The organism is Dolichospermum sp. DET69 (assembly GCA_017355425.1).
Lineage (GTDB): Bacteria > Cyanobacteriota > Cyanobacteriia > Cyanobacteriales > Nostocaceae > Dolichospermum.
In genome coordinates, this window is record CP070233.1 from 3,312,991 (window position 1) to 3,428,333 (window position 115,343).

Consider the following 115,343-nt stretch of genomic DNA (forward strand, 5'->3'; position numbering starts at 1 on the left):
GTTCAGACTACTAAATAGATAGATGTTCTGGCAAAATCAAGAGTAAAAATCTTATTGTCATAGAAACCAAATGGTCCCCTATTTGTTGATTGAGTGGCATTTATACCATCATAAATGGTTGTTAACTGGGTACCAGAACTCCCCAAGAAAGGTAAAAAAGGTATACCACCTAAAATTTGTTGGACTTGTTCTGAATTTAAGTTAGACAAGAAAGTCTTTTCTTCAATAGGTTGCAAGTCAGAAATTATGATTGTAGCCATGATCTTATTTTATAATCAAAAAGTTAACAGTTCTGCGATTGTGACAAAATTGCTATTGAATCTGCGGCAATAATTAACGCCCTACCCAAGCATTAACTGTTCGGGCATAATCTATCGTATTGAATTTATTATCATGAAAGCTACCTGCTCCTTCATAAGTGTTTGAGATAGTATTTATACCATCATAAACTGTAGTTATATAAACACCAGAATCTAGACCCAATCTGGGATAAAGTCCCCAAAAATTACCACCTAAAACAATACCAATTCCTTTTTCTATCACTTCTGAATCATCCATAAAGCTTTCTATCTCAGGAAGATATAAGTCTTTAATTACTATTCTTTTCATGATCTTATCCTCTGAATCTTCAGTTGGATTGACTCTTATATTTTTGCATTATTCTCTAAAAAATGACCTAAAAGTTGCATATCAATGTCTTTTTTTATGGACATAATTCAATACCAAAATCAAATCCCTGACTTCTTAAAGAAACCAGGGATTTGATTATTTAAATATTCAAATATTTAAACTACTAAACAGATAGCACTTCTTGTAAAATCAAGGGCAAAAAACTTAGTTTTATAGAAATCAAATAGATGTTCATATAAAACTAATTCAGAGGGAACAGGGAACGGGCAACTTTCTAACAGGAAAAACTCATGTTTAAAAACATGAGATTGAAATAATGACACTGTTTTTTTTCGGGCTACGCATCTTAAAAAACATCTTTTTTTTGACTGCGCTTTAAACTGGTGCAAATGAGTGTTTCTTATTTCCAGTTAAGAGTTCCCTTCTTTTGTAATTAATTTTGTCTCATTACTTAATTAACGAGATATCCAAGCATTAACTGTTCGAGCATAATCTGTTGTATTAAATTTGTTATCATGAAAGTTACCTGCTCCTTCATAGGTTTTTGACATATTATTGATACCGTCGTAAGTTGTCATGATAGAAACATTAGGATTCAACCCTGAATAGGGATAACTGCCCCACGTCCCTCCTAATACAATGCCTACTTCTATGACATCTAAATCATCAATGAATGGTTTTAATTCAGTAGTATAAAAGCTATCAATCATTATTTTTTCCATTGTCCTATCCTCCAAATTATTAGTTGGGTCAACTTTTATATTTTTGCATTATTTTCTTAAAAATGATCTAAAATTTGCATACTAATGCCTTTTTCTTTTGGACATAATTTAATGAATTTTGTCTGCAATCCTAATTTTCTTTAAAGCTCTAAACCATTTTTTTGCAACTTCTTAAATGGATCTAAAATGAAGTCAACAACTCGACGTTGACGAATAATTACTTCGGCACTTGCTGTTTGCCCAGGAGTAAGAGGAATCTGTTTGTTCCCAACTTGAATATAAGGATTGTCTAAAGTAATATCTAATTCATAAGTTTCTATGCGATTGGCACTATTTTCCTGAATCTTAGAATTAGGTGAAATCCAATTAATTCGTCCTGATACAATTCCATATTCTTGGAAAGGATAAGCATCAAATTTGATTTTTACTGGCATTCCTGCTTTAACAAAACCACTGCTTTGACTAGGCATACGGGCTTTTAAAATTAAAGCAGCATTTTTTGGGGCAATTTGAGCAATCATTTGTCCTGGTTGGACGACAGAACCAGGTTTTTTAATAGGTAATTCAAATATTGTGCCATCAATAGGAGAGCGGACAATGCGCTGTTTCATCTGTAAATTCAAGGATATAATCTGTCCTTTTGTTTGCATAACTTCTGATTGAACAGAAGTAATTTGATTTTCTAAGTCTTTAAACTGTTCCTGACTTTTTAGTAATACTAATTCTCCTCCTTGCATAGCACTTTTATAACTACTTTCTTCTTCTTCTAAACGGAGTTTTGCTTGTTCAATTTCTGAGCGAACTTGATTCATGAGAGACTGATAACGGCTGATTTCTTCTTTTAGTCGTAATTGTGCTGTTTGAATATTAAATTTTGCTTCTTCTTGTGAACGTTGACTTTCTTCGGCAATTTTTTCCAATTCTACTAATTTAGTTTGAGGAATTATCCCTTCCTTTAACAGTAGACGGTAGCGCTGAACTTCAGAAACATCTCGACGGAAACGACTTGTAGCTAACCTGTAGTTAGTTTGAGTAGATCGTATATTCTGTTTTGCCTGATCAATTTGGGCTAATTTCTCCAAATTTTGGAAATTATAAGCATTTTTTTTGGTCTCAAATGTTTGCTGTGCCTGATTAAGTTGAGCAATTTTCTCTAATGATTGAGATTGGTTTTGCTGACTTTGAATATTAATAGACATTAAGACTTGATTTTTCAATATTTCTAATTGAGCTTGACGATTAGTTAACCCTTCCAATTTAGCTTTTGCCTGTTGTATTTCTGTTTTCAAAACTTCAGATTCCATTTCTACTAAAACCTGTCCAGCTTGAACCTGTGTTCCTTCTTTAACATTAACAGCAATAACACTACCTGTTACCACACTATCTAATTTCTGTGTTGCCCCTTTCGGTTCTATCCTGCCACTAGCACTTCCTGTTTCATCAACTTTAGTTAACATTGCCCATGGCAAAATAATTGCTGCAAAACTGACCAGCAAATACAACATTGAACGAGTCCATGCTTTTGGTAAAGCATCTAATAATTCTTCTGTACCATAAAACCAATCCTTGGCTTTATCTAATGTCTGGGGTTGATTTTGGATAAAAGCAGTAGATTCAGTTTGATTCTGCGGCTTTATGGTAGTTTGTGATTGTGTATAAACTATCTGTGGCATAAGTAATTTGAAAGGTCTATATTTTTGTAGTTGTGTGTTAACTGAATATAGATCCCCGACTTCTCTAAGAATTCGGAGATCTGGTTTAGTTGCAATTAAACAATTAATTTGTTTGTGCTAATTGTTGTTGATTGAGATAGAAATAATGTCCTTTTTTGGTAATTAATTCTTCATGTGTACCACTTTCTACTAAAACTCCACGATCTAAAACTAAAATTAGATCAGCATTACGAACTGTGGAAAGACGGTGAGCAATAATTACACTTGTACGTCCTTGGAGAATTTTTTTGAGGTTATTCTGAATAATTCGTTCTGATTCAGCATCAAGGTGACTTGTAGCTTCATCTAATATTAAAAGTCGGGGATTTCCTAATAAAGCGCGAGCAATTGCTAACCGTTGGCGTTGTCCTCCTGATAACATTCCTCCCCCTTCACCAATTTGAGTTTCATAACCCATTGGCATCCTTTTGATAAACTCATCTGCACCTGCAAGTTGGGCAGCTTCCATAATCTCTTCTAAGGAAGCTTCAGGATGGGCAATTGTGATATTTTCTCGAATTGTTCCCCCAAATAAAAAGGTATCTTGATCAACAACTCCTATTTGCGATCGCAAGGAATGTAAGGAAATACTAGTTACATCTTGATTGTCAATTAAAACTTTTCCATCTGTCGCTAGATATAACCCCAAAATCAATTTAGAAAGTGTTGTTTTCCCAGAGCCACTGCGGCCAACAACTGCTACAGTTTGCTCAGGTAAAATTTCAAAGCTGAGATTTTCGAGAATATTAATTTCACTTTCGGGATGATAGCGAAATGTAACATTATTGAAATTAATCTTCCCAACTAATCTAGGTAAAAATTGCCGAGGCTGATGTTCTAAATCTTCCTCTGGCTGTGCTTCTAATACATCATTAATCCGTTCTGTAGCCACAATTACTTCTTGTAATTGATTCCACAAAATAATTAATCTTTGGAAAGGCTGAATAATATTACCCAGCAACATATTAAAAGCAACTAATTGACCAATAGTAAGTTGGTTCTGAATAACTAACCAAGCCCCAAACCATAGCAGTCCTGTACTTACTAAAGATTGAATAGTAGAGCTAACTAATTGCAGTTGATTACTAATTAATTGACCACTAAAGTTTTTCTTGATTAAATTATTCAGCAATTCCTCCCAATGCCAACGAACTGTTTGTTCAATGGCCATGGAGCGAATCGAAGAAATTCCCGTCAAGCTTTGAATTAAATAACTATTTTCCAATGTTCCCGCAGTAAATACCTCCCGACTAATTCGCCGCAAAAAAGGTGTGGCAAAGAATGTTAATAACACAAATGGTGGGACAATTGCTAATGTCATTACAGCCATTGGTGGACTATACCAAAACATTAATCCCACATAAATAAAGACTGTCAGTAAATCCAAACCAATAGATAATGCCTCACCCGTAAGAAAACGTTGAATTTTTTGATTTTCTTGGACACGGGAGACAATATCACCCACATAACGAGATTCAAAAAATGACAGAGGTAAACTAAATGTATGTTTAATAAAACCTACCATTAAAGCGACACTAATTCGGTTGGCTGTGTGGTCAAGTAAATATTGCCTTAACCCATTAATAGCAACACGAAATAAACCAAAAATTAACAAGCCAAAACCTACAGTATTTAAGGTTAAGACACTACCTTGCACAATGACTCTATCTAATAAAAGTTGAGTAAATAAAGGTGTGACTAATCCAAATACCTGGATTAATACCGAAGCCATAAATACTTCTAGCAGAACTTGAGAATGAGGTTTAACTAAATCCAATAACTGCCAAAATGGTGTATTAGCTTCTTGGGTTTTTTTGAGTGAAGTTGTAGGCTGTAATAATAAAGCGTAACCAGTCCAACCTGCAAGAAATTCCTGGACACTAAGCTGACGTTGCCCAATAGCGGGATCGGCAATAATTACCTGTTTTTTGGTAATTTCATAGACAACAATATAATGTTTACCCTGCCAATGAGCGATCGCTGGTAAAGGTTGTTGGGCAAATTTATCCAAACTGGCTTTCACTGGCCGGGTAGCAAAACCAAGACTTTCGGCTGCTGCACTCAAACTTCGCATGGATGCCCCACTACGGCTAATATTAGCCAGATCCCGCAGCTTATTAATACTCAGGTTTTTACCCCAATAACGACCAACCATAACTAAACAAGCAGCACCACAATCAGCAGAACTTTGTTGTTCAAAAAATGGATAACGTTTGGTAAATTTACGCCACCAATTTCCGGCGATTACAGTAGGAATAGGAAAGTATTTAGGGCGTTTTTTGGCTGGTGTTTGTGTGGGAATTACTGGTTGAGTAAAATTGGCACTTTTGACAGTTTTCGAGGCTACAACCAGGGGAATATCGGGAGATTTGGGAGGATTAATTACCTCTGCCTTATGTAGCAAAAGATCATAAACACTAGGAAATTCTCCCATTACCTTCTTCACCGTTGATTGGGGAAGATAGGCAATTTTTAAATTTACAGAAGCTCTAGCAACATAACTACTAAAATCTTGTTCTGGAAATAAAGTTAACTCCCCAAATGATGCCCCTGGAGTCAGAGTATTAATTAAATCATTAGAGCTATCTAACAATCTCACCTTACCCGACAGCACAATATAAATTCCCGGTTTTGCTGTTTCCGCTTGCCAAAATTGTTTGGCTACTGGTGGTTCAATAATTTCTAAAGCCTGGATACAATCTGTAACTGCTTGATCTGATAACCTATCACCCAAGACTTGCTTAATCTGTGTAGCTAACTCTTTCTGAGAAAACGCTGATAGCATTTCCTAACCTCCAAAATACTATTATTTATTGGTCTGCATGAGATTAAATGACCAATGAAAACTAGGTTCAGTTGGAGAATGTAAATCACTAATTTTAATTGCCAAATCCTGATTATCAGTAGTTATCACTGGGGAACTTTTCCGTTTAGTAGAAAGTCCCATTTGTTTAAGTAAGCGGTTAATGTGGCGATCGCTAATTTGAATTCCTAACTCTTTCGCTAGATGTTTACTCAACCATTGAGCCGTCCAATCACCAAAAGCATAGCCATATTCACGGGGACTAGAATTAACTAATTCTTTCAATCTTTCAATATATTCATTATTAACAATCTTTGGTCTCCCTAATGGACGTTGATTCCATTTGTGTGCCATACCTGACTCAGCAATACCGATCCAATATCTGGACATCTCCTGAGAACAACCAATCATTTCACAAATATGAGTTTGGGATTTTCCCATATCTGCTAATAACATAATCTCAATTCGTCGCCGATATTCTGGTTGCGAATTACTTTGTAAATTTTTTAGCAACACCTTCCGCTGAAAAGGAGTTAAAAACTTACTTTGATATGGATCGTAAATATTAACAACCTGATCTTGATGAGAATAAGATGACATAATTCTTACCAGTTGTTTTCTATTTTTAAATTTGGGCAAATCTATCTATTGCATCTATGGCTAAAATACAGATGCAAAAACTTTTACAGATATAGAGTCATAGGACAGGCCGCACTATGATCATTTAATCTGTAAGATATTTGATGAGTATTCATTTAATTTTCAATATCTATGCAACAGGCATAGCTGCTCTCTCCCCCAATAAACAGCATTGTCTGGTAAAACACCCACAGATAAACACTAGTATTCAGCTTAATCAATCAATTCTAAAATATTAAATTCACCAACAATTACGGAAAAGTTGTACTAAAAATTGTAGCCTCAAAGTAGATAAGCTCAGAAAAGATATAATGTACCTCTTACACTAGCCTAAAATCAAAAAATTCTCATCAGCAGACTTTCTTAAATATGAAATCGTCTGTCCGATAGTATGGTATTAGCCGTTCAGTTTAGATAAAAAAGTGACAAAGCTTTAATTGTTATCTTTAAATTCTGCTATATCTTCTTCTAAAATTTATATAAAAAATAAAATCTTCATCTCAGCTTCATCATATCCTTACATAAAATTTATATAAATTAAAAGCTGATAAAAATCAAGCCATTAATCAGTAATCCCTAACTATGAAATAATTTGTGATATTCCTAGTACACAAAGGCAGCAATTAACCAACTATTAAAAATACCTGAAAAGCCTCCATAGTCTGATTTTTTAATTTTTAATTCCGTCTTGCGGTACTAGTAGAGTCCGGTGTAAGTTACAGCGGTTTTCGCTCTTATGAGGTACATCTTAGCCCCCTCATCGCACCCCCCTCAATCCCCCCGCAACGGGGGGAAGAAAAGGATAAACTTTTGATATTGGAGGGGGTTGGGGGTCTGACAGGTGTAGGTTTTTTACAATTGGGTGAGGACAGGACTTGGAAGACAAGGCAGACAAGGTGACAAGGGAGGAAAACCGGACAAGAAATGGATGATTGGTCATAAAACAAACCATAAATTGGGTATTTTATGGATAAAATCTTCCTTGTCTACTATCCCTCCTTGTCTTCCTGGTCTTGCCTTTACAGAGAATATTAAAAACCTACACCTGTCAGGGGTTGGGGGTGGGGTTCTTGTACCTCATAACACAAAGGAAGTGCTGTAATGAACCATTCCGAATCTGTGAAAAGCTTATGCTGTATTCATTCTAAATTCTAAATTCCGCCCTGCGGTACGAGCTTTATCTCAAAATTAATTCCTTTTATTTTTCTTCCCATGATTGATACCCTATTTCATGCCTACACACCATTACTGATCTGGATAGGCTTAGGACTTGCATTATCTCGCATCACTGTAGATAATTTTCTCAAGTGGTTAGGTCAAGGACTTTATTGGGTGGGTATTCCTCTACAACTTTTAGTATTAGCGCGGCATACAAATACATCTGCGGGAGGATTTATCCCGGGAATAGCGATCGCAATTTTGCTTCTGAGTTTAGTTTTAGCATTGTTAGCTTGGTGGGTTTGGCAATGGTGCATAACTACTAAACCCACAGTCAAACTGGAAACTGTAGATGTGCCAGAGTCGATGATTAAAGCTAGTTTAGGTAGTTTTATTCTGGCAACAATCTTAGGCAATACTGGTTTTGTCGGACTTACTCTTACACAAGTGCTAACCAGTCCTGAAAATACTGGTTCAGCAGTATTATTTAGCGTCACTAATAATGTAGTCGGTACATATGGGATGGCGATTTTAATTGCTAGTTATTTTGGTCAGAGAAAAACCGAAAACCATTGGTGGATACAGGTAAGAGATATAGTTACAGTCCCCAGTTTATGGACATTTTTTATAGGGTTAAATACTCAGTTTATCGAATTACCAGCAACGGTTGAGTCAGCTTTAGATCAAGCTGTTTGGGTAGTTATTGGATTAGCTTTATTACTGGTTGGTTTGCGACTAGGAAAAATGAGATCATGGGGAAGTTTAGCGATCGCTGCCATTGCCAGTGCTATAAAAGTATTTATTATCCCAATGCTTGTAGGATTAGGTGCAACCTACTTCGGCGTAATAGGAGAACAGCGGTTAGTGCTAGTCCTCATGTCTGGAACACCCACAGGGCTTTCTGTACTGATTTTGGCGGAAGTTTATGATTTAGATCGGGATTTATTATCTAGTAGCATTGCTTTAACTTTTGTCGGTTTATTTTTAGCCCTCCCTCTGTGGTTAGTTTTATTTAGCTAAACTCATATAGCAGGAAACAGGGAAGGTAAAAAGGCAATTTTTGACAATAAATTTAATTTTGTCCGACTACTTACATGGAAAAAAGAAGCTGTAAAATTATACAGCCTCTAAATTTTGTTATCTCAATTGCCAGTTGACATAACAGTAATAATGTGAAAGTAACAAAATGATTTCACCATGACTTTTCTATTTCCTCATCTACCTTTGTAACTAAAGTTAGCCAAACTTTAGTCACACTAAATTCAGTATTAGAAGTCATATAGCCATTTCCATCTGATTAGGGCAACCCACCACCCTAATGGAAAACTACTCAAACTTCCAAAGGAAAAAGAACCACCGTTAGTCACAGTTCATCAGTCTGAATGGAGAATTTATTTAATTAATGAGAAACTAAATGCTCAAGCAATCAGCCTATGTGTTTCATAAGAATACCCGGTAAGTGGGAAACTCAGCGGCTTGGCTCCCTGAGAGGGAAACGACACGGGCGGTAATAAAGGCTTTGAATCTTTTTTCATTACCGCCTTGGAGTTAAGAAATTCGGGGTACTTTTGTGATGTACTTTCAACGGGACAATTACCGATTCAAATTTCCCAACTCTGTACGCATAATGTTTTGCTCACTCATAGCCTCCCTTTCGGGGTGATGTTAGCAACGACTGCGTTATAAGAGCTTGTTATACTTGCAACACTGTTTCAGTGACCTTAAAACTGTTTAATTGCAAATGACAGAGCAAGGAACTAGCTATGCCTGACGGCACGCTGGCGCGAACGCATTCGGTGGGTGTCGTGACTCAAATAACGGCTACCCTTCGACTTACGTTCAGGGTGGTCCAGTACAGCTTGTTTGATTACTCTTGCAAGCTCAGTCCCTTTAGGGCTGGGTTACTGACGTCCAGACACAAACAGTTTTTTGGGAAAAATGCAATTTGTCCGCCATGAACTTTTGTTTAGGTTGCTATTTCTAATTTATAAGATGTTACCAGTGTATATTTGCCATTCTGGCAGATTTTTACAACGAATTGCTGTAATTGCAGTTACTCAGATTTTCGCTCACTTATACTAAGTAACAAGCAATTACTGGATTATCTGTAACTATGCTGACTTTTTTTCTCTATTATTAGCGCGTGCATCTGCCTTTTGCTTGCCTCCCACTTCCATATAAGCTAGATCTTTAATCTTGCTCAAACAGCTAGATGCCAGATTGCTTTCGGATCTTTTCTCTGTGGTTGGTTTCGCAATTTTTAGAGTTTCATTATTTTGTGTATTTGAGCGACCCGTGCGAGCATTTTCCTTCAGGATGCGGTTATAAGTGCGATAAGGGATATAGTGCATGGGATTATAGCCAACGAACCGCAACATTAAAACACAAGCCCAAGAATACTTTCCTGCCAAAATCGCTTCGACTACTTGGTCTAACTGTTCAGGATGGATTTTTGGTTCTAAGTTGTTACCACTGCCAGCAATATCTTGATTCATAATCTTTAGTTGTCTGTGAATTGAGTAAATTAGTCCAGTGTCTGCAAATGCAATAAACAGCTTCAGCCAAATTGCTGTTGCGGGAATGACCGGAATCTATAGCTAATCAATTGGTGGCAGCGGTGGAAAAGAGTCACAACTTTTGGTAAAAGTACGGTACTTGCGAACACGGATACCTGACGGAAAGGGAATTTAGAGAACTGTATCTCTAAAATTACCGGTTGAACTGAAACATTTGAACTGATGATTTTTTTCATAACCTGACCTGTGATTGCAAACCTGATTGTTTTTAATCAAGCCTGTGTACTGCTGTGCCTTGCCGTGTCTACCCTGATTTTCTGGGCAGTTTTACAGTTTTCATTTAGTAATGTCTATAGCTCACAGAGATAATATGTATTAATTGAGTCTGGGCTTCAGATTTATACTTACTAATGAATCAAAGGTAAAAATTTACCTTTTTGCTGATTTCTACCGGGAGGAATTAAGTTCGACGTAGCTTTTCGTAGATGCGATTGTGTACTGTTGAAACTTCCAAGTGGAAATTTTCTGCTTCACCCTAAGTTACTGCTGTATAACTTCTTACCATTTTCTTTATGGCTTTTGCTGTAAAAGCTCACAATTGCTGAATGGAATCAGGAAAACCATTGATTTCTCAATTTCAAAAGCCACATTTTTATTTATACTATTTTTTGTCGCTAATGTCATCTGCCAAGGTGGCAAGATTTAAGTTAAATTTACTGAACTTATCTAGATATTTACTTATGTCTTGTGCAAGTTTGAGTTTTGTCCTCACTTGGAAAAAAAGAGGGGGTGTTACCCCCCAGTTTAATCTGAATAGCAGATGCTATTATTGTTATACAAAGCAAAAATACTACCAATAGACTTTATTCATGCTCCTAGCATATAAATAGTATTTTCATCCATGTATCCTAAGCAAAAATAAATTTTAATCCTAAAAACATGATATTTACAATATATTATTTTTGACTAAAATTCCTTCTGTACAAGCAATACAAGATTTTATGGCGCACCCAATATAATAAAAATGGGTTCAAACATTAACTAAGAAATAATCCAATAATTAGCGACGTGATTCATTAATTAAAAACCCGATCTTGGATATTCATTTAAATTATCAATATATTTGCTTTTAGATAAAAAATACCTCTGACTAGATGTGTATGCCAAAAACTGTATCACCATGAACCTTTGATTATTATCTAATTTGGTTACTGACAGCTATTTATTTATTCAACAGTATTGCCATTAACTTAAATCACCAGTTCGCTAATTATATGTATCTAATTTATTAAGACGAGTAAGATTACAGTAATATTCATTAAGCTGATTCACTAGCAATAACTATGATTATTTATTATCAATTGCCCCAGCATATTCTGCTGAAAGCGGATACTTCGGTATAGAATCAGGATTGAGTCCGTATGGCTAAGTATTTTCTAAGAAATTAAATCGTCTCAAATTTCCGGATGTGATCTGTAACTGTTCAGCTTTGAGAGGGAATTGCTAACTTGTGATTTTCTGGACAACTTCTTAAAAAATGTATGAGGTAATTGCTTGACAGATCATAATGAGGAGGTTATAGTGTAACTCCCAAGCTGTTTAAATCTTTAAGCAACAGGGGAAATTTTCACAAGCAGTTCGCCAGATCAAAATTTTGACTATCTTAAAACTTAACTGGGAACTTATCACCTAAACTGCGAGTCATAAATACAAACTGCATTTGAACCTGATGATATAGATTGATAAAGCTCCTGCTGTCCTTGCTTTATTCAACTATCCTGCAACTACTCGTATTATTACATAGTGGAAGTCTACTGATAAGTTCTGCTCTATCTGAAACTAGATGAGAGAATTTTTCGAGTGGGTAATTTCAATCTTTTTATTTCCCATAGCCCTAAATAAAGTAGGGAATTGGTGGTTATTTTTGCGTGTTTTGGCAAAAACGCGAGTTTAGAAATTATCCTTGTAGCTAAATCAGAGACAAGAGGCAGATTTTAAAGCATTGGTTTTCAGATTTAAATTCCTCAACTCTTAACCATTACTGATTTTTTAGCTAAATTCCGGAAATAATAGGAAAACAAAATTTGCCGGAGATGGTATTATAATCAAATAATTAAGAAATTCTGTATTTTTTATATATTGTCAAGTATTGATTTAAAATCACTTTTTTCTAATACCATGTCTTTGTAAGGCTGCGCTGAATTTTTTGATCTTTTATTTCTTTCTTCGCGTCCTTTGCGTCTTCGTGGTTCAAAATCTTATCTAATTTCATAAAACCTCGCGGTATGCGGGAAACTCAGTGGCTAAAGCCGGTGAGAGGGAAGCGACACGAGTGAATTTATTCACTGTGGTATTTAAATGCTGATTTTTGAATGGATATAATCCCGGGAACCAGCAAACCCGTTCAAGTCCCCTCGCCCAACTAATCCAAAATGTCTTGTCTTTAACCAACGACTTAACAAACAGTCTTGCAGATAATCCGATAGCGTAGCGTGGCGTAAGCCATACTGGGGAAGTATTCGGAAGTGCGTATCAGGATTAGTCTCAATGGGCTAGTCGCTGCTTGTGTTGTAAAGTTTGTTCTTTACAAGCTCAATCCCTTTAGGGTTGAGTCAGTGACACAGAATTGGTATAAACTATTGGGCAGGAAAATGCCCAAGCATGGGCAGGCAAGATGCCTACCCCACAAGATTGACATACTCCCCATCCTAGAAGGGTGAGGATTCTGGATTCAAACAACAGTTGCGGGCATAACCCGTCTTACACTATCTCGCCCAACAGACAATGCCCTGCCTGTTCTCACCATTATATCAAAAAGCCGTCCTAGAAGGACGGGGCTTTAAACCCAAATTTTTGGTAAAATAGTTAGGTATTCATTAACAAATAAATTCCCCAAATAGCCATAGGACGGAGATAGGTACTAGCGCGAAAAGTGCCATTAGCGGTGATTGCTTCCGGGGTACGGAATTGCAAACCATTGTCATAAATTTGCCTAACCACAGCCTCAGTTAACCGCATTGCCTCATTTTTCATCTCCATTTGCACAAGGAAGGCTGCTAGACCGAAGTTAATCCCTGTCCAAACTTCCAAAGGGTGAGTAGAATTGGGATTTTCGGGTAAACCATTGGGAAGAACACCGTTAGCAGCGCCGAATTTACCATTTTGGAACTTGAGAAAACAGGAATCATATACTTTTGTTAAGGCAGACAAGGCGCGATCGCTGGGGACAATATCTGGTAAACTCAATAAACGAGCGTAGAATTGCCCACACAATTGGTCAGCCATAACTACATCAGAACCACTCTCACTATCCAAGCGGTAATATTCACCATTCCAAAGCTTCTCTTGATAAATTGGTTTTGATTGATTTAACCAACCTTGATAAATTAATTTTTGTGCCTCTGCGTTCTCTGTGCCTCTGTGGTTCGTTAAAATATCACAAATAGCAATAGCAGACTCCAAAGCAGCTAACCACAAACCGCCACAATAAGCACTAACACCTTGTAAACGCCAATCATCAAAAGTTTGGTCAGGAGCGCCGGAATTTTCTGGTATACTATCCCCATCGAGATCAAATGTTTTCACATAATCGAGAGTTTGGACAATAGCGTCCCAACAATCTGCTAAAAACTGGATATCATTTGTACCAGTAAACAGAAAATCTCGATATACCTGCAAAACAAAGTCACAACCTAAATCTTTCCACAGGTTGCAATCTTGATAACTAGTATAATTGGTTTTTTCCCAAACGTGTTCATTAGGTGCGCCTAAATCGTGGGGTGTCGCACCGGCAATTTTCCGAACTGCGAGGGGACTTTCGGATTTGATGGTTAAATAATAACCGATAATTCTGGTTCTGTCATCACTGTGGGGAATTGCTCTAGCAAAAGCACGAATTACGGATTTTTCTAGTTCGGGAAATAACATCAATAACCCAAAGGAACCGTATAACCGCACATCTAGACTTTCATACCAACGGTAATCTAAACACTCTAACACAGCGAATTGTCCAAAGGGATCTTTTTCTGATGCTGCATTCCAGAGAGTTCCTCCACTGGTTAAGTCGTAGAGTTCGTTGAATAAGGCCATTTTGAACCAGTCGGGTAAGTCTTCTCTCTCGATAATTGGTTTTTGCCAGTCTTCGATGAGCGATCGCCAATTATGATATTCTTTGAGTGCAGTAGTCGCAATCTGCCAAGCATTTTCACCATTACAACCAAAGAAGTCAGTATATCTGCGGTAATAGTTCACCCCCGCTGCAAATTCTGTTACCGGAAAATCCCAACTTAGCACAAAAGGAATTTCTAAACTTTCTCCAGGTTGCAAAGTGAAACGCACCGCAATAGCAGCACCTAATCTTGTATTTTCATCTGCGGGAGTTTCATCTATATAATTAGGTAAAGAACCATTTGTAGAAAAACTTTGCCAAACATCTTCACCATTACCCACAGGATTAAATCGGGAATGATGAAATATTTCCACTTGAGGATTTTTTGCAGTCGCAATACACCAAGTTCCGTCCCCTTCTTGGACAGTTGGACTATCAGCAACTTGACCTAAAACGCAACCAAAATATTTATCATCTTCTGCTAAACAATTATAATTTCCTTGACTTTCTCCCCAGGGTGGTAGATATTCATAAACGGGACTTCCATCATCTCTAACTCGCACTTCAGGAGATTTCAAAGTATTAGTAAACCAACCTGCCATATTCTCCCAAGTTAGCATGATACTAATAGTGATTGGTGCTGTTGTGGGGTTGTGTGCTGTCCACAAGAAAACCGCTACAGGATAACTTGTTTCTTGATAATTATCTGCCCAAATTGGGGAAAATTGCTCACAGGTTAATTGAGTTTTTAAGACATTTTTATAAACAAACCAGCTACGCGGATAAAGTGCATGATATGTTCCTATATTTTGTGGGGTGGGCATCTTGCCCGCCTCTAATTCTGATACATTTGAAATAGACTGATACCATTGCCAAGATTGCAGTGTATTATCTTCTGGTGGTTGGGTAGATAATGCGTAAGCAAATCCTGATTCAAAGATGCTAAATTGACAAGCAGGAACATTTTTAAAAGTATGTTCTCCTCCGTCAATGTGCCACAGGTTAAAATCTCCCCGTGAAGAACGGCCTATACACCCTGCACCAAAGCCACCAAGGGGCATTCCGTGCCAGGGACCATCATCTATATTATCAGGATAACGGACGGTGTAGGGTTTATCCCAGCCTAAGCCAATGGGACGTTTCCAGGAGCAGGGGGGTATTTGTGGGTGGTTTGTCATGGTTTGAGTTTCACGGTTGACGCTAATGAAGACTAGCGCGATGTGTGATTTTTCTCAAGTCGTGATGGAAAAATATTTTTATTTCGCTTCTATCCGCAATTCATTGATAGAGATTAAAAAACTCAATCTCAAAGAAAACAAGAAATCATACTATAGCGGTTATCGCTCTTGATGCAATACAATCAAGGGCGCAGACCCTGCGCCCCTACAGAGTTTGGGATTAGCTGACTGTATCTCACAAAGAGTGCATACCGCTGGAGTAGTTATTAGGTTGAGAATAGCCCAACCTACAAATCCTATCATCACTTTAATCTAAATCAGGTTCAACACCTAAAGCACGCAATTGGGCAATTAATTTTTCTGTTTTTCGTCGTTCTTGTTCAGCTTTTCGTCGTTCTTGTTCCGCACGTTGTCGTTCTTGTTCAGCTTTTTCTTTTTCTAATTCTGCGGGAGTTAACACCCAATTACCATTTTGATCATACCAACGTAACCAAGGCATTTGCACATTTTTATAACGACCTTCCCAAATTCCTAAACCTAATTCTAAGCCGGGAATCCAAAAGCGAGAATTAGCATCCAAAATCGTTGATCGTAAAGTTTCAATATAGCGATCGCCTGTCAATTCAAACATCCTAAACTCATATTTATAACGATCAAATATGGCATAATAGGGTATTCTTAAAATCTTTTCGTAAACTTCCCATTTACCCGGAGGTTTTTCTACATCTCGCAATATTTGACCTAAATCTTCTTTTTCTGTTCCTGGTGACAATAACTCCACCACAATATAAGGATTAACAGATTCTTGCCAAACTACATAACTTAAACGCAAATCTTTCTGATCATACAAATAAGGAACACCCACAACTGCAAACCAATCTGGGCGTTTATACCACAATGGATGACGGGAATCAAAATAAAGATTTAGATCACTAGCGGTAAATATTTCCTCATTTGCATAATTAGGAGGAAGAAATGTATCTGCTAATAATTGTGGTTGCAATAAATGAAATTGATCTGGCAAACCTCTTTCCTCCGGGTCTTCGCTAGGAAGATCATACATTGTTGGTAATGTTTCTTTTGCAGCCAGTGGCGGATCTGTTTGATACATTATTCACCATCCTTGAACATCCAACTTTTGCTCCTTAGTCATATTAACAGAAATAAATCCCCGACTTCTTCAGAAAATCGGGGATATAAACCTCATCCATTTTGAAACCTGAAGTAATGCGAGCATCTTGCTCGCTACTTAGCGGCAGGGAGCAAGATGCTCCCACTACTTTCAATAACTATGGCTTTCATCTTAGACGGGGTTTAGATATCAAGAAAGGTCTTTCAACTCAGCAGTACGAACTGAAAGCATCTGTGTTTGATTACCTCTTTGAATTTTTACCTGCAAAGCTTGACCAAGGGTACTTTCTTCTACCACACCTTGCAATTGTTCTGCACTGGTAATGGCTTTATTCTCAATTTGCAAAATTACATCTCCGCGACGGATACCCGCAGTTGCAGCAGGGGAATTAGGCACAACTCGCATGACTAAAACACCTTTGACTTCAGGAATTGCAAACATGGAATTGGGATCATTGTTATTCTGTTTTGCTAATTCCGGTGTTAATGTCACCATTTGTACACCTAAATAGGGGTGAGCAACTTTACCATCCCGTTGCAATTGAGCAGCGATCGCTTTAGCCTTATCAATAGGAATTGCAAACCCAATCCCCATAGCATCAGCGCGAATTGCGGTATTAATCCCAATCACTTCTCCTAAACCATTTAACAATGGTCCACCGGAATTACCGGGGTTAATAGCTGCGTCAGTTTGAATGAAGTCTAACCGTTTATCACTAATTCCTACTTGGGCGCTCGAACGTTTGAGGGTGCTGACAATCCCCAAAGTAACTGTATTATCAAATCCTAACGGATTCCCCACAGCGATCGCCCAATCTCCCACTTCAACATGATCAGAAGAACCTAAAGGGGCAACAGGTAAATCCTTACCAGCATCAATCTTAACTACAGCTAAATCTGTAACCTCATCAATGCCTTTAACTTTACCTTCAAAAGTCCGACCATCTTTGAGACGGACTGTGACTTTATCAGCCTTATCAACTACGTGAGCATTGGTGAGAATTACGCCGCTTTTGTCAAGAATAAAACCAGAGCCTAAACCCCTTAACTGTTCAGTTGGTGATTGTTGGGGAAAACTATCACCAAAAAACCTCCGAAAAAAGGGATCTTCCATCATTGGATCATTCCGGCGCGTAATTGTTCTTTCTGTATCAATTCTCACTACAGCCGAACCCACACGATTAACCGCTGCTGTCACAAAACTATGACTACCAATGACAGCGGAAGATGGCTTTTGAGCAAGTATTGTGGATGACTCAGTGACAGGATTTGGACCCGGCTCTGCTGCTGAAGGTAACACCCGTAAGGAGGTGAAAGTCAACATCACTCCCATGAAAATTGCTACAATATGGGTACTGAGTTGTCGGATAGACCGGGACATCTGGGAAAATCGCATAATCACAACCTAATCTACAAGCCTAATTTTTTGCTGTTTCTTGATAAATCTATCTACACCTCATTCTAGTTTATTGACATTTTTACTCAACTTTAAGTTTCTTTGATTTTGCTGAATCTTGGTTCAAACCTGAGTATTCCCTGTCTGTCAGTAACTCAGCAGCGTCAGTTAAACAACATTAAAAATTTCTATCTCTCTGGGCTAAAATATTAATTAATGCCAAGATGCCAAAACAAATATTAATATAATACCCATGAATGAAGCAAAACCACTAACTAACGAATCTCTGCTTATATCAGAGACAGAAGAACATCACCACCATCCAGATCATACACATAATCAGGTTGATTCTGTTCATCCTCATGTCCACAGTGAAGAGTCATTGCGGCGGATTATTAACCGACTATCGCGCATAGAAGGACACGTTCGAGGAGTTAAAACAATGGTGCAGCAGAATACCCCTTGTCCTGATGTATTATTACAAATTGCTGCCGTCCGTGGGGCATTAGATAAAGTAGCACGAATTGTGTTAGATGAACATTTAACTGAGTGCATTGGTAGAGCCGCTCAAAAGGGTAATATAGAATCAGAGATTCAACAACTAAAAGCTGCTTTGGATAGATTTTTGCCTTAACTTTAGTAGCCTCAAATATATCTGTTGCCATTATCCAACTGAGCAAATCAAAATCTCTGAGAATATTTTTCGATTTCTATATCTTAGAGCATCTATTTTAACTCTTAAATCATGATCATAAAATTCAAGCAAATTGCATCTACACATTTATTTTCTGAAGGCAAATATCGGACTATTTTTCTTTCTGCGGCTCTCTTTCTCTGTTTTGATTTAGGTGTGCTTATCCCTAACTTTTTGATTTCTTCCCAATTAAAAGAAGATGCGATAGTTATTAACTATAATGGCATTGGTATTCCTATTCAAAATCAACAACGAATATTTGATCCCTTCTTCACTACAAAACCTGTAGGTAAGGGAACTGGTTTAGGATTACAGCGGTTTCCGCTCTTATGAGGTAGATCTTAGCCCCCTCCTCGCTTGCGGGTTGGGGGTGGGGTTCTTGTACCTCATAACACAAAGGAAGTGCTGTATCTATTAGTTACCAAATTGTTGTTGAAGAACATAAAGGTAAAATTCGCTGTTTTTCTAATCCTGAAAAAGGTACAGAATTTCAAATTGAGATTCCTATCCAGTTTATTTCTTAGTTCAGTATAAAAGAATGAATCTAACCAACTATAAATTTAATTATTCCTTTAAAGTAAATAAAGATAAACCAATAATTCTGTTGCTACACGGCTTTATGGGTAATATTCATGAATTTGATGAAGCCATTAAATTACTATTTAATGATTTTTCTTATTTGACTATTGATTTACCCGGACATGGAAAAACTCAAGTTTTAGATGATGAATGCTATACAATGGCATCTACAGCACAAGCTATTATTAGCTTATTAGATAAATTAAACATAAACCAATGTTATTTAATCGGTTATTCAATGGGAGGAAGATTAGCTTTATATCTGACTTTGCATTTTCCTCACAGGTTTATTAAAGTCATTTTAGAATCTAGTTCCCCTGGTTTAGCCACAGAAATAGAAAGATTAGCCAGAATTAAAAGTGATGCTCAAATAGCCAGAAAATTAGCGAGAATGATGGATAAAGATGATTTTTATGATTTTCTAAATCATTGGTATCAACAACCTATTTTTGGGGATATCAAAAATTATCCTCACTACCAATCTATGGTAGAAAGTAGATTGGCAAATCATCCCCTAAATTTAGTAAAATCATTGCAGTTTATGGGAACAGGGTTTCAACCTTGTTTATGGGAATTGTTAATTAAAAATACTATTCCTCTATTATTATTAGTGGGTGAAAAAGATGAAAAATTTATTGATATTAATATAGCCATAACTAGAAAATGTAACTTTACTAAATTACAAATAATTCATCAAGTTGGGCATAATATTCATCTAGAAAATACTTTAGCATTTGTGCAAAATGTTCAAGATTTTTTTGTTTAGATCCCCGACTTATTAAAGAAATCGGGGATCTGATTATTTATTTACGATATAACTTACCATCTTTAACTTGCACTACTGGATAATTACAACGCCTGACTAATTGCTCATCATGGGTAGTGATAATCACTGTTGCCCCAAAGGAATTTAACTTTTGAAAAATTTGAATTACTTGCCAAGAATTATCAGGGTCAAGGTTTCCAGTCGGTTCGTCTGCTAATAGTAAAGGTGGTGTCCCTACAATTGCTCGCGCAATACTTACCCGCTGCTGTTCTCCCCCAGAAAGTTGATCTGGAAATCGGTCAGCTTTAGATAATAAACCTACTAATTTTAAAGTTGGTTCTAAGCGCCGTTGAATTTCTTTGCGGGTATAACCTTGTGCTTGCAATACAAAGGTGACATTTTCCGCAACTGTGCGCTGGGGAATGAGTTTATAGTCTTGAAAAACAATTCCCATGCGACGACGTAATAATGATAAATGATAGCTTCCTAAAGTACCCACATTAATATCATCAACTATTACTTTTCCTTGGGTAGGTAATTCCGCACCATAGAGCATTTTCAAAAGTGTGGATTTACCAGAACCACTAGCGCCTGTAATAAATAGAAATTCTCCTCTGTTGATTTTTAAGTTAACATCAAATAAAGCATGATGACTATTAATATAGGTTTTGGAAACAGAATGCAACTCTATCATTATCCCAGCTTGATTTTGAGTTTTTACCGCTTCGCTATGCACTGTTTCCGTATTTTCATTTGTACTTAATAGAGACATATTGGTATTTTTTTAGCCAATGGTAAATGATATATTAAATCTAAAATCAACCAATATTTCTATTTAGTTTAATATTCCAAACTATTTACATCCCTGCCAGTCCAATGATAAATTAAGGATTTGAAAACGAACTTTGGTAACGCTAACATTCGTTGCCAACGCCAGGGTTCTTGATATAATCTATATAGCCATTCTAAGTTATTATTTGCTAACCAACCAGGAGCGCGAGTTTTTATTCCTGACCAAATATCAAAACTACCACCAACACCTACCCAAATTGAATGGGGACACAAATGGCGGTGTTGGGCAATCCATAATTCTTGACGTGGTACTCCCAAACCAACAAATATTATTTGTGGCTGTAGTTGCGTGAGCGTTTGCAATAATTGTTGTTCTTCTTCTGGGGAATGATAACCAGAATGTGTTCCTGCTATTTTCAGAGTGGGAAGTTTATATCGCCATAAATCTGCTGCTTTTGCGGCTATTCCTGATGCGCCTCCATAGAAAAATACTGAAGCAGATGTTTGTTCTTGAGCTACTGTTTGTAAAAGGTTTTCTGCTAATTCAATTCCTGGAAAACGTTGTACTTTTTGTCCTGATAAATATTGTAAATATAGAACAACTCCTGACCCATCGGGAATCACTAATTCAGCATTTTTAATTATCTGCGCTAGGGGGAGATTACGCTCTGCTTGCATGGTCATTTCTGCATTGAGGGTGACTACATGAGTCCCTTGTCTTGCTTTTAAGCGATCTAACAACCAGTTAGGATAATTTTTCATTATATGAACTGGTAAACCCAATACTGAACAGACTTTAGCTTCCGCGACTTTGAACATAGTTTCTTAACAATAAACTGGGAACAATTTTTTATGAGAGTATAGTTTATCAAATTTTTTCGTGAATGGGTAATTATAATTTCCTCATAGTGATTGTGATTAGACATCTAGTGGGAATGAATGTAGAGCCGAGAATCCCTACCCATAGAAAGTCTCTACAAGGGTTTCAGATCACGCATATTTAATTTTTACCAGATGTCTACTACTGTTTCTGATAAAATACATCAGGTTTTATCTTCAAGGAAAAAAAGTTTGGTTGTCAAGATCCTCTGGACGATCAATATCTGCTAAATATTGCAAATAACCAATTGATAAATTTAATTTCTGAGCAATTTCTCCTGTTTTTGCAAATACTTGAGCAGTACCCCAGGGAATATTCATAAATAATTCTCCTATTGGTTGTTGTAACCCAATTAAATAATAACCACCGTCAAGGGCTGGACCAAGGACAAGATTAAAATTCTTTAATTGCTCAAAAGCGGTTGCTAAAATTTGCGAATTTAGATCAGGACAATCTGTACCAATAATTATGACTTGTTCTGCTTTTTGATTAAACGCATTGACAAGCGATCGCTCCATTCTTACACCTAAATCTCCCTCACCCTGAAATTGATATCCTAAATCATTTCCCAACCAATTTTGCATTTTTTCCAAATTACCACCTGTAAACCGCACTTCAAAGCTGACGTTGGTTATCTTTTGCAGTTCTTTAACCTGAAAAATAGTCTGTTCAGTCATCTGCTTTTGTAAATTAGCCGCACCAACATCACCCAAAACTGGTATTAACCGGGTTTTTGTTTTCCCTGGTTCTGGGTAGCGGGTAAAAATAATTAGGTGTTGTGTTAATGGTTTCCAGGAAATCATTCAAAATTTGCTGCTATCAAAGATACTGCAACTATAGGCGCTGTGACTGCGCGGAGAACTCGACGACCCAGGGAAATAGGTTGAAATCCTGATTCTACAGCTATTTCTATTTCTTGATTTGTCCACCCTCCCTCTGGGCCAATAGCAATAATTATCTCATTTGCGGTTTTATTTACTAACTGCTGTAAATGAGGATAATCCCCACGGGCTTCACAGATATAACGGTGAGTGGCGGTAGTCTCTTTTATCGCAGTGTTTAAAGGTACTACTTCTAAAATGGTGGGAACAACAGCCCGTTCTGACTGTTCGGCGGCTTCTGAGGCTATGCGCCGCCAGCGTTCTAGCTTTTGGGGACTGGGATTTAATAGGGTGCGATCGCTTGTAACTGGTGCAATACAAGTTACACCTAACTCCGTACAACACCGGACAACTTCATCAAATCCATTTCCTTTTGGTAATGCCATCATTAAGGTAATAGACACAGGTAATTCAGTTTTTACCTCAAGTAGTTCTAAAACTTTTCCTTGTTCCCCTTCTAACTGCGCTAACCACCATTTCCCCATACCATCCATGACAATGAATTTATCACCATCCCGCAACCGCAGTACCCGCAGTAAATAATGTTGTTGTTGAGGTGTTAATAAAAGTTGGCTTTCTTGAAGTTGCTGGGGATGAATAGTAATGCGTTGAAGTTGTGTCATTTATACTTGGTGGTATGCACTTACATGAGATACAAAATTTACATAAAAGGCTATATATCAAGAGCATTTTACTTCTTTCTTCTCCTTCTTTCTTCTCCTGACTCCTGACTCCTGACTCCTACCTCCTGCTATTTTAATAGTTCTTGAAACCGCTGTTCACCACGTATTTTATCAAAATCTGGGTCGCTTTTCACTAAGTTTTGATATTTTTGGGGGACAAGCTGCATGGCTTTTTTGAGGTTTTCAATTGCTAGTTCTAGATTATTTTGCAAGGCATAATTACAAGCTTTGTTATAATATGCTTGATGTAAATTAGGCTGGATAGTGATTGCTTGATTATAGGATGCTAAAGCTTCTTTGTAGCGTTGTAATTTGGTTAAAGCAATTCCTCGATTAATCCAAGCTTCATGTTTATTTGATTGAATAGCGATCGCTTCATCATAAGATTTTACCGCTTCTTTGTAATTTCGCAAAGCTGTTAAAGCATTACCGCGATTATACCAAGCTTCATCTTGATTTGGGCGAATAGCGATTGCCTTATCATAAGATTCTACAGCTTCTGGATACTGTTGCAAAGCAATCAAAGCATTGCCGCGATTTACCCAGGTTTCCGCACTATCAGTTTTAATAGCTATGACCTGATTATATATTCCTAAAGCTTCTTGATAACGATGGGTATCTAACAAACCATTACCTTGTAGTAATAAGTTTTCTGCTTTTTGACTATCTTGTACTTCTGAAATCAGTTGATTAACATTGCTTTCCTGAACAACTTGTTTGGTATTATCTGATGAAGAATTTACCAAATCACTACAGCCAATTGCCAAAAAACTGATTAAACTAGAAGCAATTAATTGTCGCCAAACTACCATACTGCACCTACAAAAATCATACAATTATCCTAAAACTGATGGGAGCTTAAAAGTCGTATCTAAATCAACTAATTATTATTAATTGTTTTTTGATTATGTAAACTAAAGATGAAGATATGGATAAGGTTTTCATAAATTCTGAATATATGGGACTCATACTTGATTTTTCAACTAGACCTAGTACCGCTTGCTCGGAATTGAGAATGAATACAGCATCAGCTTTTCACAGATGCGGAATGGTTCATTAACTTACGCTGTACTGTACTAGTACAGCACGGCGTAAATAAAACAACCATTCTCAATCGCCAAAAAGCTTATGCCATATTATTTTTGACTTTTGACTTTTGACTTTTGACTTTCGCCTTGCGGTACTAGTGTGGTAAATGTCCACCATAGAGTAGTTTTGCGGGATCATACCCACCCTAAACTACTTACTATTGTTCAGGAATCATTTAGGATTTCTATAATACCATACTCGTAGTTAATAAATTAATTATTCGTAAGTACAAACTGATCTAGAGGAATCCGGTTTGATTATAGCTGGCATGGCTATACATACCTATGTGGACAAACTCTTTTTCCGGTTTTAGATGATTCTGACTTGCTGATAACTTCGCTTTTTGACTCAGTGACTGCTGCTATATAGAGCCGTCCTATCTAAAAATTTTAAATGATCTGTGATAAAATTACCTGTTTGTTGCTTGTGGAGACAGAAAATTTAATCACTAACTTATTTGCCAAGACTTGAAAGTATATTATATTGTCAATATAAGTGTTTTTACAATGTTTAAGTTTATTGTTACCCAATGGGAGAAAAATAAAAACTATGACTATTGAATCTAACTCATCCAACTCATCTGACTCAGAAATAAATCAGGAAGATGAATTGGAAATTGATGATAGTGATCACTCATTACTAACAGAAGGATTAGGAAAAAAACAACTATCTGGACAATCTTCCCTGAAAACAAATATTATCACCGGAACTGCTTTTCTTCTCCAGCGCAATTCCAGTCTGCAAGCTGCTATTAATCCAAGAATTTTATTATTCACTAGTTTAGCGATCGCTATCACTGTCATTAGTATTATTATTAATAACTCGTTTCTGGGTATTTTGGGAACTTTGGCCACATTAGTGTTATCAATGCTGATACTTTTCCCTTGGTTAAAAGATGTTATCCAAGAGTGGTTTTCACCCCAAGATAGAAATGTATTTGTGGGCTTAATAGGAGTATTAGTAGCAATAATTGGTTTATTCAGATTTACTAATTTGGGTAATGGCTTACTGCGTTGGGGAAAGAGAGTTAACTGGGATGCTTCTGGTACTTTAGCAGAATGGTTTGGCGCATTAGGACAAATTGCCATTGCCATTATCGCCGTTTATGTAGCTTGGCGACAATATGTAATTTCCAAAGACTTAACCATTCAACAAAATCTGCTAACTGTACAGCAAAATATTATTACCCAACAACAAACCATAGATTCCTACTTTCAAGGAGTTTCCGACTTAGTATTAGATGAAGAAGGATTATTAGAAGATTGGCCGCAAGAAAGAGCGATCGCTGAAGGACGCACAGCCGCTATATTTAGTAGTGTAGATGGCAGTGGTAAAGCCAAAATTTTGCGGTTTCTCTCCCGTTCTAAATTACTCTCTCCCCTCCAACGCGATCGCCGTCTCGGAAGAGCTATTCTAGATGGTAGTGGTGGTTATGCCGAAGATCGGTTAGAAGGAGTCCGCGTCATTGATTTAGGTGTGATGTTAGCAGGTGCAGATCTGGCTGATAACGATTTACGTTGGACAGATTTAAGTGAAGCTAATCTCATCCGTGCTAATCTTAGTAATTGCGATTTAGTAAAAGCTAATCTGTCCCGAACTATATTATATGATGCCAATCTTACTAATACGGACTTAAACGGAATTCGCCTATTTTATGGTTTACTAGAACAGGCATCTCCTCGCAGCCGCACCGAACCACCAAACTATGAAACAGGAGAACACACTGGTGCAGTCGTCGAAAATGCCAACTTCACCAACGCGCAAAGAATGTCTGAATCTAGCCGTTACTATTGCTGTGCTTGGTGTGGAGAAAAAACCAGACAGACAATTCCTGGTGGTTGTCAAGGAATTCCTAATAAATTGGGTAGGTAATTGGTAATGAGAAAAATTCCTTTTTTCTTCTGACTAATAACTAATAACTAATCACTAATGACTAATGACTAATCACTAATTTTCCGGTAAGGTCAGAATTTCCACCCCATCTTCTGTTACTACAATAGTATGCTCAAATTGAGCAGAAAGTAGGCGATCGCTTGTTACCGCAGTCCAACCATCATTCAGCATTTCCGCTTCATGAGTGCCTTCATTAATCATCGGTTCAATCGTGAACACCATCCCGGCTCTAAGTTTCTTACCTCTGCCCCTAATGCCATAATGGGGAACATCCGGTGCTGTATGGAAAATATGACTAATGCCGTGGCCGACAAAATCCCGCACTACAGAAAAGCCGAAAGACTCAGCATACTCTTGAATCGCTGCTCCAATATCCCCAATTTTTGCCCCTGGTTTTACCTCTGCAATTCCCAAACGCAGACACTCTTGAGTAACTTCTACTAACTTTTGGGCTGTGGGGGAAGGATTACCAACGAGAAATGTTTTTGATGTATCACCATGATAACCCTCAACAATGGGTGTAACATCTATATTAATGATGTCCCCATCCTTGAGAATTTGTTTTGCATTGGGAATACCGTGACAAATCACCTCATTCACACTGGTACAAATTGACTTAGGAAAACCCTTATAACCTAAAGGAGCGCTTTTAGCTCCGTGCTGTAGAGTCCATCTTTCCGCTTCATCATTCAATTGCAGGGTACTTACACCTGGTTTAACTAAAGGTTCTAGATGTTGTAATAACTTAGCAGCCAAGCTGCCAGCCTGACGCATTTTTTCGATTTCTCGCTGGGATAAAATGACAATGGTTTCTATTTTCATCAATTTGTCTATCTACTCTTTTAAAAATATAGTTAATCCAGTGATTGCCGCCCTATGTGCAGCATCCGCTACCTTCAGAGTATACAAGCTTTGTTCTGGGGTGATATATAAAGGACTACCATATAATAGATAATCTAATACCATGGTTGTATCTTTGGCAAATAAACCCCGACGAGTACCAACTTCAATTAACTTTGTTTCTGCTACGGACACTAACATTCCGGTATCACCATCCAGAATTATCTCCCCTTTTGTACCTTGAACTTCTAATTTGCGTTCTGACTGCCATAAAGTTTCACCCTTACCATAAATCACCTGTGCCAATAATCCACTGTTAAAGCACAACTGGGCTGAACATAAACAGGTTTGGTAATAATCAGGCTGGGTTTCCCAATATCGTTGGTGACAGTTGACAGTGAAGACTTCACCAAACAAATCAATCAGACGATGTAACCGAGACAATGCCCCAATCAGGGGAAAGCCAAACATCTCATGATTATAAGTCCACTTGCGCGGGGCTGGATGCTGGGGATTCAGGGTACTATAGCGGACATAAAACAAATCACCAATTTGGTCTAAGTGTTGTTTTAAAGTTTGATGCCAACCCCCCAATAATTCAATGTGTTCGACGTGCAACATTTTGTTGACTGTTTTGGCTAAAGAAACCAGTTCTTCAGCTTCTTTCACATCTACAGAGAGGGGATATTCAACAATGACGTGCTTACCGCTAGATAGCGCAGCACGAGCAATCTTACCATGATCTCGATTGATGGTGCAAATGACCACCAGATCTAAATCTTCCCGTTCTACTAGCTGTTGCCAAGAATTTATAACTTCAATAGCGTATTCTTGGGCTAAAGCCGCTGTCCTTTCAGGATTTCCAGCGATAGCGATTAAATTAGTTCGAGGATCTTGTCGTAATGCCTCAGCCCTGAGTTTAGCCGCATAGCCAGTACCTACTAAACCCACCCTGAGACTGTTTGTAGATAAAGGTGACTCGTTATTATACATGAATTTATCACCAGTTTTCAATGTTTTCTGTTAATGCTATGAAAAAGCCAGTATAAGGAAATCTTAGATACTGCCATCCTATAAGTACCACATATTTTCAATAGCCGTACTCCTCCAGATGCACTTTGACATCTATCCCAGAGAGTATGTCATATAACTAAAACTTATTAGTAATAAGTAACTAAATTTCATTACTAATCGGGGTCAATTTTCTGTTATAACTTTTAACTTTTCCCTTAGTATCAGAATTGAAGCAAATTTAAACCAGCGGCTAATCCCATCAGAATAGCTGTAAAATATGTTTGAAAATAGCTTATACTGCCGATTTCACAAGAGAGGATAATTAAATGGCTACTTACAAAGTTACTCTAATCACCCCAGACGGTTCTCAAGTTATTGACTGCGAAGACGATACCTATATTCTGGATGCAGCGGAAGAAGCTGGACTTGACTTACCCTACTCCTGTCGTGCTGGTGCTTGCTCAACCTGTGCAGGTAAAATCGTCTCCGGTACTGTTGACCAATCTGATCAGTCTTTCTTAGATGATGATCAAATCCAAGCTCAATATGTATTGACTTGTGTTGCTTATCCTAGTTCTGATGTCACCATCGAAACCCACAAAGAAGAAGAACTTTACTAAGCTTTAGTCGCAGTAATTTCCTACAAAAAGGGATTGGGGATTGCTTGCTAGACATCTTGTAAGAAATAAAGTAGAGACGTTCCATGGAAAGTCTCTACAAGGGTTACAGATAACGCATATTTAATTTTCACTAGATGTCTACTTAGTAGGAGTTTTCCCAATTCCCCAATTACCTATTTCCTTTAATTTTAGTGCCAGGATAATAAAACTCTAGAATTTTGGCACTAGACCAACCTAACTTAGCTAAGTTCTGAGCGCCCGTTTGACTCAAACCTACTCCATGTCCTAAGCCACCACCAATAAAAGCATATCCCCAAATATCTGTTTGACCTTTGTTCAACGGTTGAATATAAAACAGCGTGCTGACGGGTGCAGCAAAGGCACTTCGCACCTCATCTTTTTGTAAGGTGAAAACACCGATATCTGTTTTCACGGCCAGTTTTAAAATCCTGCCGCTGGAACTACGTTGGACTACAGACATAGACTGAATTTTCTGGAATTTGCCATAAGGGCTTTTTTTAGCCTGTAAGAATTTTTGCAAGTCTTTGGTAATTTTATTGATGTCCGTTTCTCTGTGCCAACGAAATACATCCCATTTACTCTCATTAAATCCGGCTTTAAGATTGATAAATTTTTGGAAGTTCTGATCATTTGCAAGATTTTGACTCGATAAGTTCCAAAGGTTTTGATTAGGAGCATCTATGACTGATTTTAAATAGGGACGATCTTCACCATTCCAGATATCACTAAAGTTAGCAGTTACACCACCTGTAGTAGAAGAATACAAAGCATCCACTATCTCGTTATTATAAGTCAGTACCTGACCTCTAGTAAAGGCGATCGCCTGATCTGTGTTTTTGGCAACTCCGCTGAGTCCTTGATAAACTTGACAGTGAGTGTCAGCACATAATTGATAATTATCTACCGCAAATCTGCGGACATTTCTTAAGGCATAGGTGCGAGCAATAATGGCTTGTGCTTCTAAAGCCGCCATTGGCGCATCTGTACCGATTTCATGGGGTAACACTCCCCGCACATAAGTTTCTAATGGTACTGTATTAACTAAGGTATAATGTCCATAGGCATTGGGCTGCAAGGTAATTTTGCCTGGATAAATCCGCTTTGGTTCTAGCTTTTTATCTGTACTAACCTTAATTAAGTCTTTTCCAGTCCTGACTTCTAGAGAATTTGGACTATAATTTTTACCATTTACCACCCAAGTAATTTTTGGGACTTTGGGCAAAATGTTGGTTGCTAAGTAAGCATTTTTGTCACTGGATGTTTCTATACTTTTTAATAGTAAGCGGCGAATTAAAGGCGTGCTGTAAACATCCCGTTTTGCCCATACTTGCCAGCGTTCTGGTTGGGATATTTCCACTTCTATGCCTTGGGAACGCCAGTAGTTAGCTTGATCTTCTGCTGTTTCAAAGGTGCGAAAGTCACCCAGCACTAATACTTCCTGAACCACTGGTTGGGTTAATGGTTCCATGACTGTTGTGAACTGGATAGGTTTGTCTGTGACTAGGGTTTGCTGCTGAGTACCCACTGCAAATTTCAATGTTAAGCGATCGCCTTTTGTGGCAGCTAATTCTAACCTGTCCGTGGGTTTAGCCCCAAATCGTTGGACAATGCCAATTTGCAATTCCACATCCTGGTATTTACTCACAGGTTCTGAAGCGGCAGCCAATCCTAACAGGCAAAAGGTGGTGATTAATCTGTAGGCAGAACGCCAAATAAATATTTTCATGAAGACTTATCTGCCGTTGGAAAGATTGGGAATTTGTTATACTTTTTCGCTTATACGCCTTCTATATTATCATTACGTCTTTTTTTTAGCACAGTTGCAAATTGAAGTCATTATGAGTGTGGTTTATTTTCCAACTTTTTAGATCCCCCCTAACCCCTGACAGGTGTAGGTTTTTTACATTGTCTTGAGGGCAAGACTTGGAGGACAAGGCAGACAAGGTGACAAGGGAGGAAAACCGGACAAGAAATGGATGATTGGTCATAAAACAAACCATAAATTGGGTATTTTATGGATAAAATCCTCCTTGTCTACTATCCCTCCTTGTCTTCCTGGTCTTGCTTTTACAGAGAATATTAAAAACCTACACCTGTCAGCCCCCTAACCCCCCTTAAAAAAGGGGAAAGCGGCATCAAAGTCTCCCTTTTTAAGGGAGATTTAGAGGGATCTAAAACTTTTGATACCTACAAAATAACTTTATGGCTAACGCCACGCAAGCTATCAAACATCCTTTCATAATTATAATTTAAACAGAGATTGGATCTGATGTAAAAACAGAAAATCAGCAATTACCAGAATAACAACTATGAATAAAAGTTTAAAGCCTATATTTAATGTAAATCCCATAGCTAGTAAAGTGAGTAAAACAAGATTCAGAACAAAACTTAAATAAACAATATATGGTGAAAAAGAAGTTGCAGGAGCATCAATTGAGTTAATTCTCTTCAAAATTTCTTTTGTACTTTTTGGTCTGTCTCTTGGTTCATATTCCATTAAATCATCAATTAGGTCTTTGAATTTTTCGGAAATTCCTGGTGCTTTATCTCGCCATAATAATTTTAAAGTTCGTGAATCTATATTCAGTTCTCCATTACCAGGATAAATTTCCGTTAATAAATGAACAAAAGTTCTACCTAATGAAAAAAAATCAGATCTATAATCAAATTGAAAATTTTCCAGATTTGGCAAATTTCTTTCTCCCTGTTCTGGTGAAGCATAACCAGGTGTGCCAATTTTTGTACTCGGTATAGTTTGCCTTTGATCCTGTTGAGTTAATTCTTTGACAATGCCAAAATCAATTAATACTAATTGACCATCTGGTTTTAACATGATGTTACTCGGCTTAATATCCCGATGGCAATAATTATGCTGATGAACATGACCTAAAATATCAATTAGTTGTTCTAACCATACAATAGCTTGTTTTGGATTGGTAATTTTGTTATTTTCCAGCCATCTCTTTAAATCCTGCCCCTCAATTTTCTCCATCACTATCCCATGTAAAATCTCCTGGGTGTGAAAACAGCGAAATTCAACGTAACCATCCATTGCGACTTTAGGAATTCCTGGATGATTTAATCGGTTTAGTACATCATATTCTTGTTTAAAAAGTTCCAATGCTTTAGGAATATTTAAGTTCAGAATTTTAATAACTTTCTGATCATTCCTTAATCTATCTTCTACTGCAAAAGTCCTACCAAATGCTCCATCTCCTAGTTCTTGAAGGACATGATAACGATTATTGATCATATCTCCTGGTTTAATCATGGCTTTATCTTTTTTGTGTTAATAAACTGTTTATTTATTTTATATAGCGGTATGCACTTGGATGAGATACAGTCATCAAATTACAAACCCTGTAGGGGTTTCCCCGCCCTCAATTGTATTGTCATCCGACCGAAAACCGCTATAATCATATCTTACAGCGATTTCCAATCATATAAGGTACATCTTAGCCCCCTCATCGCTTGCGGGGAGGGGGTTGGGGGTGGGGTTCTTGTACCTCAGAGCAAGGCAAAGCTTGCTTCTTAATTGGTACAAACATAGCCCCAAAGCTATTACATTCAGTAAGGACAACATGAACTGGTTGGGAAGTATCTTCTTTCCTATCTCCAACCTTATCAAAAGAAATAGTTCCTGAAGCTCCTTCCTTTACTTCTAAACTGTTTAATTGTTTCTGTATATTCAATCTTTGTTTTTCCCAGGAATCAATTGGAGACAATTTTTCTAGAACTTTTGTTAAAACCAAAGTACCATCATAGGACATAGCAGTTTGAATATTTATATAACCTGTTCCCCACAGTTGTTTAGCTCTGTCAATAACTTTTTGATTAGGACTAGTTAAAGGATGCCAATAAATAACTAACAAAAGTTTTTTGACGATATTTTTTCTATTGAGTATTTCAGTCCTATACAGAACCGAAAGTCCTCCCATTGGCAGTTGATCTTGATTTACATCAATCAAGCTTAAAGTATTCTTGATACTGTTGGGATTAACTCGACCATCAGGAATAAAGATAAGTGCCTTAGCTCCTTGCTGTTTAACTTCATTCAAAGTACTAAAAGCAGTAAAATCAGGAACAGATACATCTTTGTCAATTATCCTATTTACACCCAATTGGTTACGTATCTCTTCAAAAGCAGACTTACTATAAGTGCTGCTTGGAGTGTAAAAAATAGCTACTTTTTCTCCATTAGTTAATTTTGCTAATTTTAATTGCTTAATTAACTCAGGGATCTCAACCTTAACACTAGGGGTAATCCGAAATAAGAAATTTTCTGGATATTTCTGACCATTTAAAATACTTTCTCGGCTAGCGGTAGCAGGAGCAATAACAACAACTTTTTTTCGTTGATAAATAGGTAAAGCTTCTTTAGTAAGTTCAGATGTATAATGTCCAAATACTGCTACTATATCATCTTTAGAGAGGAGATTTTCAGCTAATTTAGGCACTGTATCGGGGTTATTATCATCGTTAACAATGATAACTTTTAACCCTGGATGTGCAGTATTTTTGTTAAAATCTTCTTGAATTTGTGCTGCACCTCTTAACAAAGCTTTTGCTGTGCCTTGATCATCCTGCTTGATAGGAACAATAACAGCAATAGTGTAACTTTTTCGGTGTTCTTGCATTAATTTGGCATTATTCAGATAAATCAAAATTTCCGGGTTATTTTGATTTTTCTTTCTCTTTTGAGTGAAAAAATTAACAGATTGTACAAATTGACCTGGTTGAAAATATGAATCTTTATCTTTTGGAAAAAGACTTTCTTCTCCACAGGATATATTGTCATTTAACTCAGGTTTTTCACACCAATTGTTAGAAATATTTACTAAGGTCAATAACCACTTGATAAATTTTATTTCTGGATCAATAAACCAATATCCCCAAGCGACAAAACCGATGATAAAAATAAACATTGACATTTTGTGGATTTTTTTGCGAAACCTTTTCATGTAAATAAACCTAAAAAATAAGTAAATGTATTTATTGATAACGATTTCTAATATACTTGTAAATTAAAGGATAGGAAATCCAGAAAGTTACGAATTTTTCTTGATTATTTTGGGAAATTAAACCAATTTTCCATAGTTTTTCTAGAGCTTTCCTAATGTTTAATTTGGAAATAGACAGAAAAAATTCATAAATTTCAAGTAGTGATATTGGCTCTTGTTCATGGGATAATTTTTGCATAATATTGATGTCTAAGTTTGATAAATAAGAAAATTGTTTATCCAATAAATCATTCATTGCATCACCTATAAATAATGTTCCTTCGAGAAAATCAGCAATATTACCGTTATGCCAATTTTGAATAGTTGTAGCAGCAGATTGTAAAGCTAATGGATGTCCTTTGTATTGTTTAATTAGTGTTTTTATGCTGCTATTTGTAAAATCTTTAAATTGAAAATTCTTCAATAGCTCTCCACAATCTTGATTATTTAAACCTTCTAATAGAAATTCTTTAACTCTAGAATTATTAACAAATGAATTCATTTGTTCAGGTATTATTGAACTATTAAATATTAAGCAACTTTGATGTTGTTGTTCGACAATGGCTTTTAAAAGTCTTTCATACTTAGTATACTGCTCTACGGATATTTCATTAGTGTCCGTCAATTTTTGCCATTGATCAAATATTAGTAAGCAACGATGGTTTTGTAAAAAATTAATTAATCTCATTATTCTTGGAGAGATATTCCTATTTTCTGTATTGTCAGCTAAAAAATAGGATTCCATATCAGTGAAAAAGTCTTCGACAAAAGGTGCATATTCCAGATTCTTCCAGAACACATATTCAAACTTATCTTTAACCTTTTCAACAAACTTTATTGATAGTTGAGTTTTACCAATCCCCCCTAATCCAAAAACTCCTATCAAAGCAGATTTGTCTTCAATTATCCATTTTTCTAATTGAGATAATTCTTGTTCACGTCCATAAAAATCTTTAGGAACTGGTTGTTCTCGCAAATCTATATGTAATAAATGGTTATTTGTTAGCTGGTCAATTTTTTGACTATTTTGTTCTAAAAGTCGTGTAATAACTATTTTGCAATTAGGTTTTGTAACTTTTCTATCTGTGACTTCAGAGAGGTATTTGAATAAATCAGGTCCCGTATTATTTTTAATGGTGTCAACAGCGTAACCTAGATTCATATTGGCATAGCTGATATTTTGCAATGAATATTCTAAAATCGCTTCTTGACAATCATTTAAAGTCCAATCTATTCCTTTCTCACGCTTTATCCAATCTTTTAATCTTCTGATTATCTCTTTCGCATCCATAGTCTAGTTCTCTTCTAATATCGTTTTTTGGATTGTATCTTAATTTGTTACAACTTTCTGAACTTTATTAGTTTTTATTACTTAAAATACTGATTAACAATTAGTATTTACAATTACATTAGCTTCAAAGATACTTAGTTGTAGAAAGAGAAAAACGAGGTTGACAACATGACTAACCAAAATTTATCCGCAACTAAAATTCATACTTCAGTAATTTCTCTAGCAGAAGTTACAAGTATTTCTAAACACCACAATACCATCTATGATTTTATGCCCCTACAATCACTGTCCGTAAAAAATATATTATTTACATATAGTTATCAGGGAGGGGATAACGAAGATCCCATTGTTCCTCCTAATTAATGCTAATTCTCTATGAGGTTGCCCCAAATAAATGTAGAGCCGAGAATCCCTACTAATAAAACGTCTCTACAACCAATACCTTAGCCAAATTACGAGGGTTCAACGGCTGTAGAAGCATTGTGAATACGACCAAGAGAGGTAAGCTTGGCAAAAATCTGGGCTAATAAAATAGGCTCTGGTTGTTCGGGAAGCATTTTTAACATTTCACGAACATATCGAAAACCACGATAGTAAGCCTTCAAATCAACAATGCCAGAACCAGGATTATCTTGACGGAACTGAGCTAAAAGATAATGGGATAAGTTGACCATGAAAAAAGAAAGATTAGCCGCATTAGTCACCGTAATTTGACTCCGATTCATAAAATCTTCTAACCCCCAAAATTGCTTGGCATCACGAAAATTAAACTCGATTTGAAAGCGCAGTTTGTAGTAGTCGATTATCTTCTCATAAGACAAATCTAGGTCACTAGAAAATAGAATTACATGACTACGAGCATTGGTATTGATATTGGTTTTCACCAAGATAACTACATTTAGAGGTTGAGCGAATTCTTTATGAAGTAGAGTAGATTGATAAATATCAGTTTTGATATCTTCTTCAAGACTACTTTGACGCAAATATGCCCCAGGAATATTACGCCAGTCCAACTTCTCTCCGTATTTACGACGTGAACGATGATTAGGGTCAGGATTGTGGTAAGGTATATATAACGCTGAATCGTGGCGTAACTTGGAAATTATGTGCAAGTTAACCTGGTTTGCCATCTGTAAGGCATTTTTGTTACCAAAATGACCATCTAACGCTAAGTAAGTGAGGGGAATAAAGTTAGCTATTAACTTGAATAGCTCATTAATCATCTTCTTAATTCGTAGTAATTCAGATGTGAAAATCACCTCTTTTTTGTTTTTATTCTTACTCCCTTTTGGTCGTCCTCTTCCTCGTTTCTCTTGCGGTTTTATTTCTGGGCTTGGTGATACACTAATTTTTTCTAAATCGCTCTTGATTACCTGTTCTATCTGAATTGGAAATGAGTGTCTTTGTTGAACACTTACTAATGATAAAGTAAAAAAAGATAGTCCAGATATTGGTTTGCTTATTAGACTGGAAAAGAACCTATCTAATCCATATGTTTTTTTCCCGGCTTTGCTTATTACTACCTCATCTCCTGCCAACAGATAAACATCATTTGGACAAAACAAATGCCGCCGAAAAAATACCCAAAACACTGTCGTCCAGGGTATGACTGTCTGAAAAAATCTCATCACTGTCCGATAGCTACCACCCACACCTGCCCAACGCGAGATTCCCAACATTGTGACTCGTCCGCTCATTGCTAACATCGCCATGATGATCCGGCTCAACTGCCGTATTGTCGTCACTTAAATTTGCTGGTAGCAGGCACTGCAATAATGTTAGGATGTCGAACATGGGCTGTGTGTGGCTTTTGAGTTGTTGTTTTGGAAGACTATAACTCTACTACATCAGCCCTCTCTCTTCATACTCTTTTTTTGGCTAAGGTATTGAAGTAATATAGCGATTATCATTCGGATGTAATAAAATCAATGCCCTGAAAATCTTTATCCTAAAGGTTTTGCAATTTAATGACTGTATCTCATCTAAGTACATACCACTATAACTTATAGTAACGTGAATCAGATTATTTGTCGTTTCAATCCCTAATAGGAAGTAAGTGAAATTGCAATTTGTTCTACAGTGATTTCCGAGAGTTCAGAAATGTTTCAATCCCTAATAGGGAGTAAGTAAAATTGCAATGTGGTTTTTGTAAATACATGAAACCTACTGAACCGTTTCAATCCCTAATAGGGAGTAAGTAAAATTGCAATTTTCCGGGACATCTAAAATCACCGCTGAAATTGTGCAGTTTCAATCCCTAATAGGGAGTAAGTAAAATTGCAATTGTACAATTCCTGGTTTTATCAGATATGGAACTTGTTTCAATCCCTAATAGGGAGTAAGTAAAATTGCAATGTTCCGTTGATTTTTACCCATGTTTCAGGGGGACTCTTTGTTTCAATCCCTAATAGGGAGTAAGTAAAATTGCAATTAGTTTCATCGCTCAAGTGATTATCATAGTTACGAGAAGTTTCAATCCCTAATAGGGAGTAAGTAAAATTGCAATCTGGAATATCGCCCTGAGAAATATGCCCAAATCGAGTTTCAATCCCTAATAGGGAGTAAGTAAAATTGCAATTTTTTAAAAATTCCTAAATTAATTTAAACAAAAGTTTCAATCCCTAATAGGGAGTAAGTAAAATTGCAATTTTATTAGCTGCGCCTGTGTTCCAATTTGTTTTAGTTTCAATCCCTAATAGGGAGTAAGTAAAATTGCAATGAGCTTGTAGCCTTTGGATTTGCAATGGTATTCAGCGTTTCAATCCCTAATAGGGAGTAAGTAAAATTGCAATTTCAGCAGGTGCAGAACAACGGAAGTGGGAAGAATCTGTTTCAATCCCTAATAGGGAGTAAGTAAAATTGCAATATTTTGATAACTATATGCAGCAGTTGACTATTGAGCGTTTCAATCCCTAATAGGGAGTAAGTAAAATTGCAATCTGATTTCTTCGGGTTCTTCAGTGAATACAGGTGTTTCAATCCCTAATAGGGAGTAAGTAAAATTGCAATGGAGAGGGGCTGCTTTCCTTGTTTCTACAATATGTTTCAATCCCTAATAGGGAGTAAGTAAAATTGCAATCACGGAGTTCTGAAGGACTATCTTTATCGGGTTTTCAAGGTTCAGTTGCGCGGATAATCTTATGATAATCCATTTCAGAAAACGTGTCAAGGATTAAAATAGCTGAAACCCTTGTTGTGCAAGGTGCGCGAATGGGTGAACTCCATGAACTCCATGAAAAGCTTGTGTAGAGTTGATTGCAGTCATTTTTTTCTCATCTGAATTTTTTACACCCACCCATCCGCGCATTATTAAGCGAAGAAAATCGTCTGATCACGGGGTTCTTTACCACCAATTCTTTCTATTTTACCAAAACAGCAAGCACAAAGGAAGTAAAAGCGAATGCTGTCGGTTTCAGGTTTAATGAGTTTATTAAGACGCGATCGCAATTTAGCATATTGAGTATTAGTTAACTCACATTCAAAAATACTATACTGCACCCATTGACCATAGGACTTGAGAATACTATGGATTTTAGTCCGCCGTTTATCCTCAGAAATATCGTAAGAAATAACAACATTCATAAATTCTGTGCGAAGTTATACCTTGTTGATGTACAGTAAACCAAAAAGTTTTTCCCAAAAAGCGATTCCTATAAAACACTGATGCTATCATCAAAAATTCAGTAACATAAGATATTTCATGATTCCCAGTGTTCTAACCAGTAGATATCATATAGATAACAATTACTTATTACTAGCTGGGTAATATTTTCTTGACGCTAACCGGATGGAATATAAATGCTTTCAACGACTTGATATTTCCTCTGTAGGGCTTGAGATAAAAAGGCTAACATCTGTTTGAGTGTGAAAAGTGTGCGATAAATTAATCGACTACCTTTCCTTTTACGGCTGATTTTGAGCCATAGTAGATTCACCCAGATATTAACTAGAAGAAAGGATATTCCAATGAATAGTAATCTCAAAACTGGATTTTTGTTATTCGTCTTAATTCGACAAATATTTTTCAGACGATAACTAGTTTCAATGCCAAATCTTTTTCGATAATCTTGATAGATATAATTTAAATTTGTTTTGACCTTATAAGCAACATAAACAAAGTATTGAACTCCATGCTTTTTACGCTTTCCCTTTCTATATTTACAGACAATCCATAAATCAAATGTGACGAAATCATCTTTATCTCTTGTAATGGTATAGGTAGTTTTATAACTTTTTTTACCCTTAAGAAATTGTTTGATTCCTCCTTTTTTTCCGGTCTTGATAGCAGGCATAAGAAAGGGAATATCTAATGCCTGTAACCATCTAATGACTGGAGTATTAAAAAATCCCCTATCCAAATAGAGTTTTTTTACATTTATTTTGAGGGATTCAAGTTCTGCTAATAAATAAGTAATCAAAGCCACGCTAGTATCTAATTGGCGAACACCCCTTATTGCCAAGGTTACACGCTTGTTATTACTAATAACATATAAACTGGCATAGGCGTAAAATGAATTAGTACCAGATTTAGCTTCACTTCGATATATGTAGGGTAATTCTGACGGTGTTGGTTTACCATAATAACAAATTAAATTTAAATCAATCGCTATTTTCAAACACCCCTTTTTTAAACAATCAAGGAATTCGACTTTTTAATGCTTGATTTATTTGCGCTTCTAATTCCTCAAAATTATTAATTTTATTGAGATGATATCTAATATCATTAGCTGTCGGAATATTTTTTAACAATTTAGCGGTGTTTTCAATACTATCTCCACTGCTGGCTGCTTTGACCAGAATCTCGAATAAAGTTTGTTGGTCACAGACTCCTTGCGTTTCAATGGAGAAATTTTCTATTAAACACTGAATAACTTCATCAAGGGTTTCTGAGTCGGTTAAAACGAGTTCTTCTGTAGACTCGCCCCGCGTGGCTTTTGTTAGAGATGAAACAGTCAATTTTTTCAACCAATATGCTACACACTACGTTCATCATTTCATATTTTGATCCAGTGCAAATTATTATAACTATTTCTTATGTATTTAGTATTGTATATCACATAAATATCTATGGTATTTTGTTGTTGATGCCTGCTTCGTCTGTAGCAATAGCGTTAGCATTCCGTAAAAATCGCTCTTTGGGAAAAACTTTTTGGTTTACTGATGTAGAGAATTTTTATTTCAGTACCAAAGGGGGATATTTATCAGTTGTTCCCATTAAATACTTGGACAGTAATCTTGCTTGCAATTCAAAAGCTTCTCGATAAGTACATTTACGTCCCATTACCGGGTGTTTAAACTCCGATAGTTTTTTCTTTTCATACAAAGTCAAAAAAGTTTTGCGTCCTTCTGGAGTGAGAGAAACAGCACCGCTTAACGGTTCAGTTACAAAATCTGCTGGGGTTAATAATTGTTTATTCAAAATAGATAAAACCACGGCATCTACCACTAAAGGGCGAAATTCTTCCATTAAGTCTAAAGCTAAAGAAGGGCGATTATAGCGATCAAAATGTAGATATCCTAAATATGGATCAAAACCGACAATATTCACAGCACTTTGCACATCATGACGCAATAAAGAATAACCAAAACTTAACAATGAATTTACCGGATCTGTAGGTGGACGACGGACACGCTTAGTAAAAGAAAATTTAGAATTACGAATCAGACTATCAAAACAACCAAAATAAGCAGCACTACCAGAACCTTCTAAACCACGCAAAGAATTGATATTTTCAGTTGAACTAATTGCAGCAATTACCTGTTCAGTGCGAGCAATATTTTTAGATAGATCAATATCATTAAATTCACGCTGATAACGCATCAAAGTTTGACGGTAATTTTTTAACTTTCCCCTAACAAAACCTTGAACAGCATGAATAGATTGGGGTGTTTCTCCTGCTGCTTGCCATTGTGCTTTGCGAATGAAAATATTACCAGTCATTTCCGGCTCTAAACGTCCTAAATAGTGACCAATTTTATTGATAAAAGATAGAGGAATATGACGAGTCATTAACTCATCTACAACAGCCGGCGAAATAGTTGCTCGTCCTAAAACAACTACACCTTCAAGATGAATAAATGGAATATCTTGAAGAATTTTCTTTTCAAATTTCACATTAATCCGTTCATCAACCTTACCAATAAAAGCATCATCTTGTGTGATGTAAAGAGTACCCATAATTAATCCTCAAGATAGGTGAGAGTAAAATTTAATTCAATTTGCTTCTTGATAACGCCCAACTTTATCAGCAAGTTGTGGCAAACATCGAGAATAAAGACTACAACCATCACAGCGTTTTGTTTTAACAGCTTTTGGCATAGCACCTGTAAACAGTAACGTTTGGATAGCTTCAATAGTAGCAATGGTACTACCTCGTAATTCTGAGGTAATTTCTACTAACTTCCGTTGATGAGTTTGAGCATAATAGATATAGCCAGTATTGATATTTTTTCCTGTCATTTCCTCCAAACACAAAGCTTGAGCGCAAACTTGTAATTCATCATTATCCCATTCTCCCCTGCGTCCTCTTTTATATTCAATTGGGTAAAATTCGCCATTTTCAAACTCAATCAAATCAGATTTGCCGATAAGTTGATATTTATCTGATTTCAAATAAATAGCGCGTATCTGCCAAATTTCCTCACGATTTTGTTCTCCAACTGTGTGGACTCGTTCATGTAAACTTGTACCTTCAATAGTATATTGATTATCAATGAATTCACCAGCACAATGAATCAACCAGCAACGATGATGACAATAGGAATATTGATTTAAAGAGGCAATATTAACGTAATCATCAGAATTGATATTTTCAACTAACATAAATTACAAAAGATTTGATAGACAATCAAGACATCGGTGACAAATAACTATTTTCTCCTAACCATTCCCATTCCCATAGTTGTTTTTCTACCAATACCAGCATATAAAGCAAAATCAACTAAGGCGTTAATTTGTTTAATTGCCGTTGTTTCTACATTGCCAAGAATGCGATAACTAATTTCACCTAAACAACCAATAAATTTATTCTCATAGTTGCTAATGACTTCAGTTTTGATATTAAATGCACTAGCATAAATTGATTCAAAAGAAATATTAGTTAATTCAATACCGCTATATTTATGCCACCGATTTAGTAGACTATTGAATACAGATTCCCGTGTTGGTAAAACATTATCAAATGCACCTTGACGAAAAGCTACAGGTGTAGAAAAGATGAAATTAAGATTGCGTTCTTTCTCACTTGCTTGTTGATAAAGTTGATGATAATTACAAGCATTTGCCCAAGGTTGATTAGATTGGGGTGTACCTTGAATGCTGGTAATATATAAGTTGGCTGAACCTAAGTGCCAAGGTTGTTTGGGGTTTATATTTAACCATAAAGGTGTAAGCTGATTAAATAAATTGTCATTTAATAAAGAAATACGCCACCAACAAGAAGTACCAGCAGGAATAGGATTTTGATGGGTATATTGCAAAGTATAAGATTGGATTTTATGTTTGTTTTCTACTTGCAATGGTGAGAGAGTAAAGGCTTTATCAGCGTTTGATTCATGTAAGTAGTCTCCTAATTTTCTATCAACAGAACTCACTAAGTTAAGAAATAAGGCGTGGTAATGTCTACCTGTGAGGAAATTGGGGTAAATTGGAGATTGGGGGATGATGTTGAGAATGAGACTATGAGGCATAATTTTTGCAGTGTGGCACAACTTGTAAGTAGATGATGAAAACTAAGAAAGATTCAGACTATAGAACGTATAAAGTAATAAAAGTTGAATAAAGAGTAAGACAAATGACAGTTGATAATTCTCGTGAAGCAGTAGCACTCACTAAAAAGTTAGAAGCCAGTTTACCAATTAAAGTCAAGGCAGCAAAAGAATTATTGAAAATGCTGAAGACAAGAGGAGACATAATAAATCCAGCTAAAGAATTTGAAGTTGATTGGGTAGCTTATTCTGGAGATGAAGGCGGGATTATGTGCAGATTGGTCAGCAAAAACGATAATCCCGAAGATGAAGATAAAGCACTATATATAGTGTCTATTACCCATCTCAAAATAGATCCAAATCATCCCCATGCAGAAGAAATAGCAACTTATCAACGTGAGAGAAATCGCAAGTTAATGTTACAAAATCGTGGTAGTTTGATGACTGAATTAATGCCTTCACGCTCTCCTAAAACAAATAAGAGCGGTAAAGGTTTTGGAAAATAATTAACTCCGAAAACGGTATTGCATTTGTTTAGGAAGGTTTACATTTTTGATATCATCAAAATAGTAATATTCCCCTTGCATTTGCACATTTTGAATGAGACTTACTGGAGGCATATTTACCACATCATAGCTAATAACTTGATTAGTAAACATGACATCTAAAGGGTTTAAAGGATGAGTGCAGGTAAATAAATCAGTTTTGATTTTTGGTTGTGGTAATTTCTCAACCGTAATTTCTGCTTTACTCATCCATTTACCTAAACGAATCCATTTAGGTAATTTGATCTCTTTTTGAGAAATTAGAAAGAACTCAAATTGACTTTCTGGTGCAATTTCCTTTGCTCTACCAAAACTGGGAATATTCTTTTGGGTTTTCTCCATTTCTACATGGTAGTTATTATTTGCATATTTCCATGTATTGAGAATAGATGAATGCCTCAGAGAACGAGCCGGAGTTATATAAATTCCTTGTTCATTTAAAGGGGTTAAATGTGCTTCATATTTTGGCACTTGTTCGGGGCAAAAATAGCGATAGGAATCTTCTTCAGCAACGGTAGTTGAGTAGATTTGACTATCAACTAAACCAAGGGCATAACAGAGGGCGTAATTATGAACTATTGCTTCTGTTTCGTAAAGTCTGCCGATTTCACGGGTGGCAAAATAGAGGCTATCATGTAGTTCTAATTGACAACGGTAGATAAACACCATTTTTGTTACTCCGCTTTAGCATTTTTACCTGCTTTTGGTTTTGCGGTTTTTGCTTCTTCAGACTTACCTTTAATATGCTTTTTAGCATAAGCCTTAGCTTCATCATTAGCTTGTTGTAAAAGTGATTTAATTCCTGCTTCGTTATTTGTGAGGTTTTTAACTTCATTGACTAGAGGTATAAAAGCATCACCAATTAAATCTGTATGCACAATAAATTCATCATTCATTAAATTCTCAATTGCACTTTTAGCAGCAGTAATTACATCATCTTCATCTAAAGGATCGGGTGATTTGAGAGTATTATTTGCTTTCATTTGATCGTATATGGCTTGAGTCCAACGCAGATTACTGGTAATTTCTCCATCAGCAAAAATCACACCGACTAATTCATTCCTAACGCGACCTGTGCGGGTTGTTTGTGCGCCATAATGACGAGTTCTGAGAATGTTATTAAAAACATAAAGAAAACTAGCTTCTGTGGGGTCTTTCAGTGTTACAATACTAGGAAAGAAAACTTGTGGTCTAATGTGATCTTGTTGATTAATTCTGCTAGTAACTTCACCAGCTTTAGAACCACTTTCTCCTTTAGAAGCCATTGTACCATTTTCAAAAGGAGCATTCAGAGTAAAGGTTTCATGAGATTCATCAAAAGCTGTAATTGAAAATGCCGTATCTACCACTACTTTTGATTTTTCTGAACCAGAATCACCAATAGCAAAACCGTAAATTATACAATCAGGATTATCCATTGCAAAAGATACGTTATATTCACATTCTTCTGCTGTCATGAATTCATATTTACGGAGTAATTCTCTACCTACTAATCTTTCTGGTGTTGACTGTTTACGTTTGAACATTGAAAGACGGCTAATGGTATTTTTATCTTTGACTCCAGCCCTTACCCGTGCTTTATTAAGTTCGCTATCTGTTTGAAATAAAGGATAAGATTCAGTAATGCGAACGGTGAGAAAGTGGGCATATTTTCCCATTGGTTTATAGGGAATTTCTGATTGAAATAATTTAGCGTCAACGGTTTTTAAGAGTGTCATGATGTTTTTCCAAAATGAGGTTAATTAGGTTTTAAGTTTCTTAATTTGGGTAGAGTATGGGAGTTTAGAACTCCTGAACCCCTATTTTAAATTTACGGTTGATTATCGTCATCTTCAGATTTAGATTTTTCATCTTTTCCAGCATTTTCCTTATCATCTTCTAAACGGTAAAGAAATTCACAGGTATCTCGAATTAGATTCAATTGACGGCCTGCTAACCGGGCGCGATCGCTCTTAAAACAACCGTCAAAAACATCCTCTACAAAATACCTTGCAAACTCTAAAACAGCTTGTCTTTCATCTTCTCTCTGATTACGCTTAAATACCCAACGTCCTTCAGCAGTGGAAGAATTTACCCGCTCCATTAGTTTAAAAATCTTTCCTGCTACAGCCATAATTAAAGTTTCACCATTAAATACACTTAAATCAGCATTAAGAATTGTTTCCGCAGCAATATCAATGGGTTTTAAAACAGCATTAGCTTTAGGGTTAAATTTTTTATTTGCCAGATAAAAACGGCGATAAAGTTCTGTCAATTTCTTTGGATGATTCAAAGTTGATTTTTCTTCCACAATTAATTTCTCCTCAGTTGAATCAAATTTTGCATAAGGGTCAAAACAAGGGTAAAAATGATAGGTGTAAAGTTTGATTTTTTCAATCCTTGCTGTTTCAACTTTTTGATTACGCACCCATTTATTAAGATAAGCAAAGACATGAAGAGGACTGGTTTCAAAATCCTTTGCTAATTCAGTAAATTTACCCCAATTAGCATCATAACCAGTCTTTCCTTGTCTAGCATTCACATCTAAATGAATAGCATAAGCAGCAGTTAAAACATTTAAAGGTGCAGGATATTGGATACCGTACTCTTTCCAGCCTTCCAAGATATAATCAAGACGAAATCTATCTCTTTTCACCAAAGTACGGAAAGCATGAGGCGCACTATCAAGAAATACCGTTTCTTCAAATTCTGTACCATCATTAAATGGGGGAATAGGAGACTCAGAAACTACAGTTTTCACATCTAAAATCATCGGAAAAGCAAATGCTAACCAACTCGGCATTATCCAAGATTCTGTATCAGTGCTATCTCTTCCTGGTGGTAAAGCCATGAAGTAAAATGTTAAAGGCTGATCTTCAGGATAAGAAAGTTTAAATGTGCGGTCTTTTTCACTATCTAAATTTTCATCAATTAAGAAACTATCGACACTTTGATAATTTTCTTTACCTAAATCTACCTGTAAATCTTTACTAATGAAATGATTACGGATGCTAGTATCAAAACGAGTTTGAGCAATGTTCATGTAAGCTTTTTGTAAAAACTTATTAGTTTCTGGGGTAAAGTAATAAGTTGGATAAAAATAGAGATAGCGATATTTCCCATCTTCAAATCTTTTTCCTACAGCTTGAGTTTGATTCATGAGAATTTGTCTCAGCATCATCTCTACACCCGCAATACTAGAAATATTGCGTTTAGCGTTAGAACCTCCTAACATTTGTTTATTTGTATAAACTTGAGGTGTAAATAAAACTGCTGATTCCATCTGTTCAGTGACAGTATAAGCTGAATGAGAAATTGAGCAAATTAATTGTTTACCTCTCCCTGATTTTTTTGCAGCATTATAATTAGTCAACTCATTGATAAAATTATCAATTTCCGTGGTGACAGATGTTAGTTTATTGGTATGAGGTAACATGACAACTCTTGATACCCACAACCTTAAATCATCCCAACCATCAGGTAATTGATACTGTGCCAGAATTGGGGAAATTAAATCTGTTAAGTAATAAATTACCTGTTGACAATTTTCGCGGACATCTTCAATACCTGGGTGTTTTTCTAAATATTTAGCCGCTAGATAATACCATTCATAAGGTACACCTCCTGTATTACCTTTCAGTTTTTGTTCTTTCAAACTTTCATTAATGCGTTGAATTTCTCGAACCTGCGGTAAATATTCTGTTAAATTCCAAAATTCCGCGACTTTGTGAGTTAAATCAAAATTTGGAACTTCTGGTAATTTTTTATCTTTCTTCCTTTCAGCTTCAATTTTATTAACTATTTCATCCCAAATTTTGCGAGTAATTAAATCTCCAAATTCGGCAATTTGATCAATACGGATACTATCATCAAACTTAAAATCATAATCAGGAGATAAAACATTCTGTTTTTGGAACTTCACTAAATTCTCACTACGACTTTTAGCAACAGAAGGTTTATTAGTATTGAGAATGCGTAAAGTCGCATCTAAAGCCACTTGCATTAAAGCAGGAGATTCAAAAAATAGGTTGTAATATTCGGCATATTTCATCCCTTTACCATCTCTACCAAATCCCGTTTGTCTGAGTTTTAATTGACCTGCACAAAGGGATTTAATTTTATTAACTACCAAATCTGGTAAAGTTTCAGGTGAAATAGGAGGAGCATCCCGTAACGCTAGATAAATTACCCCTGTTGGTAGATATAATAACGGTTGATAATATGTATTTTCAGCAGTATTTAAGTTAGTGTGAGCTTGAATTACAGCATTATTAACAACGTTGGTTAAAACGCCTCTATTTTCTGCAATGTGATGATAGGTGAATTTCAATTTACCATCACTGAGACTGTGAAGAATTCCATTTAATGTCTGATTTTCCGCATCTTGAGGATGTTTGATAATTGAAGAAAGTAAATCAGCTAAACAAGTTAAATCAGCAAGACATATCAGGATATTATCATCAATTAATGGGTGTAACCCATACTCAGAAAGATTGAGATTTGTATCATTCCGACGCTGGGCATTATAGGCAATGAATAACAAATCATCTCGATATTCTAGCCATGCGTCTGGTTCATCAGGACTGACAAATTTATCAATTCCTAATTCGCAAACCATCACATCTATAATTTCCCTATGTTCATCTACAGATAATTTACGAATGTCTTGTTCTCTATCTTGACAAATTGCTTTATATTTATCTGGCATTTTTAGAAATAGCCGATAATCAAATTTTTCAAAATCATGGAGAATAAACCCAGCAATTAATAGTCGCCTTTCTTGTTCTTGAATAACTCTTCTTGCAGTTGTATCAAGTTTCTTTAGACGACGTTCTATTAAATTAGCTGGTAGTAACCCATTGAGTAAATGAGTATTTAGGGATTGATCACCTGCATTTCTACGATCAATTTTTTTCGGTTCTTTTAATTTTTGATTTCCTCCTAAATTATTTTGATGGTAATTTTCTATTTCTTCTTGTTTCTTTTTATCGAGGTAATCAAAAAATTTACCACCTTTAGCTGTGACTCCAATTGCTACCCGTAAAAGATTAGGTAAAATGTAATCACTAAATTCTTGCATTATTAAATCATGATTATTTTCTGATTTAATTGCATTTTGCAGTAACTTGAGTGTGAGTATTGCTCCTGATTTTGTTTCAACTTTTAGATTAGATGTATATTCAAAATCAGAATCATCCCCAGACATCCAATCATCATCTGATAATTCAGGGTTTGAATCATCAGTTATTTCCACTTCTAAAAGTGATAATTGTTGATGATCATTTGATTCTTTACTTTTTTTAGCCATTTTCTGCACCTAATATTTATTCAAATCCTTCTAATAATTTAGCAACTTGTTCTGGATCTGGAAGTTGATTTTTTAGTTCTTGTGGTAATTTAGAAACTATTTGGTAAGTTGCCACACCAATTGGTTTATTAGATTCCTTCAGTGCATATTCAACAATAGTTCTCTGTTTGGATTTACAAAGAATAATACCAATAGAAGGATTTTCCTCTGGTAGTTTTACCGTGTTATCTAAAACGGCTAAATAAAACTGCATTTTGCCCACATATTCAGGTAAAAATTTACCAATTTTTAATTCTATTGCTACCAAACACTTTAAACGCCGATGATACAATAGGATATCTATAAAATATTCTTCATCATCAACTTCTAAGCGATATTGACTACCAATAAAGGCAAATATACCACCCATTTCTTGTAAGAATGGTTGAATTTTTGCTAAAATTGACTCTTCTAGCTGTCGTTCGCTGTGTTCATCTGCTAATTCTAAAAAATCAAAGGTATATTCATCCTTAACTGCAAGTTTTAACTGGTTACGTATCTCTACTGAAATATTTTGATCAAAATTAGTTTGATTAAGCAGAGTTTTTTCATAAGTTTGATTTTCAATTTGGTGAATTAAAACATTTTTTGTCCATCCGAATTTTCGAGTCATTCTAATATAAAACTCTCGTTCTAAGTCATCTTTACACTTTTCTAAAATGACTATATTATGAGTCCATCCAATTTCTGCAACCAATGGTTGCAGTTTTTCATTTTGGCTATATGTGACGTAAAAATTCCGCATATTCCAGATATTGCGAGCAGAAAAACCACTAATACCAGGAAACTCTGTTTGTAAGTCTTTTGCTAATTTTTCTACTACTGATTTACCCCAAATAGCGTCCTCTTGTTTAATGACAATTATCTGCCCAATATCCCAATACAAGTTAATCATTTCCCGATTAACTGCCTTTAATGCTTCATACTGGGCTGACCGAATCCGTTGTTGTACTTCCATAAGTAGATGTGTGTATTCGTCAGAAATGGAATTACTCATAATGACAATATTTCAATCTTTCCAGTCAAAATTATTTTTTTCTTCTAGTTCCTGATTTCTACCAATTAGATAATCAAATTGACCAATTTTTCTGAAGAATAAGTTCATTGATTCCTCCATTTCTTCAATCCGACTGTCATGCTCTGAGATTCGATTGTCTTGAATGAGGTTATGCTGTTGCTGCGCTTTAATTCGATCAATTAGATTATTGATGACATAACGCAATTGGTCTAAGGGGTCAGTGTTATGGCTTTGCATCTAAGTTTGTCCTGCTTTAAAGGATTACTTAGAGCCTAGCATATTCTTTTTATTTAGACCAGTAAATTTTAGTCAAAAAATTTTTTTAACAAAATATCTGTGAATAATGATTCTGTGACCATAAATAAAATAAATCAAATTTTCATGCTATCCTTAGTTCGTAGGGTCAAAATAAACCCATTAGGGATTGAAACACAGACTCATCATTCACTGATGCTGACTCTACCCTGCTCACAAAGCAGCGAACCCCTATTAGGGATATCAACACTGCGCTATCCATATCTCATCCCCTTTACTCTTAAACCAATGTGTCAGGGTGTCTAGCAATAGTGCAGACTGCCCAAAGGCGATACAGTATGGAGGTGTATTATCTAAAACACTATACTGGTCACTAATAGGGTAAATCTGAAAGTGCATGGGTAATTTTCCTTGCTGACGTACTCTTTCCACAGGAAAAGGCAATACATAACTAACTAATGCCTGTTTTTTCAATTGTTTGTTAATTTCACTAATCCAATAATTTGCAGGTTGCCAAACTTGAATATCTAATAATACTTGTACATCCCAAGTATCAGCAAAAGGTTTTAAATCCCCAGGATAAGTAAATTTCCAATCTAGTCTTTCTTCACGATAGCGAATTAATTTCATAAACCCTAGACATTCTTTAAATCTACTTTTGGGAATGGCTGTATCTGTGCGTTCTGAAATTTCTTTGCGACGACGTTCAAATTCTGTAGCTGTGATTGGTTCAATTTCTAAGTTGCTGAGAATCCCTGGTAAATCGTAGGTTTTGAATTTATCAGTTTCATTTGGTTCTGTAGTGTCATAAATTCCGCACAATAAAGAACTTTTACCGCGAAAACTCACAGCTTCTTCTAAAATAGGATTTCCTTTATCTTTTCCTGAAAGTTCGTGCCATTTTTCTTCCCATTCTTTACTACGGACAAACGCGGCTTTAAGATTGGCTTTTCTTTTGTCAGTACCAAAAACTATCTCGCAATCTTTCTTAAGTGCTTCCTGACTACCTGCTGCATATTGTTGTTTAATATTAGGATGTCCCAACTGTCGAACCAGTCGCATAGATTGAACAACTCCCCACTTAAAGTAATAACCTGTAAAATCATTGATTTTGCGGTATTTATATCTAATTTGTTCATGAAAAAATGGACGTTCATAAACTTCACCTAATTTCAAAGGTGGTGCTTCATGATTTTCATCTTTTTCAAAAAGCCTTTTCACTAAAAAATCTGGAACAAGTGCATAAGCAGTAAATTCATTAAAATTAATCTGCTTTCCATCCCTTTCATAACTATCATGTCTTCCCAGTCTACCTAAACGCTGGATAAAATTACCCGCATCTGCTGATTCAAAAAACAAAAAGTTGATTTTGAAATCTACACCAACATCAATAGTGCTAGTTCCTAAAACTAAATCAGCATCAAAAGATTTTTCTTTTGTTTTCTTACCAGATAACCCAGTATTTTCTTCAACTGTAAAATTATACGTTTTCAGAAAAGTTGTGAAAAACTCTGTTAACCGTTTTACAGCAGCAATGGAATTAAGAATAATTGCACCTTTGCTACCTGGATGCTGTCGTAAATGATTTAATATCAATTCTGCATTATCTTTTAACCAAGTTTCAGAAGTTTTAGGTGTAGATTCTAAACTAACAAACTGTAATAATATTTCCCCGACTACTTTTCGCAAATCTTGTTTTTTTAGCTGCTGAAATTCATCAATGCTATTGGGAAAGTAATATTTTTTCTCTTCTAGTGGGTTAATTTCATGACAGCGAAAATCAGCCGCTTTAAGTTTCTCAATTAACTGGGAATTGGGTGTAGCAGAAAGAAATAAAAACTTTTTACGCCTATTGGTACGACGAATTAACAACATTGTGTTAATTACGCTGGCAATTTGTGGAGATTGAAATACATGAAATTCATCAAATATGATAACATTAAAACGTTTATCTATTCTATTCCAGAGTTTATCAGGATTATCTTTGTACAGTAAATATGCACCATAATGAAGATAGTGAAAAATATCAGGGTTGGTAAGTAAAATTTCAGATTGTGCAGCGCGAGTTTCTAAAGCTACTCCTTTTTTTAAGTTTTCTTCTTCAGCATAAATTTCTAATTCTTGTCCACTTAAACGATTAACACGGGGTTCATGTTCAGGTTTAAACTTCTCAATATATCCCCTAATTTGTTTCTCTTGATCTCTAGCAAGTTCATTTGTAGGATATAACCCCAAAACAGGAGAATGTCTTTGTAAAATGTCTAGATATCCAGCTAAACTTTTACCATCACCTGTTATTGCAGTGTTGAAAACTACGTCAATATTTGGATCGCGCAAGGCTTTTAAAGTCTCTACTTGATGCCAAGATAAAGACCAATTATCTGGTAACTTAACCCCATCAGGTGTGGGGACTGTTTGAGAATAAACAGCTTTGAGTTTAATACTGTAATTTTCTGACATACCCTCAATAACTGATTTTAATTTCTCGCACTATCAATACTGTTGCCAAAATAAGAGCCTTGATAATTTTTGGCAAAAACGGCAAAAGTAAGCATACATAAGCGTTTCGAGGAAAAGGTAATTTAGAATCTAAAACCCTTATCTACCCCGTCAATACATTTAAAAAATCCTTGTCGGAAACCTTTAAGCAATTTTTAAGGCTGATTGTTTTTGCCAAGCAAGAGTGAGAAACGGGAGTTCATGGTTAAAGCATTATCATCTCACCCTCGTAATTTAGCAATAGTATTGCTTAACAATTCTCATTGCTTCCATTTTCCAAACTTCCAATTCTGGTAACTTCCAACTGACTTTTTTAAGTTGTTGATCCTGAGAATAAAATTTGAGAAAATTTTGCCATGATACTATAGAATCTTGTTGTTTTCCCTCTGCTGCTTGCACTTGTGCTAATAAACAATAAGCCGGAGCGTAATTATCTTCCAATTTCAGACAGACGAGTAAATGGTGTTTTGCTTGTTCATAATCATTTTGCTGAAAATATGCCCAAGCAAGATTTTTGTGTAATGTTAGTTTAACTATTGGATCTTTCACCTTTGGTAAAATTTGTTCAATCATTGTCACAGCCTCTGCACTGTTTCCCTGGAGAATTTGCAATCGAGCTAAGTTATTAATAGCAGCATCAGCAGCCCGATTTTGATATTTAATAGCAATTTGATAATGATGACAAGCTCTTTCTAAATCGTCTAATTTTTCATAAGCTGATCCTAAATTATAGTGAGTAGGTCCATGATTTGGGTTAAATTCAATTGCTAATTCCAGATGCGATATAGCATTTGCAAAATCATGATTTAGATAGTGTCTATGTCCTATAAAATTAAGAGATTTAGCAATTTCTTTCCTTTCTTGAGGAATTAAATTAATCCTACTTAGCAACTGTTTGAAATTTTCTAATTTGGACTCATTAATGGATAGCAGATTTAAGATATATTCGATAACATTTACATTGTATCTATCTGGTTCTGCTTCTATTTTTTTTGTAAATGGAGCTTGCTTTCCCGTCAGTAATTCAGGTTTATATTTAGCAAATAGTGCCACTAGTTCTGAGCGTTTGTAACGACGGTTATCACTAGGTTCATTATTTAGTCCAAATTCATAACATATTCTTTCAATATATTTTCTCACAGATGCTTCTCCAATGCCCATGGATTCAGCTATATCTCCATCTGTTACACCTGCTAGTATCTTTTGCAATACTTCTTTGCGTCTATCTGTCAGGTTATTGAATACGCGCTCAAACTCTTTTTGATTCATTTCGCTTCTTAATAGCATAGTTATTCAATTCACATCCGTGACTATTTTACAGAATTTTAACACTATAGGACTTACGAATAAACAAGAAATATCAAATATGTATGGCTGTAAAGACCACGTTTATTGTAGGGGTTTAGCACTGCTAAATCCCTACCTAACGGTTGATATATCGGTAAAAATAGAATTAGTAGCAGCCGGAAATAAGATATTTTGCTGAACCCATATCATGATTCATTTGTACAGTGCGTAAGTCCTACATTAATGATTTTTGTTAGATACTGGTGATCGATGTATAGGTGCTACCGCAAGATGAATTAGTCTAATGGACTTGACACCTGTAAGTAAATGTGTCACACTCGTAGTTGAAGTTGCTATGATAAAATCAGTCGTTTTTGTGACACAAGACTATATACCATCTCTGTAAATTACATCTGTGTTGTCTTATTTTAATCAAAACTTGGATTGTTTCATACAAATGAGAAGCAAAAGATATGAATTACCAATCAATTTTTTCAGTTTTGGTATTAATTTTCGGGTTGGGATTATTTAGCGTTAAATCAGTAGATGCTAAAAATGCTTCAATTAAAGCACCTAACATTAATAATTCTCAACTGATTACTCCATCTTCATCAATGAAAATTGCCCAATTAACAGAAGCAACTTATCCTCTTTATGGATCATGGAAATTAACATTCAGTGTCAATGGAATTGTTTATAAAGGTTATCTGATTATGGAAGGGTATTACGGAGCTTTAAGAGTTAGTTACTTTGATCCTAATGTGAGAAAGAAAGCGACTATAGATGAAGTAATGAAACTAATGTCTTCATCACGAGGATTAATTTTATTAGGATCTAACCCTGTTTATGTTGGAACTTCTATTCCTCATCCTACTTATGTTGCTGATAATTTTTTGTTTTCAGTTCAGCCTGATGGTTTATTAGCAGCTTTTACTTGTGATTATGCAGAACAGTGTTCATCTGTTGATGTAGAGGCTGTTAAATAAAATTTAGAAAAAAAATCATTCCACATTAAAGGAAATTATGAACAATAAACGTGAATGGAAATATGCAGCTTTTAGAGTCCCAGCAGGACAATATTGGTAGTCTTGTCTAACCAAATTGTTCAACTTCTTGCATCGTCGAGTAATTTATTTACAAGACATAAAAAGAAAGTGGGATATCTTAAAATTACTGCATTATTAGCAATTGGCAAATTTTTCTAAGCGATAATATGTAACTATCAGGAGCAATGAACTATGAAATTTCATTCTAGCTTAAAGGCAATTATAGTTTCTCTAATTACACTAACATCTTTGTCAGTACAAAACCCAGTATTTGCATTAGTAAACTCAGGAAAATATGAGACTAAATCAGAATGGAATACAATCAATAAAATTCCTGTAAAACCTCCTATTCAAATTGCCAGAGATGACGAATATTGGGGACCAAAACGGGATTTTAAAATTCAAATGCCTGGAGAGGTTTTGGAGAATAAAAATGACAGATTGATGACGATAAATACAACAACTAAAACAGTTTATATGATCGTTCATAAAGACGTACCTCTAGATATTGATTCTTTGAGTTCAGAAGACATTAGAGAAGTCTTACAAACTGCTTTGCGACAAAATATTGATATGAAAGGTAAGGTTGTAAAAAGCACGAATATGGTAATTGAAGGATATCCAGGAATTGAATTACTGATACAACATTCTGATGGTAGTCAAGGACAATATCAAGGATATGTAGTTAGACGACGAATCTATCTGATTGTAGCGAGAACTTCGGATGAATTAACCACAGAAGCAGCTAATTTTTTCAATTCTTTTAGGGTTTATCCCAGTCGCATTTTTAATTACCAGTAGATTGATTGCCAAAAAGGTATTTTTTTTAACATCACCAAATCAAATACTTATTTATAGATTGATGCTCAAAGGGGTATAATGGCTAACAGTGCTTTATACCTCTTATTTTATGGAGCAACCCGACTTTACCAAAAATTTGCAAGAGCTAATGCAAAGAGTAGGTTGTGCTAGTTTTAAATCTTTAAGTCATGCTGCTGGTGTTTCCCAGTGGCAAATTTTACAGTTGCGAAGGGGAAAAATTGGCAAAATGCGGCTTGAGGTATTAGTAAAACTAGCAGAGGTTTTACAGATATCTTGTCCGGATTTGGTAGAAACTTTCAGCTTTGGCGGTTTATCTTCAGGCTTAAACAAAACTCAACTTTTTAACCAAAATATAGACTTATTAAAGCAAATCAAAGATTTACAAGTTGAGTATGAGCGAATAACGTTGTCCATGGGACAACAACGGGAAGTATTAAAACAGGAGTTTCAGCGGTCAAGTTTACAAATATTGGAATCTTTGCTACTACAATGGCCAACGGCAGCACATAGAGCCAGGGAAGATCACCAGTTAGCAGCAGTAAAAATATTACCTTTGGTAGATAAACCTCTAGAGATATTATTAGAGACTTGGGATGTGCAAGCGATCGCTTCTGTAGGTGCAGAAATTCCCTATAATCCCCAATTTCATCAATTATTGGAGGGAACAGCACAACAAGGAGAGATGGTTAAAGTCCGTTATACAGGCTATATGCAATATGATCAGCTTTTATATCGAGCTAGGGTAAGTCCCATAGAAAGGCACTAAATGTACCAGAAACTATTAAAGTTTGCAATTTTGTTTCTGAGCAACTTTAGTGAATTTTTCATGAAAGATGACTCAATATTTTTGTGTACCAAATATCTTTATATAATTCAATGTTAGGATATACTAATAAAATCAAAATTAGAACATTCTTAAATAAGTCAGGATTAGCATATTATGAATAATCAGGTGAAAGTGATTGCACTTAGTGAAAGCTTTAATGCCATTACGTCCCAGGGTTTTCAAGAAACTATTAAAGAAGCGATTACAAGTGGAATCAAAATTGTGTTGCTTGATTGCCAAGGTGTTACATTTATGGATAGTTCTGGATTGGGTACATTAGTTTTAGCATTTAAAACTTTACAAGAAGCTGATACAAAGATGTTTATTTGTTCGATTAATGAGCAGGTTAGGATGTTATTTGAATTAACTGGTATGGATAGTATATTTACAATCATTCCTAGTCAAGAAGCATTTGAAAATCTTTTGCTTTCTGCTGTTTGATTAATCAAACTTGACTTGAAGGATAGATAAATCATCCTCAAATGTCTCTTTGGAGTTTAAGTTAATTAGGTAATCCAGTATATAATCAAGTTGGTTATCAACAGAATACTGTAAGCTAATTAGAATTTGAATTAAACCTTCTAAACTCCAAAGAGTACCATTTGATTGAGTAATTTCATAAGCACCATCACTAAAAATATAAAGGGTGCTAGATTTTTCAACTTGACAATAGGCATCAACATATTTAGCTTCAGGAAACATCCCTACAGGCATTCCTGGAGTTTTTAATCTTTTTACTTCTGTATTAGTCGGAGAGGTGCCAGAGAGGATAATTGCTGGTGGATGTCCAGCACTAGAGTATTTTAATTGACGGCTAACTCGATTATAAACTCCATACCAAATCGTAAAATATTTATCATTTTCATAATTCATTTGAAAGGTAGTGTTTAAAGCTGCTAATACCTCACTCGGTTGATAGTAATTTAAATCTTTGAGAGCGCGAGAACGTAAGAGGTTTAATACAGAAATAGAGGGTAGGGTGGCTTTGAGTCCATGTCCAGCAGCGTCTAGTAAGTAAATAGCTAAAGAATCAGGATCAAGCCAATTATAGTCAAAACAATCTCCACCAAGTTGTCGTGATGGCAAAAACTGAAACTTGATACTCAGAGGTTTATTCAAAGGTAGGGGTAAAAGGGATTTTACATATTCTGTGGCTTCGGTTAATTCTGTTTCTAAAAGCTGCTTTTGAGTATGTAAATCCTGACTTAATTGATGAAGACGTAAACCGGCTCTGACTCTTGCTTGGAGTTCATTTTGTTCAATAGGTTTGATGATAAAATCATCAGCACCGGCATCTAATCCCTTAACTCGATTATCAACTGAATCTAGAGACGTTAATAAAATAAAAAATGTGGTAGATAATCTGGGATCTTTTTTAATGAGACTACATACTTCTATCCCACTTAAACCAGGCATAATCCAATCACATATAATTAGGGCTGGAGGTGAATCTAGGGTTCTTAAAATTCCTTCCTCTCCCGTACTTGCAGTAATAACTTCATAACCTTGTTTTTCTAAGATTCTTTTGAGAAATATTTGGACGGAGCGGTCATCATCTATAATTAGTATTTCAAACATGGGATCAATTAATCTATGATTTAGTGAGTGTCTTTTCACCCAAAGAAGCAATTTTTTTCTTGATAGAAATCATTAATGATATTTAAAAAAATCTCAGTAATGTAGGGTGGGCATTGCCCACCAGAAATAGAATATAATCACAGTTTAAATACATAAGGATTCAGGAGCAAAGGAGTCACTGAGTCAGAATAAATACAATAGAAGAGAAGAAATCAGGAGCGAAGGAAACACGAAATTAGAATAAATTGCCATAATTCTACATCAAATCTTCTTTTTTTCTCCTGACTCGGTGACTCGGTGACTCCTGAATTTTTACCTAAATACATATAAATTTTCTTTAAGAAAGGGGATTTAACCAAAACAGCATAACTTGTTTTAATTGATTTAAATCTCGATAGACTTCTTGTTTTAACCATTGTCCTAAAGCATCAAAAGGACTAAAAGAACTTCCTGGTTGCCATTTTACATCTTGTCCTAAAGGTGTGGTATGATTTCCTGATAAAGTTTTTGTTGTCACCATATCAGGAAAGAGTTCTTGTAAAATTATCCTGAGGTTTGCTGATTGATCTAGATTATCTTTCTTAAATCTTATTAATAAATTCCGCCGAATCTGATAGCTTTCCTCTACTATTTGATTAGTTTCTGTGGGTGTGGGTGTAAATTCAAATTCAATGTCTAATTGAGAGTTTAACTGTTCTACTAAAGGTATGGCTTCATTAGCAGCAAAGTTATTAAAGGATATTAAAATATTACCAGCCCGTTGCACAGAAAAAAGACTACCAATGAGTAAATGTAGTTTACAACCCATACTATGCCCTACTCCATAGATAGGAAGGTAAAGTTTACGGAGTTCTCCAGAGTCTTGTAAACTTAAGAGAGTATATTCAAATTTCAGTAGTACAGATTTAGCGATCGCTGTATGATCTAATGTATTCACAAAAGGTGTCGCAATAATCAAATATCCTTGTTCAGCTAGATTTTCCAGCAACCACCGATAAGTTAAATGTGGTAAAGTAGCGACAAAAGCACCACCCAAAAAATGGATAATACCGATAGGATTGCGGGGAATAAGTACCCAGTTACCTCTAATTTCTTTCCAGTTCATCTTGTTTTCCGCGAGATACCCCATCCTCAGCGAAGCAGGGTGGGGAGGGATAGTGCGTTTAATTTAATGGCTCGATGCCGTTAGATTAAACATTCTCCGAGTTGACAACACGATTAAACCCGTGTTTCGCTTAATCAATCGGACTTTTTTAGCTGTACATTGTCCTAATCGTTTCCAGTTGGAATCACTAACTGAAACTTGTTTTTCCGTGTCTCCACTAACCCAACCAAAAAATGTTTTTTGTCCTTGGGTAGCTTCCACAAAATCACCTTTTCTAAATCCATGCCTCGTAGTAGTTCCACCATATTTACGTCTATTCCCAGATGAAGAGAAAACCATTAAATGTAGTTGCCTACGACTAATTGGAGGACGACGCAAAATAGTAAATTGCGACCCAGTAATAGTGACGTTACCTATCCAAGACGCACCATGAGTTTTTGTTCCTTCCCATATTTTGTATTCAACAAACTGTGAACAAGCTAAAGTAACTGCATCAACCGCATGAGTTTCTGGAATTTGTAGAGACTTATCGGATTTTTCTTTGTATAAACCTAAGTATTTACGAAGATTCGATGTTTCCCATCCTTTCCTTAATTCTACTTTTGCTAGTTCAGATAATCGATCAATTTGATATCTTTGACCTACCATTACTGGACTAAAACTCTTGTTTCCTCTTGCCTCAACCTCTTCAATGACAATTGTTTTTACTGGGTAGATTTCACACAATAAAATTATTACTCTATATTCTAGGTCTTTGTTAGCTCGAATGCTTGGAGGAAGTTTAGAACCCCGACGATTATCAAATCTAACTTGACGATGGCTACGTTTACTGAATGATAATTTCCGATTAATTCGTCTTCCACGTCTTCCACGTCTCATCATAGCTCTTTGCTCCATTCTGTCTTTGACTGTTTTGAATGGAAGAACTAGGTGCAACATTTGTAGTGTGTATTTTTCAGATTGAACTGCTATGCCAGAAAATATTTTTCCTGGGTCTAATCCAATGACGATTTCTTGAGCTTTTGTGTGAGATGGTTCAGCTATTAACTGGACATAAAAAATACCTAACTTATTAAATTTACCAATTGCAATACCAGTTTTAATCCAACGTCTAGCGCGACTAGGTTTTGTTGGCATTAATGGAACATTGTCTACTGAAATTACTGGTACTCGCATAAAGAGATAATCCTTGGAGTCAAAGTACAAGTCCCCTCGCCCAACTAATCCAAAATGTCTTGGCTCAACCCAACGACTAAACAAATAGTCTTGCAGATAATCCAAACTGGGGAAGTATTTGGAAGTGCGTGTCAGGATTAGTCTCAAATGGGCTAGTCAAACACGTAATTTTTGTTAATTACAAGCCCCATCCTTCTTCAAGGTGGGGTTATTGACCTCAAAAGTTTTATAGATATTACGTATTAATTTTAACTCTGACTTTGCAAATTTTTCATTTCCCGTTGCACATCTAGGGAAATTTGCAAGGCTTCATTTAATAATCTACCATGTTCCGTGGCTTTTTCAGTCACTTGCATTGATGCCAAAGCGGCTAAATTATTGGTAAATAAATCAGAATTTGTGATAATAAAACTTTTATTTTCTCGTAAAATTTTCTCTGTTTTTAAAGCCCGGATTAAATCATTTCTAGTTAGTTCCAGTGCTATCAATACTTTTTCTCTTTCTTGTATACCTACCCCTAAGTTACCAACATCCTCAATTTGGTCATTAATATCTATAGCTTTAATCACGGAATTATATCTTTCCACATCATTGAGTAAAATCCGCAAAGAATTTGTCATATTTTGCTTGAGAAACTTACTTTTTCCCTGCCATAGTAAATATAATCCCATTTGGATGATTCCACTTACCCACAAAACAAAGATAATCAATGATGTCCAAGATGATAGTTTTAATAACAGGTATGTACAAACAGAAATAGCAAGTCCAGCAAAAACCACAGTTGGAGTTTCTGTTTGTTGGGTTTTTTTTAGCAACTTTCTGCCAAATTCCTGAATGATATCCGTAATAATTATTAATTTATTATGAACAGGTAAGTTAGTCGAGTCTTGAAGTTGATCATGACTAATATCCAATCCCTGTAAATCATCTCGCACAGTTGCTAAATCCTTAACATACTCTTGATTTAGTCTAATATAACAAGTCAGTTGTCAATTGTCAGTTGTCAGTTGTCAATTGTCAGTGGTCAGTTGTCAGTTGTTAGTTGTCAGTTGTTAGTTGTCAGTTGTTAGTTGTCAGTTGTCAGTTGTTAGTTGTTAGTTGTCAGTTGTTAGTTGTCAGTTGTCAGTTGTAAGGGGAAAGAAGGAATTAAAAATATTACCTATTACCTATTACCTCTATTCATACTAAGACATTTTTATTAAATAACTTATACAGTGTCCCATCAAAAAGTAAACTACTAGCATTGCGGCTGCGGCTAATGCTACTAGTATACCAGCCAGCATAAAAGAAAATTCTTTATGCTCATACGCTTTTTCCATTAGGTGTAGCGACCATGCTACAAGTGCTACATCAAAGATTAAAATAGGAATTAACATATTTCTTAATATTTCTTCATAGAAGTACCCTTATCTTAACACCGTTTGGGATAACTGTGTTTTATCTTCATTCAATAGATGTAGTTGGCCGCTGGATTAAATATCAACTAGGAAGACGGACAGGAACATTGCGCTCTTGCAAATAATTTTTAATTTGTGCTACACTTAGTTTCCCAAAATGTAACAAAGACGCTAAAAGTGCAGCTTCGGCTTTACCTTCCGTTAAAGCAGTGTGAATATGTTCACAATTTCCTGCACCCCCAGAAGCAATTACGGGAATTTCCACAGCATTAGCGATCGCTTTTGTCAACTCCAAATCATAACCAGCTTGAGTTCCATCAGCGTCCATACTTGTAACTAACAATTCTCCAGCCCCTCTTCTTGTCACTTCTTCAGCCCACCATAGAGCATCAATACCAGTATTTTCTCTACCACCGCGAACATACACATCCCAGCCAGGATTTTCAGGATCAAGTCTACGTCTAGCATCAATAGCCACAACAATACACTGGTTCCCAAAGCGATCGCTTGCTTGATTGATTAAATCTGGATTTCTCACTGCTGCCGAATTAATACTAACCTTATCAGCCCCGGCGCGTAATAAATCTTTAACATTTTCTAAGGATTGAATCCCACCACCCACAGTGAGTGGAATGAAGACCTGTTCAGCAGTCCGGTAAACTACATCAATAATCGTCCCTCTGTCTTCATGAGTAGCCGTAATATCCAGAAACACTAACTCATCTGCACCGGCTTCATTGTAAACCTTGGCCAGTTCTACAGGATCACCTGCATCCTTGAGATCAATAAAATTAATTCCTTTCACAACTCTACCAGCCTTGACATCTAGACAAGGTAAGATTCTTTTAGACAACATAACGACTTTTTCGCTCCCGGTAATTGCTAGGAAATTAAATTGTAAGGGTAATTGGGAAATAGGTCACTGACTCAACCCTAAAGGGATTGAGCTTGTAAAGAACAAACTTTACAACACAAGCAGCGACTAGCCCATTGAGACTAATCCTGATCCGCACTTCCGAATACTTCCCCAGTATGGCTTACGCCACGCTACGCTATCGGATTATCTGCAAGACTGTTTGTTAAGTCGTTGGTTAAAGACAAGACATTTTGGATTAGTTGGGCGAGGGGACTTGAACGGGTTTGCTGGTTCCCGGGATTATATCCATTCAAAAATCAGCATTTAAATACCACAGTGAATAAATTCACTCGTGTCGCTTCCCTCTCACCGGCTAAAGCCACTGAGTTTCCCGCATACCGCGAGGTTTTATGACAAGAAAGGACAAATAGATGAAGGGTTTTGTCAAGACGAACATTATATTAAGATAATAGAATTTTAAGCGAAAATATATTAACAATATTTATGACTAATCAGTATTGTTAGTTTCCTAAGTTAAAATCCGCAAAATTACCAGATTTATGGAAAAAATTTTAAATTGCCTATATCGAAGATTGATACCAACCCGGCTAACGCCACGCTTCGCTATCAGACAAAATATCTGTATTTAATTAACTCAGGTCAAATATCCTATAATGGTTTAACATCCTGACTGCTGTAACGGTGTATCGGTGCGAAACCACTACTTTTGAACTTGTGAATTTCTGAAAATTATGGCGATTATCTCCTCTAAAAAACAGCCTCCAGAACCCAACGGAGAACCCAAACAGCAACGGGAATTAGCCAAAGCACCCCCCGAAAATCTGTTACAATCAGAAGCTGCTATTCATGAACAAGGTAAACCAGAAGAGAGTATTCGTCCGCAAAAATTTGCTGATTACATTGGACAAAAGGATTTAAAAGACGTTTTAGATATAGCCATTAAAGCAGCCAAGTCTAGAAATGAAGTCATGGATCATTTGCTGTTGTATGGACCACCAGGTTTAGGTAAAACCACAATGGCCATGATTTTAGCCTCAGAAATGGGGGTAAGTTGCAAAATTACCAGCGCTCCAGCATTAGAACGGCCACGGGATATCCTGGGGTTATTGGTAAACCTGAAACCAGGGGATGTGTTATTTATAGATGAAATCCATCGGTTATCACGAATGACTGAGGAAATTCTCTATCCAGCAATGGAAGATTATCGCTTAGATATTACAGTGGGTAAAGGTTCCAGCGCCAAAATTAGAAGTATACCTTTATCTAAATTTACCTTAGTCGGGGCAACAACCCGCGTCGGGGCTTTAACTTCTCCATTGCGCGATCGCTTTGGCTTAATTCAGAAGTTGCGCTTTTATGAAGTGGAAGAACTCACCCAAATTGTACTTCGCACCGCTGACTTTTTACAAACCACAGTTAACCCCGATGGGGCTATAGAAATAGCTAAACGGTCGCGGGGAACACCCAGAATTGCAAATAGATTACTAAAAAGAGTCCGTGATTATGCGGAAGTAAAATCTTTTACAGAAATCAATAAAATTGTTGCAGCAGAAGCATTAGAACTATATCAAGTTGATCCTTGTGGTTTAGATTGGACAGATAGAAAAATGCTCACTGTGATTATTGAAAACTTTAATGGTGGTCCTGTAGGTTTAGAAACTATCGCTGCTACCACGGGAGAAGACACCCAAACTATTGAAGAAGTTTATGAACCATATTTAATGCAAATAGGTTATTTAAGTCGCACACCTAGGGGAAGAATAGCCACTAAAGCAGCCTATCAACACATGGGTTTTAAACCACCTAATGAGCAGCTATCATTATTATAAGCAAACAGATATATATCAGATCCCTGACTTCTTGAAGAAGTCCGGGATCTAAAATAAATTGACACTCTCAGGGAAGACAGCCACTGAGATTCTACTGACAGAATTAGATTAAGAGTTCAGTTTAATCTAATCTCGCTGCGACCGCCAAACGCCGCCTAGACGCTCAAAACAACTGCCAATCAAGGTGTTGAAATTGCGCTTACTTTTATTGTTTTTGTGAATCCATCACTAAGCCAAGACTTGGTACGCTCCACACTCTGCCATTACTCGCTCTTTTAAGTCATACTGCCGTTAGGGCTTGAACCTAACCGTTGTTTCTTATGAGCCGGGGTTTCTCCAGACTAGGATGCTTCAACACATAGATGTTTTTTGTTCTTACTCACAATTTAATTGTAACATACCACAGGGATTAAAATCCCTCGTGTCGCTTATATCTCAGGGAGCCAAGCCACTGAGTTTTACGCTTACCGGATGCTCTTATAAATAATTATTCTAGCTTCTCTACATTCCAGTTGCTAATAATAGCTGTTGTTCTGGAACAGGAGCGAAAATATCTTCATAACTTGGAAAAATTTCAAATACTGAATCAAGTTGGGTAAGTTCCAAAATCAATTTTACTGGAGCTTTGACATTGCAAAGAACTAACCGACAACCACTTTGACGCGCCGATGTCAGGGCTTTGACGAGGGGGACTAATCCCGAACTATCCATGAAATCCACTGCTGCTAAATCTATAACCCAGAGTTGGTGATGCTGAGGTTCTATTTCAGCCATCTGCTCGCTCAAGACTGTACCACTATCCAGGTCTATGCTACCTTGGGGTTTGAACAAAATTACTTGGCGTTCTTGTGTAAGAGTCATAAATTTAACCGATTATTTAAAACACAAAAGAAAGAGGACATTGACATCAATACTGTACTGTTTATAATTCAACCGCATAAAGACTATTTTCGCAAAGTTATGGAAATTAATAGCAGTGCAGTTGAGCAAAGTTTTTTCAGTATTTATGTCGTATAATTTGTTGATATGTCTTTCTAGTATAAGCATAGTTTACCGCTAATTTCGGTAACAAACTTATCATTATGTCAACTATTGTCTATCTTAAACTCAAAACTCATAAGTTGTGGTTGCGGTTTAATTGACAGCCTAGCCAAAAGCAAGCAAAGATATGGTAAAGGTAAAAATTTGTAAACTCGGTGGTGCTGGATGTCTTTTGAGCTACTTTCACTAGAAAACATCCAAGAAATTGCTCATAATTATGGTTATTTAGCAATTTTCTTGGGAATCTTGCTAGAAAATTTGGGTATTCCTCTTCCTGGTGAAACCGTAACTATTGTTGGTGGTTTCCTGGCTGGTAGCAATGAATTAAATTACTGGCTGGTTCTTGCTAATGCTGTTGGAGGTGCTGTAATTGGTGGTAATTGCGGCTATTGGATTGGGAGAGTGGGTGGTTGGCCTTTTCTGCTAAAAGCTGGAAAGATTTTCCGCATTTCAGAAGTACGATTATTGAGTATTAAAGAGCAATTTACTGAAAACGCTGCTAAAGCTGTATTTTTTGGTCGCTTTTTTGCATTATTGCGAATTTTTGCTTCACCACTTGCGGGTATAGCGGAAATGCCTTTTGGCAAGTTCCTGATTTACAACGTAGCTGGAGCGACTGTTTGGGGTAGTGTCATGGTGACTTTAGCTTTCTTTGCAGGGAGAATAATTTCCCTTGAACAATTGGTGGCTTGGGTAAGTAAATTTGCAATTTTGGCGTTACTTATTTTGGTTGCTGTGATTGCTGTACCAATTTGGTTGGAGTCCCGCGAAGTTAAGGAACAAACTGAAGAATAGGTAATGGGTAATGGGTAATGGGTAATCACCTATTACCTATTACCAATCACCAATCACCTAATTACTTGTTGCCTTGCGCCCAAATGCGTGTAGGTAATCCCCAAACGTAAATAAAGCCTTCCGCAGCTTTGTGATCAAATTGATCTTCTGCGCCGTAGGTGGCTAAATCAGGGGTGTATAGGGAATTATCACTCCAACGACCAACGATGATGGCGTTACCTTTGAAAAGTTTTAAGCGGACTACACCAGAAACTCTCTCTTGTGTTTGTTGAATAAAAGCATCTAAAGCAGTTTTGAGGGGACTGTACCAAAGTCCGTTATAGACTAATTTGGTATAAGTTTCTTCTATGCCTCGTTTGTATTGACTGACATCCGCTGTTAAAGTCAAGCTTTCTAAGTCACGGTGAGCATTAATTAGAACTACCATTGCTGGTGATTCGTAGATTTCCCGTGATTTAATACCTACTAAGCGGTTTTCAATCATGTCAATCCGCCCAATCCCATGATTACCAACGATTTTATTGAGTTGTTCAATTAACTCAACTGGATTTTTTGATGTACCGTTGATGGTTGTAGGCAGCCCTTTTTGAAAGCCAATTTCTAGATATTCCGGCTCGTTGGGAGTATCAGCTATGGCTTTGGTCATTTCATAGATTTCTTCTGGTGGCTCATTTGCTGGATCTTCTAAGGAACCAGCTTCAATACTGCGACCAAGTAAGTTTTTATCTATACTGAAGGGAGAGGATTTTTTTACTGGTGCAGGAATACCAAATTGCTCACCATAAGCAATGGTTTGTTCCCGACTCATTCCCCATTCTCTGGCTGGGGCAAGGATTTTCAGGTTGGGATTGAGTGCCGTACAGGATACATCAAAACGTACTTGGTCGTTACCTTTGCCTGTACAACCGTGAGCGATCGCATCTGCACCATATTTTGCAGCGGCTTCTACTAAAATCTTAGCAATCAAAGGCCGAGCCAGGGCTGTTCCTAAAGGATAGCGATTTTCATAGAGGGCGTTAGCTTGAATTGCGGGAAATGCGTAGTCTTTAACAAAGATATCCTTAACATCCACTACCAAGGATTCACTTGCACCCGATTTCAGGGCTTTTTCTCGAACTGGTTCTAATTCATCTCCCTGACCTAAATCTGCGGCTAGGGTAATTATCTCTTCTACTCCCCACTCTTTCTTTAAGTAGGGAATACAAACAGAAGTATCAACTCCACCAGAATATGCTAAAACAACCTTTTTGGCGCGACCCATTAGTTTCTCCACTTAGGAAAACAAAGAATGAGTCATTATTATATCTGACTTGTCTAGCGGATGTTTTTTTTATGCAACAGTGACTTTGACATATTTGTTTTATCCTAAATATGGGTAATAGTTTTTTGGGTGAAACTGTGTTTTTTAGTATTGTAATTCCAACTTATAACCGCTTACCAATTTTAGAAAAGTGTCTCCGCGCTTTAGAGTCACAGGAGTTAAGCAACAAAAACTATATAGAAGATTATGAAGTTGTATTAGTAGATGATGGTTCTACTGATGGCACTTTAAATTGGTTAACAGCAAATAAAGATGAGTTTCCTCATGTCCGCTGTTTTGAACAGAATCATGCAGGACCGGCTGCGGCGCGAAATTTAGGGGTAGAAAAAGCGCAAGGTGACATAATTATTTTTATTGATAGTGATTTAGTGGTTTTATCTAATTTCCTGCAAGCTCATACAAATGCTTTGCTACAGGGAAGAGAGACGTTAGGAAGCGATCGCTTTTTTACTTACGGTGCGGTAATTAATACTTGTAATTTTGCCAATCCCACTGCTGAACCTTATAAAATCACAGATTTTTCTGCGGCTTTCTTTGCTACTGGTAATGTAGCTATTCCTAAACATTGGTTAGAAGAAGCTGGATTATTTGATAATGGTTTTCAACTTTATGGTTGGGAAGATTTAGAGTTAGGTGTCAGGTTAAAAAAATTAGGTTTGCAATTAATTAAATGTCCTGAAGCTGTTGGTTATCATTGGCATCCACCTTTTAGTTTACAGCAAATTCCTAAGTTAATTGATCAGGAAATTCAACGCGGACGCATGGGAGTTTTGTTTTATCAAAAACATCCTACTTGGGAAGTGAAAATGATGATTCAAATGACTTGGTTTCATCGTTTGCTGTGGGGGATTCTTTCTTTAAATGGGTTGTTGAATGAAAGAACTATGTCGCCGTTTTTGCAATGGTTGATTGATTTAGGTAAGCCACAATTGGCTTTGGAAATTGCGCGGATTTTTTTGAATTGGTACAATGTCAAGGGTGTTTATGCAGCTTATGCTGAAATGCAGGATAAATAAATACTTTCACTCCTGATTCCTCTATAGGATGGTTTGATTATGCAAACGCCGCAAGTAAAAAAAACGCAGTTACAAGAGAGTGACAATCTTTATGAAAGTGATTTTTACGCTTGGACTCAACAACAGATTAATGTATTGCTTCATAAACAATGGAGTCAGATTGATGTTGTCAATTTGGTTGAGGAGATTGAATCTTTGGGAAGAAGAGAACGTCAAGAATTAAGAAATCGTCTTAGTATTTTACTTGGTCATTTATTGAAGTGGGAATATCAACCAAATAAACGTAGTCGAAGTTGGTTAGCAACTATGAGAATTCAAAGACGGGATATTTTAAAGTTACTTAATGATAATCCTAGTCTAGGTTCTTATGTTGTAGAAGCAATTACAGAAGCATATCAAAATGGTAGAGATTTAGCAGTGAGTGAAACTAATTTACCTTTTGCAAGTTTTCCAGAACAGTGTTTATATTCATGGGAAGATGTGATGAATGAAAGTTTTTATCCTGGTTTACCGACAAGTGATGATTTAATCGGATAATAACGATTTCAGGAAGTATGATTATTGATGATATATTATTAGATAATCTCTAAAAACGGATGAGAGATTAAATAATTTTTCATCATTTTCTAATTTAGTTAATAAGAATCTTCTCGTTAATGATTGTAACCCGTTTATTATATCTATTGATGAGAGGGATAATAATTTTTTTATGTCATCTCTGGATATAGGTTTATCTTGTTGACTGATTTTTAATAATATCTCTTTTTCAATTTTAGATAATCTCATCCATATTGAATCAAACAAAGATTTGAAGTCTGCTGTTAATATCAAACTATTTTCTTTAAGAAGTTCTGATACTTCTCCCTGAAATACATCTTTAATTAAAATACTAATATACTGTAAATATCGAGGATGACTTTCATATAATTTAATTAAGTCTAACCAAGCTTCTTCATTTTTTAATCCTTGATTTTTTAATATCTCTGTAGCTGCATTATTTAATCCTGATAGTTCTAAAGAATGAATTGGGTAAAGTTCACTATCTAAAGAAATCATTTCTTGGCATTTTTCTTGACTAATTAAAATCACATTACTTTGATGTTGAGTTTCTATAATCATTGTGAAAAAGTTTTGATAATCTTGATATTCACTTTGATATTTTCCAGCAAATTGACCACTAACAAAGATATTATGAACATCATCAAGGATGATTAAACATTTTTTCTCATTAAGAATATTGAACAACTGCTTTAATTTATTATTCATATTTTCTTGAGCTTCTTGTTTACAAATATTCAATAAATCATCAATTAATAAATTTAAGGATTTAGGATATTTTAGACTTCTCCAAATCATTACTTCAAATTTATCTAAGTGTAAATCAACAAATTTTTTCACAAGCGTAGTTTTACCAATTCCAGATAATCCTAAAATTGAGATTAAATGAATATTTTGATTAAATATCCAGTTAGAAATGGTTTTAAGTTCAGTTTCTCTATTATAAAATTTGATTATTTGAGGTGCTAAAGTTAAATCATATTCAGATTTGTTAGAGTTATCAATATTATTATTTTGTTGTTTTTCTTTTTGATGTTTGGGACACCAATTAATATTATTATTTTTAATATTATTTTCAAAATTAAGAATTTTAGAAATTTGAGAAATTTTAGAGTTTGTAACTCTTTCTATAGTCCAACAAAAATTAGATTTATTAATATCTTCTCCTAACTGTTCAGATAAAATTTTAAATAATTGCCTACTTTCATCACCAATATAACCTTCATCATAATCATAAATATCTGCAATTTGCCTATACGTTTTACCTCTAAATATCTCTTCAATAATCTTTTTTTGTAAATCATCTAAATGTTTCTCTGTCTGAGTAAATACTAAACCATCTACAAATTGTAAAATTTCTGTAACATTCATAAAAGCTAGATGAGTTAATAGTTTTAGCCATTATAACTCATTGTGTTTCCAGATAATCAGGTGTTTTCAGGTATTTTATTAATATTTCTTAATTAAGCATCAGGTAATATCACAGATTTTCTGGTATTACAAAAAAGCAATTTAGTATAAAAATAATTAATCAAGGTGCATTAAAACAAAATTATTTGACAGAAACAATGGTTAATCAACTTTATTATGGAGACAATTTAGAAGTTTTAAGACGTTATATTAGAGATGAGTCCGTTGACTTATGTTATATTGATCCTCCTTTTAATTCTAAACGCAATTATAATCAAATTTATAATAATGTTGGTTCAGAAGATAAAGCGCAAGCGCAAGCATTTATTGATACTTGGGAATGGGATGATCACGCTATTCATGGACTAGATGAAATTCTGACTAATTATCATGGTTTATTTACTCAACAATGTATTGCTTTGATTGCAGGTTTAAGCAATGTTTTAGGAAAAGGAAGTTTACTTGCTTATTTAGTAAGTATGACTTTAAGAATAACAGAAATTCATCGAGTTTTAAAACCTACTGGTAGTTTTTATCTACATTGTGATCCTACTGCAAGTCATTATTTAAAGTTAATCTTAGATGCTGTTTTTTCTTCTCAGGGTGGAGAGTTTCAAAATGAAATAATTTGGTGTTACTCCATTGGTGGTAAAAGTAAAAAAAGATTTGCTAGAAAACATGATGTAATTTTGTTTTATACTAAAAGCAGTAAAGATATACATACCTTTAATCATAAAGGAGCCTCCATTGCTAGAAAACCTAATTCTCATATGAAAGTAGGAACAGATGAAGACGGCCGTCAATATCAAGAAAAAAAAGATAAAAAAACAGGAAAAATTTATAGATATTATTTAGATCAGGGTAAAATAGCAGAAGATTATTGGACAGATATTGAAACTCTTAATAGAGAAGAAAAAGAACGTTTAGGTTATCCCACACAGAAACCAGAGGCATTATTAGAAAGAATAATTAAAGCAAGTTCTAATGAAAATGATATAGTATTAGATGCCTATTGTGGATGTGGTACAACCGTTGTAGTTTGCCAAAAATTAGAGCGACAATGGATAGGAATTGATATTACTTATCAAAGTATTAGTTTAGTCTTAAAAAGATTAGAAGATAGCTTTGGTAAAGAGGTTTTAGAAACTATTAAACTTCATGGTATTCCTAAAGATATAGAAAGTGCAACAGCATTAGCAAATAAAGCAGATGATCGCACTCGTAAAGAATTTGAAAAATGGGCAATTTTGACTTATACTAATAACAGAGCCGTAATTAATGCTAAAAAAGGTGCAGATAAAGGTGTAGATGGAATTGTTTATTTTCAAGGTGATAAAAATGAACCAGAAAAAGTAATCTTTCAAGTAAAATCTGGTAAAGTCAAATCGGGAGATATTCGGGATTTATTAGGAACAATGACCATAGAAAACGCTAGTATAGCCATATTTATAACTTTAGAAAATCCTACTAAAGAGATGTTAAAAACTGCTAAATCTGCTGGTTTTTATCAGAGTAAATATATGAGTCATAGTTGTGATAAAATTCAGATTGTTACAGTTGAAGATATCATTGAAAATAAACAAAAATTAAATATTCGTTTAAGTTATGAAGTTGTTAAAAGTGCTGAAAAACAAAAAGAAGTGAAAGTTAATCAAATAGAGTTAGATATTTAATCACTACTAAGCAGGTTAGCTTGACGGAATGAAACCCAGCATTTAACTTAATTTGCTTCTTAACCCACGAAGGTGGGTTTTGTCTGTGTAGCCGGTTTTTATCAGAGTAAATATATGAGTCATAGTTGTGATAAAATTCAGATTGTTACAGTTGAAGATATCATTGAAAATAAATAAAAATTAAATATTCGTTTAAGTTATGAAGTTGTTAAAAGTGCTGAAAAACAAAAAGAAGTGAGAGTTAATCAAATAGAGTTAGATATTTAATCACTACTAAGCAGGTTAGCTTGACGGAATGAAACCCAGCATTTAACTTAATTTGCTTCTTAACCCACGAAGGTGGGTTTTGTCTGTGTAGCCGCGACTTCCAGTCGCCAGGGGAGGTAACTGGGAAGATATGCCTTGATCTTTTCCTGCAACATAATCTTGCCATGCAGTAGAACTTAAATCTAATAATTCACTTTCGATATCATCATCATTGATAACATCACCAAGCAATTGCTTCAAATCATCCAATAAACGTAGTTTTTCATGCAAACTAAAACTTTGTATTTCTGCCAGTACATCATTATAGGTCTTCATTATTTTAAATAAAAATAAATACTTACTTTATATTTTATCATATTTTTTAAATAGTGATTTCCTAGCCTCAACCACAGATTTATTCATACAGCACTTCCCGGTATTATGAAGTGCAATTATCTTTCAACAGTTTACACTTTAATTCCTGAGAAGATATGCCTTGATCTTTTTATACTTCAAATTGAAGTGCAGAATGTGGGCTATAAATATTCCCGATTCCTCATTCCTTATTCAGAATTATCTAAATTATTATTAATCATAGATTCACTCATAAATTGTTCAATACTTTCAGGAAAATTTCTATTCCTCAATTTCTACATCTGCTACTAAATCATCTATTTCTTCGCTCATTTCCTGAGTGTACATCACCAATTTATCAGGATTTTTAATAGCATCTTTCATTAAAAAATCTAAAAATAAACTTAACATCAGATATTCATCTTCATCATGATTATCAATATTATCTGCTTCTAATTTTACTAATAGTGTGTTATCTGATAACATTTGTACATAACCTGAAGCATTGGCTAAATGAGGATAATCTTTAAAAAAAGAACGCGGAAAACGAAAACCGTCTTGATTTCCAATTTTTGCAGGATTAATAGGATAGATTTTATCAGCCATAATGTTTGTATGTTACTGGTTTTTCCCAAGTTCTTCCCAGATATATAGTTTTATTATAACATAAGTTATAACTTATGTTATTGTTTTTAACAATTACATTCTGTAAATCCTGTAATTCGACACTTCGATGAGTGTGACATAAACGTAGTTTTCCATTCAAACTAAAACTTTGTATTTCTGCCAGTACATCGTTATAGGTCTGCATTGTTCTCAATAAAAATACTCATTTTACGTATTATCACATTTTCTAAATAGTGATTTCCTAGCCTAAAAATACAGATTTATTCATATTTCTAATTTTTTAATGATAATTAACTTAAGTTAAGAAAAATTAACATAGATTACAAATGATAACTAACATCATATTTTATTAATTTTATCCGGCAAAATTAGCAGTATGCTTGATCATAGGCAACCTGGTGTAAATTTATTTAATTAGGCGTAAAGAAACTTAATATGCATCACTTTTTTTGCTCGTTAGTATTAGTTTAACTGCTAATTAGTTGATTTATGCCTAAATACTTAACTTAGTTGTTCACCACTCCAGAAACAACATTCTGATAGCTTGCGTGGTGCAGCCATGGCTCAATACTAGCAGCAAAAACTACAAAAACCTTCACGACAAAGACCTAAAAATGATCCAAAAAATTTTGCTGGCTGTCTCTGGTTTGGGACACGCAGAAGAAATGCTCAAGAACTTGAAAGAACTGCCTTCATTTAGCGGTGCAAAAGTCACTGTTCTCCACGTTGTCACTCCACAAAGCACTTCTGCTGTGATGACGGATAAATGGGAAGAAGGTGGCAAGATTCTCGCTAATGCTATTCAGAATTTAGACTTAGATCCTAGCCAAGTTTCTTCGATTTTGCGTCAAGGTGATCCCAAAGATGTAGTTTGTCAAGTAGCTGACGAAATGGGAGCTGACTTGATTATCATGGGTTCACGCGGATTGAAGCGCCTACAATCAATTTTATCCAATTCTGTCAGTCAGTACGTTTTCCAATTGTCTTCCCGTCCCATGTTGCTAGTGAAAGATGACATTTATGTCAAAAACATTAAGCGCATTATGGTAGCAATGGATAATTCTGAGTCTGCTAAAAACTGCTTAAATTTAGCTTTGTTCTTACTCCGGGGTCTTAACGGTGGACAATTAGTTTTAGCTAATGTCAACACGGATTTAGGTGGTAAATTATCGGGGGTTACTGATCTTAAACCAGAAAGAACTTCTGTGTTGGGAATGGCTATAGCAGAAGCCCAAAGGCAATCTGTAGCGGTGCGTTGTGTTGCCAGCAGTGGTAAACCTGGTGAAGAAATCTGTCGTTTGGCAAGTGAGTTGAATATAGACTTATTATTGATTGGTTCTCCGGACCGTCGCCCATCTATTGCGAAGAATTTTGTTGATTTAGATCGGCTAATAGGTTCGTCTCTATCTGACTATGTTCGGGTTAATGCTACTTGTCCAGTTCTTTTGTCACGAACGATTGCTTAATTTAATCAGAGGACTCCACAAAAAAGATGAACTGCTTGCAGCAGCGCTAGTTCTACGTTATCCAATCTTGTGGGATGGGCATCCTGCCCGTCCTGATATTATTAGCAGGCAAGATGCCTGCACCACAAGAAATTTTGGGATATTTTTTATTTGGAAGTCTCTAAACAAAAACCCCCTAAACTAATATAGTGCGGGGGTTTTTATTTTATAGTCCAATTATTAACTATCTTTTCCACCTTCACGGCTGGCAGTTTGGATGTAAAGCATGATTAAAAATACGGCAGGTACTAGTACGAACAAAATGCTCGCTACGAAACCCAGTTCATTAACTTGCATAGCAAGATAGCCTTTTGTGTAATTTGCAGTCAACTATTCTAGAATAGCATCATAGGTGACAGAATGAAGCCAAATATTTTTGGCTGGTAAATGCTAATTTTGAGTTGACAGCAAAATTTAAGGTTTGGTGATAACCGTAACGGGTCCATTAACTAAGGTTTGACAAGCTAGACGCAAGTTATCAGGCTTGTTTTTGAATTTGCGGTTTTCTAAATCTGTCCGCGGAGAAAGGTTTTCTAGTCCCTCGGTAATTTGGACAACGCAAGTAGTACATTGTCCTGAACCACCGCAATTGGTCACTTTGGCGAGAAATTTATAGATATCAATCCCATTTTCTACAGCTTTGAGTCGAAGATTAGCGCCGTCTGCGGCAACTATTTCTTTATTCTCTTTCACAAATTTGATATTTCCCATCGGAGATTCCTGGTAATTGAGGATGTGATTGGATTAATTATATGGATTTATTGCAAAATATTAAGAAATATTAATTTTACAAAAAAATGGGACAGGTTACATAAACCTGTCCAAAGAATTGGAAATTGGTAATTTATCTGAAACCCACTGCTGCTTGCCAAACAAATGCAAGTAACAAAAAGAAGACGGGAATAACAGGTAATACATCTACCAAGGGGTTGAAGATTTGGTAAGCTTCAGGCAGTTTCGCTAGTAATAGTGCTGCTTCCATGTTTGTTTAAATCCACCTAATAATCAAATACAGCTTTTATATGCGATATCTATTTTAACATGATTAGGTCACTCAATTTTAGATTTTAGATTTTGGATTGATTACAAAGATTAATGCGGGGTTTGTCCCCTGAATGATCAGTCTTCAGTTTTTTCTAGATCAAATTCCGATGGTTCGAGCCAGTGACCAAAATCTGTGACAAAGCGATCGCTCAAAATTGATTCTCGAATCTTTTGGGTAAAGCGAATCAATTCGGTGATGTTATGAATAGTCAACAAAGTATAAGCTAATATTTCCTGCGATCGCACTAAATGCGATATATAAGCCCGACTGAAATTTTCACAGGTATAACAAGGGCAAGTTGTATCCAATGGTGTAAAATCTTCACGAAACTTAGCATTTTTGAGATTCCAGCGTTCACCGGCAACAATACCTGTTCCATGTCTAGCCCATCTGGTGGGAATGACGCAATCAAATAAATCTATACCCGAAGCGATGGCGATCGCCATTTCTCGGTAAGTCCCCACACCCATCAAATACCGGGGTTTATCAATCGGTAACAGCGGGGCTGTGGTTTGGACAATTTGCGCCATTAAATCCGTTGGTTCACCGACACTCACACCACCAATGGCATATCCAGGCATATCTAACTGGGCCAATTCTTGAGCAGCCCGGGCGCGTAAATCTAAATATACCCCCCCCTGGACAATGGGAAACAATGCCTGATCCTGGCGGTCATGGGCTGATATACAGCGTTTTAGCCAGCGGTAAGTGCGCTCAGTTGCATCTTGTACCTCTTGACGGGTGGCGGGATAGGGAGGACATTCATCAAATGCCATGATCACATCCGCCCCTAAAATATTCTGAATTTCAATGGAGCGTTCTGGCGTTAAGTTAATGATTTGCCCATCATGGGGCGAACGAAAAATTACACCTTCTTCGGAAATTTTCCGCATTTCGCTCAGGCTAAAAACCTGAAATCCACCGGAATCGGTCAGCATGGGACCGGACCAACCCATAAACTTATGCAGCCCACCACCGCCAGCAACGATGGCTTCTCCCGGTTGGAGATGTAAATGATAGGTATTAGCTAACACCATCTGCGCTCCTGTGGCTCCCAATTGGGCAGGGGTGATAGTTTTGACGTTAGCTAATGTTCCCACAGGCATAAACCTGGGTGTTTCTACGATTCCGTGGGGAGTAGAAAATATTCCGGCTCTGGCTTTGGTCTGGCTACAGGTAGCGAGACGTTCAAAGGAAAAATTGGCACTCAAGGCAAAAATACTAGTTCGCTAAATTTATCCACCAACTTAACATTTTCTTGGCTACTTAGGGCAGTTCGTGGGGGTTTTTGTCTTGTGAGGGTGTCACCCTGCAATCCACTATTGCCCCAGAGAAGATATGATTTTGTTGTTAGAAGGAATCACAGGGGTCGTCATCAATTTCCGCATCCCATCTAGCTGCTAGGACTTGATCCATCATCGCTTCGATAACCGTGACGTTAAATTGGCGATTGCGTCGTTCTTGCAAAGGTGTGGTCAGGGGAATTAAACGTAAACACATTTGCTCTTGGATCAAGTCGAAGTAGGTTTCTTGCTGTGGAGATTGTTTTAATTCCAGATAATCAAAACTATCCACGTTGAGATATAGTGCATTGTTGGTGACTAAGGTAGACCGTTGGGAATTGGCAAATATTTCCATTATATCTCCGTCCCCCTCGCTCAGTAGCTTGTGGTCTTGGGTGTAGATATAGTGGACTCTACCTAAATCATGCAGCAATCGGTGAATATCAAGTTTGTTAACAACTATGCCCATGTTGACTATACACGGGGCTGGTATTTTTGTGTGGGGTAGATGATGACTCATAGAGAAATAGCGGTTTATGGAGGGTGAGTGACAACGCAGCCAGACTATCAATGAGATGGATTCTTAATTTCCTATAGTTCCAAAATATCAAGTTTGGGAGGCAATCGGCTCATCTTTGGAGGTAGATTGTCAGTCTGAGAGTAATTTATGATGAGAACATTTATATTCATGAATACTGGAAGTATTTGGTTAATTGAACTCTTTATCAAGTATGGCTAATGTTTTACGCTGGTGGCAACAGCAATTCTTAAATTTAGTTGCGGCTGTGATTTTCTATACTGCTATTCCCTTGCCATATTTGCAAAATTTAGACTTCCAAAAGGTGGCTTGTTTTGCGCCAGTGATTGGGTTGATGATTGGTGGGATTTTAGGTGGGTTAGATACGGGAATGAATTATCTTGGTGTGCCAGTGCTAACCCGTAATGCTTTGGTAGTGGGTGCGTGGATAGCAATTACGGGGGGATTACATTTAGATGGAGCGATGGATACGGCTGATGGTTTAGCGGTGGGTGATCCTGAACGCAGGTTGCAGGTAATGATGGATAGTGCAACTGGTGCGTTTGGAGCAATGTCCGCTATTTTGATTATTATTTTGAAAGTTACTGCTTTAACAGATATAGCTGAAAACCACTGTTTAGTATTAATGGCTGCTTGTAGCTGGGGACGTTGGGGACAACAATTTGCGATCGCTTGTTATCCTTATCTTAAACCTACTGGTAAAGGTGCGTTTCATAAACAAGCTATTCGTTCTTATTTAGATTTATTACCAAGCTTCTTTTTGCTGTTGGGTTTGAGTGCTGTTGTTTGGTTAATTAATCCGCAGAAGTTAGTTTTGGCTGTGGGGATGGTTTTGGCTGGGAGTGTGATTTCTGTTGTTACCGCAGCTTGGTTTAATTATCAGTTGGGTGGACATACGGGAGATACTTATGGCGCTGTGGTGGAATGGACTGAAGCCTTATTTCTGTGTGTAATTACTATTATTTAGGATTTGCTATATGGCTAAAGATCTATTTCATCAATCAGTCAAACAAGCCCTGATCAAAGACGGATGGACAATTACCAATGATCCATTAACTATTCGTATTGATCGCGTTAAACTAGAAATTGACCTTGGTGCAGAGAAAGTATTTGCGGCAGAAAAAGATGGACAGAAAATTGCTGTAGAAGTTAAGAGTTTTATCAATCCTTCCAATATTAGCGACTTTCATAATGCTTTAGGTCAGTTTCTTAGAGGTTGTTTGATAGCGAAGCGTGGCGTTAGCCTAAAGTATTAGATCAAACCGATAATCTCCAAAAACCTAACCCCCCTGCCCCCCTTCCCTACGTTAGCGCAGCGTGCCGAAGGCTGGGAAGGGGGGTTTCAAAGCCTCTCTCCTTATAGGGGAGAGGTTTGGAGAGGGGTTAATTTATACCTTGAAAACTTTTAAAACATCCTCTTAGTTATCGTCTTGCTCTGCAAATGACAGAATCTAATAGAATTCTTTACTTGGCTGTACCTATTGATATTTTCAATACCTTTTTTCAGGAACGTTTTACTCAAGCCGCAATTTTGCAGTATGACCTAAAAATCCTAGCTTACGAACCAAATCAAGAGGAGATAATCGCATGGAAAACCTAGCTAAATATCGCCAAATTGTCCGGGAATTACTAATTTCTCATGCCACCACAAATGAGCCAAATATTGAATGTCAACTTATTTTTGATACAGAACATGATCATTACCAAATTCTTGATCTTGGCTGGCAAGGGCTAAATCGTATTTATGCCTGTTATATCCATTTAGATATTAAAGACGGCAAAATCTGGATTCAACATAATATGACTGAAGCTGATATCGGTCAAGAATTAGTTGAAAAAGGAGTTCCCGCTTCAGATATTATTCTAGGTTTGCATCCTCCCTATAAGCGCCCTTACACTAATTACGGTGTTGCTTAAAGTGCGATGTCTTCAAGAATAATTAAAGTAACTCATCTTCTGTTAAATCAGCTTGTTTCATCAGACTTTTGAGAGTACCTATCTTTAAGTCTTTACTTCCATGAATAGGAATTATCACAGTTTTACTGTCTTTATAGTATTTAAAATGGCTACCATTAACATCAACTAATATCCAACCTTTTTTCTTCAGAATATTAGCTAATCTTTTTCCTGAAATTGATTTCATAAAGTAAGTTCTAATATTTGTCCAGATGGATTTTGATTAGGAATTGGTCTCAGATATAATTCAATTGCTTCTCTAAGATTGTTTTCTAATTCTTCCTTCGTATCACCTTCCGTAACACATCCTGGTAATGCTGGAACTTCTGCCCAAAAACCGCCTTCTTCTGCTTCATGTATGATTACTTGAATTTTCATAAATTATTCCGTTTAACTCGTTAATTCAATTATACTCAATCAAGGATGGATTGGACGCACAAATAATTAAAGGGACATCAAAAATAAGAAGTGCTATCGTGGTAGTCTGACACTAGCTTTGCTTTTCTGCATGATCCAGAAGAAAATATTTATATACTGAAAGATGGAAACTAAATCTTAGCTGTTAAACAAGTGCGATCGCTAAAATCATTTTGAGAATTAAAAACCAAAAACTTAGAATCTCACTATAACAGGAGACAATCTAATGACAACCAGAGAAAGACTCATCCAAAAAATCCAACAAATCCCTGAAGAAATAGTCGAAGAATTGCTTGATTCTCCGGGTAGGGGTTTAGCAGTGCTCATTGGTGTCAACTTAACGTAAAATCCATAGCCCGACTGGGAATGAATTCCCAGTCTCATAGCAAAAGTCATCTAAAGATGACTAAATAACCTGAAAATTGTTTAGTAAACTTTAGTTTACTTTGGTTATTAGCCCTGAAATTCATTTCTGGGCGGGTGTGGAAACCAACAAATAAGACATCTGTAGCTTAAGTTGACACCAATGAGCAGTGCTAAACCCTTACAAATCTGGGTTTTCGTGATTTTACAGAAGTCCATATCTCAACCGTTTTTAGTCGAATGCAATATAATTGAGGGCGGGGAAACCCCGCCCTTACTCTGACCTTTCAAATGCTTTCTCAAATCGGCAGTTTTTTGTAATTACTGAAGTTCCAAAATTGTCCTGAGAAATTACCACAATCTGCCATAGTCGGTTTGTTATTTTCACCATCATTGATGATATCTAAACATTTATTTTTCCCTGTAAACTGCGTTCTTAAACGGTAATATCCACGAGTTTTTGTCCGCTCTACGCTCCAAAATTGTCCTGAGAAATTACCACAATCTGCCATAGTCGGTTTATTATTTTCACCGTCATTGATGATATCTAAGCATTTATTTTTCCCTGTAAACTGCGTCCTCAAACGGTAATATCCACGAGTTTTTGTCCGCTCTACGCTCCAAAATTGTCCTGAGAAATTACCACAATCTGCCATTGTCGGTTTATTATTTTCACCGTCATTGATGATATCTAAGCATTTATTTTCCCCTGTAAACTGCGTTTTTAGCTGTGAATCTGAAGTTTGAGCATTTGCTTCCTTGCTGAGGGGGAGAAGCATGAACACAGGAAAAGTTACAGCCAAAAAAATACTAAACGGTTTATTCATAATTTTGAACAGTAAAAACACTATCATTATATAATCTACTTGACTGGTTGCAGTTTTGTGACTTTAAGTTTGAATTTCCCTACCCCAGTTTCCCCAAAAGAGTGAACCCGCACAATATAAATTCCTGCTTCTGTAATGCGGGTAAATAACAGAGAATTACTTGTACCATCAGGTCCATCATCATTTTCCAATACCGTTGAGCCATTGGGCGCTAATAGTGTAATAATGCCGTCAAAGTTTTCCGATGACAAATCAATAGATAAATTATCACCCTTCTCTAACCTAACTGAATAATCACGAGCAAATCCCCCTTGTCCTGTGGGAATATCTTTGTTTGATAGGGTATCAGAAATTTCTGTAAAATTAGTTAACGGAATAGGGCTATATAACTTATTTTGGGCTGAAGCTGTTTTGAGCCAAATCCCCATTGTTAGCAATGTGATAGGAATAATTAGAATATATCTGAAACCCACTGCAAAAGTCTTTTTCATAAATTTAAATACTGTTCCTAAAAATACAGGCTAACTTATCTAATATAGCTTTATTTTTATTTATTTGTGGTGGCCACAGCAGCTACACCCAAGACTGTAATTTGATGTTGTTCAAGAGTCTTGACAGCAGCTTTGACAGTAGCACCAGTAGTATAAATATCATCCACTAATAATATTTGTGTATTTGGATGACGACGAAAATCTTTGCCAAGTCCAAAAGCATTTTCTAAACTTTCTTGTCTTTGAACTGGGGATAAATTAAATAGTGCTTCGGTTTCTTTGATGCGTTCTAAACCATTGACTTTCAATTTGCATCCTGTAACATTGCAAAAACCTGCCGCTATTAATGCGGCTTGATTAAAACCCCGTTGTTTTTGTTTTTTCGGGTGCATAGGGATAGGGACAATTAAAGGCTGTTGTTGTGGTTGAGGTGAATGTAATAACCATGATTCTCCTAACCATGCTCCTAAAAGATAACCTATTTGTGGCTCATTTTCATATTTTAGGGCAGCGATCGCTCTTTTAACTGCACCACCATAATTTCCCCACACAAATATTGGTAATGGTTGTTTCCATAAAAAAGCTGGATTTGGTTTATGACAACTTTGAATTTGCTTGATACAATATGGACAAAGTTCCCTTGATGTAGTCCGTTGACATAGGGGACAATGAGATTTCAGAAAAAGACTCAATAGGTTTTGGAATATTTTCATCATAGATATTTGATATAAATGCGATCGCATCTGCTAGTTTCTACACCTGTTGTCGGTAGATAACCATTACTTTCATAAAGTTTAACAGCTTCAACTAAAATACTCGCGGTTTCAATCCAAATTTGCTCAAATCCCTGCAAAGCAATTGCTGTTTCCAGTTGTTGTAATAAATATTTTCCTAATCCTAAACCGCGCACTTTGGGTAAAAGATACATTTTTCTAATTTCTACAGCTTTTTCTCCTCTCTGTATTGGATAATATGCAGCAGTCCCGACAATCTGATTTTGATGTTCAATTACCCAAAATTCTCCACCAGTTGCTAAATAATATTCTTCAATATTTAATACATCTTTGTCAGCTTCTTCTGGTTGCCAAGGTAAACCGTATTCTGATAATACAGAACTAATGACTGTTGCTGCTAAAACACGGTCTTTTTCTTGCCAATGACGAATGATAAAATCTTGGTAAAAATACATAATAAAGTTTAGTTGATAAAGTTGGAATACAATCTAGGAAACTTTTATAGTGTTTTGAATGATTAATCTAAAACCAGTATCAGTTCTAAATTTTTGCATTCTCTCTTTGTGTGAATATTGAAATTGTGGCTTTTTACTATTAGCTATATATGCCATTTTAGATTTATAAATAGCTAAATTATTATGATTAATAAAGACAGCAATTGTCTTTCTAAGTTGCTCATCTCCATCATCTATCCAAACACTATTTCTATAATTTCTCTCTTTTAATTCCGCAAAAATAATATTATTATTGTTGTAAGTAAGCATACCACCACAACGACTATCTATTCTACCATCTGATCTGAGAATTTCAATACATTTATCAATAGTGGTAAATATCACCTCTATTTCTTGAGTATTCTCAACAATAGCAATCCATTTGCTACAATCAACAGTGTCAATATAAGCAGGATTTTCTAAAGGTGGTGGATCATCACACAGCCCAAATTTAGGCTGATTTGTCTGACTTTGACAATTAGCATCAAAAAAATTTATACTCATATTTGTTCCTCAATTTCCAATAAATTGTCAAAAAGGTTATTAGTCTCGGCTAAGAAAGAATTGAGATAGTTGTCATCAGAAGGGAATCCCTCATAAGTAGAAAGTTTGATAATTTCTCCACATTCTGTTAATTCATATACAATAGAATCTTCATCAGATACACAAGATGCTTGAGGAACAATATTTTCTAGTTGTTCTTTTAGTAAATCAGTATTTGGTAAATTTATAATTTTATGTAAAACCTTATATCCCTTGATTGCCAATGTCAGATAATTAATAATATAAGGACTGTGAGTAGTAAGAATTAGTGTATTACCTTCTGTAAGGTTAGCAAATTCTAATAATTTATATAAAACGTCTTTTTGCGATTTTGGAAACAGATTTTGTTCTATTTCTTCAACAATATTTAAAAAACATTCATTTTTATATTTAGAAGATAATACTTCCAAAGCAGCTTTTTTAAATTCCTCCGAAAGATTATCATTAGATAGGATTTTTTCAATTTCTGTTTTTAATCTTTGTTGTTCTTCAGCACTAAGTTCATTTTGGGAAGAATCTTTATTTTGACCAATAGATAAGGCAATATTTCTAGAAACTAAAAACAAAGGAATAAAAGATTGAAACCCGCTTGAAGATTCGGAAATATTTAATTTATAATCACTTCCTATAATATTTAAAGTATTATTTTTTTGATCAAATTCCAACTTTACATCACCCACTGGTAAAGTCAAACTTTCTGATAATTCCTGTTGTGAACGCTCTAATTCCTCAAAAAAAGCAAATAATGATTGAGGCAATCCTTTTACTTTTTCAGCCCCCTTAACAACACTAAAAAAGTTTCTTTCTGCTGGTACATACATAATTTTAGGTACAATATATTCTTTATATCCTTTGTGAATATTATTACCAATACACATAATATTGAAAAAGTATGGTGTAATAGGATCAATGTTTAATTTTCCATCTTGAAAAGAAAAATAAAAAGCATTTCCTAGATATTCAATTTCAGTTTCTGGTAAGAAGTAATTTTTTAAGTTTTGATAGTTACAATATGTATTAACAAAGCGATTGCGCCTTGTTACATACTTGATTTCTAAATTTCTACGATACAACTGTTTTTCCAACCAACTTAATGTTGAAATTAGTTTAGCAATACTACTTTTTCCCGTTCCTTGATTACCAATAAAAACAGTAATTTTGCGGATATCTATAAATCCATTATTCTCTGCAAAACCTGATTTAATTGGTCCAAAATTTTTAACTTTTATTTGACTCATAATAATTTTTCTTTACTGTATTTACCTAGTTTCCTTTTTCTAGTAAAAATATTATAATTCAAACTCTGATTAACAATAATTTATTTTACATACAGCGGTTTCCGCTCTTATGAGGTACATCTTAGCCCCCTCATCGCTTGCGGGGAGGGGGTTGGGGGTGGGGTTCTTGTACCTCATAACATCGGGAAGTGCTGTAATAAAAGCGCTTCAGAAGATAGTATAAAGAACGGCTGTGGTTAAAAGATATGATTTGGGTGAGCAGGACTTCGACAGTCTCAGTCCCAGGATACCCACCCCACAATAGTTGTAGATTATTTTAGATGTGAAAATTAACCTGGAGGCCAAGACATAGGACGACGGCCGAGGATGTGTATATGTAGGTGATGAACTGTTTGACCGCCATCATTACCAGTATTCATAACTACACGATAACCGTTTTCTAATCCTGCTTGTTCTGCGACTTGCTTCACCACTAATAAAAGATGTCCCAAAAGAGTTTGATCTTCAGGTTCTGCGGTAGCTAGGCTAACTATGGGTTTTTTGGGAATGACAAGGATGTGAACTGGCGCTTGGGGGTTAACATCTGTAAAAGCCAAAGCTAAATCGTCTTCATAAACAATATTCGCGGGAATTTCTTTACGAATGATTTTACTAAAAATCGTTTCTGTGGTACTACTCATGTGGTTTTACTGACTCATCTGTTAAAGATTTTAAGCGAAAGCCTGGGAATTAATTCCCGGTCTAATCACAAAATTTGGCTTAAGCGGACTGAATTTGTGATTTTACTCATTGTTAATGCACCCAAAAATCTGCTTTGATATTGATAAGGTTTATTGATATATAAAAAATGCTGGCTAGAGTTTGGAGTGCATCTATCATCGGAATTGACGCTGTAAAAGTGGGTGTAGAAGTTGATGTTTCCGGTGGTTTACCAGGAATTGTGATTTTGGGTTTACCAGATTCCGCTATTCAAGAATCTAAAGAACGGGTAAAAGCAACTTTGAAAAATGCGGGTTTTGCTTTTCCCATCCGGAAAATTGTCATTAACCTGACTCCCGCAGATTTGAGAAAGGAAGGCCCTGCTTTTGATTTACCGATTAGTGTGGGAATTTTAGCAGCTTCTGAACAAGTTAACGCCGATTTATTAGGAGATTTTTTATTTTTAGGTGAAGTTTCTTTAGATGGTAGTTTGCGTCCGGTTGCTGGTGTTTTACCTATTGCTGCAACTGCAAAACAAATGGGAATTACTGGTTTAGTTGTTCCTGTTGATAATGCCCAAGAAGCGGCTGTTGTCGAAGGATTGACGGTTTATGGTTGCAAAGATATTGCTAATGTAGTGGACTTATTAAATAATCCTAAAAAATACCAACCTGTCCAGTTAAATAAAACAGTAGAAACTCCCACAGAAACATCTTTGAATTTAGCAGATTTGCAAGATGTTAAAGGACAAGCGCACGCCCGTAGAGCTTTAGAAATTGCGGCTGCGGGTGGACATAATTTGATTTTTGTGGGACCACCGGGAAGCGGAAAAACGATGTTAGCAAGGCGATTATCGGGAATTTTACCACCTTTAAGTTTTTCTGAATCTTTGGAAGTGACACGCATTCATTCTGTGGCTGGATTGTTGAAAAATCGCGGTTCTTTAGTGCGCGATCGCCCTTTTCGCAGTCCGCACCATTCCGCATCTGGTCCATCCTTAGTTGGTGGTGGCACTTTTCCCCGTCCTGGTGAAATTTCATTATCCCATAGAGGTGTACTTTTTCTCGATGAATTAACAGAGTTTAAAAGAGATGTTTTAGAGTTTCTGCGTCAACCTTTGGAAGATGGTTTTGTGACAATTTCTCGAACTAAACAATCTGTCACTTTTCCGGCACAATTTACATTAGTAGCCAGTACAAATCCCTGTCCTTGCGGTTATTATGGTGATACAATTCAAGGATGTACCTGTTCACCTCGACAACGGGAACAATATTGGGCAAAATTGTCTGGACCGTTAATGGATAGAATTGATTTGCAAGTAGCAGTCAATCGTTTGAAACCAGAAGAAATTACCCAACAACCCACGGGAGAACCATCGAAATCTGTAGCCCAAAGAGTCGAAAAAGCCAGAGAAAAGGCAGTGATTCGGTTTGAAAAAGAAGAAAATTTACAATGTAATGCCCAAATGCAAAGTCGTCATCTTCAGAAATGGTGTAAATTAGATGATGCTAGTCGGAATTTATTAGAAGCTGCTATTAGGAAATTAGGATTATCTGCAAGAGCAAGCGATCGCATTCTCAAAGTATCACGAACTATAGCAGATTTAGCAGCAGATGAAAATCTCAACCCCCAGCACGTAGCCGAAGCCATTCAATATCGGACAATTGATAGAATGCAGTAATGTAGAAATATAGAACATTTCTACATTATTGATATCTAATTAATAGGCAAATTATTGGGGTCAATTCCCTGCGATTGCAAATAAGCTATTAGCCGTTCTTTTTCCTGACGTTCCTGTTCAGCCCGTTGACGTTCCTGTTCAGCCCGTTGACGTTCCTGTTCAGCCAGTTGGCGTTCCTGTTCAATTTTTTCCACAGCCCAAGGTAACAAATTACCTGTTTGATCCCACCACCGCAACCAATAGCCAGTGCGTCCTTCCTTTGCGCCTCGCCAAGTTCCTAAAAATAGTCCCATTGTCTCAATCCAATGATGACCATTCTCATCTGGTTGCTTTAATTCATAACGGCCATTTTCCAGTTGATAATATTCTAATAAACCCCCATCTGGCTCAAAAATAATGTAAATAGCAACTTGTAAAATTTGTTCATAAAAAAACCATTTTCCTGGCGGATAAATACGTTTAACAGAATATTCTCCCCCGTCTTTATCTGATAAAAACTCCATCACTAAAGCTGGGACATCCCCTTCTAAATTGGGTGTATAGCTTTTTCTTTCTGGTAATATCTCCTTAACAGAAGGTACATATACCCAATCTGGTGCTTTAGCCACAAATTGCTCATTTAATGTGGCACATAGCCCAAAATTGGCAGTAATTAACATCTGTGGTTGAATGAATCCACTGAGTTCTAAACTTTCCCGCAAAGCCCCCGCTAATAGTGGCTGTCCTGTATTTTCCACTGGTTCATCCTCTAACTGAAAATCATCGGGTAAGGCTTCCCAGGAGATGACCAGTCTAGTCTGTGATTTGGTTTCACTGAGTAGGGTTGCCATAAACGCCACCTTTAGTTGATTTATTTTTATTGTATCTTATCTACTAAATCAGACGTGAACATCTTTTTTTCCTCATACCTCTGTACCTTTGCGTCTCTGCGTGAAAAAAGATCATACTTTAACCTAATCTAAAAACTCTCCCAAATTTGGCACATTTACCCAACATCCTGTTTGATGAGATTCATGGGATAAATCCATTAATAATTGGGAATAAACCCCTTCTCGCAAAGAAGGTATAGTTTGCTGATTATTCGTAATTCCTTTTACCCATTCATCAACAACTCTTAAAAAAGCACAAATTCGCCCATCCTGATAATGTTGCGGAAAAATAAATTGTTGGGGAACTGCTATTTCTTTTAAAGATTCTCCACTTTGAGAACCCCAAATCTGAAAACCATGAATATAGTCTTTTTGATTCTTACTACCTAATATTAATGTCCCCTTATCTCCATAAACTTCTATCCAATGAGTTCTTTCTGCATGAACAACCGCACTAATAGAAACTTGACAAGGTATACCATTTACCAATTCCAGAGATAATAAACAAGTATCATCAGTATCAACTGTTTGCAATTCTCCAGTTATGGGATTAACTCTTTCAGGAATAGCAGTAATTAAATGAGCGTTTAATTTCTTAACTTCTCCAAATAACCAATGAATATAATCAAAAGCATGAGAACCTAAAGAACCTAAAGCACCACCACCTTTTTCTTGACTGGAATACCAATTCCAAGGACGAGATTTATCAGCGCGAGAAGAACCCAACCAATCAATTTTAATTAATCTAATATTTCCTACATAATTTTCAGCCAGAAGTTGCGCGAAAAATTGCCATTCTGGGACAAACCGAAATTCAAAATCTACAGTTGTAATTACATTTTTATCTTTTGCTAACTGATATAATTCTTTAGCTGCATCTACATTTAAAGTTATGGGTTTTTCTAATAAGAGATGTTTACCAGCTTGCAAAACCTGTTTAGCCATTTCATAGTGCAAAAATGGCGGTGTGGAAATACTTACAGCTTCAACTGTGGGTAAAGCCAGAATTTCTGTTAAATTTTCCCCAGCATAGGGAATATTATGATTTGCCGCAATAGTTTTTGCTTTATGAATATCTCGATGATAAATAGCGACAAGCTTAGTTTGATGATGTGCTTGAAATGCGGGAATATGAACTTTTTGACCAAATCCCGTTCCAACAACTGCTACCCCAATCATGTTTAGTTTTTGCTAAATTTACTTAATAATAATTGTACCGATTAATTGACTTTTTAGAAAGTTAATGGCGAAACTTATTAATAGACATCTTATAAAACTTAAATGTGCATTTCATATAACCTTTGTAGAGACGTTCCATGGAACGTCTCTACTTTAATAGATGAAAATAATCGCCATTAAGTTAACAAAGCCAAAATCCTCTAATCTTAGATAGAAACTGAGGCTGGAGGATTAGTGTTATTAGCAAGCAAATCTACATCTTTTGATGCTTCACTTACACGAATAATTTTTGCTCCTAGTTGCTGTAACTTCATGTCAAGGCGATCATAGCCCCGATCTAAATGTTGCAATCCTTTAACAGTGGTTGTTCCAGTCGCTGCTAATCCTGCTATGACTAAAGCAGCAGAAGCTCTTAAGTCTGTGCCTATAACTGGTGCGCCCGATAGCATTGGCACTCCTCGGACAAAAGCAGTATTACCTTTGACACGGATATCTGCGCCTAAGCGATTCAACTCAGCAGCATGACGTAAGCGATTTTCAAAGACCGATTCATTAATGATACTGTCACCTTCAGCGACAGTTAGTAAAGCCATGAAAGGTGCTTGCATATCCGTGGGAAACCCAGGATGGGGCAAGGTATCAATATTTATAGCCTTGAGAGTTTTCGCTGGCAAAATGCGTAAACAGTCTTGTGCTTCTTCAATGATTGATACACCAATCTCCTGTAACTTAGCAATAACAGGGATTAAATGATCTGGGACAACAGGAGATAGAAGTATTTCAGAACGAGTAATTGCACCAGCGATTAACAAAGTTCCTGCTTCAATACGATCAGGAATGATAGTATAATCAGTTGAGTGTAATTTAGGAACACCAACTATAGTAATTGTACTTGTTCCTGCACCTTGAATTTTTGCTCCCATAGAGTTACAGAAGTTAGCTAAATCTATTACTTCTGGTTCTCTGGCAGCATTATCAATGATAGTTTCTCCATCTGCTAGGGTAGCAGCCATCATCAAGGTTTCTGTCGCACCGACACTGGGAGTATCTAAGTAGATTTTTGCGCCGCTTAACCTACCATTATTTCCGGGAACATGAGCATTGCAAATACCATGTTCAATTTGCACCTCTGCCCCCATTGATTGCAGTCCCCTGACGTGCAAATCTACCGGTCTAGCTCCAATAGCACAACCCCCTGGTAAGGGCATTTGTGCTACTCCTAGTCGGGCTAAAATTGGACCAATGGCAAAGAAACTGGCTCGCAGTTGGGTAACTAGTTCATAGGGAGCTTTAGATGTGGTAATTTCCCGCGCATCAACATCTAAAATGTCCCCTTCTCTATTTAAACGTAACCCTAAAGCTGATAGAACTTGTCCCATCCGATTTACGTCCGCTAATAAGGGAACGTTACGAATCCGACAATCACCGGAACAGAGGAATGTTCCAGCCATGATTACCAGTGCGGAATTCTTAGCTCCGCTAATTTTTACATGACCGCTCAAAGGATGCCCACCAGAGATTTGCAAGACTGCGGAGTCTGCTTCTAGTGAAGACTTGGCATCTGGTAAGCTGCTAGAAGAATTAATAAGCCTACCTCCAAAAGTAAGTAATTATAAAGGCTTGATGTTGGTTTTGATTCTCTGTTGATCATCATCTAGCTAAAAGCAAAGAAGATTTTCCTCTAAGTTGTCAAATGCCATAAAGTCGTTAGATTCTATCATGCCGGATGTCGGCTTGATTGGAAAAATGGAGCTTGTCCAGAGATGAGCAAAATTTTAAAATTGCCCTACATCTATTGTGGCAAATTTTTTCTTGACAAATAAAAATGATTAGGCCATAATGATAAACTGTAAATAAGATTCAATTCCAGCGGAACTGGCGGAATTGGCAGACGCGCTAGATTCAGATTCTAGTGCCTTCACGGGCTTCCGGGTTCAAGTCCCGGGTTCCGCATCTCAATATATCAATTTTGGATTGATCTCAAATCCGAAATTTAAAATCTAAGATTGTGTTAACAAGTTTACAAAATTCTCTAGTTAAACAAATCCGCAAGTTGCACTCCACCAAGGAGAGAAATAAGCAACAGCTATTTTTATTGGAAGGAACGCATTTGCTTGAAGAAGCTTGTACGGTTGCCTATCCCTTAGATGCGGTATGCTGTACTCTTCAATGGCATGAGGCACATCCCCAATTATGGGAAGTTATTTGTAGTCAGTGCTATCGCGTTGAAATTGTCAGTCCAGAAGTTTTAGCGGCAATGGCTACAACTGTCAATCCTGATGGTATAGTAGCAATAGCAAAGCGAGACCTAGGAATCGTTCAACCAGAGGCACAACCAAGACAAATTCCCTTTACTGGTTTAGTTCTGGCTTTAGAAACTGTCCAAGATCCTGGTAACTTAGGAACTATGATTCGCACAGCCGCAGCAGCAGGTGCATCAGGTTTGTGGTTAAGTGAAGATAGTGTAGATTTAGATAATCCCAAGGTTTTACGAGCTTCTGCGGGGCAATGGTTTCGCTTAAATATGGCTGTCAGTGAGGATTTGAGAGCTACAGTTCGCCAAAGTCAGCAAGCAGGAATGCAGGTAGTAGCCACATTACCTACAGCCGATTTAACTTATTGGCAGGTAGATTGGCGTAAACCTAGTTTAATATTATTGGGTAACGAAGGGGCAGGATTATCAGCGGATTTAGCCGCGTTGGCAGATATCCAGGTAAAAATTCCTGTGAGTCCTGGGGTAGAATCATTAAATGTGGGAATCACTGCGGCTTTAATGTTATATGAAGCCCAAAGACAAAGAACTTCCCATTAATTAGTGAATTAATTCCTGCTTTTAGAGAACTCCATAAAAAACATAATCTAATAGAGTAGGGGTAATTCATGAATTACCCCTACTTTCACGGGGATAAGCTTTAGGGGAATGATATTAAAACAGGATCAATCATTCTATGGAGTTCTCTTAGTCAATATCAGAGATTTACTACCAACGATTCTTTAGCTATCAATTTTACCCATTAATAGGCCAAATTGCCTTTCTTCGTGGACTTGACACTCTCAGGGAAGACAGCCACTGAGATTCTACTGACAGAATTAGATTAAGGGTTTAGCCTAATCTAATCTCGCTGCGACCGTCAAACGCCGCCTAGACGCTCAAAACAACCACCAATCAAGGTGTCGAAATTGCGCTTACTTTTATTGTTTTCAGTGTTTTTGTGAGTCCATCACTAAGCCAAGACGCGGTACGCTCTACAACCTGCCATTACTCGCTCTTTCTTGTCATACTGCCGCTAGGACTTGAACCTAACCGTTGTTTCATAGGAGCCGGGATTTCTCCGTACTAGGATGTTTCAACACGTAGATGTTTATTGTTCTTACTCACGATTTCATTCTAGCATACCACAGGGATTAAAATCCCTCGTGTCGCTTCCCTCTCACCGGCTTTAGCCACTGAGTTTCCCACTTACCGCGAGGTCTTATGAATAAATTAATGAAACAAGGATTAATTTGGCTAGGTGCAGCTACAATTACTTTTAGTTTAATGGCTTGCGATGCCTTCGGCGGGCGTAGCCATCGCCTGTTTACTCCTCAAGGTGATCTGGTTGAGCGGGTAAGTGATGGTGATACATTAGTATTAAAAAATGCTGATGGTAAAAAGTTCACGGTGCGGTTTGCTTGTATTGATGCACCAGAAATACCGCATTCTCTCAAAGAAAAGAATAGTAGAATTACTAAAGATGTAAATCAGTTTGCTTGGGGTATGAAAGCAAAAATACGAATAGAGGAACTAATCAAACAAACAGACGGCCGTGTAAATTTAGATATTACAGATAGCGATCGCTATGGTAGAAAAATTGCAGAAGTGCGTTTAAAAGATGGCACGTTTTTACAACAAGTTTTGGTAAAAGAGGGATTAGCTAAAGTATATCGTTCCTATTTAAGCAAATGCCCAAGTAAGGACATAGTGCAACAAGCCGAAGCGCAAGCGCAACAGCAAAAACTTGGGGTTTGGAATGATCGGAAATTTATTGATCCTTGGGATTATAGAAAAAGCATTTAATTGTCTGAATCAGGATGCTCACCGATTAAAGGATTTACAGGATGTTTTTTGATAATTTATGGTTTTATTCAATGATAGGGAATATATTTTTATTGTTCAAAAAATAAATCATTAACTATTCACAGAAAATCTCTAAATTGCCATCCTGTACATCCTCAAATCCTGGATATCCTGATTCTGACTAATTTAATTGTCTGAATCAGGATGCTCACCGATTAAAGGATTTACAGGATGTTTTTTGATAAATTATGGTTTTATTAAATGAGAGAGAATATATTTTTATTGTTCAAAAAACAAATCATTAACTATTCACAGAAAATCTCTAAATTGCCATCCTGTACATCCTCAAATCCTGGATATCCTGATTCTGACTAATTTAATTGTCTGAATCAGGATGCCCAGGATTAAAGGATTAGCAGGATGTTTTTTGATAATTTATGGTTTTATTCAATGATAGTGAATATATTTTTATTGTTCAAACAATCAAATCATTAACTATTCACGGAAAATCTCTAAATTGCCATCCTGTTAATCCTCAAATCCTGGATATCCTGATTCTGACTAATTTAATTGTCTGAATCAGGATGCTCACCGATTAAAGGATTTACAGGATGTTTTTTGATAATTTATGGTTTTATTCAATGATAGGGAATATATTTTTATTGTTCAAAAAATAAATCATTAACTATTCACAGAAAATCTCTAAATTGCCATCCTGTTAATCCTCAAATCCTGGATATCCTGATTCTGATTAATTTAATTGTCTGAATCAGGATGCTCACCGATTAAAGGATTTACAGGATGTTTTTTGATAACTTATGGTTTTATTGAATGATAGGGAATATATTTTTATTGTTCAAAAAATCAAATTATTAACTATTCACAGAAAATCTCTAAATCACAATCCTGTAAATCCTCAAATCCTGGATATCCTGATTCTGACTAATTTAACAGCTTAAATTATGCTTACTGGACTTATTTTTATATTTCCTTGATGTTGAGAAATAGAATCTTGTTGTGTAAATTCATCAAATAATTTAAAAAATTCCTCAAAAGCAGTATTTTCATCTTTGGAGAAAAACAAAATAATCTGATCCCAAGTTTGATGAGAAGTAACATTATATTTTTGCTGAACCCAATTTTGAAAACCTGAAAATTCTTGTTCTTGTTGTGTTTGAGGTATTGCTGTTTGACGACGTGCAAAGCAGTAACCAGCTAGAAATGTGCGAAGGTTAGCTATAGTTGCTCGTCCTAAATACATAGCGGGACGTTTTTGGATATTGCGGATTAAATCATATAAATCAAGCATAATGTTCCTCCTGTTTAAAATTCGGTTTCAGTGATTTGAAATTCTCCACCTAAATCTTGTACAGCGCAGTAGAAGTTATTTATCCAGTTTACCCTAGAAATTCCTTTGGTGTGAATATTGTCGAATATGAGTTCTTGTCCATCAATTTCTACCGCAATGGCATAATGTCTACCGTTGATAGAGATGTTTTGTTGCATAACTTCATGGTAGATATTACAAAAGGGATCTTCTGTACTCCCTGTAAACAAATTAATTTCTCTACCAGATATTTTCTGATTAATCAGGAATTGACGCAAGGCTATAGCACAGGGAACACATTCAAAAATATGAAACTGTTGGGCTATATCACTCAGTTGATGAAGAATATCAGCATTAGTCATGAGGTAGGATATTTTTAACTAGAATAGAAAAATATGTAAAGCTATAATCAGGATAAAAATATCATGAATTAGGAAGCCAGGGAATAAATTCGATTATTTGTCTGAATCAGGATGTCCAGGATTAAAGGATTAACAGGATGTTTTTTGATGAATTGTGGTTCTATTCAATGATAGGGAATATATTTTTATTGCTCAAGAAATCAAATTATTAACTATTCACAGAAAATCTCTAAATTGCCATCCTGTCAATCCTCAAATCCTGGATATCCTGATTCTGACTAAATGGTTTTTTACATCATTTAACAAAGTATTTTTCATTATCATGTTATAATCAATAGAGAGTTAAAAGAGTAAAAATATCATGATTTTAGATGTAAAAAATGCTCTTTCCACAATTGCACCCAAGTTAACTTATGATGTGTTGATTGAGAATCAAGAAGATGGGACGGTTAAAGCTACATTGTTAAGCTTACCAGAATGTCAAGGTTTAGGTACAAATAAAGAGGAAGCATTAAATAATCTGATTCAGCTTTTTCAAGCACGAAAACCAGAAATAGTAACTTTAGAAATTGAAGCAGCTAAAACAGAACATCCTTGGATGAAATTTGCAGGAATGCACAAGGATAATCCTCTTGTTACTGAAGCAATAGAAGATATAGAAGATGAAGGTAATGCTTGGGATGTGCTAGAGGCATTAACAGGAACTATTGAAGCACCAAGTGATTGGTCAAGTCAACATGATCACTATTTATATGGTAATCCTAAACATGACAATGAGATCAGAGAATGAATCAGGAAAGACTATTTTTAGATACGGTATTTATTCAGGCTCTACTAAACAAGAATGATCAATACCATACTCATTTTCAGGATATTTTTTGTCTGAATCAGGATGTCCACCGATTAAAGGATTAACAGGATGATAAAATATAAAATGGACGATTGCTAATAAAATTCTATAAATCTTAAAATTATGTAGATGATAATTTTAACTTTCTTCAAGTATTGTGTTATAATTAATTCAGAGTTAGAAGAGTAAAAATATCATGATTTTAGCTGTTAAAAATGCTCTTTCCACAATTGCACCCAAGTTAACTTATGATGTGTTAATTGAAAATCAAGAAGATGGCACGGTTAAAGCGACATTATTAAGTTTACCAGAATGTCAAGGTTTAGGGAATACAGAAACGGAAGCAATAGAACAATTAGATAAAATTTTGCAAGTTCGTTTAGGAAATGCTAAGATTGTGACTTTAGAGATTGTCGCACCAAAAACAGAAAATCCTTGGCTAAAAATAGCGGGTAAATATAAGGATGATCCGCAATTCGATCAAATGCTAGAATATATAGAAGAATATCGTCGTGAACTAGATGCAATTAATGAATAAAGGTTAATAAAGAAGTGGATAATTTAAGAATATTAGATACAGATTATCTATCTTTATTACAGAGAGGCAATTCATTAATTAGACAGCGATTAACTATGTTCAATCCTGAAGATATTGCCATAACTGTTATCACCGCTACAGAACAACTACGGGGAAGACTGAATATTATTAACAGGTGTGAATCAGCGAATGAATTAGTTTTAGCTTATGCTAGGTTAGAGGATACATTAGAAGACATAAATAGTCTAAATGTCCTACATTTTAGCGAAGCTGCGGGTAATATTTACACTGAATTAGTTAAGCAAAAAATCCGCGTTGGTACTCAAGATTTACGCATTGCTGCAATTACATTATCAGTCAATGGGATTTTAGTAACTCGTAATTTTAAAGATTTTGAAAAAGTTCCTAATTTGCGTTTAGAAGATTGGAGTATTAGTGAATAATGTCTGAATCAGGATATCCACCGATTAGAGGATTAACAGGATGTTTTTTAGAAAATATAGGTTTTTGTGAATAATAGAAAATATATTTTTCTCTAAATTATAATTTATAATGATTAAATATTCACAGAAAATCTATAAATCACAATCCTGTACATCCTCAAATCTTGGATATCCTGATTCTGATTAATTTAATTGTCTGAATCAGGATGCCCAGGATTAAAGGATTAACAGGATGTTTTTTGATAACTTATGGTTTTATTAAATGATAGGGAATATATTTTTATTGTTCAAACAATCAAACCATTAACTATTCACAGAAAATCTCTAAATTGCCATCCTGTACATCCTCAAATCCTGAATATCCTGATTCTGATTAATTCAATTATCTGAATCAGGATTTTCAGGATTAAAGGATTAACAGGATGTTTTTTGATAACTTATGGTTTTATTGAATGATAGGGAATATATTTTTATTGTTCAAAAAATCAAATTATTAACTATTCACAGAAAATCTCTAAATTGCCATCCTGTACATCCTTAAATCCTGGATATCCTGATTCTGACTATAATAACTCCCAAATTTTGATAGTCCCATCATCACTACCACTAGCAAGGCTTTGACCATCAGGGCTGTATGTTACAGAACGAACCCAGCTAGAATGACCTGTAAGGGTTTGAAGTAGTTTTCCTGTAGTCACATTCCATATCTTGATAGTCCTGTCCAAACTGCCACTAGCAAGGGTTTGACCATCAGGGCTGTATGCTACGGAATTAACCGTGCCAGAATGACCTGTAAGGGTTTGAAGTAGTTTTCCTGTAGTCACACTCCATATCTTGATAGTCCTGTCCCCACTGCTACTAGCAAGGTTTTGACCATCAGGGCTATATGCTACATAACGAACCCAGCTAGAATGACCTGTAAAAGTTTGAAGTAGTTGTCCTGTAGGCTTATTCCATATCTTGATAGTGTTGTCATCACTCCCACTAGCCAAGATTTGACCATCAGGGCTATATGCTACATAACGAACCCAGCTAGAATGACCTGTAAGGGTTTGAAGTAGTTTTCCTGTAGTCACATTCCATATCTTGATAGTCCTGTCCAAACTGCCACTAGCAAGGGTTTGACCATCAGGGCTGTATGCTACAGAATTAACTGAGTCAGAATGATCGGTAAGAGTTTGCAGTAGCCTTTCTGTAGACACATTCCATATCTTGATAGTGTTGTCATCACGTCCAATAGCCAAGATTTGACCATCGGGGCTAAAGGCTACAGAATTAACCTTAGAATGACCCATAAGAGTTTGCAGTAACCTTCCCCTCACATCCCAAAGTTTGACAATTGTATCCGCACTTCCACTAGCAAGAGTTTGACCATTGGGGCTAAATACTACAGAAGTAATATATTGAGAATGGAAAGTGAAGGTTTGCGGTAGCTTATCTATAACTTGTCGCTGTGAAGTTGATTTCACAACAGCAGATGGTTTTGGTCTAACAACTCCGGGAAAAATATCAACACCAAGATTTGTAGAGCGATCGCACCAATAACATTTACCATAGGTTTGGCTATAGTAATGACTATCTAGCATTTCGCATTCATTTAGTCCATTTCTAGCAACTTTTAACGATTGCATCCATTCTTTAGCTGTAGGACGTAACTGAGGATTTTCATAACCATCATTAAAGCATTTAAGAAAACATCTTCTGATCTCTGAATGTACAATATCAAGAGGAATTGTTCTATCTACAGATTGAATTAAACTATTTGCACTATATAACCATATACTCCGACGAACAAGTTCATTAATTTCTGGAGTTTCTCCTGTACCTATCCATTTTCCCTGAAAAGGACTATTCCCCCCAAATAATAATTGATAGATAATTACTGCTAATCGAAATCTATCATGTATTTCCGTTTGTTCAATACTAGAAAAATCTTTACCAATTAATTCCGGTGGTGTATATCCTTCTGAACCAACTAAACAACGATAAATTCTACCATTTCTCGGATTTTTTTACCTGAAAAGAATCTGTATCAATAATTGAAGGTAAAGCCCGATCATTAACCAGAATATTTTGTGGGTTAATATCACCCAATACATAACCAGCAGTGTGAAGTGCTTCAATAATTGAAACGATATTCATCGCTGTTGTGTGTAGAAACCGCCAATCAACTTTAATTTTCTCACGTTTACGAAGTTGGGGATTATAAATATTAAGAAGTTCTTTTGCATCTCTAACTTCTGGCATCAAAAAGCCTACAAAATCACCCTGATCATTTTTCAATGGTGACTTAGGCCAAGCAAAGGAAATATGATTAAGATGGGCATTTGGCTCTTGTGGAGGGTGATCTATCATTACTGCTAATTTTTGCACCCGTTCTGGTGTTGGTTTATGGTAAATTTTAGCTAAATAACCATTTTCATTAGTTCGCCAAATTTTCGCTTCACCACTATTGAATATTGCTTCACCTAACAGACTAATTGATTTATTTGTAATAGCACAGGTGAGAACTGTCATAGAATTTTAATTAAATAGGATAACATCAATATCAAATAGTAGTTGAAAACTTGTACAGCAAATTTTTAACCTCTCTCTAAACCTCTCCGATACAAGGGGAGAGGCTTTGAAACTCTCTGTACAAAAACTCATTTTTTCATGTTCCCTCTCCTCTTAGGAGAGGGTTAGGGAGAGGTTCTTGAAAATTCTGGATTAATTTTCAAAAAGACACAAAACCAAAGTTTTATCATCATCAGTACGAGAATTTAGCCTTTCAGAATTGAGAAAATCAATAATATATTGATCATCCTCTTCTGGATTATTTGTTTCTCGCAAATATTCCTCAAATGGTTTAAAGAATGGCGGAAAAGGTTTCCAGTCACTCAAGCGAATTGCTACTTTTTCTAGCCCATCAGTAGAAGCACAAATAAACTCTTGATTTCCTGAAATTACCTGTACCTGCATTTCCTCAACTGCATTAGCTGAAGTGACAAAAGTTGTTTCGTTGAAAAACTCCCCTTTATCTGGTTTAAACAACAATTGATATTCTGAATCTTGGGGATGCACTATCATAAATCCATCACCAATTTGCATGGCTGCAACCCATTCAGGAGTTGCTATAAAAACTAACAATGTACAAGCTAAATCATTAACAGAATCACCTTTGTTAGTTCCTTGTTTATTTAACTCTTTAATAACTTTTTTGAAGGTTTGATTAAAAAGCTTTTTAACCTCTTTTTCGGTAAGTGGTTTAGACAGATTTTCCCAGAATTTTTTGCGATTATTAAGATTTCCTTTAAGGTAGTTGAGCGCAGTGTCTACCGCTAATTCAGAACCAATTTGAGAATATTTCGCACTCCCAGCACCGTCAGCAACTGCACCCACAATCACATCATTAAAAATGCGGTAATTTCCGCAGTCTTGACAGGGTATTTTTTCCGCTTGATGACTCGTACCCACCGCAGAACGAGCAATTGCTTTCCAACTCACAATAAATAAATCCTCAAAATATCATCTTTAAATTTAAGTAATCTGATTTAAGGTTTTCGGCGAATATAATTCGCTACTACACAAACAAAGTCCACACTATGGCTAACGCCACGCTACGCTATCGACAAGCTCAGTGACCGCCTTCGTGGACTAATGAAAAATCAAGGTTTTTAACCCACGAAGGTGGGTTTTGCCTGTGTGGTTCCGCGATTTATAATCGCCTTTTCCAACTATTCAGATTATGTTATAATCTGACCCCATCCCATCGGCGGTAATGCTACAGCTTCACCTACCTTGCCACTAGAAACCCGTTTCATGGAAGTGGAAAGCCAACGAAATAAAGAGCGAAAATCTAAGCCATTCAGCGTCACTGGAGGACGTTCTGGAGGTGCAATTTGTCTGAGTTTATTCATATCCGCACCCTGAACACCAACAGTAAAAAACAACATTCGGCGCTGTTCTTCTGCTTCCCTCACTCTTTGGGCTGCACCTTCCCAGTAATCTGTAGGCGCACCATCGGTAATTAAAATTACCCAAGGACGATAATACAGTACACCGTTATCTTTATAAGTCTGTTTGCGTTGTTCTAATAAATCCAAAGCGTATTCTATGGCTGCACCCATTGGTGTAACACCCTCTGTTTCTAGCTTAGGCGGTGTAAACTGGTCTATAGTGACAAAATCTTGTGTTAGTCGCACAGGTCCAAAGGTGACGATAGCAACTTCTACACTTAAAGAGGCTTGAGCATCTTTCATCACATCTTCTTTGAAAGCTGCCAAACCTCTATTTAACTCCTGGATAGGTTGTCCTGACATTGAGCCAGAGGTATCAAGCAAGAGAATTACCGGACAACGATTTTCCGGGTTTTCCACAAATTCAGGTAAACCTACTGGCATTTTTGATACTCCTGTTTAATCAAATATAGAATGTAAAATGTCTAGTTTAGATTCTACTGGTTAATACCTATTTTAACATGAGTGTTTTTACGGAATCAATACCCGTATCTATCAACAGTAAGGGTTTAGCACTGCTAAACCCCTGCGAATTTAGAGAATTGATTAAATCTTTACCCTAATCCCCCTATCCGCTAAACTCAGAGATGCTGCGTTAATTCTGAATATGTCCGACTCCCAAGTAAGTGCTGCTGTTGCGAAACTCTACGACACCTATCCATTCCCCCCTGAACCCATCCTCGACGAACCACCACCAGGATATAATTGGCGTTGGAATTGGTTAGCTGCATACAACTTCTGCACAGGGAGAAAACCACAAAAGCAAGATATCCGCATTTTAGATGCTGGTTGTGGTTCAGGAGTCGGAACAGAATATTTAGTCCATCTCAACCCCCACGCGCAGGTAGTAGGAATAGATTTAAGTGCTGGTACATTAGAAGTAGCAAAAAAACGCTGTCAAAGCTCCGGTGCTGACCGTGTAGAATTTCATCATCTGAGTATCTATGATGTAGAACAGATACCAGGACAATTCGATTTAATTAATTGCGTTGGTGTGCTTCATCATCTCCCAGATCCCATTCGTGGTATTCAAGCCTTAGCGAAAAAACTCGCTCCAGGTGGAATAATGCACATCTTTGTGTATGGAGAATTGGGAAGATGGGAAATACAACTAATGCAAAAAGCGATCGCACTTCTCCAAGGTAACAAACGCGGTGACTACCGTGATGGTGTTCAAGTCGGACGAAAAATATTTGCTTCTTTACCAGAAAACAACCGCATTGTCAAGCGAGAAAAAGAAAGATGGGCAATGGAAAACCAGCGGGATGAATGTTTTGCCGATATGTACGTACATCCCCAGGAAACTGATTACAATATTGATACACTATTTCAATTAATAGATGCTTCTGGTTTAGACTTTGTAGGTTTTTCCAATCCTGGATTTTGGCAACTGGAAAAGCTTCTAGAAAAAGCACCAGAGCTAATTGAACGAGCAGAAGAATTAACAGAACATCAACGTTATCGTCTCGTAGAATTACTAAATCCAGAAGTAACTCATTACGAGTTTTTCCTCAGTCGTCCCCCCATACCCAAAACCGATTGGTCAGCAGATAACACACTACTAACTGCGATTCCCGAACTGAACCCTTGCATAGATGGTTTTCCTAGTCAATGTTTATTTAACTATGATTACCAAATAGTTAACTTATCAATAGTCGAATTTGAATTTATGAAAAGCTGTGATGGTAAATCTACCATAGCGGAGATTTTAACCACAGTACAGTTTGATTTAGATGGAGTTAGAAATCTTTTGAAACAACAAATGATTTTACTGACACCCGGTTAATTAGAAGAGAACCAAACTTCGGGAAGTTCATCTACATCTTCCACCAAAAAATCTCGATACACCCAGATTCGAGAAGCATTGTAGAGATCACTAAGAATAGGTTTTAATACACCATTTTTATCCCAAGGTTGAAGATCAGAATCTAGTTCACAAAAACCTACCCATGAATGTCCTTGTTGTTGCAAATCCTCAGCCCTGACAAGAATTGCCGCCAATACAGCCATATCATAAGGTTTTAACGAAGTATCCATTGCACCAATAGACACTTGCCGTTCTAGCATAGACTCAGAAAGAGGAAACACATTCAAATGTGGATGCTGGGCTAATTCTCTCAATCTTTCTGGAACTTTTGTTAATTCATTTGTAACCAATCCATCAAACTTATCAAAAACTCGAAACGCTGCATTAGCATCTTCTGTAGTCAGTTTCCCTTGTCTTTTAGCCCATTGGACAAATTTACGTAGATCGTTAGAGTCAGTACGTGGAGTAAATCGTCGGGGTATAGTTTCCCTCGCTTCTGTGAGACAGATAGCAGGTAGGTGTAACTCAAACTCTCCTGCTTCCGCACGTGACAGCAATTCAGCCGCCTGTACACTCTGTAAATGTGCAGGTGCAACAATATCTACCACCCAGTTTGTTTCGACAAAAACCGCTTGAGGCTTCATTTTGCAACTTTACTCCACCTTGGTCCACCAGCCCTGACTTCACCAAGTCGGAGAATATTGATTATCCGTCCGCTAAACAAATTTTTCAAATCATCTGGTAAACTGTCTACATTAGTTTGAAGTTTCAATTTCTCTAACCATCGCTGAACTTGTGATTCAAACTCAAGGTAAGGTTTTCCCCTCCATTGCTCATCTGCTGGTGGTAATAAATAATTTGGAAGTCTTGCTTCACCCACTACGTGAATTGATGAACCCTGAGAATCATCAAAAGAATCCCGTAGGACAATAACACGCTCTCCTGCTACAAGCAAGCCAAGGGAGCAACCAATCTCAATCATCGAGCGTTCAAGCTGAAAAATAACATTTTCATGATGGATACTGACATTATTGAGTTTTACTTCAACAATCATCAAATATTCTCCATCTGGGCTAGTGACGATAATATCTGGATGTGATGTTTTCATAAACTAAATATAATGCTTCTGCCACATTGACTAACATTTTAGCCCAAGTCAAGCTAAACTTAGACGGAGTAAGACATCTCCTCAAACAACAACTAATCTTACTAACCCCCGCTTCATCAAAAAAATCAGTAACAAGGCAGTTATCTTGCCACTGACAACTGACCACTAACAACTGACCAAAAATAAGTTAATTGTTTTTTTCTAAAGTAGTGTTACCGGATCGTGATATGATTCAAGTGACTGAATGTGCAGTCATCTTATCTTAACTGTACTGGTTTCAAGTCTTGTGAGCTTGTCAGAAGAATCAATTGCACCCACTCAGACAACACAACAAGATCAGGAATCTGGTTTTGTAGAAAAACCAATTAGTTCTTCTATTGGAGAGTTCTATCAACTTTATCAAAAGTTGATAGTAATCACACTTGTGTTGACGGGGATTATTTTTATCTCTGTGTGGATTTTTTATTCATTAAACATTGCCCTAAATTATTTCATTGGGGCGTGTACAGGTGTGGTTTACTTAAAAATGCTGGCTAAAGATGTTGAGACGCTAGGTGGTGAAAAACCAAGTTTGAGTAAAAATCGTTTTGCTCTGATCATGATACCGATTATATTGGCGACTCAATGGCATCAGCTACATATTCTGCCCATATTCTTGGGGTTTCTCACCTACAAAGCTACCCTCGTCATCTATCTGGTGCAAACTGTATTCAATCCTGAAGCTTAAAGCTAGTTGTAGGAGTTTAGCATTACTAAACCCTTACAGACAATCCTCCCATTTGCAATTTTTTGGGAAAATCTTGAACAACGCCCATGCTTAGTGTATTAAACGCCTTCAATGCTTTTCCCCTCGCCGAATTGGAAGTAGGTCATCACTTCTTGTGGCAACTGGGCAGTCTTAAAATACATGGGCAAGTATTTCTCACCTCATGGTTTGTGATTGCTATCCTAGTAATAGCATCACTAGCTGCCACCAAAAACGTCCAAAAAATTCCTAGCGGCATCCAAAATTTCATGGAATATGCCCTAGAATTTATTCGGGACATAGCGAAAAACCAAATCGGAGAGAAAGAATATCGCCCCTGGGTACCATTTATTGGTACGCTATTCTTGTTTATCTTCGTATCAAATTGGTCAGGAGCATTAATTCCCTGGAAGCTAATCAAATTGCCTGCTGGTGAACTAGCTGCTCCTACCAACGACATCAATACAACCGTCGCATTGGCATTGCTCACATCCTTGGCGTATTTCTACGCTGGATTTAGCAAGAAAGGTCTAGGCTACTTTAAGAAATATATTGAGCCAACACCAATTCTGTTGCCAATTGCCATTCTCGAAGATTTCACCAAGCCTCTCTCCCTAAGCTTCCGTCTATTTGGAAATATATTGGCGGATGAATTAGTTGTGGGTGTATTGGTATTACTCGTGCCTCTCTTTGTGCCTTTGCCAGTAATGGCTTTGGGTTTATTTACTAGTGCCATTCAAGCCCTCGTATTTGCGACCCTAGCCGGGGCGTATATTCATGAAGCCTTAGAGGGACACGGTGAAGAAGAACATGAGGAGCATTAACGCCCTCAGTTGATAGTACAGTATGGCTTGCGCCACGTTGCCCTATCAGACGAGCAAACTTGCTCAAAACATCGCTACGGCGATTTAAGAACCTAGTAGCGTGTGAAAACACATATCTAGATTGTTACGTACATTTGTAATTTTTGTAGTTAAAGCAAGGAAAATCGTCATGGATCCATTAGTACAAGCTGCTTCAGTTATCGCTGCTGCTCTCGCTATCGGTTTATCTTCAATTGGACCTGGTCTTGGTCAAGGTAATGCAGCAGGTCAAGCAGTAGAAGGTATTGCCCGTCAGCCCGAAGCAGAAGGCAAAATTCGCGGCACACTACTTTTAACCTTAGCCTTCATGGAATCCTTGACAATTTACGGTTTGGTAATTGCCTTGGTATTGCTATTCGCTAACCCTTTTGCCTAAGACCGAAAAAGTTTTGTTAATCTAGAGACGTGCAAGATGTCACAGCAAGTAAAAAACTGGACATCTACACGCCTCTAAAAACTGGCAGTTTATGGATCATCTAGGAAGAGATTCGTAAAATTATCAACGGCTGGATCACGTTACTAGCCAAGCAAATTCCTATTCCAGCCAAAGAGGAGAGAAATGTTTGATTTCGATGCTACCTTGCCATTAATGGCATTGCAATTCTTGTTGCTGGCAGCTGTGTTGAATGCAATTTTCTATAAGCCTCTGACTAAGGTATTGGATGATCGGGATAATTTTATCCGTACCAATAACCTTGATGCTCGTGAACGTTTGGCTAAAGCTGAAAGCTTAACCAAAGAGTATGAGCAGCAACTAGCATCCGCTCGTAGGCAGTCACAAGTAACTATGGAAGCTGCCCAGAATGAAGCTAAGAAAATTACGGCACAAAAAATAGCTGAAGCTCAACAGGAAGCCCAAGCTCAACGCGAACAAGCTGCTAGAGAAATAGAGCAGCAAAAGCAAACAGCTATGGCAACCCTAGAAGCACAAGTTGATGCCCTCAGCAACCAGATTCTAGAAAAACTATTAGGACCTGCTTTGGTGAAATAATATAACAGGAGTCAGGAGTCACCGAGTCACCAATTCAGGAGTAAAACCCTGTTATGGAAGGATTTCTATGATTAATTGATATCCTAGCTGTTGGCAATTGTTATATCACCAAATTGGTGCTACGAAAGCATAAACACATCAGGGCATTGCCTGAAAATGTGGTGAAATTTAAGTGTCCAAAAGATTGGCACTTTTTTCCCTATCGGGAAAAGTCAACGAATTACCAAGCGATCAGCGCACTTGTAGATGGGTAACATGGGCAATATTTTATTACTTGCCGCAGAAGCTGTTAACTCTGAAATGGCAGAAGGCGCAGCAGAAGGCGGTTTCGGTCTAAACCTAGACATCCTGGAAACCAATCTAATTAACTTAGTAATTCTGATTGGCATACTATTCTACTTTGGACGCAAAGTTTTAACGAATATCTTGAATGAAAGACGCTCAAATATTGAAAGCGTTATTCAAGATACAGAAGGACGCTTGCGGGAAGCTCAAACTTCTTTGGCAACAGCCCAGAAACAGTTAACCCAAGCACAGCAAGAAGCACAGAGAATCACCCAAGTAGCTGGGGAAAATGCCGCAGCAGCTAAAGAGGCTATTTTAGCTCAAGCGATTCTGGATGTAGCCCGGTTGAAAGAAACCGCAGCATCCGATTTGAATGCAGACCTAGATAAAGCTATTTCCCAACTTCGACAAAAGGTAGTTGCTAAAGCACTGCAAAAAGTTGAAGGACAACTCAAGGGTGGTATCAGCGAAGATGCTCAACAAAGATTAATTGCTAGTAGCATCGCACAACTGGGAGGCGAGATATGAAAAGTGATGCAGCAACTGCTGAAATATCTCAGCCTTATGCACAGGCACTGTTATCCATTGCTCAATCTCAAAACTTAACAGAAGAGGTTGGGGAAGATACACGGACTTTTCTGGGCTTATTAAGAGGGAGTCAAGAACTCACCAACTTTTTAAGCAATCCATTTGTGAAGCAAGAGAACAAGAAAAATGTTCTCAAACAATTACTTGGGGAAGGTGGAAACTCCTACCTACGTAACTTTTTACTGCTGTTAGTTGACAGAAGACGGATTGCTTTCTTAGAACCAATTTTACAGCAGTATTTGGTGCTATTACGCCAGCTAAATCAAACTGTATTAGCTGAAATTACTTCTGCGGTTCCGCTTACGGAAGCTCAACAGCAAGCAATTACAGAAAAAGTCATCACTCTTACCAAAGCGCGTCAAGTGGAATTAGAAACCAAAATAGACAGCGACTTAATTGGTGGTGTGATTATCAAGGTTGGTTCTCAAGTAATTGACGCTAGTTTGCGTGGTCAACTACGTCGTCTCTCTTTGCGTTTAAGCAGTAACTAAAAAGTTCTGATAAATGTCAGTGGTCATTAGTCATTAGTCAGTGGTCAGTAGTAAAGAAAAACAACTGACAACAGACAACAGACAACGGACAACGGACAACTAACAACTAACAACTGACAACTGACAAATGAGCATTTCCATTAGACCTGACGAAATCAGCAGCATCATTCAACAACAAATCGAGCAATACGACCAAGAGGTTAAAGTTGCTAACGTTGGTACAGTGCTACAAGTTGGTGACGGTATTGCCCGGATTTATGGCTTGGAAAAAGCTATGGCTGGGGAACTCCTAGAATTTGAAGATGGCACAATCGGTATCGCCCAAAACTTAGAAGAAGATAACGTTGGTGCGGTATTGATGGGTGAAGGTCGGAGTATTCAAGAAGGTAGCTCTGTAACCGCTACCGGTAGAATTGCCCAAGTAGGCGTAGGCGATGCCCTTATTGGTCGAGTTGTGGATGCTTTAGGTCGCGCCATTGATGGTAAAGGTGATCCTAAGACTACCGAAACTCGGTTAATTGAATCTCCTGCACCTGGGATTATTGCCCGTCGGTCTGTACACGAACCGATGCAAACTGGTATTACCGCTATTGACTCCATGATTCCTGTAGGCCGTGGTCAACGGGAATTAATCATTGGCGATCGCCAAACTGGTAAAACTGCGATCGCTATTGACACCATCATTAACCAAAAAGGTGAAGATGTAGTTTGCGTTTACGTAGCTATCGGTCAAAAAGCTTCCACCGTTGCTAACGTAGTCCAAACCTTACAAGAAAAAGGCGCGATGGACTATACAGTAGTTGTTGCTGCTAACGCCAGTGACCCAGCTACTTTACAATTCCTCGCTCCCTACACAGGCGCTAGTATTGCTGAGTATTTCATGTACAAAGGCAAAGCGACCTTAATCATTTATGATGACTTATCCAAGCAAGCTCAGGCTTATCGCCAAATGTCCTTGCTGTTACGTCGTCCACCAGGTCGGGAAGCGTATCCTGGAGATGTATTCTACATTCACTCCCGCTTGTTAGAACGTGCTGCTAAGTTAAGTGATGAATTGGGTAAAGGCAGTATGACCGCCCTACCTATCATTGAAACCCAAGCTGGTGACGTATCTGCATACATTCCTACCAACGTAATTTCCATTACCGACGGTCAGATTTTCTTATCCTCCGACTTGTTCAACTCTGGTATCCGTCCTGCGGTAAACCCCGGTATCTCAGTATCCCGTGTAGGTTCTGCGGCACAAACCAAGGCCATGAAAAAAGTTGCTGGTAAGATTAAACTGGAATTGGCACAGTTTGACGACTTACAAGCTTTCGCACAATTCGCTTCTGACTTAGATAAAGCCACTCAAGACCAGTTGGCGCGTGGTGTCCGTTTACGGGAACTCCTCAAGCAGCCCCAAAACGACCCTCTCTCCGTAGCTGAACAAGTAGCAATTCTTTATGCTGGTATTAACGGTTATTTAGATGACATTGCTGTTACTCAAATAACTACCTTTGCTAAAGGTTTACGTGATTACTTGAAGAATGTTAACACTGCCTATTTCCAAGGCGTACAAAGTACAAAAGCCCTTGGTGATGCAGAAGAAGCTGCTTTGAAAGCGGCTCTTACCGAATTCAAAAAGACCTTCCAAGCAGCAGCGTAATTAGTCATTGGTCAGTAGTCATTGGTCATTAGTAAATAGCTGATGACTAATGACACAAGACAAATGACAAATGACTAAGGACTAAGGACTAAAATATGGCTAATCTCAAATCAATACGCGATCGCATTCAGTCGGTCAAAAACACCAAAAAAATCACAGAAGCCATGCGGCTTGTAGCAGCGGCGAGAGTCCGTCGCGCTCAAGAACAAGTAATTGCTACCCGTCCCTTTGCTGACCGTTTGGCGCAAGTATTATTTGGCTTGCAAACCCGACTAAAGTTTGAAGATGTTGACCTACCCCTACTGAAAAAACGCGAAGTTAAATCAGTAGGTTTGTTGGTAATTACTGGCGACCGAGGTTTGTGTGGTGGTTACAATAGTAACGCAATCCGCCGGGCAGAAAATCGGGCTAAGGAACTCAAAGCTGAAGGTGTAGACTATACATTTGTCTTGGTTGGCCGCAAAGCTATCCAATACTTCCAACGCCGCAATCAGCCTATTGCTGCTACCTACAGCGGTTTAGAACAAATTCCTACCGCCGCAGAAGCTACAAATATTGCTGATGAACTACTTTCTCTATTCCTTTCGGAAAAAGTAGACCGGATTGAGCTAGTTTATACAAAATTTGTCTCCTTAGTTACTTCTCGTCCCGTAGTCCAAACTCTTCTACCTTTGGATACCCAAGGTTTAGAAGCAGCGGATGATGAAATTTTCCGCTTAACTAGCCGTGGTGGTCAATTCCAAGTGGAACGAGAAAAGGTAGCTAGTACAGTTACTGCTTTACCTACTGACATGATTTTTGAACAAGATCCAGTGCAAATTCTGGATTCTTTGTTGCCTTTATATCTGAGTAATCAGCTATTACGGTCATTACAAGAATCAGCAGCTAGTGAACTAGCAGCACGGATGACAGCGATGAGTAACGCCAGCGAAAATGCCGGTGAATTGATTAAAACTCTATCTTTGTCTTACAACAAAGCTCGTCAAGCTGCAATTACCCAAGAACTCTTAGAGGTTGTTGGTGGTGCAGAAGCGTTGACTTAATTTGGTGGTTGATGATTGGTGGTTGGAAAATAAACCATAACCAATCATCAATTATTAATAATTATTAAATTTCAATTTATTCTCTATCTTTATTAATAAGACGATAGCGAAGCGCGACCTAGTAATGTTCTAAAACTCGTTTAATATAAAATGATTTTACACGATTATTATGAACGATTTAAAACACAGTTAAACTAAAACTAGTGGACGTTGTGGATAAAAAGTTTTTTGTTTGAACAACGGCATTTTTTGCCAGCAACTGCGGCAAAACTAATAAATCTGATGTTGACGAAAGTTGTCTATCATGGTATGAGAGTAGCAGGGAGAGATATTCATAAAATTCTCCACATCTGTTATAAAATTTATTTTGGCTATAAATAGAGAGAGAATTGAAGCAATCTCATTGACTTTGAAATTATGGCGAATTTGTGAAATATTTGTAAATAGGGAGCAAATATTACAAAAACATAACAATTTAAGTAAATAAATCTTGTTTTTTGTATATTTAAGTTACAAAAATTGTAAAATTAGATAAGTGATTTTTTAAAATATCAGTATATCCTCGTAAGGGCTAAAATTTAACCTTTGACGAGATTACGGAAAAAGCTAGATACAGCACTTCCTTTGTGTTATGAGGTACAAGAACCCCACCCCCAACCCCCTCCCCGCAAGCGATGAGGGGGCTAAGATGTAACTCATAAGAGCGAAAACCGCTGTATGTAGTAGGGTGTTAGATGATGTTTTAAAAGTCCCTTAAACCTCTACCAATATTATTTCTATATCAAACAATAATTATCAGGAATTTAGGAAATGAATAAATTTACTTTATCTCTCATTTTGTTTAATAGTCTATTTATATCCATAGAAACTGCTAACGCTCAATTATTAATAAATAATCCCCGCAATTCAGATATAGAAATAGAGAGAAAAACCACTAATGTGGATAAAATTTCTCAACAATTAAAACTACCATCTTCCAAAATAGCAGTTATTGATCAGAATAATCAGGTAAAAATACAAAATTTTGTTTGGGTATTTAAAGATTTAAAGCAAGTTGGAAAACAACCATTTCTCCAGGTTAATAAGGAAACAGATAAACCGAAACCTAAACCTGAATCTAAATCACCTAAAGAAGATGAATTAGAAGATTTTGCAGAAGTTACCAAAGATACTCAAAAATCAGAGGGAATCTTTACCATTTATCGCCATAAAAATAAAAATAAAATCTATCTAGAAATTAAACCAGAACAACTCCAAAAAAACTTCATCGCTACCTCAACTTTAGAATCGGGTATTGGGGAACGGGGTATTTATAGTGGAATGCCATTACAAGATTTCTTATTCTATTTTCAAAAGGTAGATAATCAAATCCAGTTTGTTGTGAGAAATGTCAATTTTCGGACTCGTGAAGGAGATCCTCAAGCCAGATCCATAGCTAGATCATTTAGTGATTCTGTTCTTTATACTATTCCTATTAAAAGTATTCATTCAGAAGAAAAAACCATTCTGATTGATTTAGGTGACTTATTACTCACAGATTTAGCGGGATTAGCTGCTAATTTAGAACTAGCAGCTAGTCCAGAACAAGCTTATCTTGGTAATGCTCAAGTATTTCCCAATAATTTAGAAATTGAGTCTATTTTTAATTTTGCTAATCCTGGTGGTAAGGAAGGCAAAAATTTGGATGTCTTAGCTGATAGTCGCGGTTTTACCTTAAAGGTGCATTATAGTCTGTCAGAGTTACCAAAAAGCAAATATCAACCTCGGTTAGCTGATGAACGAGTAGGTTATTTCCTCACAGCTTATCAAGATTTATCGAAAGATGAACGCAGAGATCCTTTCGTTCGTTATATTAATCGGTGGAATTTAGAAAAACAAGATCCTACAGCCGCAATTTCTCCACCGAAAAAGCCCATTGTTTTTTGGATTGATAATGCTGTTCCTCTAGAATATCGTGAGTCCATCAAAGAGGGGATTCTGATGTGGAATCAAGCCTTTTTGAAAGCAGGATTTAAAGATGCTATTCAAGTCCAACAAATGCCTGATAATGCTACCTGGGACCCAGCAGACATTCGTTATAATACCATCCGTTGGATTAATACCGTAGATGGATTTTTTGCCATGGGTCCATCCCGTGTGAATCCCTTAACTGGGGAAATTTTGGACGCAGACATTCTGATTGATGGTAGTTTTGTCCGCTTATTAAAAAATGACTATCGGCAAATGATTCAATCTGAAACTACGCAAACTCGCACTTCTTTATCAAGATTAATTAATAATGGCCGTTTGTGTGGCAAAGATAATCAGAAATCACCCAAATCATTAGGCAATTTGTCTAAACTAGCGACAGATTATGATTTATGTTATGGCATGGAAGCATCCAATCAATTGGCTTTTGGTTCTTTGGCAATGTCAATGTTAGGAAATAGTACACCAAGTCCAGAGCAGGTAAAAGATTATATCCACCAATATTTACGTTTAATTATTACCCATGAAGTTGGTCATACTTTAGGTTTACGTCATAATTTTCGGGGTAGCACTTTACTCTCTCCAGAGGAGATGAATAATCCAGAAATTACCCGCACTAAAGGGATGACCACATCTGTTATGGATTATATTCCTCCCAATATTGCCCCTGTGGGTGTCAAACAGGGAGATTATTTTCCGCAGAAAGTGGGACTTTATGATGAATGGGCAATTCAGTATGGTTACTCTCCCAGTCAAGCGACAACTTCTATGGGGGAAAAGTCATTTTTAGCAGCAATTGCTGGACAATCTAACCAAGGAGAATTGAGTTATGCTCCTGATGAGGATGTTTCTAATAGTGATCCAACTGTGAATGCTTGGGATCATAGCAGTAATGTATTAGTTTATTCTCAGTTACAATTGGATAATGCCCGACGGATGTGGGAACGATTAAATAAGGGCTATCCTATGGACGGAGAAAGTTCCAGCGATGTGGAGGAGCGTTTTAATACGATCTTGAGGAATTATTTACAGAATCTATACTATACCAGTAAATACATTGGGGGTCAGTCTTTTTATCGAGTTAAGCCGGGTGATACTAAAGGACAATTACCATTTGTTCCTGTGCCAGTAGAACAACAGCGACAAGCATTGATGACGATGCAAAAGTATGTTTTTGCGGAAGATGCTTTGAAATTTCCCCCGGAGTTACTGAATAAATTAGTACCTTCTCGGTGGCTACATTGGGGAACTAATATTCAAGTAGGACGATTAGATTATCCGATTCATGATTTAGTGTTATTAGTGCAGAGTGCGGTGTTGCGCGATTTATTTGCAAGCGATCGCTTAACTCGGATTAAGGATCTAGAACTCAAAAGTGCATCAGGAAAATCTCTCACATTGCCAGAATTATTTGATACTTTACAAACTGGGATTTGGTCGGAAGTTTTGCAACCTAAAGGTAAATTGCAAATTTCTAGTTTGCGAAGGGGTTTACAACGGCAATATCTGGAAATACTAATTGGTATGGTGTTGCGAAAAGAAGCTGCTCCCGAAGATGCTCGAACTTTAGCATGGTATAAACTCAAACAGTTAAATAATCAATTAAAACGGGTGAATTCTGAAGATGAGTATACCAAAGCTTTCTTATTAGAAACACGCGATCGCATTGATAAGACTTTAAATGCACCATTAGTAGGGAATTGATGTCACTACTAGTTTTAGTGTCATCAGGGGGAATAGGACTTCGCTATCCAATCTTGTGGGATGGGCATCTTGCCCGTCCTTGTATTATTAGGGGACCAGATGCCCGCACCACAAGAAATTTTGGGATATTTTTTTAATTGGAAGTCTCTAAGGAAGATATTGTTTTTATCCTGTAAATCCTTAAATCCTGGATATCCTGATTCTGACAATGTTAGAATGTAAAAGATATTGCTTTTATACTGTAAATCCTTAAATCCTGATTCAGACAAAATTTTGGTGGGCAACGCCCACCCTACGAGTTAAAAATGAAATAGGATTCCTATTCTTTCTTAATGATGATGATGATGATGAGTTTTAGCTGATTCTGAATTAACAGCCATTCCTTGGGTTTCCATCAATTCTGCTATATGTGCATTTGCCCATTCAGCAACCATTGATAAAAATTGTGGATCATCATTAACACAAGCCATTTGTAAATAATCTACATCTGGATGTTGTTTTTCTAATTCATGAATAATGTGATGCACATCTAACAAAGTTTCATGATTTTCTGTGGCAAAACCAATGGGCATAAATATCAACGCCTTGGCACCCAGTTGAATCAAATTTTGAGCAGCTACTGTAGCATTTGGTTGTGTCCATTCAATTAATGGAGTATCATGGTTCAACCAACCCACAGAAATCAACGGGTAATTGTTAATTAACTTATTTCTCACTAACTCATACATTGCTTGACTTTCATCAATTCCAGATGTAAAGCCTTTAGCTTTGTGGGGACAACCATGATTCATCAAGATAATCCCAATTTGCGAAGGTAGATAACCTGTAGCCAAATCAGCATGAATTTTTTCTTCTACCAAATGCGCCATTAAATCAATATATTTTGGCTCATTGTAGAACGAAGGAATATATCTTTGAGCTTTGATCCAATGTTCATCACCGTCAGCTAATTCTACCAGAGCATTATTCACTTGTTCGAGAGCGATACCACTGGTAAAAATGGAATCAACAACTAATAATGGATAAATCAGAAGTTTACTAAAGCCTTGATCTTTAATTTCGGCTAAAACTTGGTTTGGTAAAAAAGGAGCGCAAAAGTTAAAAGCTTTGAAAACTTGAACACCACTACCCCATTTATGTTGTAATTCGTGTTCAAGCCCGGCTCTTTGTCTTTCAAAGATGGCATTGTGTGGGGAAATGAAATCATGATGCGTGTGTCCCCATTCATGACGATCAAATATTGCCAAAAGCTTGGCTAAAGGGGGATAAATCCAAGTAGGAACAGGGGCAAATTT

At 36.5% G+C, this 115,343-nt stretch carries 108 protein-coding genes, 1 tRNA gene, 2 pseudogenes and 1 CRISPR repeat array (1 of these 112 running past the window's edge); of the genes and pseudogenes, 39 read left to right on the top strand and 72 right to left on the bottom strand.

All coding sequences use genetic code 11. The annotated features are described in order from the left end of the window. Positions 1 to 2: 2 nt before the first annotated feature. The 6 genes from EZY12_15140 to EZY12_15165 form a co-directional block, all read right to left on the bottom strand. A complete protein-coding gene (locus EZY12_15140) occupies positions 3 to 260 on the bottom strand; it encodes a hypothetical protein (GenBank protein QSX66166.1) in 258 nt (85 codons plus the stop codon). 73 nt (positions 261 to 333) lie between these two features. Next, a complete protein-coding gene (locus EZY12_15145; protein QSX66167.1) occupies positions 334 to 609 on the bottom strand; it encodes a hypothetical protein in 276 nt (91 codons plus the stop codon). A gap of 476 nt (positions 610 to 1,085) precedes the next feature. After that, on the bottom strand, positions 1,086 to 1,340 hold the full coding sequence (locus EZY12_15150; protein ID QSX66168.1) for a hypothetical protein: 255 nt from the start codon (positions 1,338 to 1,340) through the stop codon (positions 1,086 to 1,088). Between the two features lie 152 nt (positions 1,341 to 1,492). Further along, positions 1,493 to 3,025: an HlyD family efflux transporter periplasmic adaptor subunit gene (locus EZY12_15155; GenBank protein QSX66169.1), complete on the bottom strand. Its 1,533-nt coding sequence runs from the start codon at positions 3,023 to 3,025 to the stop codon at positions 1,493 to 1,495. 103 nt (positions 3,026 to 3,128) lie between these two features. Next, the gene (locus EZY12_15160; GenBank protein QSX66170.1) at positions 3,129 to 5,849 is read right to left on the bottom strand and encodes a peptidase domain-containing ABC transporter; all 2,721 of its coding nucleotides are present in this window, start codon (positions 5,847 to 5,849) and stop codon (positions 3,129 to 3,131) included. Positions 5,850 to 5,870: 21 nt separating this feature from the next. Next, positions 5,871 to 6,467, bottom strand: a complete 597-nt coding sequence (locus EZY12_15165; protein ID QSX66171.1) for a helix-turn-helix domain containing protein — start codon at positions 6,465 to 6,467, stop codon at positions 5,871 to 5,873. A gap of 1,251 nt (positions 6,468 to 7,718) precedes the next feature. Between EZY12_15165 and EZY12_15170 the strand changes: the two genes are divergently transcribed. After that, positions 7,719 to 8,684 carry an AEC family transporter gene (locus tag EZY12_15170; GenBank protein ID QSX66172.1) on the top strand — a complete coding sequence of 322 codons (966 nt, stop codon included), beginning with the start codon at positions 7,719 to 7,721 and terminating at the stop codon, positions 8,682 to 8,684. 1,091 nt (positions 8,685 to 9,775) lie between these two features. On the opposite strand, the gene EZY12_15175 is transcribed toward EZY12_15170, so the two are convergent. From EZY12_15175 to EZY12_15190, 4 genes are all read right to left on the bottom strand, one after another. Further along, positions 9,776 to 10,159 carry a HetP family heterocyst commitment protein gene (locus EZY12_15175; protein ID QSX66173.1) on the bottom strand — a complete coding sequence of 128 codons (384 nt, stop codon included), beginning with the start codon at positions 10,157 to 10,159 and terminating at the stop codon, positions 9,776 to 9,778. A 2,886-nt stretch (positions 10,160 to 13,045) separates the two neighbouring features. Continuing rightward, complete coding sequence (locus EZY12_15180) at positions 13,046 to 15,466, bottom strand: bile acid beta-glucosidase (protein ID QSX66174.1); 2,421 nt, start codon at positions 15,464 to 15,466, stop codon at positions 13,046 to 13,048. A gap of 307 nt (positions 15,467 to 15,773) precedes the next feature. Then, positions 15,774 to 16,577, bottom strand: coding sequence for a Uma2 family endonuclease (locus EZY12_15185; protein ID QSX66175.1), 804 nt, complete (start codon positions 16,575 to 16,577; stop codon positions 15,774 to 15,776). Between the two features lie 210 nt (positions 16,578 to 16,787). Further along, positions 16,788 to 17,993: a trypsin-like peptidase domain-containing protein gene (locus EZY12_15190; protein ID QSX66176.1), complete on the bottom strand. Its 1,206-nt coding sequence runs from the start codon at positions 17,991 to 17,993 to the stop codon at positions 16,788 to 16,790. A 253-nt stretch (positions 17,994 to 18,246) separates the two neighbouring features. On the opposite strand from EZY12_15190, the gene EZY12_15195 reads away from it, so the two are divergent. The 3 genes from EZY12_15195 (at position 18,247) to menH (ending at position 20,032) form a co-directional block, all read left to right on the top strand. Further along, complete coding sequence (locus tag EZY12_15195; protein QSX66177.1) at positions 18,247 to 18,627, top strand: metal-sensitive transcriptional regulator; 381 nt, start codon at positions 18,247 to 18,249, stop codon at positions 18,625 to 18,627. A gap of 111 nt (positions 18,628 to 18,738) precedes the next feature. After that, complete coding sequence (locus EZY12_15200) at positions 18,739 to 19,020, top strand: hypothetical protein (protein QSX66178.1); 282 nt, start codon at positions 18,739 to 18,741, stop codon at positions 19,018 to 19,020. A gap of 205 nt (positions 19,021 to 19,225) precedes the next feature. Continuing rightward, the gene (gene menH, locus EZY12_15205; protein ID QSX66179.1) at positions 19,226 to 20,032 is read left to right on the top strand and encodes a 2-succinyl-6-hydroxy-2,4-cyclohexadiene-1-carboxylate synthase; all 807 of its coding nucleotides are present in this window, start codon (positions 19,226 to 19,228) and stop codon (positions 20,030 to 20,032) included. Positions 20,033 to 20,069: 37 nt separating this feature from the next. Here menH and ftsE read toward each other — a convergent pair whose 3' ends face one another. The 5 genes from ftsE to EZY12_15230 form a co-directional block, all read right to left on the bottom strand. Further along, positions 20,070 to 20,804, bottom strand: a complete 735-nt coding sequence (ftsE, locus tag EZY12_15210; GenBank protein QSX66180.1) for a cell division ATP-binding protein FtsE — start codon at positions 20,802 to 20,804, stop codon at positions 20,070 to 20,072. A gap of 68 nt (positions 20,805 to 20,872) precedes the next feature. Continuing rightward, the gene (locus tag EZY12_15215) at positions 20,873 to 21,643 is read right to left on the bottom strand and encodes a WecB/TagA/CpsF family glycosyltransferase (protein ID QSX66181.1); all 771 of its coding nucleotides are present in this window, start codon (positions 21,641 to 21,643) and stop codon (positions 20,873 to 20,875) included. A 237-nt stretch (positions 21,644 to 21,880) separates the two neighbouring features. After that, positions 21,881 to 22,507 carry a TIGR04282 family arsenosugar biosynthesis glycosyltransferase gene (locus EZY12_15220; protein QSX66182.1) on the bottom strand — a complete coding sequence of 209 codons (627 nt, stop codon included), beginning with the start codon at positions 22,505 to 22,507 and terminating at the stop codon, positions 21,881 to 21,883. Next, positions 22,504 to 23,208: a 16S rRNA (uracil(1498)-N(3))-methyltransferase gene (locus EZY12_15225; GenBank protein ID QSX66183.1), complete on the bottom strand. Its 705-nt coding sequence runs from the start codon at positions 23,206 to 23,208 to the stop codon at positions 22,504 to 22,506. The genes EZY12_15220 and EZY12_15225 overlap by 4 nt, the downstream gene beginning before the upstream one ends. A 128-nt stretch (positions 23,209 to 23,336) precedes the next feature. Further along, positions 23,337 to 24,080, bottom strand: coding sequence for a tetratricopeptide repeat protein (locus EZY12_15230; GenBank protein ID QSX66184.1), 744 nt, complete (start codon positions 24,078 to 24,080; stop codon positions 23,337 to 23,339). Between the two features lie 826 nt (positions 24,081 to 24,906). Here EZY12_15230 and EZY12_15235 point away from each other — a divergent pair. Next, a complete protein-coding gene (locus EZY12_15235; protein ID QSX66185.1) occupies positions 24,907 to 26,229 on the top strand; it encodes a pentapeptide repeat-containing protein in 1,323 nt (440 codons plus the stop codon). A 75-nt stretch (positions 26,230 to 26,304) separates the two neighbouring features. Here the strand turns inward: EZY12_15235 and map are convergent, their stop codons facing one another. Both map and EZY12_15245 read right to left on the bottom strand, forming a co-directional pair. Next, positions 26,305 to 27,072: a type I methionyl aminopeptidase gene (gene map / locus EZY12_15240; protein QSX66186.1), complete on the bottom strand. Its 768-nt coding sequence runs from the start codon at positions 27,070 to 27,072 to the stop codon at positions 26,305 to 26,307. 12 nt (positions 27,073 to 27,084) lie between these two features. After that, on the bottom strand, positions 27,085 to 28,083 hold the full coding sequence (locus EZY12_15245) for a Gfo/Idh/MocA family oxidoreductase (GenBank protein QSX66187.1): 999 nt from the start codon (positions 28,081 to 28,083) through the stop codon (positions 27,085 to 27,087). A 347-nt stretch (positions 28,084 to 28,430) separates the two neighbouring features. Here EZY12_15245 and EZY12_15250 point away from each other — a divergent pair, with 347 nt between their 5' ends. Then, positions 28,431 to 28,724 carry a 2Fe-2S iron-sulfur cluster binding domain-containing protein gene (locus EZY12_15250; protein QSX66188.1) on the top strand — a complete coding sequence of 98 codons (294 nt, stop codon included), beginning with the start codon at positions 28,431 to 28,433 and terminating at the stop codon, positions 28,722 to 28,724. 169 nt (positions 28,725 to 28,893) lie between these two features. On the opposite strand, the gene EZY12_15255 is transcribed toward EZY12_15250, so the two are convergent. From EZY12_15255 to EZY12_15270, 4 genes are all read right to left on the bottom strand, one after another. After that, the gene (locus EZY12_15255; protein QSX66189.1) at positions 28,894 to 30,471 is read right to left on the bottom strand and encodes a SpoIID/LytB domain-containing protein; all 1,578 of its coding nucleotides are present in this window, start codon (positions 30,469 to 30,471) and stop codon (positions 28,894 to 28,896) included. A 516-nt stretch (positions 30,472 to 30,987) separates the two neighbouring features. Further along, complete coding sequence (locus EZY12_15260; GenBank protein ID QSX66190.1) at positions 30,988 to 32,016, bottom strand: serine/threonine protein kinase; 1,029 nt, start codon at positions 32,014 to 32,016, stop codon at positions 30,988 to 30,990. 193 nt (positions 32,017 to 32,209) lie between these two features. Then, positions 32,210 to 33,676 carry an amino acid ABC transporter substrate-binding protein gene (locus EZY12_15265; protein ID QSX66191.1) on the bottom strand — a complete coding sequence of 489 codons (1,467 nt, stop codon included), beginning with the start codon at positions 33,674 to 33,676 and terminating at the stop codon, positions 32,210 to 32,212. A 61-nt stretch (positions 33,677 to 33,737) separates the two neighbouring features. Next, positions 33,738 to 35,036 carry a hypothetical protein gene (locus EZY12_15270; protein ID QSX66192.1) on the bottom strand — a complete coding sequence of 433 codons (1,299 nt, stop codon included), beginning with the start codon at positions 35,034 to 35,036 and terminating at the stop codon, positions 33,738 to 33,740. A gap of 168 nt (positions 35,037 to 35,204) precedes the next feature. Here EZY12_15270 and EZY12_15275 point away from each other — a divergent pair, with 168 nt between their 5' ends. Next, complete coding sequence (locus EZY12_15275) at positions 35,205 to 35,399, top strand: hypothetical protein (protein QSX66193.1); 195 nt, start codon at positions 35,205 to 35,207, stop codon at positions 35,397 to 35,399. A gap of 89 nt (positions 35,400 to 35,488) precedes the next feature. On the opposite strand, the pseudogene EZY12_15280 reads toward EZY12_15275, so the two are convergent. The 7 genes and pseudogenes from EZY12_15280 to cas6 all read right to left on the bottom strand — a co-directional run bounded on the left by EZY12_15280 (position 35,489) and on the right by cas6 (position 42,725). Further along, positions 35,489 to 36,830, bottom strand: a pseudogene (locus EZY12_15280) (transposase). 238 nt (positions 36,831 to 37,068) lie between these two features. Beyond that, positions 37,069 to 38,115: a CRISPR direct-repeat array (repeat unit 37 nt; unit sequence GTTTCAATCCCTAATAGGGAGTAAGTAAAATTGCAAT). Positions 38,116 to 38,345: 230 nt separating this feature from the next. Continuing rightward, entirely contained in the window at positions 38,346 to 38,618 is a 273-nt protein-coding gene (gene cas2 / locus EZY12_15285) for a CRISPR-associated endonuclease Cas2 (GenBank protein ID QSX66194.1), read from the bottom strand. A 197-nt stretch (positions 38,619 to 38,815) separates the two neighbouring features. Beyond that, a complete protein-coding gene (locus EZY12_15290) occupies positions 38,816 to 39,451 on the bottom strand; it encodes a transposase (GenBank protein QSX70687.1) in 636 nt (211 codons plus the stop codon). 220 nt (positions 39,452 to 39,671) lie between these two features. Beyond that, a complete protein-coding gene (locus EZY12_15295; protein QSX66195.1) occupies positions 39,672 to 39,992 on the bottom strand; it encodes a hypothetical protein in 321 nt (106 codons plus the stop codon). 217 nt (positions 39,993 to 40,209) lie between these two features. Then, positions 40,210 to 41,214 carry a type I-D CRISPR-associated endonuclease Cas1 gene (gene cas1d / locus EZY12_15300; GenBank protein QSX66196.1) on the bottom strand — a complete coding sequence of 335 codons (1,005 nt, stop codon included), beginning with the start codon at positions 41,212 to 41,214 and terminating at the stop codon, positions 40,210 to 40,212. A 36-nt stretch (positions 41,215 to 41,250) separates the two neighbouring features. Next, positions 41,251 to 41,844: a CRISPR-associated protein Cas4 gene (gene cas4 / locus EZY12_15305; protein ID QSX70688.1), complete on the bottom strand. Its 594-nt coding sequence runs from the start codon at positions 41,842 to 41,844 to the stop codon at positions 41,251 to 41,253. Positions 41,845 to 41,906: 62 nt separating this feature from the next. Next, a complete protein-coding gene (gene cas6, locus EZY12_15310; protein ID QSX66197.1) occupies positions 41,907 to 42,725 on the bottom strand; it encodes a CRISPR-associated endoribonuclease Cas6 in 819 nt (272 codons plus the stop codon). Between the two features lie 104 nt (positions 42,726 to 42,829). Here cas6 and EZY12_15315 point away from each other — a divergent pair, with 104 nt between their 5' ends. Further along, positions 42,830 to 43,249, top strand: a complete 420-nt coding sequence (locus EZY12_15315) for a hypothetical protein (protein ID QSX66198.1) — start codon at positions 42,830 to 42,832, stop codon at positions 43,247 to 43,249. Here the strand turns inward: EZY12_15315 and cas5d are convergent, their stop codons facing one another. From cas5d to EZY12_15350, 7 genes are all read right to left on the bottom strand, one after another. Further along, entirely contained in the window at positions 43,250 to 43,957 is a 708-nt protein-coding gene (gene cas5d / locus EZY12_15320; protein QSX66199.1) for a type I-D CRISPR-associated protein Cas5/Csc1, read from the bottom strand. A 5-nt stretch (positions 43,958 to 43,962) separates the two neighbouring features. Further along, the gene (gene cas7d, locus EZY12_15325) at positions 43,963 to 45,006 is read right to left on the bottom strand and encodes a type I-D CRISPR-associated protein Cas7/Csc2 (protein ID QSX66200.1); all 1,044 of its coding nucleotides are present in this window, start codon (positions 45,004 to 45,006) and stop codon (positions 43,963 to 43,965) included. A gap of 92 nt (positions 45,007 to 45,098) precedes the next feature. After that, complete coding sequence (gene cas10d, locus EZY12_15330; GenBank protein QSX66201.1) at positions 45,099 to 48,575, bottom strand: type I-D CRISPR-associated protein Cas10d/Csc3; 3,477 nt, start codon at positions 48,573 to 48,575, stop codon at positions 45,099 to 45,101. Between the two features lie 16 nt (positions 48,576 to 48,591). After that, complete coding sequence (locus tag EZY12_15335) at positions 48,592 to 49,611, bottom strand: DUF1016 family protein (protein QSX66202.1); 1,020 nt, start codon at positions 49,609 to 49,611, stop codon at positions 48,592 to 48,594. Positions 49,612 to 49,623: 12 nt separating this feature from the next. Further along, positions 49,624 to 49,869: a hypothetical protein gene (locus tag EZY12_15340; GenBank protein QSX66203.1), complete on the bottom strand. Its 246-nt coding sequence runs from the start codon at positions 49,867 to 49,869 to the stop codon at positions 49,624 to 49,626. A gap of 261 nt (positions 49,870 to 50,130) precedes the next feature. After that, positions 50,131 to 52,347, bottom strand: a complete 2,217-nt coding sequence (cas3, locus tag EZY12_15345; protein ID QSX66204.1) for a type I-D CRISPR-associated helicase Cas3' — start codon at positions 52,345 to 52,347, stop codon at positions 50,131 to 50,133. Positions 52,348 to 52,620: 273 nt separating this feature from the next. After that, positions 52,621 to 53,655, bottom strand: coding sequence for a tetratricopeptide repeat protein (locus tag EZY12_15350; protein QSX66205.1), 1,035 nt, complete (start codon positions 53,653 to 53,655; stop codon positions 52,621 to 52,623). Positions 53,656 to 54,146: 491 nt separating this feature from the next. On the opposite strand from EZY12_15350, the gene EZY12_15355 reads away from it, so the two are divergent. The 4 genes from EZY12_15355 (at position 54,147) to EZY12_15370 (ending at position 56,808) form a co-directional block, all read left to right on the top strand. Next, positions 54,147 to 54,659: a hypothetical protein gene (locus tag EZY12_15355; GenBank protein QSX66206.1), complete on the top strand. Its 513-nt coding sequence runs from the start codon at positions 54,147 to 54,149 to the stop codon at positions 54,657 to 54,659. A gap of 252 nt (positions 54,660 to 54,911) precedes the next feature. Then, positions 54,912 to 55,520 carry a hypothetical protein gene (locus EZY12_15360; GenBank protein QSX66207.1) on the top strand — a complete coding sequence of 203 codons (609 nt, stop codon included), beginning with the start codon at positions 54,912 to 54,914 and terminating at the stop codon, positions 55,518 to 55,520. 109 nt (positions 55,521 to 55,629) lie between these two features. Further along, positions 55,630 to 56,307 (top strand): helix-turn-helix domain-containing protein, encoded by a 678-nt coding sequence (locus EZY12_15365; protein ID QSX66208.1) that lies wholly within the window; start codon positions 55,630 to 55,632, stop codon positions 56,305 to 56,307. 174 nt (positions 56,308 to 56,481) lie between these two features. Next, a complete protein-coding gene (locus EZY12_15370) occupies positions 56,482 to 56,808 on the top strand; it encodes an STAS domain-containing protein (GenBank protein QSX66209.1) in 327 nt (108 codons plus the stop codon). On the opposite strand, the gene EZY12_15375 is transcribed toward EZY12_15370, so the two are convergent. The 6 genes from EZY12_15375 to hisF form a co-directional block, all read right to left on the bottom strand. Further along, positions 56,809 to 57,945, bottom strand: coding sequence for a SpoIIE family protein phosphatase (locus EZY12_15375; protein ID QSX66210.1), 1,137 nt, complete (start codon positions 57,943 to 57,945; stop codon positions 56,809 to 56,811). A gap of 337 nt (positions 57,946 to 58,282) precedes the next feature. After that, a complete protein-coding gene (locus EZY12_15380; protein QSX66211.1) occupies positions 58,283 to 59,050 on the bottom strand; it encodes a DUF1350 family protein in 768 nt (255 codons plus the stop codon). A gap of 63 nt (positions 59,051 to 59,113) precedes the next feature. Beyond that, complete coding sequence (locus EZY12_15385) at positions 59,114 to 60,226, bottom strand: RRXRR domain-containing protein (protein ID QSX66212.1); 1,113 nt, start codon at positions 60,224 to 60,226, stop codon at positions 59,114 to 59,116. 248 nt (positions 60,227 to 60,474) lie between these two features. Then, positions 60,475 to 61,161, bottom strand: coding sequence for a hypothetical protein (locus tag EZY12_15390; protein QSX66213.1), 687 nt, complete (start codon positions 61,159 to 61,161; stop codon positions 60,475 to 60,477). A 249-nt stretch (positions 61,162 to 61,410) separates the two neighbouring features. Next, positions 61,411 to 61,602: a hypothetical protein gene (locus EZY12_15395; protein ID QSX66214.1), complete on the bottom strand. Its 192-nt coding sequence runs from the start codon at positions 61,600 to 61,602 to the stop codon at positions 61,411 to 61,413. Positions 61,603 to 61,705: 103 nt separating this feature from the next. Further along, positions 61,706 to 62,479, bottom strand: a complete 774-nt coding sequence (gene hisF / locus EZY12_15400) for an imidazole glycerol phosphate synthase subunit HisF (GenBank protein QSX66215.1) — start codon at positions 62,477 to 62,479, stop codon at positions 61,706 to 61,708. 752 nt (positions 62,480 to 63,231) lie between these two features. Between hisF and ruvB the strand changes: the two genes are divergently transcribed. Beyond that, positions 63,232 to 64,329 carry a Holliday junction branch migration DNA helicase RuvB gene (ruvB, locus tag EZY12_15405; protein QSX66216.1) on the top strand — a complete coding sequence of 366 codons (1,098 nt, stop codon included), beginning with the start codon at positions 63,232 to 63,234 and terminating at the stop codon, positions 64,327 to 64,329. A gap of 501 nt (positions 64,330 to 64,830) precedes the next feature. Here the strand turns inward: ruvB and EZY12_15410 are convergent. After that, positions 64,831 to 65,190, bottom strand: a complete 360-nt coding sequence (locus EZY12_15410; protein ID QSX66217.1) for an STAS domain-containing protein — start codon at positions 65,188 to 65,190, stop codon at positions 64,831 to 64,833. A 345-nt stretch (positions 65,191 to 65,535) separates the two neighbouring features. Here EZY12_15410 and EZY12_15415 point away from each other — a divergent pair, with 345 nt between their 5' ends. Next, a complete protein-coding gene (locus tag EZY12_15415) occupies positions 65,536 to 66,165 on the top strand; it encodes a DedA family protein (GenBank protein QSX66218.1) in 630 nt (209 codons plus the stop codon). Between the two features lie 61 nt (positions 66,166 to 66,226). On the opposite strand, the gene EZY12_15420 is transcribed toward EZY12_15415, so the two are convergent. After that, positions 66,227 to 67,426, bottom strand: a complete 1,200-nt coding sequence (locus EZY12_15420) for an argininosuccinate synthase (GenBank protein ID QSX66219.1) — start codon at positions 67,424 to 67,426, stop codon at positions 66,227 to 66,229. A 110-nt stretch (positions 67,427 to 67,536) separates the two neighbouring features. Between EZY12_15420 and EZY12_15425 the strand changes: the two genes are divergently transcribed. Together EZY12_15425 and EZY12_15430 are read left to right on the top strand one after the other, a co-directional pair. Next, positions 67,537 to 68,502 (top strand): glycosyltransferase, encoded by a 966-nt coding sequence (locus tag EZY12_15425; GenBank protein ID QSX66220.1) that lies wholly within the window; start codon positions 67,537 to 67,539, stop codon positions 68,500 to 68,502. Positions 68,503 to 68,541: 39 nt separating this feature from the next. Further along, complete coding sequence (locus tag EZY12_15430) at positions 68,542 to 69,039, top strand: DUF29 domain-containing protein (protein QSX66221.1); 498 nt, start codon at positions 68,542 to 68,544, stop codon at positions 69,037 to 69,039. Positions 69,040 to 69,060: 21 nt separating this feature from the next. Here the strand turns inward: EZY12_15430 and EZY12_15435 are convergent, their stop codons facing one another. Continuing rightward, positions 69,061 to 70,431 carry an AAA family ATPase gene (locus EZY12_15435; GenBank protein ID QSX66222.1) on the bottom strand — a complete coding sequence of 457 codons (1,371 nt, stop codon included), beginning with the start codon at positions 70,429 to 70,431 and terminating at the stop codon, positions 69,061 to 69,063. A 185-nt stretch (positions 70,432 to 70,616) separates the two neighbouring features. Between EZY12_15435 and EZY12_15440 the strand changes: the two genes are divergently transcribed. Further along, positions 70,617 to 72,143, top strand: coding sequence for a restriction endonuclease (locus tag EZY12_15440; GenBank protein QSX66223.1), 1,527 nt, complete (start codon positions 70,617 to 70,619; stop codon positions 72,141 to 72,143). Between the two features lie 309 nt (positions 72,144 to 72,452). On the opposite strand, the gene EZY12_15445 is transcribed toward EZY12_15440, so the two are convergent. The 3 genes from EZY12_15445 to EZY12_15455 form a co-directional block, all read right to left on the bottom strand. Then, complete coding sequence (locus tag EZY12_15445) at positions 72,453 to 72,725, bottom strand: hypothetical protein (GenBank protein ID QSX66224.1); 273 nt, start codon at positions 72,723 to 72,725, stop codon at positions 72,453 to 72,455. Between the two features lie 300 nt (positions 72,726 to 73,025). Beyond that, complete coding sequence (locus tag EZY12_15450; protein ID QSX66225.1) at positions 73,026 to 73,349, bottom strand: hypothetical protein; 324 nt, start codon at positions 73,347 to 73,349, stop codon at positions 73,026 to 73,028. Beyond that, on the bottom strand, positions 73,342 to 73,554 hold the full coding sequence (locus tag EZY12_15455; GenBank protein QSX66226.1) for a hypothetical protein: 213 nt from the start codon (positions 73,552 to 73,554) through the stop codon (positions 73,342 to 73,344). The genes EZY12_15450 and EZY12_15455 overlap by 8 nt, the downstream gene beginning before the upstream one ends. 430 nt (positions 73,555 to 73,984) lie before the next feature. On the opposite strand from EZY12_15455, the gene EZY12_15460 reads away from it, so the two are divergent. Then, the gene (locus EZY12_15460) at positions 73,985 to 74,836 is read left to right on the top strand and encodes a universal stress protein (protein QSX66227.1); all 852 of its coding nucleotides are present in this window, start codon (positions 73,985 to 73,987) and stop codon (positions 74,834 to 74,836) included. 219 nt (positions 74,837 to 75,055) lie between these two features. On the opposite strand, the gene EZY12_15465 is transcribed toward EZY12_15460, so the two are convergent. The 5 genes from EZY12_15465 to EZY12_15485 form a co-directional block, all read right to left on the bottom strand. After that, entirely contained in the window at positions 75,056 to 75,172 is a 117-nt protein-coding gene (locus EZY12_15465; GenBank protein QSX66228.1) for a photosystem II reaction center protein M, read from the bottom strand. Between the two features lie 117 nt (positions 75,173 to 75,289). Further along, complete coding sequence (locus tag EZY12_15470) at positions 75,290 to 75,586, bottom strand: (2Fe-2S)-binding protein (protein QSX66229.1); 297 nt, start codon at positions 75,584 to 75,586, stop codon at positions 75,290 to 75,292. Positions 75,587 to 75,719: 133 nt separating this feature from the next. Continuing rightward, positions 75,720 to 75,857 (bottom strand): photosystem II reaction center protein K, encoded by a 138-nt coding sequence (locus tag EZY12_15475; GenBank protein ID QSX66230.1) that lies wholly within the window; start codon positions 75,855 to 75,857, stop codon positions 75,720 to 75,722. A 137-nt stretch (positions 75,858 to 75,994) separates the two neighbouring features. Beyond that, on the bottom strand, positions 75,995 to 77,131 hold the full coding sequence (gene tgt, locus EZY12_15480; protein ID QSX66231.1) for a tRNA guanosine(34) transglycosylase Tgt: 1,137 nt from the start codon (positions 77,129 to 77,131) through the stop codon (positions 75,995 to 75,997). Positions 77,132 to 77,270: 139 nt separating this feature from the next. After that, positions 77,271 to 77,723: a hypothetical protein gene (locus EZY12_15485; GenBank protein ID QSX66232.1), complete on the bottom strand. Its 453-nt coding sequence runs from the start codon at positions 77,721 to 77,723 to the stop codon at positions 77,271 to 77,273. A 211-nt stretch (positions 77,724 to 77,934) separates the two neighbouring features. Between EZY12_15485 and EZY12_15490 the strand changes: the two genes are divergently transcribed. The 4 genes from EZY12_15490 (at position 77,935) to EZY12_15505 (ending at position 79,658) form a co-directional block, all read left to right on the top strand. Beyond that, positions 77,935 to 78,708 carry an adenosylcobinamide-GDP ribazoletransferase gene (locus EZY12_15490; GenBank protein ID QSX66233.1) on the top strand — a complete coding sequence of 258 codons (774 nt, stop codon included), beginning with the start codon at positions 77,935 to 77,937 and terminating at the stop codon, positions 78,706 to 78,708. A gap of 10 nt (positions 78,709 to 78,718) precedes the next feature. After that, entirely contained in the window at positions 78,719 to 78,997 is a 279-nt protein-coding gene (locus EZY12_15495; GenBank protein QSX66234.1) for a fatty-acid oxidation protein subunit alpha, read from the top strand. Positions 78,998 to 79,182: 185 nt separating this feature from the next. Next, the gene (locus EZY12_15500) at positions 79,183 to 79,341 is read left to right on the top strand and encodes a hypothetical protein (GenBank protein ID QSX66235.1); all 159 of its coding nucleotides are present in this window, start codon (positions 79,183 to 79,185) and stop codon (positions 79,339 to 79,341) included. Beyond that, on the top strand, positions 79,329 to 79,658 hold the full coding sequence (locus tag EZY12_15505) for a XisI protein (protein ID QSX66236.1): 330 nt from the start codon (positions 79,329 to 79,331) through the stop codon (positions 79,656 to 79,658). Before EZY12_15500 ends, EZY12_15505 begins: the two co-directional genes overlap by 13 nt. A 22-nt stretch (positions 79,659 to 79,680) precedes the next feature. Here the strand turns inward: EZY12_15505 and EZY12_15510 are convergent, their stop codons facing one another. From EZY12_15510 to EZY12_15550, 9 genes are all read right to left on the bottom strand, one after another. Then, positions 79,681 to 79,884 carry a type II toxin-antitoxin system HicA family toxin gene (locus EZY12_15510; protein ID QSX66237.1) on the bottom strand — a complete coding sequence of 68 codons (204 nt, stop codon included), beginning with the start codon at positions 79,882 to 79,884 and terminating at the stop codon, positions 79,681 to 79,683. Beyond that, on the bottom strand, positions 79,881 to 80,075 hold the full coding sequence (locus EZY12_15515; GenBank protein ID QSX66238.1) for a type II toxin-antitoxin system HicB family antitoxin: 195 nt from the start codon (positions 80,073 to 80,075) through the stop codon (positions 79,881 to 79,883). Before EZY12_15515 ends, EZY12_15510 begins: the two co-directional genes overlap by 4 nt. 701 nt (positions 80,076 to 80,776) lie before the next feature. After that, the gene (locus EZY12_15520) at positions 80,777 to 81,304 is read right to left on the bottom strand and encodes an RICIN domain-containing protein (GenBank protein QSX66239.1); all 528 of its coding nucleotides are present in this window, start codon (positions 81,302 to 81,304) and stop codon (positions 80,777 to 80,779) included. A gap of 35 nt (positions 81,305 to 81,339) precedes the next feature. After that, positions 81,340 to 81,795, bottom strand: a complete 456-nt coding sequence (locus EZY12_15525; GenBank protein QSX66240.1) for a PPC domain-containing protein — start codon at positions 81,793 to 81,795, stop codon at positions 81,340 to 81,342. A gap of 56 nt (positions 81,796 to 81,851) precedes the next feature. Beyond that, positions 81,852 to 82,511: a ComF family protein gene (locus EZY12_15530; GenBank protein QSX66241.1), complete on the bottom strand. Its 660-nt coding sequence runs from the start codon at positions 82,509 to 82,511 to the stop codon at positions 81,852 to 81,854. Further along, a complete protein-coding gene (locus EZY12_15535) occupies positions 82,508 to 82,987 on the bottom strand; it encodes a GNAT family N-acetyltransferase (GenBank protein ID QSX70689.1) in 480 nt (159 codons plus the stop codon). Before EZY12_15535 ends, EZY12_15530 begins: the two co-directional genes overlap by 4 nt. A gap of 30 nt (positions 82,988 to 83,017) precedes the next feature. Next, a complete protein-coding gene (locus EZY12_15540) occupies positions 83,018 to 83,527 on the bottom strand; it encodes a hypothetical protein (protein QSX66242.1) in 510 nt (169 codons plus the stop codon). Beyond that, positions 83,524 to 84,804: an ATP-binding protein gene (locus EZY12_15545; protein QSX66243.1), complete on the bottom strand. Its 1,281-nt coding sequence runs from the start codon at positions 84,802 to 84,804 to the stop codon at positions 83,524 to 83,526. Before EZY12_15545 ends, EZY12_15540 begins: the two co-directional genes overlap by 4 nt. 329 nt (positions 84,805 to 85,133) lie before the next feature. Continuing rightward, on the bottom strand, positions 85,134 to 85,484 hold the full coding sequence (locus EZY12_15550; protein ID QSX66244.1) for a histidine triad nucleotide-binding protein: 351 nt from the start codon (positions 85,482 to 85,484) through the stop codon (positions 85,134 to 85,136). Positions 85,485 to 85,651: 167 nt separating this feature from the next. Between EZY12_15550 and EZY12_15555 the strand changes: the two genes are divergently transcribed. Then, positions 85,652 to 87,184: a YifB family Mg chelatase-like AAA ATPase gene (locus EZY12_15555; protein ID QSX66245.1), complete on the top strand. Its 1,533-nt coding sequence runs from the start codon at positions 85,652 to 85,654 to the stop codon at positions 87,182 to 87,184. A gap of 35 nt (positions 87,185 to 87,219) precedes the next feature. Here the strand turns inward: EZY12_15555 and EZY12_15560 are convergent, their stop codons facing one another. From EZY12_15560 to murA, 3 genes are all read right to left on the bottom strand, one after another. Then, positions 87,220 to 88,014, bottom strand: a complete 795-nt coding sequence (locus EZY12_15560; protein ID QSX66246.1) for a Uma2 family endonuclease — start codon at positions 88,012 to 88,014, stop codon at positions 87,220 to 87,222. Between the two features lie 123 nt (positions 88,015 to 88,137). Next, positions 88,138 to 89,232, bottom strand: coding sequence for a Gfo/Idh/MocA family oxidoreductase (locus EZY12_15565; protein QSX66247.1), 1,095 nt, complete (start codon positions 89,230 to 89,232; stop codon positions 88,138 to 88,140). Positions 89,233 to 89,438: 206 nt separating this feature from the next. Then, the gene (gene murA / locus EZY12_15570; protein ID QSX70690.1) at positions 89,439 to 90,818 is read right to left on the bottom strand and encodes a UDP-N-acetylglucosamine 1-carboxyvinyltransferase; all 1,380 of its coding nucleotides are present in this window, start codon (positions 90,816 to 90,818) and stop codon (positions 89,439 to 89,441) included. Between the two features lie 283 nt (positions 90,819 to 91,101). Here murA and EZY12_15575 point away from each other — a divergent pair. From EZY12_15575 to EZY12_15585, 3 genes are all read left to right on the top strand, one after another. Beyond that, positions 91,102 to 91,185, top strand: a tRNA-Leu gene (locus EZY12_15575). 55 nt (positions 91,186 to 91,240) lie between these two features. Beyond that, a complete protein-coding gene (locus tag EZY12_15580) occupies positions 91,241 to 92,044 on the top strand; it encodes an RNA methyltransferase (GenBank protein ID QSX66248.1) in 804 nt (267 codons plus the stop codon). A gap of 663 nt (positions 92,045 to 92,707) precedes the next feature. Beyond that, entirely contained in the window at positions 92,708 to 93,289 is a 582-nt protein-coding gene (locus EZY12_15585; protein ID QSX66249.1) for a thermonuclease family protein, read from the top strand. Positions 93,290 to 94,244: 955 nt separating this feature from the next. On the opposite strand, the gene EZY12_15590 is transcribed toward EZY12_15585, so the two are convergent. Then, positions 94,245 to 94,598, bottom strand: coding sequence for a hypothetical protein (locus tag EZY12_15590; GenBank protein ID QSX66250.1), 354 nt, complete (start codon positions 94,596 to 94,598; stop codon positions 94,245 to 94,247). 14 nt (positions 94,599 to 94,612) lie between these two features. After that, positions 94,613 to 94,978 carry a hypothetical protein gene (locus EZY12_15595; protein ID QSX66251.1) on the bottom strand — a complete coding sequence of 122 codons (366 nt, stop codon included), beginning with the start codon at positions 94,976 to 94,978 and terminating at the stop codon, positions 94,613 to 94,615. Between the two features lie 361 nt (positions 94,979 to 95,339). On the opposite strand from EZY12_15595, the gene EZY12_15600 reads away from it, so the two are divergent. The 3 genes from EZY12_15600 to EZY12_15610 all read left to right on the top strand — a co-directional run bounded on the left by EZY12_15600 (position 95,340) and on the right by EZY12_15610 (position 96,809). Further along, entirely contained in the window at positions 95,340 to 95,768 is a 429-nt protein-coding gene (locus EZY12_15600) for a hypothetical protein (protein ID QSX66252.1), read from the top strand. Between the two features lie 256 nt (positions 95,769 to 96,024). Further along, entirely contained in the window at positions 96,025 to 96,366 is a 342-nt protein-coding gene (locus EZY12_15605) for a hypothetical protein (protein ID QSX66253.1), read from the top strand. Positions 96,367 to 96,380: 14 nt separating this feature from the next. Next, a complete protein-coding gene (locus tag EZY12_15610; protein QSX66254.1) occupies positions 96,381 to 96,809 on the top strand; it encodes a type II toxin-antitoxin system VapC family toxin in 429 nt (142 codons plus the stop codon). Between the two features lie 563 nt (positions 96,810 to 97,372). Here the strand turns inward: EZY12_15610 and EZY12_15615 are convergent. From EZY12_15615 to EZY12_15625, 3 genes and pseudogenes are all read right to left on the bottom strand, one after another. Continuing rightward, positions 97,373 to 99,326 (bottom strand): annotated as a pseudogene (locus tag EZY12_15615) (hypothetical protein). A gap of 192 nt (positions 99,327 to 99,518) precedes the next feature. Next, entirely contained in the window at positions 99,519 to 100,295 is a 777-nt protein-coding gene (locus tag EZY12_15620) for a protein phosphatase 2C domain-containing protein (protein QSX66255.1), read from the bottom strand. 239 nt (positions 100,296 to 100,534) lie between these two features. Further along, positions 100,535 to 101,191: a VWA domain-containing protein gene (locus EZY12_15625; GenBank protein ID QSX66256.1), complete on the bottom strand. Its 657-nt coding sequence runs from the start codon at positions 101,189 to 101,191 to the stop codon at positions 100,535 to 100,537. 223 nt (positions 101,192 to 101,414) lie between these two features. Between EZY12_15625 and EZY12_15630 the strand changes: the two genes are divergently transcribed. Then, the gene (locus tag EZY12_15630; protein ID QSX66257.1) at positions 101,415 to 102,593 is read left to right on the top strand and encodes a class I SAM-dependent methyltransferase; all 1,179 of its coding nucleotides are present in this window, start codon (positions 101,415 to 101,417) and stop codon (positions 102,591 to 102,593) included. On the opposite strand, the gene EZY12_15635 is transcribed toward EZY12_15630, so the two are convergent. Together EZY12_15635 and EZY12_15640 are read right to left on the bottom strand one after the other, a co-directional pair. Further along, positions 102,590 to 103,258 carry a hypothetical protein gene (locus EZY12_15635; GenBank protein ID QSX66258.1) on the bottom strand — a complete coding sequence of 223 codons (669 nt, stop codon included), beginning with the start codon at positions 103,256 to 103,258 and terminating at the stop codon, positions 102,590 to 102,592. The genes EZY12_15630 and EZY12_15635 overlap by 4 nt on opposite strands. Further along, positions 103,255 to 103,722 (bottom strand): type I restriction enzyme HsdR N-terminal domain-containing protein, encoded by a 468-nt coding sequence (locus tag EZY12_15640; protein ID QSX66259.1) that lies wholly within the window; start codon positions 103,720 to 103,722, stop codon positions 103,255 to 103,257. The genes EZY12_15635 and EZY12_15640 overlap by 4 nt, the downstream gene beginning before the upstream one ends. 244 nt (positions 103,723 to 103,966) lie before the next feature. Here EZY12_15640 and EZY12_15645 point away from each other — a divergent pair, with 244 nt between their 5' ends. The 9 genes from EZY12_15645 (at position 103,967) to EZY12_15685 (ending at position 114,048) form a co-directional block, all read left to right on the top strand. Further along, on the top strand, positions 103,967 to 104,449 hold the full coding sequence (locus EZY12_15645; GenBank protein QSX66260.1) for an ATP synthase subunit I: 483 nt from the start codon (positions 103,967 to 103,969) through the stop codon (positions 104,447 to 104,449). Positions 104,450 to 104,535: 86 nt separating this feature from the next. After that, positions 104,536 to 105,291 (top strand): F0F1 ATP synthase subunit A, encoded by a 756-nt coding sequence (locus EZY12_15650; protein QSX66261.1) that lies wholly within the window; start codon positions 104,536 to 104,538, stop codon positions 105,289 to 105,291. Positions 105,292 to 105,460: 169 nt separating this feature from the next. Then, the gene (atpE, locus tag EZY12_15655; GenBank protein ID QSX66262.1) at positions 105,461 to 105,706 is read left to right on the top strand and encodes an ATP synthase F0 subunit C; all 246 of its coding nucleotides are present in this window, start codon (positions 105,461 to 105,463) and stop codon (positions 105,704 to 105,706) included. A 183-nt stretch (positions 105,707 to 105,889) separates the two neighbouring features. Further along, positions 105,890 to 106,321, top strand: coding sequence for a F0F1 ATP synthase subunit B' (locus EZY12_15660; protein ID QSX66263.1), 432 nt, complete (start codon positions 105,890 to 105,892; stop codon positions 106,319 to 106,321). 246 nt (positions 106,322 to 106,567) lie between these two features. Next, positions 106,568 to 107,134, top strand: coding sequence for a F0F1 ATP synthase subunit B (locus tag EZY12_15665; protein ID QSX66264.1), 567 nt, complete (start codon positions 106,568 to 106,570; stop codon positions 107,132 to 107,134). Continuing rightward, on the top strand, positions 107,131 to 107,685 hold the full coding sequence (locus EZY12_15670; GenBank protein QSX66265.1) for a F0F1 ATP synthase subunit delta: 555 nt from the start codon (positions 107,131 to 107,133) through the stop codon (positions 107,683 to 107,685). The genes EZY12_15665 and EZY12_15670 overlap by 4 nt, the downstream gene beginning before the upstream one ends. 127 nt (positions 107,686 to 107,812) lie before the next feature. Further along, entirely contained in the window at positions 107,813 to 109,333 is a 1,521-nt protein-coding gene (gene atpA / locus EZY12_15675) for a F0F1 ATP synthase subunit alpha (GenBank protein ID QSX66266.1), read from the top strand. A 95-nt stretch (positions 109,334 to 109,428) separates the two neighbouring features. Continuing rightward, positions 109,429 to 110,376 (top strand): F0F1 ATP synthase subunit gamma, encoded by a 948-nt coding sequence (locus EZY12_15680; GenBank protein QSX66267.1) that lies wholly within the window; start codon positions 109,429 to 109,431, stop codon positions 110,374 to 110,376. 810 nt (positions 110,377 to 111,186) lie between these two features. Next, the gene (locus EZY12_15685) at positions 111,187 to 114,048 is read left to right on the top strand and encodes a zinc-dependent metalloprotease (GenBank protein ID QSX66268.1); all 2,862 of its coding nucleotides are present in this window, start codon (positions 111,187 to 111,189) and stop codon (positions 114,046 to 114,048) included. 329 nt (positions 114,049 to 114,377) lie between these two features. On the opposite strand, the gene EZY12_15690 is transcribed toward EZY12_15685, so the two are convergent. Continuing rightward, a protein-coding gene (locus EZY12_15690; GenBank protein QSX66269.1) for a ferrochelatase crosses the window boundary here: on the bottom strand, positions 114,378 to 115,343 show its 3' portion. 156 nt of this gene lie beyond the right edge of the window; 966 of the gene's 1,122 nt are visible here — the last part of the coding sequence; its start codon lies beyond the right edge, outside the window; the stop codon is at positions 114,378 to 114,380.

What these genes read in the sequence shown, in the direction of transcription:
- EZY12_15140 (QSX66166.1), bottom strand. Translation starts at nt 260, where the DNA reads ATGGCTACAATCATAATTTCTGACTTGCAACCTATTGAAGAAAAGACT.
- EZY12_15145 (QSX66167.1), bottom strand. Translation starts at nt 609, where the DNA reads ATGAAAAGAATAGTAATTAAAGACTTATATCTTCCTGAGATAGAAAGC.
- EZY12_15150 (QSX66168.1), bottom strand. Translation starts at nt 1,340, where the DNA reads ATGATTGATAGCTTTTATACTACTGAATTAAAACCATTCATTGATGAT.
- EZY12_15155 (QSX66169.1), bottom strand. Translation starts at nt 3,025, where the DNA reads ATGCCACAGATAGTTTATACACAATCACAAACTACCATAAAGCCGCAG.
- EZY12_15160 (QSX66170.1), bottom strand. Translation starts at nt 5,849, where the DNA reads ATGCTATCAGCGTTTTCTCAGAAAGAGTTAGCTACACAGATTAAGCAA.
- EZY12_15165 (QSX66171.1), bottom strand. Translation starts at nt 6,467, where the DNA reads ATGTCATCTTATTCTCATCAAGATCAGGTTGTTAATATTTACGATCCA.
- EZY12_15170 (QSX66172.1), top strand. Translation starts at nt 7,719, where the DNA reads ATGATTGATACCCTATTTCATGCCTACACACCATTACTGATCTGGATA.
- EZY12_15175 (QSX66173.1), bottom strand. Translation starts at nt 10,159, where the DNA reads ATGAATCAAGATATTGCTGGCAGTGGTAACAACTTAGAACCAAAAATC.
- EZY12_15180 (QSX66174.1), bottom strand. Translation starts at nt 15,466, where the DNA reads ATGACAAACCACCCACAAATACCCCCCTGCTCCTGGAAACGTCCCATT.
- EZY12_15185 (QSX66175.1), bottom strand. Translation starts at nt 16,577, where the DNA reads ATGTATCAAACAGATCCGCCACTGGCTGCAAAAGAAACATTACCAACA.
- EZY12_15190 (QSX66176.1), bottom strand. Translation starts at nt 17,993, where the DNA reads ATGCGATTTTCCCAGATGTCCCGGTCTATCCGACAACTCAGTACCCAT.
- EZY12_15195 (QSX66177.1), top strand. Translation starts at nt 18,247, where the DNA reads ATGAATGAAGCAAAACCACTAACTAACGAATCTCTGCTTATATCAGAG.
- EZY12_15200 (QSX66178.1), top strand. Translation starts at nt 18,739, where the DNA reads ATGATCATAAAATTCAAGCAAATTGCATCTACACATTTATTTTCTGAA.
- menH (QSX66179.1), top strand. Translation starts at nt 19,226, where the DNA reads ATGAATCTAACCAACTATAAATTTAATTATTCCTTTAAAGTAAATAAA.
- ftsE (QSX66180.1), bottom strand. Translation starts at nt 20,804, where the DNA reads ATGTCTCTATTAAGTACAAATGAAAATACGGAAACAGTGCATAGCGAA.
- EZY12_15215 (QSX66181.1), bottom strand. Translation starts at nt 21,643, where the DNA reads ATGTTCAAAGTCGCGGAAGCTAAAGTCTGTTCAGTATTGGGTTTACCA.
- EZY12_15220 (QSX66182.1), bottom strand. Translation starts at nt 22,507, where the DNA reads ATGATTTCCTGGAAACCATTAACACAACACCTAATTATTTTTACCCGC.
- EZY12_15225 (QSX66183.1), bottom strand. Translation starts at nt 23,208, where the DNA reads ATGACACAACTTCAACGCATTACTATTCATCCCCAGCAACTTCAAGAA.
- EZY12_15230 (QSX66184.1), bottom strand. Translation starts at nt 24,080, where the DNA reads ATGGTAGTTTGGCGACAATTAATTGCTTCTAGTTTAATCAGTTTTTTG.
- EZY12_15235 (QSX66185.1), top strand. Translation starts at nt 24,907, where the DNA reads ATGACTATTGAATCTAACTCATCCAACTCATCTGACTCAGAAATAAAT.
- map (QSX66186.1), bottom strand. Translation starts at nt 27,072, where the DNA reads ATGAAAATAGAAACCATTGTCATTTTATCCCAGCGAGAAATCGAAAAA.
- EZY12_15245 (QSX66187.1), bottom strand. Translation starts at nt 28,083, where the DNA reads ATGTATAATAACGAGTCACCTTTATCTACAAACAGTCTCAGGGTGGGT.
- EZY12_15250 (QSX66188.1), top strand. Translation starts at nt 28,431, where the DNA reads ATGGCTACTTACAAAGTTACTCTAATCACCCCAGACGGTTCTCAAGTT.
- EZY12_15255 (QSX66189.1), bottom strand. Translation starts at nt 30,471, where the DNA reads ATGAAAATATTTATTTGGCGTTCTGCCTACAGATTAATCACCACCTTT.
- EZY12_15260 (QSX66190.1), bottom strand. Translation starts at nt 32,016, where the DNA reads ATGATTAAACCAGGAGATATGATCAATAATCGTTATCATGTCCTTCAA.
- EZY12_15265 (QSX66191.1), bottom strand. Translation starts at nt 33,676, where the DNA reads ATGTCAATGTTTATTTTTATCATCGGTTTTGTCGCTTGGGGATATTGG.
- EZY12_15270 (QSX66192.1), bottom strand. Translation starts at nt 35,036, where the DNA reads ATGGATGCGAAAGAGATAATCAGAAGATTAAAAGATTGGATAAAGCGT.
- EZY12_15275 (QSX66193.1), top strand. Translation starts at nt 35,205, where the DNA reads ATGACTAACCAAAATTTATCCGCAACTAAAATTCATACTTCAGTAATT.
- cas2 (QSX66194.1), bottom strand. Translation starts at nt 38,618, where the DNA reads ATGAATGTTGTTATTTCTTACGATATTTCTGAGGATAAACGGCGGACT.
- cas1d (QSX66196.1), bottom strand. Translation starts at nt 41,214, where the DNA reads ATGGGTACTCTTTACATCACACAAGATGATGCTTTTATTGGTAAGGTT.
- cas6 (QSX66197.1), bottom strand. Translation starts at nt 42,725, where the DNA reads ATGCCTCATAGTCTCATTCTCAACATCATCCCCCAATCTCCAATTTAC.
- EZY12_15315 (QSX66198.1), top strand. Translation starts at nt 42,830, where the DNA reads ATGACAGTTGATAATTCTCGTGAAGCAGTAGCACTCACTAAAAAGTTA.
- cas5d (QSX66199.1), bottom strand. Translation starts at nt 43,957, where the DNA reads ATGGTGTTTATCTACCGTTGTCAATTAGAACTACATGATAGCCTCTAT.
- cas7d (QSX66200.1), bottom strand. Translation starts at nt 45,006, where the DNA reads ATGACACTCTTAAAAACCGTTGACGCTAAATTATTTCAATCAGAAATT.
- cas10d (QSX66201.1), bottom strand. Translation starts at nt 48,575, where the DNA reads ATGGCTAAAAAAAGTAAAGAATCAAATGATCATCAACAATTATCACTT.
- EZY12_15335 (QSX66202.1), bottom strand. Translation starts at nt 49,611, where the DNA reads ATGAGTAATTCCATTTCTGACGAATACACACATCTACTTATGGAAGTA.
- EZY12_15340 (QSX66203.1), bottom strand. Translation starts at nt 49,869, where the DNA reads ATGCAAAGCCATAACACTGACCCCTTAGACCAATTGCGTTATGTCATC.
- cas3 (QSX66204.1), bottom strand. Translation starts at nt 52,347, where the DNA reads ATGTCAGAAAATTACAGTATTAAACTCAAAGCTGTTTATTCTCAAACA.
- EZY12_15350 (QSX66205.1), bottom strand. Translation starts at nt 53,655, where the DNA reads ATGAATCAAAAAGAGTTTGAGCGCGTATTCAATAACCTGACAGATAGA.
- EZY12_15355 (QSX66206.1), top strand. Translation starts at nt 54,147, where the DNA reads ATGAATTACCAATCAATTTTTTCAGTTTTGGTATTAATTTTCGGGTTG.
- EZY12_15360 (QSX66207.1), top strand. Translation starts at nt 54,912, where the DNA reads ATGAAATTTCATTCTAGCTTAAAGGCAATTATAGTTTCTCTAATTACA.
- EZY12_15365 (QSX66208.1), top strand. Translation starts at nt 55,630, where the DNA reads ATGGAGCAACCCGACTTTACCAAAAATTTGCAAGAGCTAATGCAAAGA.
- EZY12_15370 (QSX66209.1), top strand. Translation starts at nt 56,482, where the DNA reads ATGAATAATCAGGTGAAAGTGATTGCACTTAGTGAAAGCTTTAATGCC.
- EZY12_15375 (QSX66210.1), bottom strand. Translation starts at nt 57,945, where the DNA reads ATGTTTGAAATACTAATTATAGATGATGACCGCTCCGTCCAAATATTT.
- EZY12_15380 (QSX66211.1), bottom strand. Translation starts at nt 59,050, where the DNA reads ATGAACTGGAAAGAAATTAGAGGTAACTGGGTACTTATTCCCCGCAAT.
- EZY12_15385 (QSX66212.1), bottom strand. Translation starts at nt 60,226, where the DNA reads ATGCGAGTACCAGTAATTTCAGTAGACAATGTTCCATTAATGCCAACA.
- EZY12_15395 (QSX66214.1), bottom strand. Translation starts at nt 61,602, where the DNA reads ATGTTAATTCCTATTTTAATCTTTGATGTAGCACTTGTAGCATGGTCG.
- hisF (QSX66215.1), bottom strand. Translation starts at nt 62,479, where the DNA reads ATGTTGTCTAAAAGAATCTTACCTTGTCTAGATGTCAAGGCTGGTAGA.
- ruvB (QSX66216.1), top strand. Translation starts at nt 63,232, where the DNA reads ATGGCGATTATCTCCTCTAAAAAACAGCCTCCAGAACCCAACGGAGAA.
- EZY12_15410 (QSX66217.1), bottom strand. Translation starts at nt 65,190, where the DNA reads ATGACTCTTACACAAGAACGCCAAGTAATTTTGTTCAAACCCCAAGGT.
- EZY12_15415 (QSX66218.1), top strand. Translation starts at nt 65,536, where the DNA reads ATGTCTTTTGAGCTACTTTCACTAGAAAACATCCAAGAAATTGCTCAT.
- EZY12_15420 (QSX66219.1), bottom strand. Translation starts at nt 67,426, where the DNA reads ATGGGTCGCGCCAAAAAGGTTGTTTTAGCATATTCTGGTGGAGTTGAT.
- EZY12_15425 (QSX66220.1), top strand. Translation starts at nt 67,537, where the DNA reads ATGGGTAATAGTTTTTTGGGTGAAACTGTGTTTTTTAGTATTGTAATT.
- EZY12_15430 (QSX66221.1), top strand. Translation starts at nt 68,542, where the DNA reads ATGCAAACGCCGCAAGTAAAAAAAACGCAGTTACAAGAGAGTGACAAT.
- EZY12_15435 (QSX66222.1), bottom strand. Translation starts at nt 70,431, where the DNA reads ATGAATGTTACAGAAATTTTACAATTTGTAGATGGTTTAGTATTTACT.
- EZY12_15445 (QSX66224.1), bottom strand. Translation starts at nt 72,725, where the DNA reads ATGAAGACCTATAATGATGTACTGGCAGAAATACAAAGTTTTAGTTTG.
- EZY12_15450 (QSX66225.1), bottom strand. Translation starts at nt 73,349, where the DNA reads ATGGCTGATAAAATCTATCCTATTAATCCTGCAAAAATTGGAAATCAA.
- EZY12_15455 (QSX66226.1), bottom strand. Translation starts at nt 73,554, where the DNA reads ATGCAGACCTATAACGATGTACTGGCAGAAATACAAAGTTTTAGTTTG.
- EZY12_15460 (QSX66227.1), top strand. Translation starts at nt 73,985, where the DNA reads ATGATCCAAAAAATTTTGCTGGCTGTCTCTGGTTTGGGACACGCAGAA.
- EZY12_15465 (QSX66228.1), bottom strand. Translation starts at nt 75,172, where the DNA reads ATGCAAGTTAATGAACTGGGTTTCGTAGCGAGCATTTTGTTCGTACTA.
- EZY12_15470 (QSX66229.1), bottom strand. Translation starts at nt 75,586, where the DNA reads ATGGGAAATATCAAATTTGTGAAAGAGAATAAAGAAATAGTTGCCGCA.
- EZY12_15475 (QSX66230.1), bottom strand. Translation starts at nt 75,857, where the DNA reads ATGGAAGCAGCACTATTACTAGCGAAACTGCCTGAAGCTTACCAAATC.
- EZY12_15485 (QSX66232.1), bottom strand. Translation starts at nt 77,723, where the DNA reads ATGAGTCATCATCTACCCCACACAAAAATACCAGCCCCGTGTATAGTC.
- EZY12_15490 (QSX66233.1), top strand. Translation starts at nt 77,935, where the DNA reads ATGGCTAATGTTTTACGCTGGTGGCAACAGCAATTCTTAAATTTAGTT.
- EZY12_15495 (QSX66234.1), top strand. Translation starts at nt 78,719, where the DNA reads ATGGCTAAAGATCTATTTCATCAATCAGTCAAACAAGCCCTGATCAAA.
- EZY12_15500 (QSX66235.1), top strand. Translation starts at nt 79,183, where the DNA reads ATGACAGAATCTAATAGAATTCTTTACTTGGCTGTACCTATTGATATT.
- EZY12_15505 (QSX66236.1), top strand. Translation starts at nt 79,329, where the DNA reads ATGGAAAACCTAGCTAAATATCGCCAAATTGTCCGGGAATTACTAATT.
- EZY12_15510 (QSX66237.1), bottom strand. Translation starts at nt 79,884, where the DNA reads ATGAAATCAATTTCAGGAAAAAGATTAGCTAATATTCTGAAGAAAAAA.
- EZY12_15515 (QSX66238.1), bottom strand. Translation starts at nt 80,075, where the DNA reads ATGAAAATTCAAGTAATCATACATGAAGCAGAAGAAGGCGGTTTTTGG.
- EZY12_15520 (QSX66239.1), bottom strand. Translation starts at nt 81,304, where the DNA reads ATGAATAAACCGTTTAGTATTTTTTTGGCTGTAACTTTTCCTGTGTTC.
- EZY12_15525 (QSX66240.1), bottom strand. Translation starts at nt 81,795, where the DNA reads ATGAAAAAGACTTTTGCAGTGGGTTTCAGATATATTCTAATTATTCCT.
- EZY12_15530 (QSX66241.1), bottom strand. Translation starts at nt 82,511, where the DNA reads ATGATGAAAATATTCCAAAACCTATTGAGTCTTTTTCTGAAATCTCAT.
- EZY12_15540 (QSX66242.1), bottom strand. Translation starts at nt 83,527, where the DNA reads ATGAGTATAAATTTTTTTGATGCTAATTGTCAAAGTCAGACAAATCAG.
- EZY12_15545 (QSX66243.1), bottom strand. Translation starts at nt 84,804, where the DNA reads ATGAGTCAAATAAAAGTTAAAAATTTTGGACCAATTAAATCAGGTTTT.
- EZY12_15550 (QSX66244.1), bottom strand. Translation starts at nt 85,484, where the DNA reads ATGAGTAGTACCACAGAAACGATTTTTAGTAAAATCATTCGTAAAGAA.
- EZY12_15555 (QSX66245.1), top strand. Translation starts at nt 85,652, where the DNA reads ATGCTGGCTAGAGTTTGGAGTGCATCTATCATCGGAATTGACGCTGTA.
- EZY12_15560 (QSX66246.1), bottom strand. Translation starts at nt 88,014, where the DNA reads ATGGCAACCCTACTCAGTGAAACCAAATCACAGACTAGACTGGTCATC.
- EZY12_15565 (QSX66247.1), bottom strand. Translation starts at nt 89,232, where the DNA reads ATGATTGGGGTAGCAGTTGTTGGAACGGGATTTGGTCAAAAAGTTCAT.
- EZY12_15585 (QSX66249.1), top strand. Translation starts at nt 92,708, where the DNA reads ATGAATAAATTAATGAAACAAGGATTAATTTGGCTAGGTGCAGCTACA.
- EZY12_15590 (QSX66250.1), bottom strand. Translation starts at nt 94,598, where the DNA reads ATGCTTGATTTATATGATTTAATCCGCAATATCCAAAAACGTCCCGCT.
- EZY12_15595 (QSX66251.1), bottom strand. Translation starts at nt 94,978, where the DNA reads ATGACTAATGCTGATATTCTTCATCAACTGAGTGATATAGCCCAACAG.
- EZY12_15600 (QSX66252.1), top strand. Translation starts at nt 95,340, where the DNA reads ATGATTTTAGATGTAAAAAATGCTCTTTCCACAATTGCACCCAAGTTA.
- EZY12_15605 (QSX66253.1), top strand. Translation starts at nt 96,025, where the DNA reads ATGATTTTAGCTGTTAAAAATGCTCTTTCCACAATTGCACCCAAGTTA.
- EZY12_15625 (QSX66256.1), bottom strand. Translation starts at nt 101,191, where the DNA reads ATGCCAGTAGGTTTACCTGAATTTGTGGAAAACCCGGAAAATCGTTGT.
- EZY12_15630 (QSX66257.1), top strand. Translation starts at nt 101,415, where the DNA reads ATGTCCGACTCCCAAGTAAGTGCTGCTGTTGCGAAACTCTACGACACC.
- EZY12_15635 (QSX66258.1), bottom strand. Translation starts at nt 103,258, where the DNA reads ATGAAGCCTCAAGCGGTTTTTGTCGAAACAAACTGGGTGGTAGATATT.
- EZY12_15640 (QSX66259.1), bottom strand. Translation starts at nt 103,722, where the DNA reads ATGAAAACATCACATCCAGATATTATCGTCACTAGCCCAGATGGAGAA.
- EZY12_15645 (QSX66260.1), top strand. Translation starts at nt 103,967, where the DNA reads ATGTGCAGTCATCTTATCTTAACTGTACTGGTTTCAAGTCTTGTGAGC.
- EZY12_15650 (QSX66261.1), top strand. Translation starts at nt 104,536, where the DNA reads ATGCTTAGTGTATTAAACGCCTTCAATGCTTTTCCCCTCGCCGAATTG.
- atpE (QSX66262.1), top strand. Translation starts at nt 105,461, where the DNA reads ATGGATCCATTAGTACAAGCTGCTTCAGTTATCGCTGCTGCTCTCGCT.
- EZY12_15660 (QSX66263.1), top strand. Translation starts at nt 105,890, where the DNA reads ATGTTTGATTTCGATGCTACCTTGCCATTAATGGCATTGCAATTCTTG.
- EZY12_15665 (QSX66264.1), top strand. Translation starts at nt 106,568, where the DNA reads ATGGGTAACATGGGCAATATTTTATTACTTGCCGCAGAAGCTGTTAAC.
- EZY12_15670 (QSX66265.1), top strand. Translation starts at nt 107,131, where the DNA reads ATGAAAAGTGATGCAGCAACTGCTGAAATATCTCAGCCTTATGCACAG.
- atpA (QSX66266.1), top strand. Translation starts at nt 107,813, where the DNA reads ATGAGCATTTCCATTAGACCTGACGAAATCAGCAGCATCATTCAACAA.
- EZY12_15680 (QSX66267.1), top strand. Translation starts at nt 109,429, where the DNA reads ATGGCTAATCTCAAATCAATACGCGATCGCATTCAGTCGGTCAAAAAC.
- EZY12_15685 (QSX66268.1), top strand. Translation starts at nt 111,187, where the DNA reads ATGAATAAATTTACTTTATCTCTCATTTTGTTTAATAGTCTATTTATA.